This is a genomic window from Solimonas fluminis (assembly GCF_002930645.1).
GTDB classification, from domain to species: domain Bacteria; phylum Pseudomonadota; class Gammaproteobacteria; order Nevskiales; family Nevskiaceae; genus Solimonas_A; species Solimonas_A fluminis.
This window is the reverse complement of record NZ_PSNW01000003.1, coordinates 169,854-277,282: the sequence shown is the minus strand read 5'-3', so window position 1 is coordinate 277,282 and position 107,429 is coordinate 169,854. Positions and strand designations below refer to the sequence as shown.

128 protein-coding genes and 2 pseudogenes (2 of these 130 cut by a window edge) are annotated in these 107,429 nt (G+C 67.5%); 96 read left to right on the top strand and 34 right to left on the bottom strand.

Translation table 11 applies throughout. The features are described 5' to 3' along the window. On the bottom strand, positions 1–512 hold the 5' portion of the coding sequence (locus tag C3942_RS07700; RefSeq protein WP_165797373.1) for a helix-turn-helix transcriptional regulator. 289 nt of this gene lie to the left of the window's left edge; 512 of the gene's 801 nt are visible here — the first part of the coding sequence; the start codon lies at positions 510–512; the stop codon falls past the left edge of the window. Positions 513–562: 50 nt separating this feature from the next. On the opposite strand from C3942_RS07700, the gene C3942_RS07695 reads away from it, so the two are divergent. The 3 genes from C3942_RS07695 (at position 563) to C3942_RS07685 (ending at position 2,690) form a co-directional block, all read left to right on the top strand. Then, entirely contained in the window at positions 563–1,525 is a 963-nt protein-coding gene (locus tag C3942_RS07695) for a carbon-nitrogen hydrolase family protein (RefSeq protein ID WP_207766010.1), read from the top strand. A 31-nt stretch (positions 1,526–1,556) separates the two neighbouring features. After that, entirely contained in the window at positions 1,557–2,009 is a 453-nt protein-coding gene (locus tag C3942_RS07690) for a hypothetical protein (protein ID WP_104229794.1), read from the top strand. A gap of 69 nt (positions 2,010–2,078) precedes the next feature. Continuing rightward, entirely contained in the window at positions 2,079–2,690 is a 612-nt protein-coding gene (locus C3942_RS07685) for an HD domain-containing protein (protein WP_165797372.1), read from the top strand. A 26-nt stretch (positions 2,691–2,716) separates the two neighbouring features. On the opposite strand, the gene C3942_RS07680 is transcribed toward C3942_RS07685, so the two are convergent. Next, entirely contained in the window at positions 2,717–2,905 is a 189-nt protein-coding gene (locus tag C3942_RS07680) for a hypothetical protein (protein ID WP_104229792.1), read from the bottom strand. Between the two features lie 282 nt (positions 2,906–3,187). On the opposite strand from C3942_RS07680, the gene C3942_RS22240 reads away from it, so the two are divergent. Further along, entirely contained in the window at positions 3,188–3,445 is a 258-nt protein-coding gene (locus C3942_RS22240; RefSeq protein WP_104229791.1) for a hypothetical protein, read from the top strand. 165 nt (positions 3,446–3,610) lie between these two features. Continuing rightward, positions 3,611–4,168, top strand: coding sequence for a hypothetical protein (locus C3942_RS07670; protein ID WP_133164263.1), 558 nt, complete (start codon positions 3,611–3,613; stop codon positions 4,166–4,168). Positions 4,169–4,402: 234 nt separating this feature from the next. On the opposite strand, the gene C3942_RS07665 is transcribed toward C3942_RS07670, so the two are convergent. Together C3942_RS07665 and C3942_RS07660 are read right to left on the bottom strand one after the other, a co-directional pair. Then, entirely contained in the window at positions 4,403–4,618 is a 216-nt protein-coding gene (locus tag C3942_RS07665) for a hypothetical protein (protein WP_104229789.1), read from the bottom strand. Positions 4,619–4,713: 95 nt separating this feature from the next. Continuing rightward, positions 4,714–5,532 (bottom strand): esterase/lipase family protein, encoded by an 819-nt coding sequence (locus tag C3942_RS07660; RefSeq protein WP_104229788.1) that lies wholly within the window; start codon positions 5,530–5,532, stop codon positions 4,714–4,716. A gap of 283 nt (positions 5,533–5,815) precedes the next feature. On the opposite strand from C3942_RS07660, the gene C3942_RS07655 reads away from it, so the two are divergent. Further along, positions 5,816–6,118 (top strand): hypothetical protein, encoded by a 303-nt coding sequence (locus C3942_RS07655; RefSeq protein ID WP_104229787.1) that lies wholly within the window; start codon positions 5,816–5,818, stop codon positions 6,116–6,118. Positions 6,119–6,141: 23 nt separating this feature from the next. On the opposite strand, the gene C3942_RS07650 is transcribed toward C3942_RS07655, so the two are convergent. Then, positions 6,142–7,734 carry an FAD-dependent oxidoreductase gene (locus C3942_RS07650; protein ID WP_104229786.1) on the bottom strand — a complete coding sequence of 531 codons (1,593 nt, stop codon included), beginning with the start codon at positions 7,732–7,734 and terminating at the stop codon, positions 6,142–6,144. A 222-nt stretch (positions 7,735–7,956) separates the two neighbouring features. Between C3942_RS07650 and C3942_RS07645 the strand changes: the two genes are divergently transcribed. The 3 genes from C3942_RS07645 (at position 7,957) to C3942_RS07640 (ending at position 9,563) form a co-directional block, all read left to right on the top strand. After that, positions 7,957–8,763, top strand: a complete 807-nt coding sequence (locus tag C3942_RS07645; RefSeq protein WP_104229785.1) for an SDR family NAD(P)-dependent oxidoreductase — start codon at positions 7,957–7,959, stop codon at positions 8,761–8,763. A 125-nt stretch (positions 8,764–8,888) separates the two neighbouring features. Continuing rightward, a complete protein-coding gene (locus C3942_RS22835) occupies positions 8,889–9,011 on the top strand; it encodes a hypothetical protein (RefSeq protein ID WP_279331024.1) in 123 nt (40 codons plus the stop codon). A gap of 9 nt (positions 9,012–9,020) precedes the next feature. Then, positions 9,021–9,563, top strand: coding sequence for a diguanylate cyclase (locus C3942_RS07640; protein WP_104229784.1), 543 nt, complete (start codon positions 9,021–9,023; stop codon positions 9,561–9,563). Here C3942_RS07640 and C3942_RS07635 read toward each other — a convergent pair. The 3 genes from C3942_RS07635 to C3942_RS07625 are packed head-to-tail and all read right to left on the bottom strand — an operon-like array spanning position 9,560 to position 11,849. After that, a complete protein-coding gene (locus C3942_RS07635; RefSeq protein ID WP_104229783.1) occupies positions 9,560–10,168 on the bottom strand; it encodes a cysteine hydrolase family protein in 609 nt (202 codons plus the stop codon). The two genes, C3942_RS07640 and C3942_RS07635, sit on opposite strands and share 4 nt — an antisense overlap. Continuing rightward, on the bottom strand, positions 10,165–10,674 hold the full coding sequence (locus tag C3942_RS07630; protein WP_104229782.1) for a DUF421 domain-containing protein: 510 nt from the start codon (positions 10,672–10,674) through the stop codon (positions 10,165–10,167). Before C3942_RS07630 ends, C3942_RS07635 begins: the two co-directional genes overlap by 4 nt. A gap of 2 nt (positions 10,675–10,676) precedes the next feature. Further along, entirely contained in the window at positions 10,677–11,849 is a 1,173-nt protein-coding gene (locus C3942_RS07625) for a zinc-dependent alcohol dehydrogenase (RefSeq protein WP_104229781.1), read from the bottom strand. A gap of 287 nt (positions 11,850–12,136) precedes the next feature. Between C3942_RS07625 and C3942_RS22235 the strand changes: the two genes are divergently transcribed. Both C3942_RS22235 and C3942_RS07620 read left to right on the top strand, forming a co-directional pair. After that, a complete protein-coding gene (locus C3942_RS22235) occupies positions 12,137–12,280 on the top strand; it encodes a hypothetical protein (RefSeq protein ID WP_165797351.1) in 144 nt (47 codons plus the stop codon). Continuing rightward, positions 12,255–12,722, top strand: a complete 468-nt coding sequence (locus C3942_RS07620; RefSeq protein ID WP_207766009.1) for a low affinity iron permease family protein — start codon at positions 12,255–12,257, stop codon at positions 12,720–12,722. Before C3942_RS22235 ends, C3942_RS07620 begins: the two co-directional genes overlap by 26 nt. Before the next feature lie 25 nt (positions 12,723–12,747). Here C3942_RS07620 and C3942_RS07615 read toward each other — a convergent pair whose 3' ends face one another. Both C3942_RS07615 and C3942_RS07610 read right to left on the bottom strand, forming a co-directional pair. Next, the gene (locus C3942_RS07615; RefSeq protein ID WP_104229779.1) at positions 12,748–13,167 is read right to left on the bottom strand and encodes a DUF6691 family protein; all 420 of its coding nucleotides are present in this window, start codon (positions 13,165–13,167) and stop codon (positions 12,748–12,750) included. Next, complete coding sequence (locus tag C3942_RS07610) at positions 13,164–13,571, bottom strand: YeeE/YedE family protein (RefSeq protein WP_104229778.1); 408 nt, start codon at positions 13,569–13,571, stop codon at positions 13,164–13,166. Before C3942_RS07610 ends, C3942_RS07615 begins: the two co-directional genes overlap by 4 nt. A 58-nt stretch (positions 13,572–13,629) precedes the next feature. Between C3942_RS07610 and C3942_RS07605 the strand changes: the two genes are divergently transcribed. From C3942_RS07605 to C3942_RS07595, 3 genes are read left to right on the top strand one after another with little or no spacing between them, the layout of a single operon-like run. Then, positions 13,630–13,902, top strand: a complete 273-nt coding sequence (locus C3942_RS07605) for a metal-sensitive transcriptional regulator (protein WP_165797371.1) — start codon at positions 13,630–13,632, stop codon at positions 13,900–13,902. Position 13,903: 1 nt separating this feature from the next. Then, positions 13,904–14,728 carry a sulfite exporter TauE/SafE family protein gene (locus tag C3942_RS07600; protein ID WP_104229776.1) on the top strand — a complete coding sequence of 275 codons (825 nt, stop codon included), beginning with the start codon at positions 13,904–13,906 and terminating at the stop codon, positions 14,726–14,728. A gap of 31 nt (positions 14,729–14,759) precedes the next feature. Next, complete coding sequence (locus C3942_RS07595) at positions 14,760–15,455, top strand: MBL fold metallo-hydrolase (protein WP_104229775.1); 696 nt, start codon at positions 14,760–14,762, stop codon at positions 15,453–15,455. Positions 15,456–15,458: 3 nt separating this feature from the next. On the opposite strand, the gene C3942_RS07590 is transcribed toward C3942_RS07595, so the two are convergent. Next, a complete protein-coding gene (locus tag C3942_RS07590) occupies positions 15,459–16,229 on the bottom strand; it encodes an endonuclease (protein ID WP_165797370.1) in 771 nt (256 codons plus the stop codon). A gap of 183 nt (positions 16,230–16,412) precedes the next feature. On the opposite strand from C3942_RS07590, the gene C3942_RS07585 reads away from it, so the two are divergent. After that, entirely contained in the window at positions 16,413–16,856 is a 444-nt protein-coding gene (locus C3942_RS07585; RefSeq protein WP_104229773.1) for a helix-turn-helix domain-containing protein, read from the top strand. Between the two features lie 13 nt (positions 16,857–16,869). Here the strand turns inward: C3942_RS07585 and C3942_RS07580 are convergent, their stop codons facing one another. The 4 genes from C3942_RS07580 to C3942_RS07570 all read right to left on the bottom strand — a co-directional run bounded on the left by C3942_RS07580 (position 16,870) and on the right by C3942_RS07570 (position 19,673). Next, positions 16,870–18,042 carry a GGDEF domain-containing protein gene (locus C3942_RS07580; protein WP_104229772.1) on the bottom strand — a complete coding sequence of 391 codons (1,173 nt, stop codon included), beginning with the start codon at positions 18,040–18,042 and terminating at the stop codon, positions 16,870–16,872. 338 nt (positions 18,043–18,380) lie between these two features. Continuing rightward, positions 18,381–18,638 carry a hypothetical protein gene (locus C3942_RS07575; protein ID WP_104229771.1) on the bottom strand — a complete coding sequence of 86 codons (258 nt, stop codon included), beginning with the start codon at positions 18,636–18,638 and terminating at the stop codon, positions 18,381–18,383. After that, a complete protein-coding gene (locus C3942_RS21895; RefSeq protein ID WP_114409722.1) occupies positions 18,638–18,802 on the bottom strand; it encodes a mitochondrial 54S ribosomal protein L40 in 165 nt (54 codons plus the stop codon). Before C3942_RS21895 ends, C3942_RS07575 begins: the two co-directional genes overlap by 1 nt. A 208-nt stretch (positions 18,803–19,010) precedes the next feature. Continuing rightward, entirely contained in the window at positions 19,011–19,673 is a 663-nt protein-coding gene (locus C3942_RS07570; RefSeq protein WP_165797369.1) for an XRE family transcriptional regulator, read from the bottom strand. 71 nt (positions 19,674–19,744) lie between these two features. Between C3942_RS07570 and C3942_RS07565 the strand changes: the two genes are divergently transcribed. The 3 genes from C3942_RS07565 (at position 19,745) to C3942_RS07555 (ending at position 24,685) form a co-directional block, all read left to right on the top strand. Further along, entirely contained in the window at positions 19,745–19,948 is a 204-nt protein-coding gene (locus C3942_RS07565; protein WP_104229769.1) for a helix-turn-helix domain-containing protein, read from the top strand. A 73-nt stretch (positions 19,949–20,021) separates the two neighbouring features. Then, on the top strand, positions 20,022–20,483 hold the full coding sequence (locus tag C3942_RS07560; protein ID WP_104229768.1) for a hypothetical protein: 462 nt from the start codon (positions 20,022–20,024) through the stop codon (positions 20,481–20,483). A gap of 245 nt (positions 20,484–20,728) precedes the next feature. After that, positions 20,729–24,685, top strand: coding sequence for an EAL domain-containing protein (locus C3942_RS07555; protein WP_104229767.1), 3,957 nt, complete (start codon positions 20,729–20,731; stop codon positions 24,683–24,685). Between the two features lie 150 nt (positions 24,686–24,835). Here the strand turns inward: C3942_RS07555 and C3942_RS07550 are convergent, their stop codons facing one another. Next, positions 24,836–25,732, bottom strand: coding sequence for a fatty acid desaturase family protein (locus C3942_RS07550; RefSeq protein WP_104229766.1), 897 nt, complete (start codon positions 25,730–25,732; stop codon positions 24,836–24,838). Between the two features lie 125 nt (positions 25,733–25,857). On the opposite strand from C3942_RS07550, the gene C3942_RS07545 reads away from it, so the two are divergent. From C3942_RS07545 to C3942_RS07360, 45 genes are all read left to right on the top strand, one after another. Continuing rightward, positions 25,858–26,874, top strand: a complete 1,017-nt coding sequence (locus C3942_RS07545; protein WP_104229765.1) for an AraC family transcriptional regulator — start codon at positions 25,858–25,860, stop codon at positions 26,872–26,874. Between the two features lie 276 nt (positions 26,875–27,150). Continuing rightward, positions 27,151–27,330 (top strand): hypothetical protein, encoded by a 180-nt coding sequence (locus C3942_RS07540; protein ID WP_104229764.1) that lies wholly within the window; start codon positions 27,151–27,153, stop codon positions 27,328–27,330. Further along, a complete protein-coding gene (locus C3942_RS07535) occupies positions 27,327–27,776 on the top strand; it encodes a lysozyme (protein ID WP_104229763.1) in 450 nt (149 codons plus the stop codon). The genes C3942_RS07540 and C3942_RS07535 overlap by 4 nt, the downstream gene beginning before the upstream one ends. Beyond that, positions 27,773–28,327, top strand: a complete 555-nt coding sequence (locus C3942_RS07530; RefSeq protein ID WP_104229762.1) for a hypothetical protein — start codon at positions 27,773–27,775, stop codon at positions 28,325–28,327. Before C3942_RS07535 ends, C3942_RS07530 begins: the two co-directional genes overlap by 4 nt. Positions 28,328–28,341: 14 nt before the next feature. After that, positions 28,342–28,758 (top strand): terminase small subunit, encoded by a 417-nt coding sequence (locus C3942_RS07525; RefSeq protein WP_104229761.1) that lies wholly within the window; start codon positions 28,342–28,344, stop codon positions 28,756–28,758. Continuing rightward, positions 28,739–30,235 (top strand): terminase large subunit, encoded by a 1,497-nt coding sequence (locus C3942_RS07520; RefSeq protein WP_104229760.1) that lies wholly within the window; start codon positions 28,739–28,741, stop codon positions 30,233–30,235. The genes C3942_RS07525 and C3942_RS07520 overlap by 20 nt, the downstream gene beginning before the upstream one ends. 153 nt (positions 30,236–30,388) lie before the next feature. Continuing rightward, on the top strand, positions 30,389–32,368 hold the full coding sequence (locus C3942_RS22230; protein WP_165797368.1) for a portal protein: 1,980 nt from the start codon (positions 30,389–30,391) through the stop codon (positions 32,366–32,368). 202 nt (positions 32,369–32,570) lie between these two features. Then, positions 32,571–32,804, top strand: coding sequence for a hypothetical protein (locus C3942_RS07510; protein WP_104229759.1), 234 nt, complete (start codon positions 32,571–32,573; stop codon positions 32,802–32,804). 311 nt (positions 32,805–33,115) lie between these two features. Further along, positions 33,116–34,525 carry a hypothetical protein gene (locus C3942_RS22030; protein ID WP_133164261.1) on the top strand — a complete coding sequence of 470 codons (1,410 nt, stop codon included), beginning with the start codon at positions 33,116–33,118 and terminating at the stop codon, positions 34,523–34,525. Then, positions 34,518–34,853: a hypothetical protein gene (locus tag C3942_RS22025; protein WP_133164260.1), complete on the top strand. Its 336-nt coding sequence runs from the start codon at positions 34,518–34,520 to the stop codon at positions 34,851–34,853. Before C3942_RS22030 ends, C3942_RS22025 begins: the two co-directional genes overlap by 8 nt. 50 nt (positions 34,854–34,903) lie before the next feature. Continuing rightward, positions 34,904–35,275 carry a hypothetical protein gene (locus C3942_RS07505; protein ID WP_104229758.1) on the top strand — a complete coding sequence of 124 codons (372 nt, stop codon included), beginning with the start codon at positions 34,904–34,906 and terminating at the stop codon, positions 35,273–35,275. 86 nt (positions 35,276–35,361) lie between these two features. Further along, on the top strand, positions 35,362–35,796 hold the full coding sequence (locus C3942_RS07500; protein WP_104229757.1) for a bifunctional (p)ppGpp synthetase/guanosine-3',5'-bis(diphosphate) 3'-pyrophosphohydrolase: 435 nt from the start codon (positions 35,362–35,364) through the stop codon (positions 35,794–35,796). Positions 35,797–36,074: 278 nt separating this feature from the next. Further along, positions 36,075–36,257: a hypothetical protein gene (locus tag C3942_RS07495; protein WP_104229756.1), complete on the top strand. Its 183-nt coding sequence runs from the start codon at positions 36,075–36,077 to the stop codon at positions 36,255–36,257. A gap of 418 nt (positions 36,258–36,675) precedes the next feature. Next, a complete protein-coding gene (locus C3942_RS07485; RefSeq protein ID WP_104229941.1) occupies positions 36,676–36,885 on the top strand; it encodes a hypothetical protein in 210 nt (69 codons plus the stop codon). Between the two features lie 191 nt (positions 36,886–37,076). Beyond that, the gene (locus C3942_RS07480) at positions 37,077–37,475 is read left to right on the top strand and encodes an MAPEG family protein (RefSeq protein ID WP_104229754.1); all 399 of its coding nucleotides are present in this window, start codon (positions 37,077–37,079) and stop codon (positions 37,473–37,475) included. Between the two features lie 9 nt (positions 37,476–37,484). After that, entirely contained in the window at positions 37,485–37,886 is a 402-nt protein-coding gene (locus C3942_RS07475) for a nuclear transport factor 2 family protein (protein WP_104229753.1), read from the top strand. Positions 37,887–38,101: 215 nt separating this feature from the next. Then, a complete protein-coding gene (locus C3942_RS07470) occupies positions 38,102–39,079 on the top strand; it encodes a hypothetical protein (RefSeq protein WP_104229752.1) in 978 nt (325 codons plus the stop codon). 165 nt (positions 39,080–39,244) lie between these two features. Then, a complete protein-coding gene (locus C3942_RS07465) occupies positions 39,245–40,198 on the top strand; it encodes a phage major capsid protein (RefSeq protein ID WP_133164259.1) in 954 nt (317 codons plus the stop codon). Between the two features lie 107 nt (positions 40,199–40,305). Continuing rightward, entirely contained in the window at positions 40,306–40,437 is a 132-nt protein-coding gene (locus tag C3942_RS22830) for a hypothetical protein (RefSeq protein WP_279331023.1), read from the top strand. Between the two features lie 68 nt (positions 40,438–40,505). Then, entirely contained in the window at positions 40,506–41,600 is a 1,095-nt protein-coding gene (locus C3942_RS22020) for a hypothetical protein (RefSeq protein WP_133164258.1), read from the top strand. 12 nt (positions 41,601–41,612) lie between these two features. Beyond that, positions 41,613–41,846, top strand: a complete 234-nt coding sequence (locus C3942_RS07460) for an Imm32 family immunity protein (RefSeq protein WP_104229750.1) — start codon at positions 41,613–41,615, stop codon at positions 41,844–41,846. A gap of 100 nt (positions 41,847–41,946) precedes the next feature. Next, positions 41,947–42,261, top strand: a complete 315-nt coding sequence (locus tag C3942_RS07455; RefSeq protein ID WP_104229749.1) for a hypothetical protein — start codon at positions 41,947–41,949, stop codon at positions 42,259–42,261. Positions 42,262–42,264: 3 nt separating this feature from the next. Next, on the top strand, positions 42,265–42,930 hold the full coding sequence (locus tag C3942_RS07450; RefSeq protein ID WP_104229748.1) for a phage adaptor protein: 666 nt from the start codon (positions 42,265–42,267) through the stop codon (positions 42,928–42,930). Next, positions 42,930–43,553 carry a hypothetical protein gene (locus C3942_RS22015; RefSeq protein ID WP_104229747.1) on the top strand — a complete coding sequence of 208 codons (624 nt, stop codon included), beginning with the start codon at positions 42,930–42,932 and terminating at the stop codon, positions 43,551–43,553. The genes C3942_RS07450 and C3942_RS22015 overlap by 1 nt, the downstream gene beginning before the upstream one ends. Further along, on the top strand, positions 43,550–44,893 hold the full coding sequence (locus C3942_RS07440; protein ID WP_104229746.1) for a hypothetical protein: 1,344 nt from the start codon (positions 43,550–43,552) through the stop codon (positions 44,891–44,893). The genes C3942_RS22015 and C3942_RS07440 overlap by 4 nt, the downstream gene beginning before the upstream one ends. Beyond that, positions 44,890–47,595, top strand: a complete 2,706-nt coding sequence (locus C3942_RS07435) for a hypothetical protein (RefSeq protein WP_104229745.1) — start codon at positions 44,890–44,892, stop codon at positions 47,593–47,595. The genes C3942_RS07440 and C3942_RS07435 overlap by 4 nt, the downstream gene beginning before the upstream one ends. Positions 47,596–47,600: 5 nt before the next feature. After that, a complete protein-coding gene (locus tag C3942_RS07430) occupies positions 47,601–48,542 on the top strand; it encodes a polymorphic toxin type 44 domain-containing protein (protein WP_243393549.1) in 942 nt (313 codons plus the stop codon). After that, positions 48,539–48,964 carry a hypothetical protein gene (locus C3942_RS22010; RefSeq protein ID WP_133164257.1) on the top strand — a complete coding sequence of 142 codons (426 nt, stop codon included), beginning with the start codon at positions 48,539–48,541 and terminating at the stop codon, positions 48,962–48,964. The genes C3942_RS07430 and C3942_RS22010 overlap by 4 nt, the downstream gene beginning before the upstream one ends. Positions 48,965–49,186: 222 nt before the next feature. Further along, the gene (locus C3942_RS07425; protein WP_104229743.1) at positions 49,187–49,663 is read left to right on the top strand and encodes a hypothetical protein; all 477 of its coding nucleotides are present in this window, start codon (positions 49,187–49,189) and stop codon (positions 49,661–49,663) included. A gap of 5 nt (positions 49,664–49,668) precedes the next feature. Beyond that, positions 49,669–50,613, top strand: coding sequence for a polymorphic toxin type 44 domain-containing protein (locus C3942_RS07420; RefSeq protein ID WP_104229742.1), 945 nt, complete (start codon positions 49,669–49,671; stop codon positions 50,611–50,613). Beyond that, positions 50,610–51,020, top strand: coding sequence for a hypothetical protein (locus tag C3942_RS07415; RefSeq protein ID WP_133164256.1), 411 nt, complete (start codon positions 50,610–50,612; stop codon positions 51,018–51,020). The genes C3942_RS07420 and C3942_RS07415 overlap by 4 nt, the downstream gene beginning before the upstream one ends. Before the next feature lie 273 nt (positions 51,021–51,293). Beyond that, positions 51,294–52,148, top strand: coding sequence for a DUF2190 family protein (locus C3942_RS07410; RefSeq protein WP_104229740.1), 855 nt, complete (start codon positions 51,294–51,296; stop codon positions 52,146–52,148). A 58-nt stretch (positions 52,149–52,206) separates the two neighbouring features. Beyond that, positions 52,207–53,259, top strand: coding sequence for a hypothetical protein (locus tag C3942_RS07405; protein WP_104229739.1), 1,053 nt, complete (start codon positions 52,207–52,209; stop codon positions 53,257–53,259). Next, a complete protein-coding gene (locus C3942_RS07400) occupies positions 53,259–53,990 on the top strand; it encodes a hypothetical protein (RefSeq protein WP_104229738.1) in 732 nt (243 codons plus the stop codon). Before C3942_RS07405 ends, C3942_RS07400 begins: the two co-directional genes overlap by 1 nt. A gap of 2 nt (positions 53,991–53,992) precedes the next feature. After that, the gene (locus C3942_RS07395; RefSeq protein ID WP_104229737.1) at positions 53,993–54,382 is read left to right on the top strand and encodes a hypothetical protein; all 390 of its coding nucleotides are present in this window, start codon (positions 53,993–53,995) and stop codon (positions 54,380–54,382) included. 5 nt (positions 54,383–54,387) lie between these two features. Beyond that, on the top strand, positions 54,388–55,068 hold the full coding sequence (locus C3942_RS07390; RefSeq protein ID WP_104229736.1) for a hypothetical protein: 681 nt from the start codon (positions 54,388–54,390) through the stop codon (positions 55,066–55,068). A gap of 93 nt (positions 55,069–55,161) precedes the next feature. Beyond that, the gene (locus C3942_RS07385) at positions 55,162–55,620 is read left to right on the top strand and encodes a hypothetical protein (protein ID WP_104229735.1); all 459 of its coding nucleotides are present in this window, start codon (positions 55,162–55,164) and stop codon (positions 55,618–55,620) included. Continuing rightward, positions 55,617–55,895, top strand: a complete 279-nt coding sequence (locus C3942_RS07380) for a bacteriocin (protein ID WP_104229734.1) — start codon at positions 55,617–55,619, stop codon at positions 55,893–55,895. Before C3942_RS07385 ends, C3942_RS07380 begins: the two co-directional genes overlap by 4 nt. Positions 55,896–55,905: 10 nt before the next feature. Beyond that, entirely contained in the window at positions 55,906–56,445 is a 540-nt protein-coding gene (locus C3942_RS07375) for a hypothetical protein (protein WP_104229733.1), read from the top strand. Next, positions 56,442–56,828 carry a hypothetical protein gene (locus C3942_RS07370; RefSeq protein WP_104229732.1) on the top strand — a complete coding sequence of 129 codons (387 nt, stop codon included), beginning with the start codon at positions 56,442–56,444 and terminating at the stop codon, positions 56,826–56,828. The genes C3942_RS07375 and C3942_RS07370 overlap by 4 nt, the downstream gene beginning before the upstream one ends. Continuing rightward, on the top strand, positions 56,825–58,597 hold the full coding sequence (locus C3942_RS22005; protein ID WP_133164255.1) for a DEAD/DEAH box helicase family protein: 1,773 nt from the start codon (positions 56,825–56,827) through the stop codon (positions 58,595–58,597). Before C3942_RS07370 ends, C3942_RS22005 begins: the two co-directional genes overlap by 4 nt. 53 nt (positions 58,598–58,650) lie before the next feature. Continuing rightward, positions 58,651–58,860, top strand: coding sequence for a hypothetical protein (locus C3942_RS22000; protein ID WP_133164254.1), 210 nt, complete (start codon positions 58,651–58,653; stop codon positions 58,858–58,860). 94 nt (positions 58,861–58,954) lie between these two features. Next, on the top strand, positions 58,955–59,767 hold the full coding sequence (locus C3942_RS21995; RefSeq protein ID WP_133164253.1) for a zeta toxin family protein: 813 nt from the start codon (positions 58,955–58,957) through the stop codon (positions 59,765–59,767). 387 nt (positions 59,768–60,154) lie between these two features. Further along, positions 60,155–61,801: a phosphoethanolamine transferase gene (locus C3942_RS07365; RefSeq protein WP_165797367.1), complete on the top strand. Its 1,647-nt coding sequence runs from the start codon at positions 60,155–60,157 to the stop codon at positions 61,799–61,801. 275 nt (positions 61,802–62,076) lie between these two features. Next, the gene (locus C3942_RS07360; RefSeq protein WP_104229730.1) at positions 62,077–62,289 is read left to right on the top strand and encodes a hypothetical protein; all 213 of its coding nucleotides are present in this window, start codon (positions 62,077–62,079) and stop codon (positions 62,287–62,289) included. 95 nt (positions 62,290–62,384) lie between these two features. On the opposite strand, the gene C3942_RS07355 is transcribed toward C3942_RS07360, so the two are convergent. Further along, positions 62,385–62,591 carry a hypothetical protein gene (locus C3942_RS07355; RefSeq protein ID WP_104229729.1) on the bottom strand — a complete coding sequence of 69 codons (207 nt, stop codon included), beginning with the start codon at positions 62,589–62,591 and terminating at the stop codon, positions 62,385–62,387. A 194-nt stretch (positions 62,592–62,785) separates the two neighbouring features. On the opposite strand from C3942_RS07355, the gene C3942_RS07350 reads away from it, so the two are divergent. From C3942_RS07350 to C3942_RS07330, 5 genes are all read left to right on the top strand, one after another. Further along, on the top strand, positions 62,786–64,852 hold the full coding sequence (locus tag C3942_RS07350) for a PAS domain-containing sensor histidine kinase (protein ID WP_104229728.1): 2,067 nt from the start codon (positions 62,786–62,788) through the stop codon (positions 64,850–64,852). Further along, complete coding sequence (locus C3942_RS07345; protein WP_104229727.1) at positions 64,824–65,249, top strand: response regulator; 426 nt, start codon at positions 64,824–64,826, stop codon at positions 65,247–65,249. Before C3942_RS07350 ends, C3942_RS07345 begins: the two co-directional genes overlap by 29 nt. 12 nt (positions 65,250–65,261) lie before the next feature. Further along, the gene (locus tag C3942_RS07340; RefSeq protein ID WP_104229726.1) at positions 65,262–65,555 is read left to right on the top strand and encodes a hypothetical protein; all 294 of its coding nucleotides are present in this window, start codon (positions 65,262–65,264) and stop codon (positions 65,553–65,555) included. Between the two features lie 218 nt (positions 65,556–65,773). Next, positions 65,774–66,049, top strand: a complete 276-nt coding sequence (locus C3942_RS07335) for a hypothetical protein (protein WP_133164252.1) — start codon at positions 65,774–65,776, stop codon at positions 66,047–66,049. 56 nt (positions 66,050–66,105) lie between these two features. After that, positions 66,106–67,059: a hypothetical protein gene (locus C3942_RS07330; RefSeq protein WP_133164251.1), complete on the top strand. Its 954-nt coding sequence runs from the start codon at positions 66,106–66,108 to the stop codon at positions 67,057–67,059. Positions 67,060–67,126: 67 nt separating this feature from the next. Here the strand turns inward: C3942_RS07330 and C3942_RS07325 are convergent, their stop codons facing one another. From C3942_RS07325 to C3942_RS07310, 4 genes are all read right to left on the bottom strand, one after another. Continuing rightward, the gene (locus C3942_RS07325; protein ID WP_104229723.1) at positions 67,127–67,510 is read right to left on the bottom strand and encodes a nuclear transport factor 2 family protein; all 384 of its coding nucleotides are present in this window, start codon (positions 67,508–67,510) and stop codon (positions 67,127–67,129) included. 54 nt (positions 67,511–67,564) lie between these two features. Continuing rightward, positions 67,565–67,783: a DUF4287 domain-containing protein gene (locus C3942_RS07320; RefSeq protein WP_104229722.1), complete on the bottom strand. Its 219-nt coding sequence runs from the start codon at positions 67,781–67,783 to the stop codon at positions 67,565–67,567. Further along, a complete protein-coding gene (locus C3942_RS07315) occupies positions 67,780–68,193 on the bottom strand; it encodes a DoxX family protein (protein ID WP_207766008.1) in 414 nt (137 codons plus the stop codon). The genes C3942_RS07320 and C3942_RS07315 overlap by 4 nt, the downstream gene beginning before the upstream one ends. Before the next feature lie 93 nt (positions 68,194–68,286). Beyond that, positions 68,287–68,994, bottom strand: coding sequence for a helix-turn-helix domain-containing protein (locus tag C3942_RS07310; RefSeq protein WP_133164250.1), 708 nt, complete (start codon positions 68,992–68,994; stop codon positions 68,287–68,289). A 343-nt stretch (positions 68,995–69,337) separates the two neighbouring features. Here C3942_RS07310 and C3942_RS22930 point away from each other — a divergent pair. Beyond that, positions 69,338–69,736: pseudogene (locus C3942_RS22930) on the top strand (DUF1801 domain-containing protein); the annotation flags it as partial. A 108-nt stretch (positions 69,737–69,844) separates the two neighbouring features. Next, positions 69,845–70,168, top strand: coding sequence for a DUF1801 domain-containing protein (locus C3942_RS22925; RefSeq protein WP_366516600.1), 324 nt, complete (start codon positions 69,845–69,847; stop codon positions 70,166–70,168). 7 nt (positions 70,169–70,175) lie between these two features. Here C3942_RS22925 and C3942_RS22920 read toward each other — a convergent pair. The 6 genes and pseudogenes from C3942_RS22920 to C3942_RS07280 all read right to left on the bottom strand — a co-directional run. Next, positions 70,176–70,307: pseudogene (locus tag C3942_RS22920) on the bottom strand (FAD-dependent oxidoreductase); the annotation flags it as partial. Positions 70,308–70,396: 89 nt separating this feature from the next. Further along, the gene (locus tag C3942_RS07300) at positions 70,397–71,410 is read right to left on the bottom strand and encodes a phytanoyl-CoA dioxygenase family protein (RefSeq protein WP_104229720.1); all 1,014 of its coding nucleotides are present in this window, start codon (positions 71,408–71,410) and stop codon (positions 70,397–70,399) included. 240 nt (positions 71,411–71,650) lie between these two features. Beyond that, entirely contained in the window at positions 71,651–72,379 is a 729-nt protein-coding gene (locus C3942_RS07295; protein WP_104229719.1) for a TetR/AcrR family transcriptional regulator, read from the bottom strand. A gap of 157 nt (positions 72,380–72,536) precedes the next feature. Continuing rightward, entirely contained in the window at positions 72,537–75,068 is a 2,532-nt protein-coding gene (locus tag C3942_RS07290; protein WP_104229718.1) for a DUF1302 domain-containing protein, read from the bottom strand. Further along, a complete protein-coding gene (locus C3942_RS07285; RefSeq protein WP_104229717.1) occupies positions 75,065–76,711 on the bottom strand; it encodes a bifunctional 3-(3-hydroxy-phenyl)propionate/3-hydroxycinnamic acid hydroxylase in 1,647 nt (548 codons plus the stop codon). The genes C3942_RS07290 and C3942_RS07285 overlap by 4 nt, the downstream gene beginning before the upstream one ends. A gap of 32 nt (positions 76,712–76,743) precedes the next feature. Further along, entirely contained in the window at positions 76,744–77,544 is an 801-nt protein-coding gene (locus C3942_RS07280; RefSeq protein ID WP_104229716.1) for a lysophospholipid acyltransferase family protein, read from the bottom strand. A gap of 182 nt (positions 77,545–77,726) precedes the next feature. Between C3942_RS07280 and C3942_RS07275 the strand changes: the two genes are divergently transcribed. The 5 genes from C3942_RS07275 to C3942_RS07255 all read left to right on the top strand — a co-directional run bounded on the left by C3942_RS07275 (position 77,727) and on the right by C3942_RS07255 (position 83,169). Next, on the top strand, positions 77,727–78,815 hold the full coding sequence (locus C3942_RS07275; protein ID WP_104229715.1) for a VOC family protein: 1,089 nt from the start codon (positions 77,727–77,729) through the stop codon (positions 78,813–78,815). Between the two features lie 189 nt (positions 78,816–79,004). Continuing rightward, entirely contained in the window at positions 79,005–79,952 is a 948-nt protein-coding gene (locus tag C3942_RS07270; RefSeq protein WP_104229714.1) for a fumarylacetoacetate hydrolase family protein, read from the top strand. 5 nt (positions 79,953–79,957) lie between these two features. Beyond that, the gene (locus tag C3942_RS07265; protein WP_104229713.1) at positions 79,958–81,910 is read left to right on the top strand and encodes an acyl-CoA synthetase; all 1,953 of its coding nucleotides are present in this window, start codon (positions 79,958–79,960) and stop codon (positions 81,908–81,910) included. Continuing rightward, on the top strand, positions 81,907–82,398 hold the full coding sequence (locus C3942_RS07260) for a DUF2505 domain-containing protein (RefSeq protein ID WP_104229712.1): 492 nt from the start codon (positions 81,907–81,909) through the stop codon (positions 82,396–82,398). Before C3942_RS07265 ends, C3942_RS07260 begins: the two co-directional genes overlap by 4 nt. 24 nt (positions 82,399–82,422) lie before the next feature. Continuing rightward, the gene (locus C3942_RS07255) at positions 82,423–83,169 is read left to right on the top strand and encodes an SDR family NAD(P)-dependent oxidoreductase (protein WP_104229711.1); all 747 of its coding nucleotides are present in this window, start codon (positions 82,423–82,425) and stop codon (positions 83,167–83,169) included. A gap of 117 nt (positions 83,170–83,286) precedes the next feature. Here C3942_RS07255 and C3942_RS07250 read toward each other — a convergent pair whose 3' ends face one another. After that, on the bottom strand, positions 83,287–83,571 hold the full coding sequence (locus C3942_RS07250) for an alpha/beta hydrolase (RefSeq protein ID WP_114409715.1): 285 nt from the start codon (positions 83,569–83,571) through the stop codon (positions 83,287–83,289). 13 nt (positions 83,572–83,584) lie between these two features. On the opposite strand from C3942_RS07250, the gene C3942_RS07245 reads away from it, so the two are divergent. The 3 genes from C3942_RS07245 (at position 83,585) to C3942_RS07235 (ending at position 85,710) form a co-directional block, all read left to right on the top strand. Continuing rightward, on the top strand, positions 83,585–84,325 hold the full coding sequence (locus C3942_RS07245) for a lytic transglycosylase domain-containing protein (RefSeq protein WP_207766007.1): 741 nt from the start codon (positions 83,585–83,587) through the stop codon (positions 84,323–84,325). A gap of 61 nt (positions 84,326–84,386) precedes the next feature. Further along, complete coding sequence (locus tag C3942_RS07240; RefSeq protein WP_165797366.1) at positions 84,387–84,989, top strand: pentapeptide repeat-containing protein; 603 nt, start codon at positions 84,387–84,389, stop codon at positions 84,987–84,989. 49 nt (positions 84,990–85,038) lie between these two features. Continuing rightward, positions 85,039–85,710, top strand: a complete 672-nt coding sequence (locus tag C3942_RS07235; RefSeq protein WP_104229709.1) for a hypothetical protein — start codon at positions 85,039–85,041, stop codon at positions 85,708–85,710. 105 nt (positions 85,711–85,815) lie between these two features. On the opposite strand, the gene C3942_RS07230 is transcribed toward C3942_RS07235, so the two are convergent. The 4 genes from C3942_RS07230 to flgA form a co-directional block, all read right to left on the bottom strand. Next, positions 85,816–86,532: a flagellar brake protein gene (locus tag C3942_RS07230; RefSeq protein ID WP_165797365.1), complete on the bottom strand. Its 717-nt coding sequence runs from the start codon at positions 86,530–86,532 to the stop codon at positions 85,816–85,818. Between the two features lie 16 nt (positions 86,533–86,548). Beyond that, positions 86,549–87,019: a flagella synthesis protein FlgN gene (locus C3942_RS07225; protein ID WP_165797364.1), complete on the bottom strand. Its 471-nt coding sequence runs from the start codon at positions 87,017–87,019 to the stop codon at positions 86,549–86,551. Further along, positions 87,016–87,333, bottom strand: coding sequence for a flagellar biosynthesis anti-sigma factor FlgM (gene flgM, locus C3942_RS07220; RefSeq protein ID WP_104229706.1), 318 nt, complete (start codon positions 87,331–87,333; stop codon positions 87,016–87,018). Before flgM ends, C3942_RS07225 begins: the two co-directional genes overlap by 4 nt. A 143-nt stretch (positions 87,334–87,476) precedes the next feature. Next, complete coding sequence (gene flgA, locus C3942_RS07215; RefSeq protein ID WP_104229705.1) at positions 87,477–88,154, bottom strand: flagellar basal body P-ring formation chaperone FlgA; 678 nt, start codon at positions 88,152–88,154, stop codon at positions 87,477–87,479. A 161-nt stretch (positions 88,155–88,315) separates the two neighbouring features. On the opposite strand from flgA, the gene C3942_RS07210 reads away from it, so the two are divergent. The 16 genes from C3942_RS07210 to C3942_RS07135 all read left to right on the top strand — a co-directional run bounded on the left by C3942_RS07210 (position 88,316) and on the right by C3942_RS07135 (position 103,035). Beyond that, on the top strand, positions 88,316–89,248 hold the full coding sequence (locus tag C3942_RS07210; RefSeq protein WP_104229704.1) for a chemotaxis protein: 933 nt from the start codon (positions 88,316–88,318) through the stop codon (positions 89,246–89,248). A gap of 198 nt (positions 89,249–89,446) precedes the next feature. Further along, on the top strand, positions 89,447–89,836 hold the full coding sequence (gene flgB / locus C3942_RS07205; RefSeq protein WP_104229703.1) for a flagellar basal body rod protein FlgB: 390 nt from the start codon (positions 89,447–89,449) through the stop codon (positions 89,834–89,836). Between the two features lie 14 nt (positions 89,837–89,850). Continuing rightward, positions 89,851–90,255, top strand: coding sequence for a flagellar basal body rod protein FlgC (gene flgC, locus C3942_RS07200; protein ID WP_104229702.1), 405 nt, complete (start codon positions 89,851–89,853; stop codon positions 90,253–90,255). A gap of 10 nt (positions 90,256–90,265) precedes the next feature. Beyond that, positions 90,266–90,928 carry a flagellar hook assembly protein FlgD gene (locus tag C3942_RS07195; protein WP_104229701.1) on the top strand — a complete coding sequence of 221 codons (663 nt, stop codon included), beginning with the start codon at positions 90,266–90,268 and terminating at the stop codon, positions 90,926–90,928. A 9-nt stretch (positions 90,929–90,937) separates the two neighbouring features. Continuing rightward, the gene (flgE, locus tag C3942_RS07190; RefSeq protein ID WP_104229700.1) at positions 90,938–92,158 is read left to right on the top strand and encodes a flagellar hook protein FlgE; all 1,221 of its coding nucleotides are present in this window, start codon (positions 90,938–90,940) and stop codon (positions 92,156–92,158) included. A gap of 159 nt (positions 92,159–92,317) precedes the next feature. Then, a complete protein-coding gene (gene flgF, locus C3942_RS07185; RefSeq protein WP_104229699.1) occupies positions 92,318–93,058 on the top strand; it encodes a flagellar basal-body rod protein FlgF in 741 nt (246 codons plus the stop codon). 229 nt (positions 93,059–93,287) lie between these two features. Then, a complete protein-coding gene (gene flgG, locus C3942_RS07180; protein WP_104229698.1) occupies positions 93,288–94,073 on the top strand; it encodes a flagellar basal-body rod protein FlgG in 786 nt (261 codons plus the stop codon). Positions 94,074–94,081: 8 nt separating this feature from the next. After that, positions 94,082–94,747 (top strand): flagellar basal body L-ring protein FlgH, encoded by a 666-nt coding sequence (gene flgH, locus C3942_RS07175; RefSeq protein ID WP_104229697.1) that lies wholly within the window; start codon positions 94,082–94,084, stop codon positions 94,745–94,747. 10 nt (positions 94,748–94,757) lie between these two features. Next, positions 94,758–95,858, top strand: a complete 1,101-nt coding sequence (locus tag C3942_RS07170) for a flagellar basal body P-ring protein FlgI (RefSeq protein ID WP_104229696.1) — start codon at positions 94,758–94,760, stop codon at positions 95,856–95,858. Then, positions 95,858–96,901: a flagellar assembly peptidoglycan hydrolase FlgJ gene (flgJ, locus tag C3942_RS07165; RefSeq protein ID WP_104229695.1), complete on the top strand. Its 1,044-nt coding sequence runs from the start codon at positions 95,858–95,860 to the stop codon at positions 96,899–96,901. Before C3942_RS07170 ends, flgJ begins: the two co-directional genes overlap by 1 nt. Beyond that, positions 96,898–98,781 (top strand): flagellar hook-associated protein FlgK, encoded by a 1,884-nt coding sequence (flgK, locus tag C3942_RS07160; protein ID WP_104229694.1) that lies wholly within the window; start codon positions 96,898–96,900, stop codon positions 98,779–98,781. The genes flgJ and flgK overlap by 4 nt, the downstream gene beginning before the upstream one ends. Before the next feature lie 18 nt (positions 98,782–98,799). After that, on the top strand, positions 98,800–99,987 hold the full coding sequence (flgL, locus tag C3942_RS07155; protein WP_104229693.1) for a flagellar hook-associated protein FlgL: 1,188 nt from the start codon (positions 98,800–98,802) through the stop codon (positions 99,985–99,987). Between the two features lie 193 nt (positions 99,988–100,180). Continuing rightward, complete coding sequence (locus C3942_RS07150; RefSeq protein ID WP_104229692.1) at positions 100,181–100,366, top strand: hypothetical protein; 186 nt, start codon at positions 100,181–100,183, stop codon at positions 100,364–100,366. A 295-nt stretch (positions 100,367–100,661) separates the two neighbouring features. Further along, the gene (locus C3942_RS07145) at positions 100,662–101,711 is read left to right on the top strand and encodes a Rieske 2Fe-2S domain-containing protein (RefSeq protein WP_104229691.1); all 1,050 of its coding nucleotides are present in this window, start codon (positions 100,662–100,664) and stop codon (positions 101,709–101,711) included. A gap of 126 nt (positions 101,712–101,837) precedes the next feature. Next, positions 101,838–102,671: an acyl-CoA thioesterase gene (locus tag C3942_RS07140; RefSeq protein WP_104229690.1), complete on the top strand. Its 834-nt coding sequence runs from the start codon at positions 101,838–101,840 to the stop codon at positions 102,669–102,671. 22 nt (positions 102,672–102,693) lie between these two features. After that, positions 102,694–103,035 carry a hypothetical protein gene (locus tag C3942_RS07135; RefSeq protein ID WP_104229689.1) on the top strand — a complete coding sequence of 114 codons (342 nt, stop codon included), beginning with the start codon at positions 102,694–102,696 and terminating at the stop codon, positions 103,033–103,035. 108 nt (positions 103,036–103,143) lie between these two features. On the opposite strand, the gene C3942_RS07130 is transcribed toward C3942_RS07135, so the two are convergent. Both C3942_RS07130 and C3942_RS07125 read right to left on the bottom strand, forming a co-directional pair. Then, complete coding sequence (locus C3942_RS07130; RefSeq protein ID WP_104229688.1) at positions 103,144–104,898, bottom strand: DUF1302 domain-containing protein; 1,755 nt, start codon at positions 104,896–104,898, stop codon at positions 103,144–103,146. Positions 104,899–104,918: 20 nt separating this feature from the next. Then, on the bottom strand, positions 104,919–106,295 hold the full coding sequence (locus C3942_RS07125; RefSeq protein ID WP_243393536.1) for a DUF1329 domain-containing protein: 1,377 nt from the start codon (positions 106,293–106,295) through the stop codon (positions 104,919–104,921). 110 nt (positions 106,296–106,405) lie between these two features. Between C3942_RS07125 and C3942_RS07120 the strand changes: the two genes are divergently transcribed. Both C3942_RS07120 and C3942_RS07115 read left to right on the top strand, forming a co-directional pair. Then, complete coding sequence (locus C3942_RS07120; protein WP_165797363.1) at positions 106,406–106,993, top strand: TetR family transcriptional regulator; 588 nt, start codon at positions 106,406–106,408, stop codon at positions 106,991–106,993. A gap of 251 nt (positions 106,994–107,244) precedes the next feature. Then, positions 107,245–107,429, top strand: the 5' portion of a protein-coding gene (locus C3942_RS07115) for a hypothetical protein (protein WP_104229686.1). The gene runs 133 nt beyond the window's last position; only the first 185 of its 318 coding nucleotides appear in the window; its start codon is at positions 107,245–107,247; its stop codon lies beyond the right edge, outside the window.

The following is a 107,429-nucleotide window of genomic DNA, read 5'->3' as shown; positions in this document are numbered from 1 at the left end:
TCGCCGAGGTCGGCCTGCATCAGGCGGATGGTCGCTTCCACGCGTGCGTCGAGCAACGGGGAGGGAGAGTAGCGCCCCAGGCTATCGGCCAATACCTGCTCCAGGGCCGCGCCGCCCTGGGCCGGGGCTTCGTGGAGGTCCTGCAGGGCCTGGCGCAGCGCCGCGCCGCCGGGCAACTCGAAGGCCGGCTCGCGGGCGTCACGCGCCGACATCGCGGGGTGGAAGGGGCGGTGCGGATCGTTGTAGTAGACGGCGGTGATGCCGCCGCGCAGGTCCAGGGCGTGCATGCAGCCGGCCGGCACCAGCGCGGTCTGCGCCTGCCGCCAGGAGCGCTCGGCGGACAGCCGGACGCGCACCTCGCCCTGCAGCGCCACCAGCAGCACCGTGGCGGCGTGGCGGTGCGGCGCCACCTCGCCCAGGCGGCCCACGAACAGCAGGCGCTCGGGCCATAGGCAGATGAGGGGAGAGGGCTCCGGGGGGGCGGCAGCCGGTTTGGGCAAGTGTCGGGGCATGGCGCCGGGTAGATTGCGCGGCATCCCAGGCCAAGTCGAGTCCAGCCGCCATGATGTCTCCCGATCCGATCCAGGTAGCCGCGGTGCAACTGCAGGGGCGCCCCGGCGATTTGGCGGGCAACCTGCGCGATGCTCGCGGATATGCGGAACAGGCCTTCGCCGCCGGTGCCCGCATCGTCGCGCTGCCGGAGTTCTTCGCCTCTCCGGTGTACTACGACGAGCCGTTCCATGACCAGGCCGTCGACGAGCGGAACAACACCGCGCTGGAGATGATGATCGGGCTGGCGCAGCGGCACCGCGGCTACATCGGAGGCTCCATGGTGCTGCGGCGCGGCGGCGGCGTGTACAACACCTATTTCTTCGTGCAGCCGGACGGCCGCTGGTTCAGCCATGACAAGGACCTGCCGACGATGTGGGAGAACTGCTTCTACGAGCCCGGCGACGATGACGGCTTCATGGATACAGACCTCGGCGGTGTCGGTGCCGCGGTGTGCTGGGAGCTGATCCGCACGCAGACCGTGAAGCGCCTGCGCGGCCGCATCGGCCTGGCGATGACCGGCAACCACTGGTGGACCATTCCCTCCAACTGGCCGCTGCTGACGCCGCTGCTGCGGCCGCTGCACGAGATCAACCGCGGCTTCTCCGAGGAAGCGCCGGTGGAATTCGCCAGGCGGCTCGGCGTGCCGGTGCTGCATGCCTCGCACTGCGGCCGCTTCCGCAGCCGCTTCCTGCTGCTGCCGGGCACGCGGCTCAGCGTGGCCCACGCCTCCGAGTTCGTCGGCGCCACCCAGATCGTGGATGCCGCCGGCCGCGTGCTGGCGCGCCGCAACACGGCCGAAGGACCGGGCATCGTCAGCGCCGAGATCCGCCTGGGGGCGCAGGCGCCGGTGACGCCGCTGGACGAGAGCCGCTTCTGGATTCCGCCGCTGACCCTGCTGCACAAGGCCTACTGGCACCAGCAGAATGCCTGCGGCAAGAGCTTCTACCGTTCGCGGCAGCGCGCCGCGGCCTGAACCATTCCAACGACACGAAGGGACCGCAGACATGCTGACCGCCGTACAGATCGCCCAGCTTGGCTGCGGCCTGTTCTTCCTCACCGGCCTTCTCACCGGCATCTGGAAATACCGCTGCATGATGAACAGCCCGGACGCGCAGGCGCCGGTGTATGTCGACATCTGCCACCGCACTGCGCTGATGTACGCCTTCGCCTGCCTGGTGTTGGCCGAGTTCGCCAAGCTCAGCGCCTGGCCAGCGGCCGTGAACGCCTGGGCCGTGGCGGTGCCCATCGTCTTCTTCGCCTCGGCGGTGATGATGTATGCCGTCCACGGCATGCTGCGCGACACCGACAACCAGCTGCGCCGTCCGCACCGCCTCGGTGCCGCGACGCTGCCCGGCGCCTTCATCACGCTCTACATGGTGGCGCTGATCGCGGGCGAGGTCGGCGGCTTCCTGGTGCTCTTCGCGGGATTCCTGAAGCCGATCCTGTTCGCGGCTTGATAAATATCAAGGCGCCGCCGGATGGCGGCGCCTAGCCTTGTGCCGATTCCTTCTGCACGAGGCCGAACGATGGACGCATTGCTCCGGGCGCAGATGCCCGACACCCGCATCGTCGCCGAGGCCGGCGCGCTGGTGCGCGCCGCCTTCGACGACCGCCTGTTCCACCACACGCTGCGCACGCATTTCCTGGCACGGCGCTACGCCGAGCGTTTCGGCATTCGCTGCGACCCTGAGCAGCTGGCCATGGCCTGTCTGTTCCACGACCTGGGGCTGGTGGCGCCGCAGTACCGTGCAGATCGGGCCTTCACCTTCAGCAGCTCGGGAGCGATGAAGCCCTTCCTGCTGGCGCGGGGCTGGACGGCGGCGCGCATCGTGCCGGCGATGGAGGCCATCGACTTCCACATGCAGCTGCTGCCGCGCTGGGAATTGGGCGAGACGGCGGGCCTGCTGCAGGTGGGCGCCTGGATGGATGTCACCGGGCTGCGCAGCCGGCGCTTGCCGGGCGCAGTGCGCGAGGCCCGGGCGCAGTTCCGCCGCGGCAGTTTCTTCTGGCAGTTCAATGCCTGCCTGGCCGGGCAGCTGGTTTCGCCCAGGCGTGCCCTGGGTCTTCTGGCGCCCCGCGGGCGGGAGCCTGCAGGCCATTACGGCTGCGAGGCCCATCGGCCGTGCCTGGCGGCCTGAGCGAGCGGCAGGGGAACGCGGGGGCTCTAGCGCGTCGCCAGCAAGGGCGCGGCAGCCTGGCCGCTGCGGGCCGGTTCCTGCGCGTAAAAGCTGGCCGCCAGCAGTAGGGCGGCAAGGCCCGTCGCGGCGGCGAGCCCTTTGCTGCGCGAACGCCGCGGGCGACTCATCAGGGTGAGCGGCAACGGGATGCGGTGCTGCGGAGCGCGGGTTCTCATGGTGGATTCCCTTCGGCGATCGGGGCGTATGAGAACGTCCCCGATGGAAGGCATTCTGACGCCGATGCGGCGCGGTTTCTGTGCGCGATCTCCCGAAAGCGGCCGAAAGGCATCGCCGCATTCTGCACGGGGAGCGCGCTTTTTCCTGCAGAAATCCGAAGCAGCTCCGAGCGATGCGCCAGGTCTTGCGACAGTCCGCCGTGGCCGGCAGAGTAGAGGTTCGCAAGGAGAGCTTTCATGGATGAAAGAGCCGCTGCTTCCCTGTGTCAGGAACTGGACCGCATGGCAAGGGCGGAGCCCGGTGCCGGCGGAGCCGCGCTGGAGCGCGCGCTGGCCATCTGCCATCAACTGCATGACCAGCACTCCCGTTCTCCGCGTACCTCGGAGCGCCTGCGCAAGCTGCTGGCGCTGCTGCAGGACTGGACGATCCTCGACGGCTGGCGCGACTACGGCCTCGCCCCGGGCGTGCTGCGGGCGGCGATGATCGAGATGATCGGCCGTATCCGCGACGATCTCTGCGAGGAGCGGCGCGCGGCCTGAACGCCGGCGGCATGCGGATTTCCGCCGCCTGTGCGCCGGCCTCTGCAAAACGCAAGAGCGTCATGCGCGGACTGCACCGCAGCTCCCTGATTTGCCGCGGCTTTCGTTCCGCGCTTTCGCTGGCGCGGGGCTTGCGAGCCAGGGCGCGGATACGGGGAGAAACCGATGAAACGACCCAGCTGCTTCATGGCGGTCGCGCTGGCGGGAGCCGCGGGCTGCAGCGCATCCGACCCACTGGTGTTCGACCGCGCCAAGCCGGGCCTGGCCTGGGGCAGCGCGGCGCCCGGCACCGACGTGGTGCAGCGCCTGCCGGAGGATTCGCCCGAACTGCTGGGTGACCCCGGTTCGCCCTTCCGGATCATGGTCCGTGCCGAAGACGATGTAGCCGTGGCCAGCCTGCGCCTGAGCGTGGAGGGCACCTTCCGCTGCGCCACCGCCAGCGGCGACTGGATCGCGCCGCTCAGCGTGGTGCGCGAGATCCCGATCCCGGAAACCGATCGCTCCGACGATTCGCGCCTGGTCTACGCCGGCACGCGGCTGCGATTGCTGGGCACGTCCTGCGGGCGCTTCCAGGTGCCCGTAGGGGGCCGCGAGGAGGAACTCTACGCGGTGGGGGGCAGCTACCGCTTGCGCGCCGTCGCCACGGACACCGCGGGGAAATCCAGCGAGTCGACCATGACCATCCATACCGCGACGGCCCTGCAGGGCCTGGCCAGGCTCTGAATCCACCATGGAGCGCAGGATGCTTGCAGACGAATCAGCGGGACTTGCGAGACGGCCCGGCGGCTGTGCCCGGCCGCTGTCGGACCGGCGCGAACGGGGGCGGCGCCAGTGGCGCGAAGCCGGGCTGCGCTCCATGGCGTACTACCGTCGCGACCGTCCGGACCGGGATGGCGATTCGGTCGTCCGCGAGCATCCCGCGGAGGGGGCGGAGCCGGGTGCCGCGGACGGCGCGCTTCAGCCTTCGCGCCAGAGCACCTGCCAGTAAATGGATTCGTCCGGATCCCCGAGGCCCATGCCGGACTCCCGCCGTCGCATGAACTGCATGGGCTGCAGCAGCGAGGCGTCTTCGGCATGTGAGACCTCGTAGTAACCCTGCGCCCTCAGGCGCTGGACCGTGGCTTGGAGGGCCGCTTCGTTAAGGCCCGTGCTGCATCCTGCTTTCTGGCTCATGCGCTACTCCTTATTAGCGGCCAAGTCAGAAGTCGGCTCCATGGCACCGGGAACCGGGTCGGGTGAGAGAAATTCTGGGAATGACCGCGCGGCTTTCAAGAGGCGGCCTGTTCCCGGCGGGCTCTTCCCGGCGCACGCGGGCTGCCGTCTCCGCGCAGCCGGCGCGGCCGGCGGCGCGGGGCCAGCCGCGGCGGTCGCCCCGGCGCGGGCCGGCCGAGATGCTGGCCCAGGAGGCGCATCACCTCGCTGTTGGCCACCAGGCCGATGTGGCTGCCCTTGACCTCGAGGCGATCGCCGCAGTGCCCGCGGCGCGGCACGCAGAACTGCCAGGGCACGATGCCGTCGCCCTTGCTGAAGATCGACAGGCAGGGAACCTCGTAGGGCAGCGGAAACTGCAGGTCGCCCCAGGCCAGTTGGGGGAGGTGCTTGCGGTTGAGCCAGAGGAAGGCGTTCCACACCGCCGTGGACTGCGGCGTGCCATGCAGCGGCGAGCCCAGCGTGATGATCTCGCGGATCAGGTCGGGGCGGATGCAGGCCAGTTCGCGGGCATAGAAGCCCCCCAGGCTCCAGCCGATGATCGTCACCGGTTCACCGCAGCGGTCGCGCAATTCGTGCACGCGGTGCAGCAGCCGCGTGCGCACGCCAGGCTTGGGACCCCAGTTGACGCCCTGCTTCCACGAGAAGCTGCGGTAGCCGACCTTGCGCAGGAAGCGGCGCAGCGCCCAGGTGGAAAGATCGCTGCACAGGAAGCCCGGGATGACCAGGATCGGGCGGCCATCGCCGCGGGGGGCATCGGCCACCAGGCGGCGCTCGGACAATGCCAGGTAGCGGCTGAGTTCGGCGATGCAGCGGGTTTCTCCCAGCGTGGCCAGCAGGGTGGGGCGGGCGATCGCGGCAGCCAGGGCCTTCTTCATCTTCCTAACCTCCTTCAGCGGGCGCCGGGGACGGCGCGTTGGTGGAGCGGCTGGGTTCAGGCTAGGCGGATGGCGGTGAATTCACGGTGAACCGGATTTTGCCCAGGATTCCGCATTTTTTCGTGCAAAAGACATTGAAAGATATGACTTTGTCATTGCCGTTCGGGCGGGTAAGGCGCTGCGAGCGCCGCAGGCGGCAAGGACTTTCCTGTAGGAAATGCCCTATTGCCACCGAAGCGGGGCAGAGGGCATATTTTGACCAGCCGCCTTCACGGGAGCCGACATGGACGAGCAGGAAGCCGCATCCTTGTGCGCCGAGCTGTACCGCATGGCCAAGGCCGAGCCTGGCGCCGGCCCGGCGATTCTCGAGCGGGCCGCCGGAATCGCCCAGCGGTTCGACGAGGCCTATCCCGACCACCGCGCCTTGTCCGAGCGCCTGCGGCGCATGCAGGCCCTGATGCGCGACTGGGCCTCGCCGGAGGGCTGGCAGGCGCACGGCCACGGCCCCGCCGTGCTCCGCGGTGAACTGGTCGAGCATATCGCCGCCATTACCGACGAGGTCTGCGCGCGGCCCGCGCTGGCCTGAGTCCGCGCTGCGGCGGGCACTCCCTAGCGGCGAGGCTGGCGGGCTGCGCCGCGCTCCGGCAGCGGCGGACGCTCGCAACGCTCATCCCCCAGGACATTGACCAGGCCGCTGGCGGCGGGGCCGTTCACCACATGTCCATCGCGCTTGTCGAAGCGCGAGCCATGGCAGGGGCAATCCCAGGTCTGTTCCGTCGCGTTCCACTCCACGGCGCAGCCCAGATGGGTACAGATGGCGGAGTGCTCGTGCAGCAGCCCTTCCTCGTCCCGGTAGGCGGCGATCTTCTGCAGCCCCCGGCGCAGGAGCGCTCCCTGTCCCGGGCGCAGTTCCGCCGAGCCGGCCACGTCGCCGGCGGCGAACAGGCCGGCATACTGGGCGGCCACGTTGAGATTCTCGCGCGCGAAGTCCCCGGCGGCGCGCAGCGGCACGCGAGCCGGGTCGTAGAGCCGCGCCCAGGGATTGTCGCGCCCCTGGATCAGGTCGGTGGTCAGCAGGCCGGCGATGGTGCCGTGGGTCAGGCCGTTGCCGGAGTCGCCGGTGGCCACGTAGACATGCTGGTCGTGAGGGTTGCGGCCGATATAGGCCAGGCCATCGATGGGTTCGACGATCTGGCCCGACCAGGCCGCCACCAGCTCGCGCGCCATCGGAAAGCGCTCCCGCGTCCAGCGTTCCAGCCGGCGGAAGGGCGCGTCGGCGGCCCCCTCGGGCTGGCCGGTCTTGTGATCCTCGCCGCCCACGATCAGCAGGTCCCAGTCCGGGTCGTCGCTGCGTGCCTTGCGCAGGTAGTGATAGGGATCGGGCGTGTCCCAGGCCAGCAGGTCCGGCAGCCAGCCCGCAGGAATGCGCAGCGTGATCACGTAGCTGCGGTAGGCCGCCTGCTTGGTATGCGGCGTGAAGAGGTTGTTCACCGGGCTGTTGGTGGCCACCACCACGTCCGTCGCCGTCACGGTATGCCCGCCGATCACGCCCAGGCGCACCGGCTCGCCGTCCTCGATGCGCCCCACGAAGCTTTGCGTATGGATGCGGCCGCCGCGCTCGATCACGCAGGCGGCCAGGCCATTGAGGTAGCGCAGGGCATGGAAGCGTGCCTGCCGTGGAAAGCGCAGCGCGGGACCGAAATCGTAGGAGTCCACCGGCAGCCGGGCCAGCAGCTCCACGTCATGCAGGCCGGCGCGCTGGGCCGCTTCCATTTCACGGAACAGTTCGTCCTCCGGTTCCCCTGGGGGCACGAAGAGATAGCCGTCGACGCGCCGGAAGTCGCAATCGATGTTCTCGCTGCGGCAGATCTGCTCGATGCGGTCGATCGCCTCGGCGTGGCTCTCCGCCGCCAGCCTCGCACCCGCTTCGCCATGGTATTTCTCCAGCCGGTGATAGCGGTCGTCCAGGCCCGTGGCGAGGTGGCCGCTGGTGCGCGCGGTCTCGCCGCCTCCGATAGAGCCGTCGTCCAGCACCACCACCGACCGGTTCTCGCAGGCCAGCAGATAGGCCGTGGTCAGGCCCGTGATGCCGGCACCGACGACGCAGACGTCGGTGTGCAGGTCCTCGCGCAGGGGCTCTCCCTTGAGCAGGCGCGAGGTCTGCATCCACAGGGACTCGGTCGTTCCGGAATCGGTCTTCATCACGGTCTCCATTGCACAGGCGAGGACGGTTCGGCGGCCCGCGGCCGGGGGCGGCGCGCGGCGGCTCCTCGGGCGGCGGGGGCGGCATTCGTTCCGGTCTTGCAGGTCATGCGCGGTTCCTGGTGTCGGGCGGCACCTGCCGGGTGGCAAGCACCGTACCCGGCCCGGGCACGGCACTTGCCGCTCTACCGGGCCACGGACGGCACATGCCAGGAGGCAACGATGGAATCGAGCGGAAAGACAGCGCTGATCACCGGCGCGAGCAGCGGGATCGGATACGAGCTGGCGAAGCTGTTCGCCCAGGAAGGGCACAACCTCGTGCTGGTCGCCCGGTCCGAGGCCGAGCTCCAGCGCATTGCGCAAGATCTGGAACGGAGCTGCGGCATCGAGACCCTGGTCATCGCCGCGGACCTGTTCGATCCGGAGGCGCCGCATGAGGTCTACGACCGGGTCCGCCGGGCCGGCATCACCGTGAACTATCTGGTCAACGACGCCGGCCAGGGCGTCTACTGCAAGTTCGCCGACACCGACCTGGAGCAGGAACTGCGCATCATCCAGCTGAACGTCAATGCGCTGGTCGTGCTGACCAAGCTGTTCCTGCGCGATATGCTGGCCCGCAACGAGGGGCGCATCCTGCAGCTCGCGTCGATGGTGAGCAAGAATCCCGCGCCATGGTCCGCGATCTACGGCGGCACCAAGGCCTTCGTCTACTACTTCTCCCAGGCCCTGGTGCAGGAACTGGAAGGCACGGAGGTCACGGTCACGGCCCTGCGTCCCGGCGGCACCGATACCGACTTCTTCCGCAAGGAGCACGGCGAGGAGGCGGCGCTCGTGCAGGAAGGCAAGCTGGGGCCGGCCGACGAGGTGGCCCGCGACGGCTACGAGGCCATGATGGAAGGCCGCAATGCCGTGGTGAGCGGCTGGCAGAACAAGATCATGGACAAGGCCGCGCAGCTGATGCCGGACACGCTGGCGGCAAAGCAGATGAAGAAGATGCATGAGCCCCGTCCCGGCGGGAGGCGGCAATGAGATCCGGGAGCCTGCTCCGCCGGCTCGACGCGGTCCTGCACGGGCACAGCATGGCCGTCGCAGCCGGCGCGACGGACCGGGCCCGGATGAGCCTGGTCCGTGTCTGCTCCCGCTGTCATCGGCCCATGCGACCCGCGCATGCCGCGGTGGAAGAAGACCGCATCACGGGGCTTCCGGTGACGCGCTATCGCTACGTCTGCGACGCCTGCGAAGGCCATCCTCCGGGCGGGCAGGGCGACGAAGCCTGAGCGGCGGCGATGGAAGCCGCGATCACCGCCGTCCTCGCCTGGGGCATCCTGCCGGCCTGGCTGCTGGCGGGGCTGCTCGACTGGTGGTGCCACCGGCGCACGGACCTGGCGCATACCAGCGGCCCCGGTGAGTCCCGCCTGCACCTGCTGATGCTGCTGCAGGTGGGTGCGGGCATCCTGGCGGTGCTGCTGCTGCGCATCAATGCCCTGGTCCTGCTGATGCTCGCCGCCCTCTGGCTGGGGCACCAGGCCACCTCGGTCTGGGACAGCCGCTATGCGGCGCCCCGGCGCCGCATCTCGGTGCTGGAGCAGCACGTGCACGGCTTCCTCGACGTGCTGCCGCTGACGGCGCTGCTACTGGTCGGCCTGCTGCACCGGGATCAGTGGCTGGCACTGGCGGCAGCGGACCGGGAGGCGGATTTCACGCTGGCGTGGAAGGACCCGGCACCCGACTGGCGGGCCGTCGGCGCGGTCGCGGCCGCGGGGTTGCTGTTCGCGCTGGCGCCCTTTGCCGAGGAATGGCGGCGGGCCCGCCGTGCCGCGGCGCCCTAGCACGGCCACTGGCCCAGCACCGTTTCCGTATCGGCCAGTTCGATCTGCGCACCCAGCCGCTGCCGGTAGAGCATCATCAGTGCATCGTGCGTGGCATCGCTGCTGCTGCAGACCGCGTCTTCCACCACCACGACCCGGTATCCCAGGTCCACCGCCGACATCACCGCCGCCAGCACGCAGACGTCGGTCTCGGCGCCGCTCACCACCAGGGCCTCGGCGTGCCGCTCGCGGAGCAGGGCGGGCAGGCCGCTGTGGACGAAGGGCGAATAGCAGGGCTTGTCGAGCACGGTCGCCGGCGGCACCAGCGCCGCCAGCGACGGCAGCAGCTCCAGCAGCGCAGGATCGACCCGGTCGCGGGTGACATCGCGCCAGCGCTCGTAGTAGCGGCGCCAGCTGCCGCGAGCGTGTTCCGGCCGCTGCGGCGGCATGAAGCGGGTGAAGATGGTGCTCGGGGCATGGCGTGAGGCGAGCTCCCGTATCTGCGGCAGCACGCGCTCCAGCCAGGGCGTCTCCCAGGGGGCTCCGCGGGCGAAGAGGTTCTGCATGTCGATGCAGAGGTGCAGGCTGCGTGGCGGCAGGGGGCCCCACGGCAGGCCCTTGCTCATGTATCTCCGCCGTCCCGCTTGAGGACGCTGATGTGCCCGGTGTTCTCCAGGAAGCAGCGGTGCACGGCGGCAAAGTCGTCGACGCCATGCTGGCGCAGATGGCAGCGCAATTCGTCCCTGCTGATGTGATGGCGCTCGAGGTTCTCTTCGTGGACGACCCCGTCCGCGATCAGTTCCACCGGCGGCGGCTGCGTCCAGTGAGCCAGGCGCGGCCAGCGATAGCTGAGCCGGTCGATGACCTGGTCCCAGAACATGATCGTCAGCACCAGCCCGATGCCGGAACTGACCGATTCGTAGGGCCCGCTCATGGCGTTCTGCGAGGCGTCGGCCAGCAGCGTGATGAGCAGCACGTCGGCGATGCCGAGCTGGCCGGTGGGACGCCGGAACCAGCGCAGCAGGACGAACAGGCCCAGGTAGATCAGCGTGCCGCGCAGGAAGATTTCCAGCAGCGAGACATCCGGCAGGAACATGCCGCGCAGGTCGGTCTGCAGCAGCGCCTCGAACATGGTCAATGCCGGGTGGGCGTGAGGACCACCTTGCGGCAGTCTTCCCGCTTCTTGTCGAAGACCTGGTAGCCGTGGACGGCTTCTTCCAGCGGCAGGCGGTGGGTGATGATCGCCGCCGGCTCGAGCCGGCCCTCCTGGATGAGCTGCAGCAGCTCGGGCATGTAGCGCTGTGCATGGGTCTGGCCCATCCTGAAGCTCAGCCCCTTGTCGAAGGCATCGCCGAACAGGAAGCCATGGATGAAGCCGGCGTAGACGCCGGGCACGCTGACCACGCCGCCGCGCCGGGTGGCCGCGATGCACTGCCGCAGCGCCGCGCCGCTGGACGCTTCCAGCTTCAGCGTGGTGAGGACGGTCTCCACCGTGCTTCCCTTGGCTTCGAAGCCGATGGCGTCGATGCTGGCGTCGGCGCCGTGGCCTCCGGTCTGCTGGAGGATCAGGTCGGCCGGATCGTCGATGCGGTCGAAGTTGACCGGGATGCAGCCGTACTGCGAGGCGGCGAACTGCAGCCGGTACTCGTGGTGGTCCACCATGTAGATGCGCTCCGCGCCGAGCATGCGCGCACAGGCGGCGGACATCAGCCCCACCGGGCCGGCGCCGAAGATCGCCACGGTGGAACCGGGGCCGATCTCCGCGTTCAGGGCGGCCTGGTAGCCGGTGGGGAGGATGTCCGAAAGGAACAGCACCTCCTCGTCCGGCAGGCCCTCGGGCAATCTCAATGGCCCGACGTTGGCCTTGGGAACACGCACGAATTCCGCCTGGCCGCCGGGATAGCCGCCGTAGAGATGCGTGTAGCCGAACAGGCCGGCCCCGGGCGTGGCGCTCTTCTTGTTGAGGATGGCCCCCCGGCCGGGGTTGGTGCTTTCGCAGGCGGCATAGAGCTCCTTCTCGCAGAAGAAGCATTCGCCGCAGGCGATCGTGAAGGGCACCACCACGCGGTCGCCGACGCTGAGGCTGCTGACGCCTGGGCCGACCTCCTCCACGATGCCCATGAATTCATGGCCCAGGATGTCGCCCTCCTTCATCCCCGGGACCTTGCCCCGGTACAGGTGCAGGTCCCAGCCGCAGATGGCGGTGGCGGTCACGCGCAGCAGGATGTCGTCCGGCTCCTGCAGGCGTGGATCGGGCATGTTTTCCACGCGAACGTTGTGGGCGCCGTTGTAGACCAGGGCCTTCATCGTATTTCCTCCATTTCACCAGGCCCAGGACCGCGCAAGCGGCGTGCCCAGGGCGCGGCGCTGCAAACGCCTCCGTGGCGCCGGAATGCGCAAGATGGGCGCCTAGCCCTCATGCAGAGTGCAAGGCGCGGGGCACCTCGCCGGGCTTGCGGGCACTTCCCGGAGCCGGCATTTCTCCAAGCAAAATCGGCTACCTGCGCCGCGACCGGCGGTCTTCCGCCGATGGCGGGCAGGCTGGCACGGCTCTGGCGATAGCCAGGCCGGGTTTGGCCTCCGGATGTCTGCAAATGGAATCGTTGATGCGTGGTGCGATGACCCTGGTGCTCGCGTTGCTGCCCGCACTGCTGGCGAGCTGCCAGGAGGCGCAGGCCTGCGGGCAGGGCGATGTGGCGGAGGAGCACGGCCATGGTCCGGCGCCTGAGGCGGCTTGAGTTGTTCGATCGCTTTGCCGACGGCGCCAACCGCGTCTTCGGCGGCTCGGTCGCCTTTGCCATCGCCGCCGGCGCCGTGCTGCTCTGGGCGGCCATGGGGCCGGTCTTCGGCTTCGGGGAGAAATGGCAGCTGACCATCAACACGGGCACCACGATCGTGACCTTCCTGATGGTCTTCCTGATCCAGCACTCGCAGAACAAGCAGACCGAGGCGCTGCACCTGAAGCTCAACGAACTGCTGGCTTCCCATCATGAGGCCAGCAATCGCCTGATCGGTGTCGAGGACCTCGACGAAGGCGAACTGGATCATCTGCACCGCTTCTACCGGCAGTTGGGCGAGCGGGCCGAACGGGAGGGCCCGATCAAGCGGACGCACTCCCTCGACGATGCGGGCGGAAGATCCGGCAAGGAGCCGCGCCGCCGGGCGGCGCGCCGACGCTGAAGAGGCGCTGCGAGCTGCCGCCAGCTCAGGGCGCGGGCATGAACCGGCGCACCAGGGCACCACCGGCAAGCATGGCCGCGAGCGCGATCCAAGCGGAGGCTTTTCCCAGGCCGGCACTGACGATGACCGGGCCGGGGCAGTAACCGGACAACCCCCAGCCGAGGCCGAACAGCGCGGCACCGCCGATCAGGCGCCGGTCGATGTCCGAACGGCCGGGAGCGGCGAAGCTGCCGCCCGCCAGCGGCGCGCCGCGGCGGCGCGCCAGCCAGAACCCGGGCAATGCCACGGCCAGCGCGCCGCCCATGGTGCCGACCAGCGCAGGGTCCCAGCCGGGGCCCAGGGTCAGGAAGGCCAGCACGCGCTGCGGCATCGCCATGCCGGAGATCACCAGCCCGGCCCCGAACAGCAGGCCGGCCAGGAAGGCGAGGGCGGCGGCGCGCTTCACGACAGGGCTCCGCGCAGCAGCGTGGCGGCGGCCATGCCGGCCAGCATGAAGGTGGCCACGGCCGCCAGCGAGCGCGGGGACAGGCGCGCCAGTCCGCAGATGCCATGCCCGCTGGTGCAGCCGTTGCCCAGCGCGGTCCCGGCGCCGACGAGCAGGCCGGCCAGTGCCAGCAGGCCCGCGCCGCCGGCCTGCGGGATCGTCCAGGGCGTCAAGGCGACTCCGGCCGATACGGCCAGCCAGCCGCCGCCGACGAGGCCGGCCAGGAAGGGCAGGCGCCAATGGCGCGCCGCGGGCTCCAGCATGCCGAAGGCGATGCCGCTGATGCCGGCGATGCGGCCGAGGCCGGCATAGAGCAGCACCGCCGAAAGGCCGATCAGCATTCCCCCGAGTATCGCTTGCGTCATGTGGACCCCATGGATTCCTGTATACTATACCCCCTATAGTATATGCCCGGAGGACGGCATGAAAGACTGGCGCGAGGACAAGGCGCAGATGCTGGCGCGGCTGAAGCGCATCGAAGGGCAGGTCCGCGGCGTGGCCGCGATGATCGAGAAGGAGGACGAGTGCGAGCGGGTGGTGCAGCAGTTCACCGCCGTGCGCAAGGCCATGGATCGCGCCTTCTTCGACCTGATGTCCTGCGTGACCCGGCGCGAGTTGGCCGACCTGGGCATCAAGGACCGCCGCGCGGAAGAGCGGCTGGAAAAGGTGACCTCGCTGCTGGCGCGGTACGGCTGAGATGAGCCTGCTGCTGGGGATGCTGATGGGGCTGGTGCTCGGCCTGACCGGCGCCGGCGGCTCCATCCTCGCCGTTCCCCTGCTGATGCTCGGGCTCGGCTGGAGCTTTGCCGAAGCCGCGCCGGTGGCGTTGATGGCGGTCTGTGCCGCCGCGGCCTTCGGCACCGCCTTCGCCTGGAACGTCACCTACATCCGCTATCGCGCGGCGATGCTGATGGCGGCGGCCGGGGCCCTGACCGCCCCGCTGGGCCTGGCGGCGGCCGGCCGGATGCCCGGCGAGACCCTGTCGCTGGTCTTCGCCGGGCTGCTGGCCGTGGTGGCGCTGCGCCTGCTCCTGCAGGCCTGGAGGCAGCCGGCCGAAGCGGCGGTGGTGCGCGCCGCCGTCGCGGGCAACGGCGCGGAGGACAATGGTCCGTTGTGCCGGCTGCACCCGCAGACCGGCCGCCTGATGTGGACCTGCCCCTGCGCGCTGCTGATCTCGTCGATCGGCGCTGTCACCGGCTTCCTGTCGGGCCTGCTCGGCGTGGGCGGCGGTTTCGTCATCGTTCCCGCCCTGCGGGCCGCGACGCCGCTGTCGATCCATTCCGCCGTCGCCACCTCGCTGATGGCGATCGCCCTCACCAGTGCGGCGGCAGTGGGCAGCGCGCTGCTGATGGGGCATGGTGTGCCCTGGAGGGCGGCGTTGCCCTTCGTGGGCGGCGCCCTGCTCGGCATGGTCGCCGGTCGGCGCCTGGCGCCGGGCCTGGCGGGTCCCGCCCTGCAAGCGGGCTTTGCGGCAACGATGCTGCTGGCCAGCGCGGTCATGGCGGCGCATGCCCTCGGCTGAACGAGGGCCTGTCAACACCCAGGAGTCTCCCATGCTGTTCAGGCAGTTCTTCGACGCGGAGTCCAGCACCTACACCTACCTGCTCGCCTCGGGTATCGGGCGCGAGGCGCTGATCATCGACCCGGTCAAGGAGCAGGCGCAGCAATACCTGCAGGCGATCCGCGAGCTGGACCTGCGGCTGCTGCGCGCCATCGACACGCACACGCATGCCGACCACATCACGGCGCTGGGCGACCTGCGCGACGCCACCGGCTGCGTCACGATCATGGGCGAGCTCAGCCGTGCCGAATGCGTATCGCAGACCGTGCGCGACGGCGAACTGCTGGAGATCGAGGGCCTGCGCCTGCAGGCGCTCTACACGCCCGGACACACCGACGAAAGCTTCAGCTTCGTACTGAGACCGGAGCGGCCGCAGGCCGTGTTCACCGGCGACGTGCTGCTGATCCGCGGCAGCGGCCGCACCGACTTCCAGAACGGCGATCCGGAGCGCTCCTGGCATTCCATCGTCGAGGTCCTGTTCCGGCTGCCCGATGACACGCTGGTGTATCCGGCGCACGACTACAAGGGCTGGACGGCCTCCTCCATCGGCGAGGAAAAGCGCCACAACCCGCGCCTGGCCGGCAAGACACGCGAGCAGTACGTGCAGTTCATGCGCGCGCTGAAGCTGCCGGACCCCAAGAAGATGGACGTGGCCGTCAGCGCCAACCTGGCCTGCGGCAGGCTTTGAGGCCTATTCCACGAAGGGATTGGCCCAGCCCGTGATGTTCCGCCGGATCCAGGCGGCGCGGTAGCGTTCCTCGCGGCTCACCGGATCCGCCGCGCTCCAGGCCTGGAACTGCTGCAGCTCCGCGTCGCTGAAGCGGATGCCGTGGCGCTGCGCGTAGTACAGCGAGATGCGCGCGATGTCGCCCTTGATCGCCTCGGGCGGTTCCACCCGGGCGCTGCGGCGGCCGGCATCGCGCTGTTCCTGCAGCTCGAAGTCGCAGCGGCCATAGGCGCGCGCCTCGCCGGGAATCTCGGCATAGGGATGGTTGCTGCGCCGCGCGTTGAGGGCTCCCAGCGCCGGCAGCAGGTTGTAGGGATCGTTCTCCGCCAGGCGGAAGGATTCCTGCGCGCGGCAGGCGGCGCGGCTGCCGCAGCCCAGGGCTTCCGCCACCCGTGCCGCCGGCACCACATGCTCCCATTCGATGCGCGCGCCCCGCGAGTCGTCGTCGCCCCAGCGCCGTTCCGGATCGAAGCGGCAGGTCCCGGGGTCCACCGCCTTGCTGGCGGGGTCGAAGGCGCAGCCGCAGTAGATCTCCAGCGGGGCGATCCGCGCGTACAGCGGCAGCAGGTAGCGGTTGGCGATCTGGTTGTAGGAGGCCGCCGCCAGGTCGGGCAGGACAGCGGTGTGGTCAGGCGGCTGCGCCGCGGACGGCATCGATGCGGGCGGGAGTCCGGCGCAGGCGGTGCAGAGCAGTGCCAGCAGCAGGCTGGCCAGGGGGATTCGGCGGAGGGACATCGCCCAGGTAAGAGATCGGCGGCCGCGAATCCCATCATGTCCCTTCGCCCGCTGTCCAGCCGCGCCGGCGCGCCTGGCTGTGGATGAATGCCGCGTCACGCTATCTGACCGTGTGGCCATTCACATGACCTGACGACCGAATCAGGCATACTTCGGACCCCTCGATCCCCCGTTTCAACGGCCATGCCCAATATCGCTGCCCTGCTGAAGACCGAGATTGCCCGCCTTTCCCGCAAGACCCTGCGCCAGAGCCTGGCGCCGCTGCAGGCGGCAAGCAGTTCCCACCGGCAGCAGCTGTCGGCGCTGAAGAAGCAGGTGCAGGCGCTGGAGCGCGAGCTGGCGGCGCTGCGCAAGCAGGCCGGCAAGGCCGCCCCCGAACCGGCGGCCGAGGAGGAGGGCGAGAAGCACCGCTACTCCGCCAAGGGCCTGCGCTCGCTGCGCGCGCGCCTGGACCTGAGCGCCGAGGAGTTCGGGCGCCTGATCGGCGTCAGTGCCCAGTCGGTCTACAACTGGGAAGCCGAGAAGACCGTGCCGCGGCAGTCGCAGGTGGCCGCCATCGCCGGCCTGCGCGGCATCGGCAAGAAGGAAGCGCGGGCGCGCCTGGAACAGGCCGCGACCGAGGCCTGATCCGCCGCTGGCCTCAGGCCGGCAGGCCCTCGCCGATGGTCTCGGTAGTCTCCACGCGGTTGCGGCCGCGATGCTTGGCCTGGTACAGCGCGCGGTCGGCTCGCGACACGGCCTCGTCGATCATCTCGCCGCCCAGGAACTGGGCCACCCCGATGCTGACGGTGGCGCCGTAGTCGGCATCGCCGCTGCGCAGGCGGATGCTCGCGAAGCCTTCGCGCAGGCGTTCCGCCGCGGCCTGCGCGTCCGCCAGCGATGCGCCGGGCAGCAGCACGCAGAACTCCTCGCCGCCGTAGCGCGCCAGCAGGTCGCCGGGACGGATCATTCCGCTGACGGTGTCGGCAAAGGCGCAGAGCAGACGATCGCCGGCCTCGTGGCCATGGCTGTCGTTGATCCGCTTGAAGTGGTCCAGGTCCAGCAGCAGCACCGAGATCGGCTTGCGGTCCCGGCGGCAGCGCTGCACCTGGCGGACCGCCAGCGCCCGGAAGCCGGTGCGGTTGAGCACGCGCGTCAGGCCGTCGCTATGGGCGATGTCGGTCAGGCGGTTGGCCAGGCGCTCGCTCGCCATCATCAGGATCGACAGGTTCCACACCGTCACGATCAGCAGGGCCACCAGCGCCGCGATGGTGTGCATCGGATGGGTGACGGCATACTCGGCCGGCCGCGTCGCATGCTGCAGCATGTACAGCGCCCGCTCGGCCATGAAGGCGCAGGTCACCAGGAACACCAGCATCGTCAGCCGCCGCATCACCAGCGGCTCCAGCCGCTGCGCGCGCCAGGCATCGACGAAGTTGGCGCCGCTGAACAGCATCATGAACAGCGCCAGTGCGCAGGTCCGGGCGGGCGGGTTGCCGCTGAGCGGCCCCCAGAACAGCCCGGCCAGCAGCAGCGGCGCCAGCCAGACCACGGGCCAGTGGATCGGCTGGCCGGCGAAGCGCCGCAAGCCGGCCCACATCAGCGAGTGGCCCAGGATCAGCAGGCCATTGGCCAGGGCAACGGACGCGAAGTCGGGTATCAAGCCGCGCAGGCACAGCAGCGTGCCGCCCAGGGCACCGGAAAGATTGGAGAAGCCCCAGAGCAACTGGCCCTCGCGTTCGCGCCGCAGCTGCCACATGGCGATCTGGAACAGGCCGAAGACCAGGTAGGCCAGCACGGTGACGACCAGCAGCGTGGGCAGGTGCAGGCTCATGAGCAGGCACGCGGAAACGGCAAGGCTTCTGGCGACAGGGCTCGGAAGCCCGGTTGGCTTGGCTTACTCATGGACGCTTTGATCCTGACACGGAAGCCCGTTTCCCGCGACGGCAGGCGGCCTCCCGAAACTGCGACCCAGTTCACAGTTTGGGCGGTTGCCGCCGTTCCGATATCAATTCACGGACCGGGGGCCTAGCCCCCAAACGGGCGGTCCGTTCCCATGCCCAGTGCGGCGGCCGTTCCACGTACTGCGGCGCGGATTTGGCCGCAGAGGCAGTTGCCCGCGAGCATGCGTGTTCCTGGGGAAAGCCTGCCCGCGTCTACCCCTGCTGCCGCTCAGCCCGGCATGCTTGCGTAGCGGACCACCGCCTCGCGCACGATCCGCCCGATCTCCCGGTCCACCGTCTCGCTGTCGCCCAGCACGGCGGTGCGCACATGGCTGGCGATGCTGCGCAGCGTGGCATTGGCGGCCTCGCAGTCCGTCAGCGCCTCGGCCACCAGCGCGCGGCCGTCGCAAAGCGAGCCGGTGCGCAGGTCCAGCGCCGCGGCGATGCGGCGGCGCTCGTGCTCGTCGGATTTCAGCGCGGCGCCCATCACTCCGCCTCCAGGCAGGACAGCGGCAGCGAAACCTCCCCGGAGGAGGTGATCACCGTGGCGTGGCGGCCGTCCACCTGCAGGATTTCCGCCAGCCGGTGCTTGAGGCGGCCATGGCGGATGCGGGCGGTGTCGCCGGGGAGCAGGGAAGGGGCTTGGGACATGGCGGGATTCCGTATTCGGGTACGGCTTCATTATACGGTATGCCGTAATCATTGGATAACGGAATTCCGTAATTCTGAGACCCGAAGCTGGAACGAGGATGGCAGCGCGGGAGTGCCCTCCCTGGCGGGACGGCAATAGGTTCCATCTCCCCCGGACCGGCCATCCTGGCCGGTCCGGGGTTGATCGGATTGACATCAGTCACTCCGGTCAGCCGCCTCTCCAGGCCACCCGCCCGATGATGCTGATCGCCTCGATCTCCTGCCCCCGGTAGGTCTCCGCCTTGTCCGGCTCCGCCGCGCTGATCACGCGCAGCGCGCCGTCGGCGCGGAAGGCCAGCTGCTTCACCCGCAGGTCCTCGCCGAAGGCCAGGCCGTAGAACTCGCCGTCCACCACCTTGCGGTCGTCCAGGTCGATCATCACCACGTCGCCGTGGCGGATGTAGGGCGCGTTGCTGTCGCCGGACACCTCGTAGATGCGGCAGCGGTCGGCCCGCAGGCCCTTCTCCTGGAGCCACTGGCGGCGGAAGGCGAAGTGGCGGTCCACCTCCTCGAACTCCCAGGACACCTTGCCGGGGCCGCCAGACAGCATCGCGCCGCGCACCACGGTCACGCGGTCGTACTTGTCGTCGAAGCTGGCATCCAGCAGGTCGCCCTGTTCGGGCCGCATGGGGCCCTGGCCGGTTTCGAGCCAGCGCGCCCGCACGCCCAGGTATTCGGCGATGGCGTGCAGCTTGGTGGTGCTCTCCTGCTCGCCGCGCTCCAGGTCGTAGAGCGTGCTGGCAGCCAGGCCGACGGCGTCGGCCAGCTGTTTGACCCCCACCACCGGGGTCTGCGCCTTGCGCGCGGTTTTAATCCGTTCTCCGACAGTCATGTAGCAAATATACGGAATTCCGTTACGGAAATCCATTGTGCCAGATATACGGAAAACCGTAAAATATCCCCATGGACATCGACTGGAAAGAGCGGGTCTTGTGCTGCGAGCGGGCGGGGCTGAGCCGGGCGGACATCGCCGATTTCTGCGGCCTTTCCTATTCCTCCTTGGGAGACCTGATGCGGGGGGCGACGCGGGAGCCGCGGGGCATGGCGGCGGTGAAGCTATGGCAGTTGTCGGAGCGCCTGGCGGCCGGGCTGGAGGAAGCCGCGTGAACGCCGGCCCGCGCAGGGCCGGGATGCCGCCGCCGTCGGCGGCACAGGGATGACAACGGATGGAGTGGAACCGATGCGAGCCTATGACAGCGGCCTGACGACGGAAGTGATCGCGCGCGCGTCCTGCGATGCGTGGCTGGAGCGGATGCTGGACAACTGGGGCCGCTGGGCGGCCGGCGACATCGGCGGCCCGCGGATTTTCGCCGACTGCGCCTCGGCCGAGCGGCACTATGCCATCCCCATCTGGGAGGGCGACGAGACCGACGGTGCCGACGCTCCCGACGAACTGGCCGGCGAGAGCGTCGACATGGCCTGGCGGCGCCTGCCGGCGCTGCAGCGGCAGGTGCTGCGCGCCGTTCATGTCCAGTGGCCGCTGGAAAGGGTCCGGGTGCAGCGGGGCTGCGCCACGCAGGCCGCGGACGCCGACCGCTTCCGCGCCCGCGAGTTGCGCATGCCGCTGGCCCTGATGCTGGAAACCTATGCCCAGGCGCGCCCCGCCCTGGCCCGGTTCCTGCGCCAGGGCGTGATGCGCTAGCCGCAGCGGCCCGCCATCCACAGCGGGGGCGATGCAAAAGCCCTACAGCTTGGGGAACTGCGGCCGATACAGCCGGCATGCGTTTCCCTTTCCCACGGTGGTGTGGCAAAGCCGTCGCGGCCCTTGCGGGTTCGCGCGCCGGGAAGCCGTCGCTATCGCGAGGGGAACGCGCGGCGCGCATTGCGGGTGTCTATCTCGTCCTGGCTGCCGCCTGGATCCACCTGGGCGATCGCTGGGTGGCTTCGATGCCGGACCCCGCGCTGGCCGCGAGCATCAGCGCCGCCAAGGGCCTGCTGTTTGCGGTGGTGACCGCGGCCCTGCTGTTCTTCGGCTTCCGCCGCCAGGCAGAGCCGGAGGCGGGGCCGGCGCGCTCGGCATTGCCCATGCCGCCGCTGCTGGCGAGCGTCCTGCTGCTGGCGGTATTGGTCTGCGTCATCAGCGCCATCGCCTACCGCGAGCAGCGCTCCCTGCTGATGCAGGATGTCGGGGCGGACCTGGGCACCGAGACGCAGCTCAAGGCGGAGCGCATCGCCACCCTCTACGCCAGCCGCCAGATGCAGGCCGCAGGTGCCGGTGCCGATCCGCTGATGGCGGAGCTGCTGCAGCGATGGCTGCGACGCCCCGATGCGGCCGACAGGCAGCGCCTGCGGGACTGGCTGGCCTCCGTGCGCGACCGCCTGCAGCTGCGCGAGGTGCGCCTGCATGACCCGGCAGGGCGGCCCTTGCTGAACCAGGATGGGCCCCTGTCGGGCGCGGCGGAAGAGACCGCGCGCCTTGCGGCAGCCCATGGCCGCATCGAGCTGGAAGACCTGCACCGCGACCGCCCCGGCGATCCCCTGCACCTTGCGCTCGCGGTGCCCATCCCCGGAGGGCGGCCGGGGCAAGCGCTGGCGGTGCTGATGCTGGAGGACGCCGACGAAACCGAGCTGTTCTCCATCGTCGCGCGGCGCATCTCCGAGTCCCGCAGCGGCGAAACCTACCTGGTGCGCTCCGACCGGGGGCGGGTGCAGTTCCTCACGCCGCTGCGGCAGCGGCCGCAGGCCGTGCTGGAGCGCACGATGCCGGGTGCCGAATCGCGCGTGCCCGACATGCTGATGGGGCGGCACGGCCAGGTGCAGCGCGGGCGCGACTACCGCGGCGTGGTGGTGCTGGCGCAGGCCGAGCCCATCGCCGGAACCCCCTGGGTGCTGGTCACGCAGGTCGACGAGGCCGAGGCGCTGGCGGGCCTGCAGCGCGTGGCCTGGCTGTTCGGCGGCCTGCTGCTGGTGGCGACCACGCTGAGCCTGTTGCTGCTGCAGCAGCAGCTGCAGCGTGGGCGCTTGCGCACTGCACTGGCGGAGCTGCGGCAGACCCAGGCTCTGGAAGATTCCGAGCAGCGCTTCCGCGAGGCCTTCGAGAACGCCAGCATCGGCATGATGATCTCGACCATCGAAGGACGGCTGCTGCGGGTCAATGCCATGATGTGCCGCATGACCGGCTACAGCGCCGAGGAGCTGATGGAGAAGGGCTTCGTCGGCATCACGCACCCTGACGACCTGGACGAAACCCGGCGCCAGCGCGACGCGGTGGCGGCCGGCCTGCAGGTGGGCACCTACGAGAAGCGCTACCTGCGCAAGGACGGCAGCGAACTCTGGGTGGCCGTGAACCCCAGCCTGGTGCGCGACGCGCAGGGCCGGCCGCTGTATCTCTTCGGCGCCATCCGCGACGTCACCGAGCGCCGCCGCGCCGAGGAGGCGCATCGCCAGAGCGAGGAGCGTTTCGAGCTCGCCATGCGCGGCGCGCACCACGGCGTCTGGGACTGGAACCTGGACGACGGCCGCGTGTACTACTCCGGCGGCTGGAAGGCCATGCTCGGCTACGGCGAGGATGAGCTGGACGGCAACATCGCCACCTACGAGGGCTTGCTGCATCCGGAGGATCTCCCGCGCCTGCGCGAGGCCGTGCAGGACATACGCGACGGCAAGGCGCGCAGCCTGGAGCTGGACTTCCGCATGCGGCACAAGCATGGCGCCTACATCCACATCCAGAGCCAGGGCTTTCCCGTCTACGGCGCGGGCGGCCGGCTGCAGCGCCTGGTCGGCACGCACGTCAACATCAGCGAGCGCAAGGCCATCGAGCTGGCACTGCGCGAACGCCTGACCCTGCAGCAGTACATCAGCCGGGTCGCCGGCACGCTGCCGGGCGCCCTGTTCGCCTTCCGCCGGCTGCAGGACGGCAGCTATCGCATGCCCTATGTCTCGCCGCCCTTCGAGGCCCTGTTCGGCGTGACGGCGGAACAGGTGGCCAACGACATGACGGCGGTGTTTGCGCGCGTGCTGCCGGAGGACCTGCAGGGCCTCATCGACTCCATCGAGCAGGCCTGCAGCGCGGGCACGCCCTGGCACCGGGAGATGCGCATCCATGCGCAGGACGGCAAGATCCTGTGGCTGGAGGGGCGCTCCATGCCGGAGGCCGATCCGGACGGAGGCGTTACCTGGCATGGGTTCCTGCATGACGTGACGGAGCGCAAGGCGCAGGAGCTCCAGTTGCGCCAGGCGGCCACGGTCTTCACCGGCACGCACGAGGGCGTGGTGATCACCGATCCTGAAGGACAGATCCTGGCAGTGAACCCGGCGTTCTGCGCGATCACCGGCTACGGCGAGCCGGAGCTGATCGGCCAGAACATGCGCCTGCTCAAGTCGGGCCGGCAGGATGCGGCCTTCTACGCCAAGGTCTGGGATGCCATCCGCAGCCAGGGCTTCTGGCAAGGCGAGATGTGGAACCGCCGCAAGAACGGCGAGATCTTCCCGGAGTGGCAGACCATCAGCGCCGTGCACGATGCCGCCGGCAAGCTGGTGAACTACGTCGGCAGCTTCTCCGACATCAGCCGCATCAAGCAGTCCGAGGCGCAGCTGGAGCACCTGGCGCACCACGATGCGCTCACCGGGCTGCCCAATCGCCTGGTGCTGCGCAGCAAGCTGGACGAGGCCCTGGTGCGAGGCCGCCGCAGCGGACACTCCGGCGCCCTGCTGATGATGGACCTGGACCGCTTCAAGAACGTCAACGACAGCCTGGGCCATGCCGCGGGCGACGAGCTGCTCACCTTTGCGGCGCAGCGCCTGCGCGCCGCGCTGCGCGAGTCCGACCTGCTGGTGCGCCAGGGCGGCGACGAGTTCGTGGTGCTGCTGGAAGGCCTGGGCCAGGCCGAGGATGCCGCACGGGTCGCGCGCTCGCTGATCGAGTGCATCGGGCAGCCCTTCCTGCTGTCCGGCGGCCACCAGGCCTACGTGGGCCTGAGCATCGGCATCAGCCTGTTCCCGGCCGACGGCGACAGCGCGGGCGACGTCATCAAGCACGCCGACTCCGCGCTCTACGAGGCCAAGGCGGCGGGGCGCGGCACCTACCGCTTCTACAACGCCTCGCTGACCCAGGTGGCCGCCTCGCGGCTGGAGTTGGAGGCGCGCCTGCGCCGCGCGCTGGAACGCGAGGAGTTCACGCTGCACTACCAGCCGCTGGTCAACCTGGCCAACGGCCGCCTGCGCGGTGTCGAGGCGCTGGTGCGCTGGCAGGACGGCGAGGGCCGCACCGTGCCGCCCGGCGAGTTCATCCCGCTGGCGGAGGACACCGGCCTGATCGTGCCGCTGGGCGAGTGGGTGCTGCGCCAGGCCTGCACGCAGGTGGCGCGCTGGCGCTCGGAAGGCTTCGAGCTGGGCACGCTGGCGGTCAACCTCTCGCCGCGCCAGCTGGGCCTGCCCGACATCGACGACCGCGTGCGCGCCATCCTCGCCGAGACCGGGCTGCCCCCGCAGGTGCTGGAGCTGGAAATCACCGAGGGGGCGCTGGCCGGCGACACCGCGCACGTGCAGGACAAGGTCAGCCGTCTCAAGGCGCTGGGGCTGCGCATCGCCATCGACGATTTCGGCACCGGCTATTCCTCGCTGGTCTATCTCAAGCGCTTCCCGGTGGACAAGCTCAAGATCGACCGCGCCTTCGTCCGCGACGTGCCGGAGGACGCCACCGATGCGGAGATCATCTCGGCCATCATCGCCCTGGGCACCATCCTGCAGCTGGAGGTTCTGGCCGAAGGCGTGGAGAAACCCTCGCAGCTGCAGTTCCTGCTGCAGCACGGCTGCAACAGCGGCCAGGGCTTCCTGTTCAGCCGCCCGGTGCCGCCCGATCAGATCCGCACGATGGACCTGGAGCCCCTGCCCCGGGCGGCCTGAGCGAAGGCTGCGGCGGACGGTGCGTTCGAGCGGGGCGCCGGACACCGCGGCCTTGCTCCGGGCTTTCACCTGCCTCCATGGCAGTCTCTGCGGCGGCGGAATCTCGGGCCCGTCACCGAGGCCACGGACTCGCTCAAGCCGACATCGGGATCAGGCCGATCCTCCCGGCGGCAGGTCCCTCCGGCTGAAGATGCCGATCATCGGCGTGCCGTGCGCGCGCATGGCCGGCTCGATGCGGCGGTGCAGCGCGTGGTAGCGGTAGAACGGCACGCGCGGGAACAGGTGGTGCACCGAATGCAGGTTCTGCCCCAGCCAGAACCACTCCAGGGGCTTCATCCAGCGCGGCATGATCAGGCTGTTGGTGTTGCGGTAGCGCGCCGGCTCCTCGTAGGGCAGGTGCGGCCGGTAGGCGAACCAGTAGGCGGTGAAGAAGGCCCCCGCCAGGTAGCCGGCCACCAGCAGCAGCACCGTATGCTCGCGCGACACCGCCAGCGCGAACGCCAGGCGCCAGCCCAGGGCCAGCAGGACCTCGGCCACATAGGTCGCCCGCTCCCGCCGCGGGGCCGTGGCCCAGTAGTCGCGGAACAGGAAGGTGTTCTGCACCCACAGGAAGCCCAGGCCGTGGCGGATGAAGGCCAGCGGGCCCTTGCCCATGCCGCTGACGACGAAGTCCGGATCCTTGCCCGGCTGGTTGGTGTAGCGGTGATGCGTGAAGTGCTCCACCTTGTGGGTGGAGAAGGGCACCATGATCAGCGGGGCCACCAGGTAGCCGCAGAGGTCGTTGAGCCACTGCATCCGGTCGTGGCCGCCGTGGATGTTGCCGTGCGCCGCCTCGTGGAGCGGCGTGTACGACATGTAGGTCAGCATGGCGTAGGCGGGCAGCGCCACCCACAGCGGCGTCACCCCCGCCGCGAACAGCCCGAGGTTGGCGATGAAGGCCAGCAGCACCGCCAGCGCCAGCGCCACTGTCGGCCACGCCAGCTCGCCTGTATATTCCCGGGCCGTGGCAATGGCCTGCCTGTTCAACGAAACCAGATCCTGCTGCATGGTTCACTCCCGCCCGAAACTTCACCGCTCGCACGGTAGCCGCGGCGCCGCCTGCCCAGAAGGGCATTGCCGGCCTGCCGCCATGCATTTGCGGCCAGCGGCCTGATCCGGGCGCCGGACCTTCCATGCCCGCCGAGGCCAGCTTCCAGCACCCCATTGCCATCGCCCAGGTGATGGTCAACTTCGGGGCCCGCCATGGCGTGGACGCCGCCACCTGCCTGCTCGGCACCGGCATCGGCGAGGCCCAGCTCAAGGATGCGGAAACCCTGATCGCGCGCGAGCAGGAGATGCGCCTGCTGGAGAACCTGATCCTGGCGCTGCCGCAGGTGCCGGCGCTGGGCTTCGAACTGGGGCTGCAGTACAACGTCGCCACCTTCGGCATCTGGGGCTTCGTGATGCGCATCAGCCGCAACCTGCGCGAGGCCACGCAGAGCGCCCTGCGCTACCTGCCGCTGAGCACCGCCTACTGCCAGCTCGCGCTGTTCGCCGACGAGCGGGAATTCGGCGTCAGTGCCGATCCGGCGGCCATCCCGCAGCACCTGCGCCAGTTCCTGCTGGAGCGCGACATGGCCACCGCCGTCAACCTGCTGCACGAGCTGGGCCTGCAGGGCCTGCGCGTGCAGCGGCTGGAGTTCCAGGGGCGGGAGCCCGGGCACGCCGCGCGCATCGAGGAACTCTGCGGCATCGCCCCGCGGTACGGCAGTGCGCGCAACGCCCTGGTGCTGCGGCGCGAGGATGCCGAGGCGCCGCTGCCGATGTACGACGCGCACCTGGTGCGCCTGCTCGAGGACCAGTGCCGCCTCCAGCTCGAGCGCCGTCAGGTCGCCGGCGTGGCGGGGCAGGTGCGCCGGCTGCTGCTGGGCCCGCTGGGCTTCGTGGCCTCGCTGGAGGACGTGGCGCAGCAACTGGCCATGGCGCCGCGCAGCCTGCGCCGCCGGCTGGAGGAAGAGGGCAGCAGCTTTCGCGATCTCATGGAAGCCGAGCGCAAGCAGGCCGCCGTGCAACTGCTGGAAGGCACCGAGATGAAGATCGACGAGATGGCCCTGCAGCTCGGCTACGGCGACACCGCCAGCTTCACGCGCGCCTTCCGGCGCTGGTTCGGCAAGGCGCCGGGAGAGTACCGCCGTTCGCTGGAGAAGTAGGGCAGGGGGCGGCCTTTCGCGCCGAGTCCCCGGCCTCAAGGCTCGCATCCATCAGGTGCCTCTCCTCAAGGGACAGGCACAGGGCCACGGTCATGAAAGAAAACGGAGTTCCGTTAGGAGTACCGCTTCCCCGGACGTAAAATAGTCCGCAGAGAGCTTGCGTCCAGAGTTCGACAAGCCCGGCCCCGTGCCGGGCTTTGTCGTTCCTGCCTGCGCGCTTTCTTCCCCCCAACGCCCGGCCCTCGCGCCGGGCTTTTTCGTTTCCGGAGACCTTCGATGATCGACATGCGAGGCGATGTCACCGCCGCCGCGGCCAGGTCCGGCCCGCCGGTGCTGGCCTTCTTCAGCGGCATCACCGTCCACGACCTGGTGGGCTGGTTCACGCTGGCCTATCTCGCGCTGCAGGGCGCGCACCTGCTGTGGAAGTGGCGGCGCGAGCTGCGGGGGCGGGCATGAAGGCCCGGCTCGCCGCTGCAGGCCTGCTCGGCTGCTTCGTGCTGGTGGCCGGGTTCGAGGGCCTGCGCACCGCGGCCTACCGCGACCCGGTGGGCATTCCCACGATCTGCTACGGCAGCACCGCCGGCGTGCGCCTGGGCGACACCGCCACGCGCGCGCAGTGCGAGGCCCTGCTGGGCCGCGAACTGCTCGCGGCGCATGACGCCATGATGGCTTGCGTGCGCGTGCCGCTCACCCCGGGCCAGCGCGCGGCCTTCACCTCCTTCAGCTTCAACGTCGGCTCGCGCGCGTTCTGCCGTTCCACGCTGGCGCGCCGGCTCAATGCCGGCGACTACGCCGGTGCCTGCGCGGAACTCGGCCGCTGGGTCCACGCGCGCGGCGTCCGCCTGCCCGGCCTGGAGCGGCGCCGCGCCGCGGAGCGCGAGCTGTGCGAGCGCCCGTCATGAGCCGCCTCTACCTGGTCCTGCTGGCCCTGGTCCTGCTGCTCGGCATCCTGGCGGGCGGCGTCATCGGCTGGAGCCTGCATCCGGCGCCGGTCGCCGCGGTCGAGGACCGCCGTCCCCTGCCGGCGCTGCGCCAGCGCGACGGCAGCATCGTCGCAGCGCGTGCGGCGCCGCCTGCCGATCTCCCCCGGACGCCCCACCTCCTGCCGCGCGGCGGGAAGGAAGAGCGCCGCGTCGCTCTCACCGTGCAGCCTGCGCGCGAGGACTGCCCGCCGCTGTCGCTGGACCTGTCGCTGCTGCAGCTCGACGGCGGCCGCCGCGTGGTCGCCAGTTCGCCGGACGGCGAAGTGACCCGGGCGCTGGACCTGGCGCTGGAGCCCGTCCCGGTGCCGGCAACGCGCGCCTGGGCCGCCGGCGCCAGCCTGGACCTGCGCCGCGAGCGGCCCGGCCTCTGGCTGGAGCGCGACCTCGGCCGCTTCCGCGTCGGCGTGGAACTGAGCGTGGAAGACGGCGGTGCCCTGCAGGGCCGGGCGCGACTCGGCTGGGTGTTCTGAGCCAGGAGCCAGACATGAAATCCAAAGGCAACAACCCCTGGGCCGCGCAGCACATGGGCCGCGACGAAGTCCTGGCCCATCTCTCCCGCGCCGCGCGCTTCGACGTGCGCCGGCTGTTCGACGCCGCCGGCAACCTCAGGCCGCCGCAGGACTGGGACGACGACACCGCCGCCGCCATCTCCGGCCTGGAGTGGCAGGACCAGAGCGGACTCAAGCGCAAGGACGAGCACGACGAGGGCAGCACCGAGACCAAGCAGGTCCGCAGCCTGCAGACCATCGACCGCCTCAAGGCCCTGGAACTGCTGGGCAAGGCCCTGGGCGTCTTCGATGCCGGTGTCGCGCAGGAAGCGGAAGGCGAGGGCAGCCTGGCGCAGCTTCTCTCCGAAGCCGCGCAACACAATGGAGGCCTGCATGGACTCGTCCGCCGCTGAAGTCTCCCCGCTGGCCGACCGCGCCTGGCGCCTGTCGAATCTCTACTGGATCAAGGACAAGGAAGGAAAGCGCATCCGCTTCGCACCCAACTGGGCACAGCAGCGTGCCTACGGGCACCTGGCGCACAACAACCTGGAACTCAAGGTGCGCCAGCTCGGCATCACCACCGGCTACTGCATGCTGTGGCTCGACACCTGCCTGTTCAACCGCGACGTGTCGGTGGGCGTCATCGCCCACACCAAGGAAGACGCCAAGGTGATCTTCCGCGACAAGATCAAGTTCGCCTACGACAACCTGCCGCCGGAGCTGCGCGCCGCCGTGCCCACCGTCAAGGAGACCGAGAGCGAGATGATCTTCGCCAACGGTTCCAGCCTCCGCGTGGGCCTCACCTTCCGCTCCGGCACCGTGCAGATCCTGCACGTCACCGAGTACGGCTACATCTGCGCGCACTATCCACGTCGCGCGCAGGAGATCCGCACCGGCGCCTTCGAGGCCGTCCCCCGGGGCGGCATCAAGGTCATCGAGTCCACCGCCCGCGGCCGCGCCGGACATTTCTACGAGCTCTGCCGCCAGGCGCAGCAGCGACGCGCCGACGCGCCGCTGCTGCACGGCGACTGGCGCTTCTCCTTCCTGCCCTGGTGGGAGCATCCGGAGTACAGCGTGGAGGAACCCGCCTTCGTCTTCACCGAGGCCGAGCTGCGCTATTTCCACGACACCGAAGCGCGCATCGGCCGCGCGCTGACGCGCGGCCAGCGCTGCTGGTACGCGCGCAAATGGCGCGACCAGGGCGACGACGTGCGCTCCGAGTATCCCTCCACGCCCGAGGAGGCCTTCCAGCAGAGCACGGAGGGCGCCTACTACGGCCCCCTGCTGCTGGAGGCCTACCGCGCCGGCCGCGTCTGCGAAGTACCCTGGGACCGCAGCCTGCAGGTGGAGACCTGGTGGGACCTCGGCGTGGACGACAGCACCGCCATCTGGTTCCTGCAGCGCCAGGGCCTGCAACTGCGCGTGGTGGACTACTACGAGAACAGCGGCGAGGGCCTGGCCCACTATCGCGGCGTGCTGGAACAGCGGGCCAGGCAGCACGGCATCGTCTACAGCCGCCATGTCGGCCCGCACGACCTGCGGGTGCGCGAACTGGGCAACGACGCCAAGAGCCGCCTGCAGGCCGCCGCCGAGCTGGGCATCCGCTTCGACATCGCCCCGCAGCTCAAGGTGGCCGACGGCATCGAGGCCGTGCGCCGCCTGCTGCCGCAATGCTGGTTCGACGAAAGCCGCACCGCCGAGGGCCGCAAGGCCCTGGAGCACTACCGCAAAGAATGGGACGCCGTGCGCGGCTGCTGGAAGGACCAGCCCCTGCACGACTGGTCCTCCCATGCCGCCGACGCCTTCCGCACCGGTGCCGTGGCCGGCGATGCTCGAACCGACACGCGCAACACCCAGGCGCGCGAAATCCAGCCCGTGCGCTGGCGCTGAGCCGCTGGTTCCCCTCTCCCCTTCATGGGAGAGGGTGAGGGGAGAGGATTCCGGTAGATCGACCCTCGTCAGCCCTCCCCTGATTTGCAGAAACCCTCTCTCCCAGCCTCTCTCCCGCCAGCGGGAGAGAGGAGTAATTCCCAAGGAAACCCCATGCCCACCCTCGGCCTCCTCCACCTGCAGACCCCCGACCAGCTCAAGCAGCGCGACCAGCCCCCGCCGCCATCCGCGCCCAAGGCGCCCTCGCAGCTCGTCGCCCATATCCAGTCCGCCTGGCAGCGCAACAAGCGCGCCCGCGAGCAGATCGACCGGCGCCTGCTCAACTGCCTGCGCCGCCGCAAGGGCGTGTATGCCGACAGCGAGCTGCGCGAGTTCCAGGAACAAGGCTGCGCCACCGGCCTGTTCATGCCGCTGTCCGCCACCAAGAGCCGCGCCGCCGCCGCCTGGATCCGAGACATCCTCATGCCCGCCGCCGACCGCGCCTGGGCGCTGGAGCCCAGCACGCTGCCCGACCTGCCGCCGCCGCAGCGCCGGCAACTGCTGCTGCGCGCCGCGCGGCAGGCACGGCAGCAGATGATCGCCGCCGGCCAGCCGCAGGACCCCCGGCAGTTCCGCGAGCAGGTGGCCGGGCAGGCGCGCGAGCTGGAGAGCCGCCTGCGCCAGGACGAGCGCAAGGAAGCGCAGCGCCGCGCCGCGCGCATGGCCGACCGCATCGCCGACCTGATGGACGAGGGTGGCTACGACGCCGCGCTGGACGAGTTCATCGAGGACTTCTCCACCTATCCCGCCGCCATCCTCAAGGGTCCCTACACGCGCCGCCAGCGTCGCCTGCAATGGCTGGGCGGCGCCACGCCCGCCGTCAGCGAGGGCCACGGCCTGGCCTGGAAGCGCATCAGCCCCTTCGACTGCTACCCCGCGCCGCATGCGCGCAGCCCGCAAGAGCGCGACTTCATCGAGCGCCTGCGCCTGACCGAGTCGGAGCTCTACGCCATGATCGGCATCCCCGGAAACTCCGAGTGGGACATCCGCCAGGTGCTGCAGGGCGCGCGCGGCGGCGGCCTGCGCCACTGGCTTTGGACCGACGCCGAGCGCAACCGCCTGGAAGGCGACAGCAGCTACGACTGGCTGACGCGCGACGACCTCACCGACGGCCTGCATTACTGGGGCGCCGTGCCCGGCCGCCTGCTGCTGGACTGGGGCTACGACGCCGCCGAGGTCGACGATCCGGACCGCCCCTACGAGATCGACGCCATCCTGGTCGGCGAGCACCTGATCCGCTGCGTGGTCAACGACGATCCGCTGGGCCAGCGCCCGTACCACAAGGCCTGCTACGAGGCGATCCCCGGCGCCTTCTGGGGCCGCGCCATCCCCGAGATGTGCGAGCCGCACGAAGACCTCTGCAACGCCTCCGCCCGCGCCTTGGTCAGCAACCTCGGCATCGCCAGCGGCCCGCAGGTCTACATGGAGGTGGACCGCCTGGCCGACGGCGAAGCCATCACGCAGATGCACCCCTGGAAGATCTGGCAGTTCAAGAGCGACCCCAACGCCGCGCAGCGCGCGCCCATCGGCTTCTTCCAGCCCGGCAGCAACGCGCAGGAACTGCTGGCCGTGTTCGAGAACTTCGAGCGCCGCGCCGACGACGCCACCGGCATCCCGCGCTACGCCTACGGCAACGACCGCGTCGGCGGAGCAGGGGAGACCGCTTCGGGCCTGTCCATGCTGCTCAACGCCGCCGCCAAGGGCCTGCGCCGCGGCATCGCCAACATCGACACGCAGGTGATCTCGCGCACCGTCACCCAGGCCTTCAACTGGGTGATGCTGTATGTGGACGAACCCGGGCTGAAGGGTGACTGCGCCGTGGTGCCGCGCGGCACCGCCGCCCTGCTGATCAAGGACCAGGCCCAGCAGCGCCGCCAGCAGGCCCTGGCCGCCACCGCCAACCCCGTGGACCTCGGCATCATCGGCCAACGCGGCCGCGCCGCCCTGCTGCGCCAGTACTTCGAGGGCCTGGAGTTGCGCGTGGACGACATCATGCCGAGCGAGGAGGAGCTGGCGGCGCGGGAGAGGCAGGAACCGTCATTGCTGGAACCCTCTGTCGCTCCTGCTCCCTTTCCCTTTGTGGGAGAGGGGTGATTTGCCGCGCTTGAGCGATGCCCGAATGGCATCGCCTGCGGCAGATCACGGGCGGCCACGGATGGCCGCCCCGGAGGCTCATTCAAGTAGCCGCAGCCTCGCCATGGATGGCTCCCCCTGAACTCCCGACCTCTCCCCGTTCGTGCTAAGCCTGTCGAAGCATGAACGGGCGCCCATCAAGATCCATAGTCATAAAGACCCCATGCAAACCCTGGATCCGCGCCTCGGCGCCGCCCTGCTGCGCCTGCAAGCCAATCCCGACTACCAACTCTACCGCGACTGGCTCACCGCCTCGCTCAACCAGGCCGACGAGGCCAACCGCCGCCTCGACGGCCCCGCGCTGCACCGCTCGCAGGGCCGCGCGCTGGCGCTGGAAGAACTCCTCAAGGCCCCGCAGACCGCGCAGCAGGCTTTGGCGCGCGCGCAGCGCGGCTAGCCCCATCCTTTATCGAGAGCCCCATGCCACTGAAACACCCTAACCCGGCGGAACTACCGCCAGGCTTCGTGCTGGACCCGCCACCCTTGTCGCCACCACACCGCAACGCTGCCCCGCAGCGGCGAGCGCTGATGGGACCAGACTATGGCCAGAATTTCCTGCGGCAGAGCCTCGGAGGATCGCCGCCCGAACAGTGGCGACAGGTCGAGGCTCCGAAGTTAGCGGATCGGATGCGTCAGGCGCGCTCGCTATGGAGTCAGCGGCTGGCAATCGAACGTGAACGCGACTTGGCCGAGATTGAGTCGGCATACATGAAGCCGGAAGAAGCGCCACTCAGCCTGCGACCGATTATTCCCAGGAGTTCCCGAACGCGAAATCGCAGGCTGGCAGATGTCAGGGAACAACTGAATCAGCAGAGAGGCTTGATCGCCAAGGAAGCGCTGAGTCTGTCAATTTCGCCACAGAATGATTTTGAGCGAAAGTATTCTGCGGCATCTGGACTGCGTGAAAAGGCTACGGCAATCGCCGCTGATCCTGCAGGAGCCATTGGAGCTTTGTCGCCAAGCCTGATGGCGGCCACTCCGGAAATGGCCCTGCAACTAACGCTAGCGCGCAGAGGGCGGAGCATCGACAAGGGCGTTGCGGCAGTTTCTGGTATCGGATTCGGCACCAAGTCGGCGTACGACCAGGAATATGCGGCTGAACTGATTCATTCTTTGGCCCGCCAAGGGGTCGATGTTCGGAGCAAGCAGTCTCTGCAGAGAGCAATGAGCGATGCGGGGGTGATGGCGACTGCGCGCAGCGAAGCGCGTAGAAAGGCGTCCATCGTGGCAGCGGGAGGGGGGCTTGGCGGTGCACTGGGTACGCGAATGCTGGCCCCTTCCAGCCTCCCCCCGTTGGGGCGTGAATTTGCCAATCTCGCCGCCCAATTGCCTGTGCAGACCTTGATTTCTTCGATCACCGAAGCAGCTTCGCAATGGGCTGCGCGCGGAAAAATTGAAGGCGGTGATGTTCTGCTTTCGGTGCTTGGAGGGCTGGCAGGCGCGCCTGGACAGATAGCAGAAGCGAAGATCGGCGGATATCGCCAGGCGAATCCGGCAGCTAGAGATGCTGCGCGTATTCAGGCGCGTCAGGGCAGTGATGGGGTGGGGACATCTGAGAATCCTGTCGGTGCCGACTGGAAGGAGGTGATCGCTTCCGCTATAAGGCCTGCCATGTTGGTCCCGCTGGAGGTGGAGGTAGGGAGCGCGAAGGCAGGAGGCTATCAGAGGCTGTCTCGCAAGATGACGGAGGAACGATCGCCTCTTCAATCAAGGCCTTCACAGGAATTGGGTGATGCGGAGTGGCGCCCTTCTCAGGAGACAGCGGATGCGGAATTACAAGTAACCGATCCTATTGAGGACAATCTCGGTGCGGCACGCCGCCTGAATTTTGAGCCGGTTGATTATCACAAGAACATCGAGATCGGCAGGAAAAGCAGGGGGCCACGAAACGGACAAAGCGCACTCGACAGCTCGGTTACGGTCAAGGAATCTTCCGGAAGGCGGATTGGAATCGACTACGATACCGGTGAGTTCGTGGTGTTTGATAGGACAGAATACGGCACCTATCATGGACACGTTAGGTCTTGGGACCAGTTGCATATCGATATGCAGAACGCTCTGCGTAAAGCAGGCATGGCGGATCGGCGTGGTCGCATATTAGGAAGCGCAGATGAATGAAAAAGCAGACGTTCAGTGGGCGAGCAGGAAATATGCTCTCGAGGCATTCGCTTCAAATGACCCGAAGAGGATTTGCAGGGCGCTGGTATCCATTGCCTTCTACGATGATGACTGGCAGTGGGTTCAGGATAAGTGTCTGCACTATCTTGAAGATAATGACGAATACTTAGCTTGCTTGGCTGCCACTTGCCTTGGTCATATCGCCAGGATCCACGGCAAGCTTGATCGAGAGAAAGTGTTGCCATCTCTTCATGCGAAGGCGAGCGACCCTCGCATTTCAAGCTGTGTTTCTGATGCGCTGGATGATATCGATATGTTCGTGGCCTAATCAGAAAGACCAAGGTGAAAGTAAGTAGTAAACGATCAGATTGCAAATGGATGGATAACCGGGAAGGCGAGATGGCCACCAGTGGCATTCACTTTGGTGAAGGTGTTGTTTTGGTGAGGGACTGGGACGTATCCCAGTTCATCAGGGCAGTTGCCATCCATTGCGAGGAATACCTGAAGCGTGAAAGCACAGCCGGATGGCTTCTGGATGCTTGCCTGGCGTGGATGGATGATTTTGATAGCTCTGCCCCAGGAGTGCGAGACATGGAGTTGGACGAAGCCTTGGCCGAAATTCAGCGAAAAACCATGTTCGTAGATTACTTGCGCTGGTTGAAGAAGCAGGATGCGAATGATAAATACGATCATCAATCCGTTTTGAAAACCATTGATAAGGTTCTGAGGCTTATGGGAAATGCCGATTGATTAGAAGAAATACCAGGGCGAGCTTTACCACGATTGGCATTCTCAACGCTCCTTTAATCGAAGTGAGCTAGTGCTCAAAGGTGAAAATGAGCAACATCGAGGCAGCAATCACCTTGGCTTGCAAAGCGCATCAAGGGCAGATTGACAAGGGTGGTAGTCCCTACATTCTTCATCCTCTGCGCCTGATGCTCCGCATGAGCAGTGCCGCAGAAATGATGGCGGCCGTTATGCATGACGTGGTGGAAGACGGGGATGTTTCATTGCAGGATCTTCGCGTCCTGGGTTTCCCAGAGTCGGTGGTTAGTGCAGTTGATTGCCTGACTCGCCGCAAGGGCGAAGACTACGAGGGCTTCATAAAAAGACTTGCAGCCAATCCTTTGGCGAGGAGGGTGAAGGTGGAAGATCTCAAGGACAACATGGATCTGACACGGCTAAGCGATGTCACTGACAAAGATCTGAAGCGGCAGGAGAAGTACAAGAAGGCGTTGCGGATTCTTGACGAGCTTGATCAGCCCGTGTAGAGCGAGTCACTGCCCATGTCCGTCGCGAATTCCTGTATTCCGCCGTCCCACATCGCTGCAAGGGGCTGAATAAGAAAGCGTAGGGTGTTCCTGAAATAATCTGCCCAGTGAACTGCCAATTCAGAAGCAGGTGTAAGGTGGGCTTTAGCCCACGCTTAGTATTCTCCGCCCTATTAGCCGCGCGGGATAAAGCCCGCCCTACGCTTGCTCGGGCAATAATCTAACCAAAATGGATCGAGTGCCTGAGATTCGATATAATGATATTCAGGAGAAATTGAATGAAATCCTACGAAAAGAACTCGAAAGCGGAAGCCTCGACGAAGCGACCTATCAAGCCTTCGGGGGCAGAGCTGTACCGTGATAGTTCGGGAAAGCTCGTGGACGAAGCGTTCAGGAAGTATGACAAGGAGTACTTGTCTTTCATTGCTAACCTCGACCCTGCCAAGCGTAAAATCTGGTAAGCCCGAAGAATCCCGCCTGATGGCGGTTTTTTTTTGGCGCATGCAGCGAGCGTAGGGTGGGTTTAGCCCACGCTTGTATTCTCAAAGGTAATTCCCCCTAATTCCGGACCAAAATGGACTGAATCTCGCGGGTGCTGATGTGGCTGAGAAGCTGATACAGCAAGGGTTTCAGGTCTTCGTCGCGGTGGTTGAAGCGGTAGCCCGAGTAGGGCGGGTCCTCGACCCGCCTGTCGCGAACTCTCCCAACACTGGCATCATCGCTGCATGCCTCGATCCACTCGGGCCTGGATACCAGCAAGTGTAGGGTAGGTGGTAGCCCACGCTTAGTATTCTCCGCCCCATTAGCCGCGCGGGCTAAAGCCCGCCCTACGCTTGCTGTAACGGGATTGGCTTCCTCAGAAAGACCAGGGTGGAAGTGATGAACGATCAGATAAAGTTGTCCAAAAAAGAAGCCTACAAGGCGATGTTCCTGTTCCTGGAACGGGAGTATCAGTTAACGAAGTCGGACGACATCGGCTCTTTGTTGGGGGCCATGCAATTCTTGGGTGATGGTGTTCCCGCTGACCCCGCAGCTTGGGAGGATTGGGAGGAATGTGTCGGACAGGCTCTGCGGGAAGGCGGGGCATAGACGGAAAGCCGGCAAAGCGATATGGCTACCAGCGGCATTCACTTCGGTGAAGGTGTTGTTTTTGTGAGGGACTGGGACATTTCTCAGTTCATCAGGGCAGTAAGCGTAGGGTGGGCTTTAGCCCACGAGCATCAGTGAGGTGTGCCAAGTAGCTTTCATGTAAGAGCCATTCACCAGAGGCGAACGTATCCATGTCACACCCCCTGATCATCCCCATGGCCGCCCAGGTGGCGCTGGCGGCTTTCCTGTACGTGCTGCTGACCGTGGCCAGGGCGCCGAAGATCTGGGGCATCGGCCGCCGGTCTGACGGCAGCAATCCCTGGGCGGCGGTGGAGCCCCGCATCAGCGCCAACCTCTCCAACCAGTTCGAGTGGCCGCTGTTCTTCTACGCGGCCTGCCTGATCCTGATGCAGTCGGCCCCCGGCAATCTGGCCTTGCCGCTGGCCTGGGTCTTCGTCGCCGGGCGCGTGCTGCACAGCCTGGTGCAGATCCTCACCACCAACATCCGGCTCCGCGGCCTGGTCTTCACGATCAACTTCCTGGCCGTGCTGGGGCTCTGGGCGCTGATCGTCCTGCATTCCCTGAACTAGGAGATTCCCATGCACCCCGATCCGATCGAAACCTGGCACCGGCTGATGAAGCAGAAGGACGTGAAGGGCCTGGATGCCCTGCTGGCCGAGGATGCGGTATTCCACTCGCCGGTGGTGCACACGCCCCAGGCCGGCAAGGCGCTGACGAAGATGTACCTCGCCGCCGCCTTCGCCGTGTTCGGCAACGAGACGTTCCGCTACGTTCGCGAGGTCCGCGTGGACCGCGACGCGGTGCTGGAGTTCGAGCTGGAGCTGGACGGCATCCGCGTCAACGGCGTGGACATGATCCGCTGGAACGAAGCCGGACAGGTCATCGACTTCAAGGTGATGCTGCGCCCGCTCAAGGCCATCAACCTGATCCACGAGAAGATGGCCGCCATGCTGCAGGCGATGAAGCCGCGCACCCCGTAGGGCGGAAGCATCCCGCCATCGGGAGCGGGGCTGAAGAAATACGGAACTCCGTTATGAGCCGCCCCGACACCCGCGTAAAATAGTTCCCAGAGAGCTTGCGTCCGCAGCTCGCCAAAGCCCGGCCATCGCCGGGCTTTTTTTGTTTCCACCCACCACCAACGCCCCACCGCCGACCCGTCCCGGGCCCCGGCGCGTCGCGGCGTGGAGAAAACCCGATGAGCCGACGTTACCCGAGGAATATCCAGAAGCAGATCGCCGCCGCCAATGAACTGGAGGCGCAGCTGGCCCAGCCCGGCCCGGACCCCGCAGCGGCACCCGCTCCCGAGGTGGAGCCGGTGCCAGCGGTGGCGCCCGCGGACGAGCCGGCCGCCGAGGCGGCACTGCCGGACCCGGGCTCCACGCCGGACTACTGGCACGCGCGCTTCCGCACCACGGAGGGCGTGCTGCGCAAGGAGCGCGAGGAGCGCGCGCGCGAGCAGCAGGACCAGGCGGCGCAACTGCAGCAGATGCAGCGGCAACTGGCCGGCCTGCAGGGGCAGATCGACGCCGGCCGCGATCCGCTGGCGGGCCTGGACCTGGCACAGCACTTCAGCGCCGAGCAGATCGAGCACTACGGCGAGGACCACCTGCGGGCGGTGCTGCGCGCCGCGCAGCGCACGCTGCAGCCGCAGCTCCAGAACGCGATGGAGTCCTCGCTGGCGCCGCTGCGCCAGGAGCTGGAGGACACCCGCGAGCGCGTGGCGCAGACGCAGCGCAGCCAGCAGCAGGGCGCCTATGACGGCTTCATCGCCGAACTGGCGCGGCAGGTGCCGGAATGGGAGCAGGTCAATGCCGACCCGCGCTTCCTGGCCTACCTGGCGGAACACGACGAGGCCACCGGCGAAGAGCGCCAGGCCCTGCTGTACCGCCTGGAGCAGCGCCGCGATGCCGGCCGCGTGGCCCGCGTCTTCCGCGACTACCTGCGCGGCCAGGGCGCCCGCCCCGGTGTGCGCGACCCGAGCAAGCGCCTGCTGCCGGACGGCTCGCCCGACGGCGGCAACCCGCCGCCCGATCCGCGCCCCGCCATGAGCCAGGCGCAGATCCGCCAGTTCCAGGCCGACGTGGCGCGGGGCCGCTACCGTGGCCGCGCGCAGGAGCAGGCCGCGATGCAGCAGCGCATCGACGAGGCGTACATGGCCGGCAGGATCGCCTGAAGGTCCATCCCATCCGTTCGCCCTGAGCGTGTCGAAGGGTGAACGGATGCCCGGCCGGCCGTCACGGCGGTCTGCTCGTGCTTCGACAAGCTCAGCACGAACGGACCGCCAGGGGCGCCTAGCCCATCGAGTTTCAATACCCAACCCATACAAGGACCAACACACATGGCAAACATGCCGATCTCGGGCACCTACCCGAATCTTTCCGCCAACGGCGCGGGCACGTCGAAGTACATCCCGACGCTGTTCTCGCAGAAGGCCACCGTCAAGCACTACGACATGACCGTCTGCGGCGAGATCACCAGCAACGACTGGGAGGGTGAAGTCACCCGCCTGGGCGACAAGGTGATCATCCGCCGCACGCCGGACGTCTCGGTGGGCGACTACCAGAAGAACCTGGACATCGCCTACGAGACGCCGGAGGAGAGCGCCACCGAGCTGGAGCTCAACCGCGGCAAGTACTACGCCGTGGTGCTGGACGACGTCGACCGCATCCAGAGCGACATGGGCCTGATGGACATGTACGCCGAGGACGCCGCCGAGCAGGTCGTCCTCAAGCAGGACGCGGAGTTCCTGTCCGACATCATCCTGGACATCCACGCCGACAACCAGGGCGCCAGCGCCGGCAAGAAGTCCGGCGCCATCGACCTGGGCGCCGTCGGCGCGCCGGTGGTGATCGACGCCGACAACGCCATCAAGTTCCTGATGCGCATGAACCAGGCGCTGACCGAGCAGGGCGTCTCCAAGGTCGGCCGCTGGGTCGTGCTGCCGGCCTGGTTCTGCACCATCCTGAAGAACACGGACGTGAAGTCGGCGCTCATCACCGGCGACGCCGAGGGCACGCTGCGCAACGGCCGCCTGGGCACCATCGACGGCCTGACGATCTACGAGTCCAACCAGCTCGCCGACTACACCGACGCGGCGCTGAACGTCACCCCCATCGTCGCCGGCCACAAGGACGGAGTGACCTGGGCCAACCAGTTCATCAACGCCGAGGTCATCCGCCTGCAGACCAAGTTCGCTTCCGCCATCCGCGGCCTGGCGGTCTACGGCTACAAGGTGGTGGAGCCGCGCTACCTGGCCCTGGGCCGCGTCACGCCGGACCTGTCGGCACTGTAAGCCCGCTGTAAATCCCCTCTCCCGCAAGCGGGAGAGGGGCAGGGGAGAGGGTGTCTGTAACTCTCTCATCCTGCGCAGTATTGAATCCATCAACCCAAGGAACCCAAATGAACTGCAAGGAAAAGCTCGCCAAGCCGGTGAACCCCTACACCCAACCCGGCGCCACGCCGGACGGCACGCGCAAGAAGGGCGGTGGCCGCAAGGCCTGGTGCGAGACCGGCTCGCACCAGAAGAAGTAAGCGGTACAGCGGTAACGAGGCCCCGGGAAGCCGGGGCTTTTTTCTTGGGCTTTCTACAAGACCTCACCATGCCTCAAGACAACAAGGCTCCAACCCGCCTTCAAGGTGTTGGCGTATCCGGCCTGGCAGGCGTGCAGCGCGGCCTTTCCGCGGATTTGTTTGGCCTGCCGGTGGATACCGTGGCCAATGTTGCGGACCTGGGTCTGGCGGGGTACGGCACGGCCGTAGGCCTGATGGGCCGGCAGGACCTCATGCCTGATCTGCTGGATCGTTCGCAGGTCATTGGTAGCGGAGATTGGATCGCCCGCCAGCTGTCGCGGACCGGTGCCTTGATGGGGCCGGTGGACTCGGGTTCCGGGGCGGATCGGGCAGCATTCGCCTTCGGTCGGGGTGGATCGGCTGCAATCTTCGGCCTGCGCGATGGCTCACGCCAAGCGGTCGAGGAGGGTCTGCGTGGCGGAATCTCGATGTTGGCTGCGGAGAATGCTGGAGCTTCTACGGGCAATCCAGCACTGGCAGCCTCGGCGGCACTCCTTGTCGGAAGCGGGTGGCGAATTCCCAATGACATCACTCGATCCGCAAGGAAAGAAGACGGGAGCGCGCCAGACTTGCGGAGCTCGGTGAAAGGTGAATTGGACTGGCAACGGTTCATTGCCGACACCTTGGCACGCGTGCTGCCGGATGCCAGGAAGCTGCAGTGCCCTCCAAAAAGACCGAATCACGCTTTTGGAGCGGGCGACCCCGCTTCCCGCATGGAACTTTCTAGGCTAAAGGCCAAAAGGCATCAACGCCCGGACAACAACACGATGCTCAACTCGGAAGAATATCGATCCTACCGAGCGGGCATGGACGAATTTGGACTGCCGCGTGATCTCCCTGTCAGGAGGGGGTTGGGGGAGAATCCTTTTTACGGAAAGACCTTTCCTGACATAGACCAGCTTCTGACGGGGCGCGATTTCTCGAAGAAGGGGCTTGATCCATCGGCAGGGATTGGATCTTATTTTCATCCGAAGAGCGGCCGGAAGTACTATTTGGATGGGGGGCAGAAATACGGCAAGATTTATGAACTTCCCCACGTTGATGTCCATCGTATGAAAGACGGGCTAAACTCGAAGAAGGAAAAGAGAAAGTTTCCTCTCGGGGACGAATTGATCCGGAAGTAAAATGAGGAAGACATGTTGAGCTTCGAATTCGCGGGCAACGAAACACTTCACGTCCATGGTGACCGGAAGAGCCTTCTCGAGTTGGCGGATATTCTGATCCACCTGGCAAAGAGCGAAGAACCCGATCATGTGCACCTGATGAGCCCGGAATGGGGAGGCACCACCCTGTCCGATAAGCCTCAGGGGCTCGACACTAGATCGTTCAAGCACGTGAAGGTATGCATCTGGCCGGACGAGGATAAATAGCCCGCCCCCAGCCCGGCCTACATCAACAAGCTGCACCCTAAGCCCGCCACTTGGCGGGCTTTTTCGTTTCCGCTGTTCTTTTTCTCACCCAGGAGTCCCCATGCCCAAGTACCTGATCCGCGCCGACGGCGCGGTATACCCCTATAGCGCGCGCCTGGCGGCCAGTGCGCGCTTCAAGACCGTGGAAGAGCTGCCCGCGGACCATGTCGACAACATCGCCCTCGCACGCGAGCGTGCGCAGGTGCGCGCGGCCGCGGCAGCCGGCATGCGCGAGCAGCAGGACCAGCGGCAGGCGCGGCGCCAGCGCGACACGCTCAAGCTCCGAAAGCGCCTGGCGGCGGTTCCGGCCGTGGATGCGGCCGCGGCGGCGGAAGCGCAGCGCCAGGCCGATGCCTTCGGCGGCAAGGAGCACTGAGCCATGGGAACCATTGCCTGCTCCCGCGTGCTGCAGCGCGCCGCGCGCACGCTGTTCGACGAGACCGGCGTGCGCTGGTCGCCCACGGAGCTGCTGGACTACCTCAATGCCGGCATCAGCGCCATCGTGGCCGCCAAGCCGGACGTGGCGGCCACGGCGGAGGCCTTCGAGCTGGTGCCCGGCACGCGCCAGGACCTGCCGGCGGATTTCGTCCAGTTCCTGGGCCTGGTGCGCAACCTGGGCGCGGACGGCCAGACGCCGGGCCGCGCCATCCGCCAGGTGGAGCGCAACGAGCTGGACCACAGCTACCCGGACTGGCACGGGTCCAGCGGCGATGCCGTGCTGCACTACTGCCACGACAAGCGCCTGCCGCGCCTGTTCTACGTGTTCCCGGCCGCGGAGGGCTGGGTGGAGTTGCAGGGCGTCAAGGCGCTGCCCGCGGTGACCGATGCGGCGCAGACGCTGCCTCTGGACGATCTCTACGAGAACCCGCTGCACAACTGGGTGGTGGCCTATGCCTACGCCAAGAGCAGCAAGTCCGGCGACATGAACCGCTCCGGCGCCTACATGACGCTGTTCGCCAATGCGCTGGGGCTGAAGTCCCAGTTGCAGTTCTCCTTTGCGCCCACCGATCCGGACGTGGCGGCCCGCACGGGCGAGGATGCCTGATGGCCGCGCTCGACTCGCTGCTGCCGTTGTGCCGGCGGCAGGCGCCCGGCTGCCCGGATTTCCTGCTGCGGGAGGCGCTGCGCCACGCCGCGCGCGAGTTCTGCCGCGACAGCTGGTTTGCGCGGCGCACGCTGGAGCTGGCGCTGGAGGCGGGCGTAAGCCACTACGACCTGGTGCCGGAGGACGGCGCGGAGGAGATCATCGGCGCGGACGCGGTGGAGTACCGCGGCCAGCCGCTGCAGCCGGCGGACCCGCGCCTGCTGCCGCAGCGGCCGGGGCGGCCCAGTGCCTTCCTGTGGCTGCCGCCGGCCACGCTGGAGCTGGTGCCGTATCCGCCGGAGGACGCGGACGATCTCTCCGAGCCCGCATGGGTTTCGGTGATCGTGCAGCCGGCGCCGGAGGCCGACAGCGTGGGTGACGATATCGTGCGCCAGTACGACCACGCGCTGGCGGACGGCGCGCTGGCACGCGTCTGCGCGCTGGAGGGCGCCGCCTGGTCTTCGCCGCAGGCGGCGGCGCGCCACGGGCTGCTGTTCCATGCCGCCAAGGTCAACGCCAAGGGCCGCGCGCTGCGGGCGCACCTGCCGCGCGGCCTGCGCGTGCTGCCCCGGAGGTTCGCATGAGCTACGGGTACGTCCACCGCCGCCACGGCACCTCGCCGGGCGTCGAGGAGCCCCCGCCGGCGGACCAGGTGCAGTGCAACCTGGCAGCGCTGGCGGCGCTGCCGCTGGCCAGCGGCGAGCCGGAGAGCAGCGAGGGCTGGCGGCATTTCCGCTGGGGGCCGTCGGTCCCCTGCGAGCGCGTGGTCATCCCGCCGGGATTCACCGACAGCAGCACGCAGCTGGACGTGGTGATCGCCGGGTTGCTGCCGCAGGCCAGCGCGCTGCTCCTGCTGCAGATCGAGAGCGAGCAGGGCACGCAGCTCACGGTGGGCGCGTCCTGGGGCGATGGCCAGATCATCGGCGATCCACAGGTCTACGAGGTGCCGGCCGGCGGCCGGCGCGAGGTGGTCGTCCGCTTCGACGACTACGGGCAGCGCTTCACGGTATTCGACCCCGCCACCGAAGCGCCTTGCGTGCTGCATGGGGGAGAGATCCGCCTGGACATCGGCAACGGCTGGGGCACCCTCTCCGACGCCCTGCCGGCCCAGGTCCTGTCGGCGCATGGTGCGGCATTCCCGAGCGGCAACGGCCAGGCCTATGGCTGCCGCTGGCGGACGCTGGACGCGAGGCGCCCGGGGTCCTTCGATGACATTCCGCTGATGATTCCGGGCGTTCACTATCTTCCGTCCGAGGGGAGCATCCAGTTCGGCCCGCGCCAGAGCGGCACGGTCGAGGGGCTGGAGGTTCCCTTGCTCTACCCGGTGGCCGATGACATCGACCTCTCCGGCGGCCTGCAGGTGGACGTGACCGGGGCGCGGATCCTGAACTTCGAGCTGTTCGGCTTCGACAACGCCCTGCAGCAGGATACGCCGCAGGCCCGTTACTTCAGCATGGAGACGGTGTTTCAGGGCGACATGGAGGTGAGCGGGACGCAGAACGATCCCTTCATCCGCCGGGCTTTCGTGCTTTGGGGAACTTCCAGCAACGGCTCGCGCCTGGGCAAGCCGAATGTCTACCGCGGCCTGCTCGACAGCACGCCGAATTCGTTCCGCTACCACAACCAGATCGTCGTCCAGCACAACCGCCCGCGCGCCAACCTGGCCGAGCTGGGCAACAAGATGGCCCTGCTGGTGGTGCACCGCCTGCCGGTCGACAAGCCGCTGCCGGTGTACTACGCCTATGGCTATAGCCCCGAGACCTCGCCGCAGGAGATGGAGTCGGAGCCGCGCTGGACCTCGCTGCCCGACGGGAACGGCGAGCACAGTTTCGCCGTGAAGTTCGGCCTGGTGGACGGCGACGTCACCGTGCTGCAGATGACGTCCGACATCACCCTCATCGACGACTCGGAGAACCTGGAGTGAAGATCTCCCTCACGCCCTCGCGCGGCGTCATGCCGCGCGTGGCACCGCAGCGCCTGCCGCCGGAGGCAGCGCAGACCGCGCTCAACGCCCGCCTGCTGAGCGGCGACCTGGAAGCCTGGCTGGAGCCCGGCTTCAACAGCGCGCTGTTCAAGAGCGGCGAGGTGCGCAGCCTGCACCTGATGGCGCGCCAGCACTGGCTGCATTGGACGGCGGCGGAGTTGGGCACGGAGGCCGTGTCGGTGGACGTGGCACGCGGGCCCATCGCCGGCGACAGCACCGAGCGCAGCTACTTCAGCGGCACCGACGCCCCGCGCGTCACCAACCTGGCCAAGGCCATCGGCCCTTGCGGGCAGCGGTATCCCTGCGACAGCCTGCTGCTGGGCGTGCCGGCGCCGGAGGCCGTGCCGGCGCTGGCGCTGGACACCGTGGTGCCCGACGCCAGCAACGTGGAGTTCACCAACCCGGGCGCCGAGTCCGGCGGCACGGCCGGCTGGATCGTGGACGAGGGTGACCTGGATGTACGCACGTCCGGCGACGCTGCCGGCCTGGCGGCGCAGCAGGGCAGCTACTGCTTCTGCGGCGGTGGCGCGGCGCGGACCGAGGCGCACCAGACGCTGCTGCTGGCGTCGGCGCACGTCTTCCCGCAGCAGATGCTGGAGCTGAAATGGTGGCAGGCCAGCGGGCCCGCCGGCAGCGCGGCGGCCATGGGGCTGCGCTTCCATGACGAGAACAACCTGCCGGTGGGCGAGGCCATCGCGCCGGTGCAGGCGGTGACGCCGGCCCTGGGCTGGGTGCAGCGCAGTGTCTCCCGCCAGGTGCCGGCCGGGGCCGAGACCGTGCGCCTGGTGATGATCTTCGAGCGCGAGGGAGCGGGACAGAACGACGCCTACCTGGACAGCCTGGAGCTGTCGGCCATGGACTACGAGGAGCCCTTCGACTGCAGCTCCTTCGACGGCTGGATCAAGGGCCCGGAGGGCGGCGTCACGCGCGTGGAGATCGACCCCGGCACCGGGCGCGAGGCGCCGAGCTGGCGCTTCACGCAGAACAACAGCGTCAGCTACCTGTACAAGGACATCGGCCTGGCCACCAGCCCCAAGGCGCGCATCGAGGCCGACATGTATGCCGTGGAGAACCTCACGCTGATGCTCTACGCCAGCGCGGCAGGCTATGGCGTGGGCATCAATGTCGGCGAGAACGGCTGCCGGCTGATGCGCTACGGGGCCTGGGGCGACCAGGGCGGCTCGCCGCTGGCGCAGCTCGCCTCCTCGCTGAAGAACCGCTGGGTCCGCGTGGTGGCGGAGGTCAACACCATCAGCGCCGCCGCCGCGCGGCTGAAGCTGCGCGTCACCAGGCTGGACAGCGGCGTCGCGGTGGTGAGCAATCACGAGGCGGAGATCGAGGTCAATGGCTCCTGCGTGGGCTTCAAGTCCCGCTCCAACGAGACCAGCGAGCGCAGCTGGGTGGACAACGTGCTGCTGTCCGTCACCGCGCCGGAGCCGGACCGGCCGGAGAGCATCGTCTTCACCAACTACGTCTGGACCTACACCAACGAGTTCGGGGAAGAAGGCCCGCCGAGCCCGGTGAGCCGCACCGTGCAGCGCAGCAACAACGCCCCGGTGCGCATCGACACGCCCGCCACGGCGCCGGCCGGCTACGGCATCAGCCACAAGACGCTGTACCGCTCCGCCACCGGCGCCGGCAGCAGCGCCTACCTGCGCGTGGAGCGCATCCCGCTGGACCAGGTCACCTACGTGGACAGCAAGACGGACGCCGACCTGGGCAGCGTGCTGGAATCGCAGCTTTACGACCTGCCGCCGGCCGACCTGCGCGGGCTGCTGGCCATGCCCAACGGCTTTCTCGCCGGCTTCTCCCGCAACGAGCTGGTGTTCTCCGCGCAGGGGCGCTACCACGCCTTTCCGCTGGACTACCGCCTGGCCACGGATTATCCCATCGTGGCCATCGGCGCGATCGACGCCAGCCTGGTGGTGCTGACCGAGTCCCACCCCTATGTGGCCACCGGCTACACGCCGGACGCCATGTCCATGCGCAAGCTGGAATCGCCGCAGGCCTGCAGCGCCAAGCGCAGCGTCGCCCACCTCAAGGACGTGGGCATCGTCTACGCCTCGCCGGACGGACTGGTGGCCATCAACGGCCAGGGCGCGCCGCTGCTGCTGACGGAGGGCCTGCTGACGCGCGAGCAATGGCAGGCCCTGAACCCGGCCTCCCTGCTGGGCGTGGCGCATGACGACCGCTACTTCGGCTTCTACGAGAAGACAGGCGGCGAGCGCGGCGGCTTCATCCTGGACGCGCGCAACGGCGGCTTCGGCCTGGTCTTCACCGACCTCTGGGCCCAGGCCGCCTACAGCGATCCTTTGACCGACCGCCTGCTGCTGGTGATGGGCAACCAGGTCTGGCAGTGGGAGGGCGGCAGCACGCGCCGACCCTACCGCTGGCGCTCGCGCCTGTTCCAGCTACCGCGCCCCACGGCCTTTGCCTGTGCCCAGGTGCGCGCGGCGGACTACGAGGACCTGCTGCTCACCCTGTACGCGGACGGCGCCCCCTGGCTGACCCGCGCCGTCACCTCCGCCATGGAGTTCGTGCTGCCGGACCGCTTGGCGCAAGCCAGCCTGGAGATCGAGCTGGCGGGCACCTCAAGGGTGCAGTCGGTGGAGGTGGCGGAGGAGATGGAGGAGCTGGAGTGAACACCATGCCGAACACGAAAGATCAGAGCGAGACCAACTTCCTCAAGGACTTTCTTCATGGGTACGACTTTGCCTTGAATTTGCAGGAATCCAAAAGCACCGACGAGGGTGCCCTGACGGAACGTCCACATAGCCCCGCCTCCAAGACGGCGCTCAGGGGGATCGATCGGAAAGCTGCACAGGATTTGCACAATTCTGTGCAAGGCGGCAACAAAAGATCGAAAGCACTGATGCAGAATATTGAGAAAGGATTGGTCCAACAGCGAGAAGGGGACGCTGGATATCAATGGTGGAAGGATGAGAGAACCTTCAGGATGCCATCTCGTGATGGAGTGTTCTCAGAGGCCACGGCCTACATACATGAGGAAATGATGAGAAACGCCGAGTCTCCCGATCTTGCCTACATGCGGGGCAGGAATGCCAAGGGAGGCTTGCTGGCCGAAGGTGACAGCCTCCTGAGATTCGGCTTGAAAGTAAGAGGGGAAGGACCTTGGGATCACAAAAACACCTTGCGATGGGGTATCCCCAATCCCGGGCAAGTGCATCGGTTCAAGGGTACGTCGGCAGAGTGGTTCTACAATCCTGATGACGATTCAAGATACTTCTTTGATGTCTTCTCCAACATCCACTACGGGTACGTCGGCCTGGCTGCAGGGTATCCCGAAGATGTTCTTCTGGATGCCGCAGGATTTGCCCAAGGCCGATCGGAGGCGGGCAATAAGCGAGCCGAGGCATTTCGGCGTGGGCATCCAATACAGAATGGCGGGCATACTGCGTATCGAGGCATCGCCTGGGGTCATAGAGGGTGGGATGATCCGCCAGATCAGGCAGCGGTCCTGCTGGGAATGCATCTCTACAAGAATTATGGCAGCGACCTCACAAAGGAAGACCTGGATTTCGAGCTTCGGAACTGGGCAGGTATTCAAAAGATGAGGAGCGAGCGATGAGGAAAAAGGTAAAAAAAGCCATTGTGATATTGACATTGTCCACAATGGTTTTGGTTCTTGGTTTTGTCTTTCTTCCAGGCGGCGAAGTTCCACCTGTAGAGCAGGATGTCCAGAGGCTAAGGATTGCCATCTCGTCGATGGACGTAGGAAATTGTCGGATGGATAAACAGCGTCGCGGCATTTCGAACCCGAATGACGAAGACGATATGGCGTCGATGATGCACTCCCGCTCGATTACGCAGATTTCCATGCGCTGCGGTGAAACAAGAGTAGATGCAACTGTCGCGACCTACAGGGCTCGCTTTAGCCCGCTTTGGCGGGAAAAGGGATTGACGCAATGTGGCGAGGGATACTGCCAGAAAGCCTGGGCTTCCGGCAGGCAGCTCTTTATCGTGACTACTACCGAAAAGGTGACTAATTAATACAGAGTCGCCTGTTGCAAAGAGAAAGTTCAAAGCGCTGAGCACAGCGCTGCTGATTGCGCGGGCCTGCAGCGCCAAGCGCAGCGTCGCCCACCTCAAGGACGTGGGCATCGTCTACGCCTCGCCGGACGGACTGGTGGCCATCAACGGCCAGGGCGCGCGCTGCTGCTGACGGAGGGCCTGCTGACGCGCGAGCAATGGCAGGCCCTGAACCCGGCCTCCATGCTGGGCGTGGCGCATGACGACCGCTACTTCGGCTTCTACGAGAAGACAGGCGGCGAGCGCGGCGGCTTCATCCTGGACGCGCGCAACGGCGGCTTCGGCCTGGTCTTCACCGACCTCTGGGCCCAGGCCGCCTACAGCGACCCGCTGACCGACCGCCTGCTGCTGGTGATGGGCAACCAGGTCTGGCAGTGGGAGGGCGGCAGCACGCGCCGACCCTACCGCTGGCGCTCGCGCCTGTTCCAGCTACCGCGCCCCACGGCCTTCGGCTGTGCCCAGGTGCGGGCGGCGGACTACGAGGACCTGCAGCTCACCCTGTACGCGGACAGCGCCCCCTGGCTGACCCGCGCCGTCACCTCCGCCATGGAGTTCGTGCTGCCGGACCGCTTGGCGCAGGCCAGCCTGGAGATCGAGCTGGCGGGCACCTCAAGGGTGCAGTCGGTGGAGGTGGCGGAGGAGATGGAGGAGCTGGAGTGAATGCCATGACGAACACGAAAGATCAGAGCGAGACCAACTTCCTGGGGGATTTCCTACGTGGCTACGACTTCGCCCTGGATTTGCAGGAATCCCCAAACACTGCCGTGGACGATGGTACCAAGCCTGCGCATGCACCTGGAGCTAGGACGGCTCTCAGGGGACTCGATCTGAATGTTGTGCAGGATTTGCACAATTCTGCGCAAGCCGGCAACAAAAGATCGAAAGCATTGATGCAGAATATTCAGAAGGGTTTGGCCCAACAGCGTAATGGGGACTCTGGCTATCAATGGTGGAAAGACACTAGGACATTCCGGGTGCCAGAGCCGCCTGATGGTGTGTTCGGGGAGGCAGCCTCGTATATCTACGAGGAGATGATGCGGAACTCGAGGTCAACCGCGCTTGTTGGAATACGCCGACTGAATGAGCCAGGAACCTTTGTTGGCGAGGCCGAAGGCCTCCTCAGATTCAGGCGAAAGGTGAAGGGCAATGGTCCTTGGGACCATAAAAGAACACTAAGGCGGGGTGGAGAAAACAAGGGACAGACTCATCCCTTCAAAGGAACCTCGGCGAAATGGTTCTACTCTCCGGATTCAAATGATCGATACCTGTTCGACGTCTTCTCCAATATCCACTATGGATACGTTGGAATGGCAGCAGGGTATCCGGAAGATGTATTGCTGGACGCCGCGGGGCATGTGCAAGCTTGGTCCGAGGAAGGTGGCAGGAGAGTTCAGGAGTTTCGAGAACATCATCCTGAGCCCAAGGATCGTCACACCGCCTATTTGAGAATGGGATGGGGAGAAAGAGGTTGGGATGACCCGGCCGACCAGGCTGCCGTCCGATTGGGTATGCATCTGTACGGGCAGTACGGTAGCGATCTGACATTGGACGACCTGAAGTTTGAGATGCAGCACTGGAACGGCATAAACAAGGTCAAGAGGATTCCATGAATAAGAAGAGGGCAGTTGCAATGGCAGTCCTGATAGGACTGGGGCTTTTGCTTTTGTGGGGTCTCATGCCGAGTAGCGATACACCATCCGCCGAGCAGGATGTCGAAAGGCTTCTCCTGTCGATGCAGGAGTCCTCGCTGGAGAACTGTCGGTTGGATGCACAGCGCCGGGAAATTCCTGATCCCAATGACAGCGATGATATGGAATCCATGGGATTTGCAAGGATGAATACTCATGTTTCCATGATCTGCACGAATGGTAGGATCAATGGGAACGCCTCTACCTACAGGACCCGGTTGGGTGCCTTGTGGAACTCCTTTGGGCTGACGCAGTGCGGGGTGGACTATTGTCAGGAGGCATGGGCTTCTGGAAGACAAGCCTTCACCGTCACCACGATCCGCTTTTGAGACGTTCCACGATTGATCCCAAGAGCATGAAGTAAGTGTAGGTTGGGCTGAGCGCAGCGATGCCCAACGACTTTGTCCGCAGGCGTTGGGCATCGCTGCGCTCAGCCCAACCTGCGAACCGCGATTGATCCTGCGTGTCAGCATTGTCGCATCGCTGATTTAGTTCTCCGGCCGTCTGGCCGATTCTTCAATTCAAACACCAAGCCCGGCTCGCCCGCGAGCCCGGGAGGCTCGCGCCTGCGCGCCGCCTTTTCCCGCCACACCGGAGCCTTCATGACCTCACGCACCCCCGCGATCCACACGCCGCGCGAGTTCGGCAGCGAGGCCGGCATCCGCGCGGCCCGCGCCGCGGTGGACGCGATTCGCATCCGCCTGGAGCGGCTGGAATCCTCCCTGGACGCTTCCGGCGAGGCGCGGGAGCGGCAGCGGCGGGCGCTGCTGGAGGCCATCGGCCGCGTGCCCAGGACGGTGGACGTGCCGGCGCCGGCGGAGGCCGCGCGCCTGCGCGTGGTGGCGGCGCAGCCGCTGGAGCCGGGGCAGGTGCTGGCCTACGGCGCGGCGGGCGCGGTGCCGGCGGACACCGGCAACCCGGTGCATGCGGCGGCGCTGCTGGGCGTGGCCATCACGCGGCCGGAAGCGGGCCTGGTGGCGGTGGCCACGGAAGGCCAGGCACTGGACTGCGAGACCTGGGCCTGGACGCCGGGCGACGTGCTCTACGCGGCGCCCGGCGGAGGCCTGGCCACCCTGCCGGGCAGCGGGCAATGGCAGCGCCGCATCGGCGTGGCGCTGGATGGCGACCGTGTGCTGGTGCTGCCGGGCGAGCCGCTGCTGACACCGGGCGGAGGGCGCTTGCTGCAGCTGCGCGCGGATGGCCGCGTGGAGGCGGCGGCCATTCCCTACCGCACGGATCGCTACACGGTGACGCCGGCCATGCTCGCGGCGCGCCGCGTGAGCCTGAGCGATGCGCCGGCGGATCCGCTGGCGGTGGAGCTGTGCGTGCACCACGGCATCGAGCAGAAGCCGGGCGTGGATTTCTCGATATCCGGAGCCGAGCTGTCCTGGGACGGCCTGGCGCTGGAGCTGCTGCTGGAGAGCGGCGACAGCTTTTCCGTGCGGTACCTCACCTGAATCCCAGCGCTGAATCGCAAACCTGACCCCAACAACCCCTCACACACAAGGAGCAACCATGTCGCAACTGAAGCGGAAGTTCATCGAGGACAACGCCGTCAACGGCGCCAAGATCCGCCTGGACAACAACGAGATGCTGCGTGGCCGCAACGCGGCCAACACGGCGGACATCGACATCCTCAAGCTGACCTCGGCGAACGAGCTGGAGCTGCAGGCGCAGCCCAAGGCCGCGGCGGCGCTGCCGATGCCCAGCGCCGAGAAGGACTACGTGACCGTGGAATACGTGCAGAACGTGATCAACGGCAAGCAGGACCCGAAGGAGGCGGTGGACGTGCTGGCCATGGCGCCGCTGGTGCTGTCCGGCGCGACGCCGCTGCTGGTGGACGGCCGCACGATCCAGGACGGTGACGCCATCGGCCTGCTGGCGCAGGTGGCCCCGGCCGAGAACGGCGTCTACGTGGCGGAGGTGGTGGGCGGCAGCTACACGCTGGCGCGCCGCGCGGACTTCGACGAGGACGCGGAGGTGTCCAAGGGCGCGTACTTCCCCGTGACCAACGGCACGCAGTACGCCGGCTACCAGGTGATCCTGACCACGGAGAACCCGATCACGGTGGGCGTCACACCTCTGAGCTTCGTGGCGTATCCGTCGGTACTGTCGATCGAGGCCGGCGACATGCTGGCCAAGGTGGGCAACACGCTGTCGGTGGACCTTGCGGCGCTCTCCGGACTGGAGTCCACCAACCCCGGCAACGGCAGCGGCCAGCTGCGCGTGAAGACCGACAGCGCGCCGGCGGAGAAGGACCAGACCACGCGGCGCGATCCGGTCAGCGGCGCCACGGTGGCGAAGAAGTCGCGGCGCCAGGCGGTGACGCTGTCGCCCACCGACATCTCCAACCAGTACGTGGACCTGCCGGACGTGGCGGCGCAGGACTCGGTGCGCCTGGCGGTGGCCGGTGCCGGCGCGCAGTTCGAGGGTGACGACTTCACGGTGAACTACACCGGCGGCGCCAGCAGCAAGACGCGCCTGGGTTTCGCCGGCGGGCTGGCCACCGCGGGTGTGTCGGCGCTGGTGGCGGGCGACAAGATCGCCGTCTACTACCGGGCGTTCTGATGGCCACGCTCAAGTATCGCTTCGTGGAGCCGCTGCCGGCGCTGGCGGCGCAGAACGCGCCGGTGCTGCCCGGCGACGGGCTGCAGGCCATCGTCGGCAAGCTGCAGGGGCAGATCACGCAGTTCGCCGCCTACCCGCGTCTGTTCGCGGACAACGCCGGCAACGCCGCCGCCAAGAACTGGACGGTGCCGGCCGGCGTGTACGCGCTGAGGTTCCGCCTGATCGGCCCCGGCGCGAGCGGCGCGGTGGGTCAGGGCAGCGGGCCGCGCTCGGGCGGTGGCGGCGGCGGTGCCGGTGCGCTGTGCGAGGGCACGCTGCGCGTGAACCCCGGCCAGGTGATCGCCTACCGCATCCCGCCCGGCGGCTCGGCGGCCACGGCCTGGCTGCTGGCCGAGACCGGCGACGCGCGCATCGTGGCCGGTGCCGGCGCGGCCGGCACGGCGGCGGGCCTGGGCGGCAGTGGCGGCAGTGCGGCGGTGGGCGCCGACCATGCCGCGGGCGTGATCGGCCTGCCGGGGCGCAACGGGCGCGGCGGCTTCTCCGCCACGCTGGCGCTCACCATCCATGATGACGGCGGCGATGGCGCCGATACGCCGCTGGGGGCTGGCGGGCGCGGCGGCAAGGATGCCAACGGCGGCGCCGCCACCGGCTACGGCGCGGGCGGCGGCGGATGCCCCGCCGGCAACACGCCGGGCGCCGGAGCCGCGGCGGCGCTGCTGCTGGAGTACTGAGCATGGCACTCCAAGCTGCCGACATCCGCCGCGAATGGCCGCGCATCCGCGGCGCGGTGGCCGCGATCCTCGCCGGAGACGACGAGACGCCGGAGGAGGTCTACGCGGAGTGCCGCTTCGGCCACGCGCAGCTCTACACCTGCCCCGAGGGCTTCGTGGTGCTGAAGAAGTACCGGCGCGAGGACAACGGCCGCCCGGAGTTGCTGCTGTGGCTGGCGCAGGGCGCCGGCGGCGGCCTGACGCCGCGCTACCTGCCGCAACTGGAGCAGATCGCCCGCGACGTGGGCGCGGCGACGCTGGCCTTGCGCACCCGCCGCCGCGGCTTCGAGCGCCTGCTGGACCCGCGCTGGCGGCTGCGCGCGGTGGAATACCAACTCGATATCCAGGAGTGAATCACATGGGAAGCAAACCCAAGGCGCCCGGCGAGACCGCCGAGCAGAAAGAGATGGCCGCCATCGCGGCCGAGTCCTACGACGACTGGCGCGAGCGCTGGCTGCCGCTGCAGCAGAGCTTTTTCGAGGACACGATGGACGTGGCGCCGCGCCGGCGCCAGGCGCTGGACACCGCCGCCACCGACTACGCCCAGGCCTTCGGCCGCGCGCAGCAGGGCCTGGAGAGCCGGCTCTTCGGCAGCGGCGCGGCGCCCGGCTCCGGGCGCTATGCGATGGGCCTGGCCGGCTTCGCCAACGACCGTGCGCAGGCCCTGGGCCAGGGCATGGCGGCCCTGGACGCACTGATCGACGACCAGTACGCCCAAGGCCTGCAGGCGCTGATCGATATCGGCCGCGGCGAGCGCACGCAGGCGCTGCAGGGCCTGTCGGAGGCGGCGGACCTGGCGCAGCGCCGCTCGCTGGCCGATGCGCAGAACGCCTTCCAGGGCCGCGCCGCGATGCAGGACGCCATCGGCTCGGCGGCGGGCATGGCGGCGGCGTATGGATTGCGGGGCAAGGCGACGCCGGCCGGCGGTTCGCCCTCGTCGCTGTCCACCTACGGCAGCTTCGACGCGATTGCCGACGGTTCGATGACGCCCGATTTCGGAACGATGTCGCTGCAGCCGGGTTCGCGGTACGGGTTCTGACGGATTCGCCCGCGCCGCTTGCTTCTGCCTTGTCGCCTCTCCCCTTGGGAGAGGCCGGATTTTCGCATTCATTCACCCTGACCAGGAGTTTCCATGTTCACCATCCCCGCCTCCCTGGAGGCTCCCGATGCGCAGCCGAGCTATCGCAACGCACTGGGCATTTCCAGCCGCGACAAGCACTACGCCAGCAAGACGCAGGCCGCCATCCGACGCGCCGACTTCGAGCGCTACAAGCAGCACATCCGCCCGATCGAGGACCGGCTGACCTGGATGTACGACAACCCGGAACTGCGCGCCAACGGCGTGCAGTCTGCGCGCGACGCGGTGGCGCGCAGCTTCCGCCAGGGCGGCCAGGCGCTGCGCGAGCGCCTGGCGGGCCAGGGCCTGGCCTTGTCGCCGCAGCAGCAGGCTGCCATGGCGCGTCGGGAGGACCTGGCCCAGGGTCTGGCGGACGCCAACGCCGCCAACCGTGCCAACCGTGCCTTCGACCAGCGCAATGCGCGGATCATGACCGGCGGCGCTCCGCGCTACGGCCTGGGAGGTGGGCAATGAGCGGTTTGCTCGGCACGGCCATGGCCGCCAAGAACGAGACCGGCCAGCTCTGGGGCGCGGCGGCGAACCGCGAGGAATCGCTGAACGCCGCACGCAGCGCCTTCAAGGCGGCGGAGGACCAGCAGCGTGCGCAGATGGTGGGCACCGGTGCCGGCATCGGCGCGGCGGTTGGGCTCGGCTCCGCCGCTGTGGGCGCGAAGCTGGGCATGGCGGCAGGACCCGTCGGTGCCCTGGTCGGCGCCGGCGCCGGCCTGCTGATCGACGCATTGTTCTGAAGGAGAACCCATGAAAGACACGAAAGCACAACGCGCCGCCGAGTTCCTGCGCAGCGACTTCGCCGCTCAGTTCGACGACCCGGCGTTCCGCCGCGCCGCGCTGCGCTACGACGCCGCCGTCAACGATGGTGGCGACACGGCGGGCCTGACGGGCGCGGAGCTGTACGCCTTTGCCAACCGCCTGTTCGCCCGCGAGCTGCGCCAGGGCCTGGGCGAGCGCCTGCGCGACGGCGGCGTCGTCACCGCCAAGCGCCTGGTCGCGGCCTACCTGGACGGCGACGCGGTGATCCTGGAACTGGACATCCGTGCCCGCCGCCCGGACGGCAGCGAGTACGACTACCGCGCCCCGGTGACGCGCGGCCGCACGTCCGCCGACACCGACGAGGTGCTGCGTCTCCCGCTGCGCCGCCTGCGCGACCGCCTGCGCGGCGCGGCGATGCTGGCCGTCGGCATCGAGCGGGCGGGAGGCCGTGACCGGGTGCTGGGTTTGCTCCAGAGCCCCGCGCCGCGGACCACCGCTTTGCGCGGGCTGCAGGGAGGTGCCCGATGAGCCGCGGCGGCTTTCGCGCCGCCGGATTCATGGATGGCTTCATGAACGGCTTCGACTTCGTGGACCGGCTGCAGCGGGCGGACGAGGAGCGTAATGAGCGGCGCGAGCGCACCGCGGTGGAGGATGCGCGTTGGCAGCAGGCATATGGCCTGCGCCTGCAGGCGCAGGAAGACGAACAAGCAGGTTCCCTGACCGCCAGCGAGAGGCGGCAGTGGAATGTGGCCAGCCTCGATGATCACCTTGAAGCGATCGGAGAACGGCGGAGGATACGGCGAGAACAGTTGCCATTCCCGAGATTCGGCCTCTCCATGAACCCGCCTGAATCAGATGGGTACTTTGGTTCAGGGTATCTGGGTGGCACCTGGGAAGATCGACTGCCATGAATGCCTTGGGCCAAGATGCTGTGCCAGAGACGGCGCCCGGCGGCGATGCATGGATCGCGCGGAAATTCCAAAGCTTGGGTAAAAGTGGCCTGGACGAATCCCGCGAACGATCCACGCTGCGAGGGCTCGGATTATCGGGCTTGGCCATGCTGGGCCAGATGAAGTTCCTCGGCGAGCAGATAGTCGCGGAGCCGGGAAAGGCAGTCACCGGGTCTCTGGATTCGATGCTGTCGATGGGAATGGCATCGCCAGCACTGCTGACTGCGCGGGCGCTTGCGGGGCCGCGCAGCTTTGCAAGCGGGGCTCCGGTCTCGGACATGGCGCGAAGGTTGTCGCCAACCTTCTACAACCATCGGAATGAAGCGGCACAGCGCTATGCAGACGAGACCCGCGGCGAACTCGCCAAGCTGAATCAGCGCATACAAGCCGATCGCCCAAGGGGAGCGCTTGCAGGATTCACATATGATCTCGGAACAGCAGGTGTCCAGATGGTACCTGCTGTTGGTGTAGGTCTTGCCTTGCGAAGTCCTCGATTGGCAGCCACTACGATGATGCTGCCGGCGGCAGGAGGTTTGGTCGCAGATGGCATGGACAAGGACTTGGGATCTGAGGGTGCTTTTCGTCGCGCGGCGCCAGTTGTGGCCGCGCAATCTGTTCTCAATAGGCCGCTCGCCGCACTGCTGACGTTACCTGCAAAGAAGATTCTCTCGTCTGGTGCGTTGCCGAAAGGCATGCAGAGTCTCGCTCGCTCGAAGGGTGGGCGAGTGGGTGCTGCCATGGGGATTTCCGCAACTGAGGGTTCTGTTTCCCAGTCGTTGATCGAGGCTTACGACGCAGGAGTGCTGGACGAAGAAATAAATTTGAAAGACGCGTTGTCACGCATTGGATATGCCGGGCTTATTGGAAGCGCGTCCGTGTTGCCATTTTCCGCCGTGAGGTTGGCGGTGGATTCCAGAAAATCCAAGAATCCGCCTTTAACCGCACCAGCCGTCGATGTTCCGTCCACGGATGCGCCAGTGCCACAAAGTCCTGGGCAAGCCATCGAGATTGCCGGCGGAGATCAGGCGGCCGATTTGCTGAATCAATATCGGGCGATGGCAATTAAGTTGACCGGAAATTCCAACTACATCAGTACAGATCTGGCCAAGGAGTTGTTTCCCGAGTATGCGGCGTCTCGGGATTCTCGCACTAGGAACTCAATGGCGGTCCAGAACAGGGCTTCAGAGATAAAAAATGCGGCGTGGAAGGATACGCTGGCTCAGCCAGTAACTTCAGAGACGGATACTGTCGTATTCATGGCGGGCGGCACCGGCGCCGGAAAGACAACCTCGGCTCCGCATGCTGGCATCGTATATGACGGCAACTTGGCATCCGTGAAGTCAGCCCGCACAGGCATTGATGCGGCGTTGGGCTCTGGTCGTAAGGTTAGGATCGTGTACGTATACCGAGATCCTGTGGATGCTTATCTTAAAGGCGTGATTCCCCGTGCAATGAGCATGGGGCGAATCGCTCCTACTGATATCCATGCCAGCACCCATATTGGATCGATGATAACGATAAAAGCATTGAACAGGCGCTACAAGGGAAGGCCTGACGTTAGCATTGAAGGCATCATCCCGGAGGGACTGCCGCCTAGCTACGATAAACTGCTGGCGAGGCTTAACGAGCTCGTTGAGGCTGAATACGAGGATGGAAGAATCTCCCCCCTCATCTATTCGCAGGCACTTGCGAGAGGGAGACCTCAGCCGTCCTTGCCACAAAACGACTAGAGGAAGGCCGTGTGGATTTGAGATGAAGCCAGTCACACGACTATAATTCAGGCATGGACAACAATGAACCAGAGACAGGAGTCAATGTCGAGCCCGATGGGCGGCGATGGTGGGTTCCTCGGTTGAAGAAGGCCGCAGATGGTGCTTACCTCGATGCCTCCGGGCGGCCATTCCCTCCAGAGGAGCAAGCCTGGATGCGCGAGTATGAAAAGAGCTTGCATGATCCTTCCCGTTATTTGAAACCTGTCGATAAGATGTTCTGAAACCCCGCACTTGGCGGGGTTTATTTTTTGACTGAGGTATCTGAATGGAGCGTATGTGACGCCAATCACTGGGCGGTGTCATATCCGAATCAATATGAATGCCGATGTGATATCTGACAGCGAACCGGACTATTCTGAAGATGGCTATGCAAAGCCTCTAGGTAGAGCGGCGGATCTCGACGCTTTGGTTAGGGAAAACATCGAGACCTTCATCGAGCGGTATCGGCAGAAGGCCCTCGATATGACTGGGAATCCCTACTATCTGAATGCAGATATTGCAAAGGAAATTTTTGTAGAGTATTCCGCTTCATCGAAGGATAGAACCAGGAATTCGGTGATTGTTCAGGCCGCCTCCACACGCATCAAGGAAGCGGCCTTTCATGTCCTCTTGGAGCAGTCATCCGGAGATGCCGGCGAAGAGCTGGTTTTCATGGCCGGAGGAACCGGAGCAGGGAAGTCAACCCTTGCGCCATCATCAGGCTTTGTTTACGACGGGAACCTTGCATCCATTCGCGGAGCGCGACGAAAGATCGATGCAGCACTGGCGTTTGGCCGTCGAGTAAAAATCATCTATGTCTATCGCGATCCATTTAGCGCTTACCTCGACGGCGTTTTGCCACGGGCTCTGAGGTATGGGCGTATCGTTCCATCGGATGTCCATGTAAGTACGCACGTGGGCGCTTTCATTACCTTCAAGGCACTGCGGCGTTATTACAAGAAGACTCTGGATGTCACTCTGATCGGTTTTGCTCCTCCCGGTCCACCACCCGACATCAGTGTGCTAAAAGCACAACTGGATGACGCAATTCGGCAAGAACTGGATCAGGGGCGAATCTCGATGCAGATGGCGAGTCAGATGTTACAGAGTGGCAGAAGTGCCGAGACTTTGCCCGCCAATCTAGGCTAATCGACCAGAATCCTCAGTCTTCAGTAAAGCGCCTGACTCGTTTGTATATCGAGCCAGCGTCCTCGGTCCTCAGTGAAGTGCCTGACCCGCTTGCAGAGGGCCCCGTCGTCCCGTTCACATAGCGCGGAGCATTGCCCCGCTTTCCGCACAGGCAGCCTCGCCGGGAACCTCGCCCTGGCATCGGCCGGGCGGTGACATTGCGGTGACATTGCGCTAACCGGCTGATGACGGTCCGATTGATAGTTTTCAGGCTCCCGTACTGTTGCCGGAGCCTGAATGCCCCCGCCGTCCGAGCCTGCGCCGTCGCAGGCTGTTCCTACCGCTGCCCGCCAGGATTCGCCTGCCCAGCCCCGGTTTCTTCCGCTTGCCTGGCTGCGATTGCCGGCGGTGGGACCCAATACGCTGCTGATGCTGGTGGTGGCCTACCTGGCGCTGACCCAGAACCTGTCTTTCTTCCGTGCGGTGGCGGCGTCGCTGCCGGCCCCGGCGGGGCCGCAGGAGTGGCGCATCATGGGCAGCGTGGCGGTGGCCCTGGTGGTGCTGCTGGGGCTGGCGCTGGCGCCGCTGGCCTGGCGGCGCACGTTGAAGCCGGCGCTGGTGGTCTTCCTGGTGACGGCGGCGGTGTGCAGCTACTTCATGGACCGCTTCGGCACGGTGATCGACCGCTCCATGCTGGTGAACGTGGCGCGCACGGACCGGCACGAGGCGGGGGACCTGCTGCAGTTCAGCCTGTTCCTGCACGTGGCCTTGCAGGGACTGCTGCCGGCCCTGCTGGTGATGCGCTGGCCGCTGCGCTGGGAAGGTGCCGGGACGGAGCTGTTGCGGCGCTTGATGCTGGTGGGGGCGCTGATCGTGATGCTGCTCGGGGTGTTCCTGCCGCACCAGCATGAGCTGATGATCTGGGGGCGCATTCACCGCGACGTGCGCGTCTACGTGAACCCCACCTTTCCGCTGCACGCGGTGAAGCGCTATGTGCAGGACATCCTGCCCAAGGGGCCGCGGTTGCCGCCGCAGCCCATCGCGACCGATGCGGTGCGCAGCACGGCGGTTTCGAGCCGGCCGCTGCTGGTGGTGCTGGTGGTGGGCGAGACCACGCGTGCGGCCAATTTCCAGCTCAATGGCTACGGGCGCGAGACGACGCCGCGGCTGGCGAAGATCCCTGGCCTGGTGAACTTCCCCAACGTCAGCGCCTGCGGCACCTATACGGCGGAGTCGGTGCCCTGCATGTTCTCCATCGACGATCGCGGGGTCTTCAGCCGCGGGCGGGAGGAGAAGCAGGAAAACCTGGTGGACCTGCTCAAGCGCGTCGGAGTGAAGATCGGCTGGCTCGACAACGATTCAGGCTGCCAGAACGTCTGCAAGCGGGTGGGCATGGTGTCGCTGGATGCGACGGAGGACCCGCTGCTCTGCGAGAACGGCGAGTGCCGCGACGGCATCCTGCTGCGCGATCTGCCGCAGCAGTTCCCCGGCGTGGGGGCGAAGCTGCTGGTGCTGCACACCAAGGGCAGCCACGGGCCGGCCTACTACAAGCGCTATCCGGAGTCGGCGCGTGCCTTCACGCCGGACTGCCGCGATGCCAACGTGCAGCGCTGCACGCGCGAGGAGCTGGTCAACGCCTACGACAACACGATCGTCTACATCGACCAGGTGCTGTCCGACCTGGTGGCGAAGCTGGAGGCGCAGCAGGGGCGGATGGATTCGGTGATGATCTATGTGTCGGACCACGGCGAGAGCCTGGGCGAGAACGGCACCTACCTGCACGGCCTGCCCTGGAAGCTGGCGCCGGAGGAGCAGCGGCAGGTGCCGATGGTGGCCTGGTTCTCGCGCGGGGCGCCGCAGGCGCTGGGCCTGGACCTGGGCTGCGTCGGGCAGGCGGCGGCGTTGCCGCGCACGCACGACGATGTCTTCTCGACGATGCTGGGCCTGTTCTCGGTGAGGACGCGGGCCTACGAGGTGAAGGAGGACCTGTTCGGCGCCTGCCGCCGGCCGGCGATGGCGGACGGCGAGGGCCGGGCGGCAGGCGCCGAGGGCTGAATCAGGGCGCAGGCCCCGGCGCATGCGACGCTGGCCACCGGCATCCGGGGCCGGCGCTCGCTGAAATCTTCATTCCATTCAGACGCCTGTCTGTCGGCCGCCAAAGCAGAGGCGCCCGGGCGGGTGGATTCTGCCGGTCCTGCGCCCCCGGCCCGTTTCTTGCCCGGGAGGCACCCTGCCGCCCGGGACATGCAAATGTCATCTGGCGGGCGTACCCTCCTGCGGCCGCTGTCCTGCCGGCCGGCGCTTGCTGTGCACCATAGGAGGTTCGCGTCATGGAAACCCGGTCCATCCGCCTCGGCACTCCCCAGCTTGAACTGCTGGAGAAGATTTCCCATGCCGGCGCCCTGCCGCTGGACGATCTGCAACTGGACGACGTGATGGCCCTGGGCGGACTGAGCCTGATCTCGCTGGATGCCGGCGCGGTGCGCGTGACGCCGCGCGGCAGCCGCTTCCTGGCCTACAGCCTGGAAAGCGCGACGCACTAGGGCGTTGGGCGGCCTGCTGCGGGCCGCCTTTTCCTCGGGAGCCTTGCGGGAACATCCGGCCCTTCCGCGCCCGGCGGCGGGGGGCCGTGCGCGTCTCAGGTGATGCCGCTCATGAACAGCGCCACCAGGATGCCGAACAGGACGAGGATCACGGCGGCAAACGACTTGAGCAGGCCGATCTCGAACAGCGTGGAGACGGCCCAGGTCAGGGCCAGGGCCAGGGCGAGCACGGACAGGATGATGGTGCCGGTGTTCTTGCGCCCGGGTTCGCTCCGGGCGGGGGGATTCTGGTTGGGGTCCATCCTGTGCTCCTGGCGTCACCCGGCCGCCGATGCCGGAGTGGCCGGCGGGCTCGGCGCCAGACTAAGGTCCGCCCGGGGCGGCGCGCAAATGCGCAGTGCTGCAAGTTGTGACGCAAGACCGCTGATTCCTGGCGGATTTTGCGTAAGATGGCCTCTACGCCGGCGCCTCGACCGGCGACAGAGGAGAGTGCGGGATGGCGGTGGCGGCTGGCCTGGAGGTTCGCCCGCGCGGCGAGCGCCACGTGCGCGCGCAGCCGCCCCTGCGCCAGCTGGCCTACTACTCCCAGTTCCTCTACCGCGCGATCTTCGCCGGGCTGCTGTTCTTCTATGTCAGCGCGCTGGGCCTGGCGCCGGGCTTCCTGGACCGGGTGGGCATCGCCATCGCCATGGTGATCTACATCCTGGCGGTGGTGCTGATCATGGTGCTGGCGGGCGGGCAGCGCCTGACGCCGCGACTGCAGCGCGCGATCATCGGCATCGATCTCTGCGCCATGGTGATCGGCGTGCCGCACGACCCGCTGCCGGGCATGCCGACGCTGCTGGTGTTCTACCTGTCCTACGCCGACCTGGGCCTGCGCAACCAGTACCGGCACTACGTCGAGGCCCTGCTGGCCGGCGCCGTCGGCGGGGCGCTGATGCTGTTCCTGCGGGCGCACTACACCGCCGGCGGGCTCTACCCGGCGGACCTCTGGCAGGCGCTGATGCTGACCATCATCGTGCTGCATGGCCTGCAGATCTTCTCCGGGCGCGATCGCGCGCTGAAGCTGGCGCGCGCCACGCAGGAGCGCCTGCAGCTGGCCCTGGATTCGCCGGGCCTGGGGGCCTGGTCCACCAGCGATCCGCTGGTGGAACTGAAGGTGGACGGGCACATCCAGTCGGTGCTGGGACTGGACGGCGAGCGTTTCTCGGACCGCATGGCGGACTACATTTCCTGCATGCACGAGGAGGACCGGCCGCGCGTGGTGGAGCGCTATACGCGCTTCGTGAAGTTCGGCGGCAGCGACTACGAGGACGAGTATCGCGTGCTGCGGCCCAACGGCGAGGTCCGCTACATCAGCTCGCGCGGCAAGGCCGAGCGCGGTCACCTGGGCCAGGCGGTGAGCATCGCCGGCATCGTCTGGGATCTCACCGACCAGCGGCGCCAGCAGGAGCGGATGGCGCGCATGGAGGAGCGTTATCGCGTGGCCACCAGTTCCGCGCGCATCGCGGTGTGGGTCTGGCACTGCCAGGAGGACCGGCTGGAGTATGACGACGCGATCAGCAGCTTCCTGCCGCCGGGCCAGCAGCCGCAGGCGCTGAAGTTCTCCCTGGTGCTCAAGCTGGTGCACCCGGAGGACCGCGAGGGGTTCTCCCGGCGCATCCACGCCGCGCTGGAGGGGACGCAGGAGAACTACTTCGACGAGGTGCGCATCCGACTGCCGGACGGCCGCATCCGCGTGATCCAGTGCCGCGCGACGATCCTGCGCGACGAGCGCGGGCGGGCGCTGCGCATGGCCGGGGCCAACTGGGACGCCACCCGCCTGGCGCAGGCGCGCGAGGAGCTGGAGCGCTCCAACCGCGAGCTGGACGACTTCACCTACACCGCCTCGCACGATCTCAAGGAGCCCTTGCGCGGCATCGCCAGCTTCGCCCAATACCTGCAGCAGGACTACGCCGAGCGCCTGGACGACGAGGGGCGCCTGATGATCCAGAAGATCCGCGACCAGGCGCGGCGCATGGAGACGCTGATCGCGGAACTGCTGCATATCTCGCGCATGAGCCGCGGCGGCATGGCGCGCGAGGACACCGACCTCAACGCCGTGCTGCACGATATCCTGGAATCGCTGGACTTCAGCCTGAAGGAGAAGGCGGTGGACCTGCGGATACCGCGGCCGCTGCCGCGCGCCCACTGCGACCGCATCCGCGTGGGCGAGCTGTTCCGCAACCTGATCACCAACGCCATCAAGTACAACGACAAGACGGATCGCTGGATCGAGATCGGCTGCGAGGTGATCAACCTGGACCGCGTGTTCTACGTGCGCGACAACGGCATCGGCATCAAGCCGGAGCATCATGCGCGCGTTTTCTCGCTGTTCGAGCGCCTGCACAAGCGCGATGCCTACGGCGGCGGCACCGGCGTGGGGCTGACCATCGTGCAGAAGATCGTGCAGCTGCACGGCGGCCGCATCTGGATCGAATCCCGGCCCGGAGAGGGCACCACCTTCCACTTCACGCTACCGGAGAGGAACCTCCATGAACAAGAGCAAGATGCCCGAGCATAGTTTCCTGGTGGTGGACGACAACCCGGACGATTTCTTTGCGGTGAGGCGCGGCCTGCAGAAGGCCGGCGTGAAGAATCCGCTGCTGCACTGCGAGTCGGGCGAGGAGGCGCTGGAGCAGCTGCGCGCCGCGGCGGCGGCAAGCGGCCTGCCGGCGCTGGTGCTGCTGGACGTCAACATGCCCGGCATGAAGGGGGCCGAGGTGCTGGCGACGATCCGCGCGGATTCCGCGATGGCGGGGCTGCCGGTGATCATGCTGACTTCCTCCGACGACGACCGCGACGTGCACGCGGCCTTCAAGGGCCACGCCAGCGGCTACCTGAACAAGCCGCTGGAGGTCGAGGCGCTGGAGCGGGCGCTGGAGCGGCTGCGGGGGGTGAAGGTGGAGTTGCTGCGCTAGCACGCTTTCGCCGTGCGCAAGCTCCTGTACACGCTCCTGTTCCTGGCGAGCGCGGCGGTCGCGGGATACCTCCATGCGTTGCTGCTGGGCCACGCCGGATGGAGCCGCTCGACCAACTTCCTGGTGTCCTTCGGGCTGGCCGCGGCGATGCTGCCGGCGGCTGTCCTGGAGGAGCGGGTCCTGTGGCGGGGGTATTTCCTGGCCGGCGAGGCGGCCAGGAATCCACGGGTCCATTTCCGCATGGCGCCGCCTCCGGTCGCGATGGGAATCGCCGGCGGGATACTGTCGTTCCTGGGGTGGTCGTGAGCGGGAGTGCCGCGCCGGCGGCAGGCCTTTTTTGGGGGGCGCCGCCGGGAACGCGCAATCCGGGGGGGCGGCTGCAACCCCCTTAACGGGTGGGTCCTGCGGCCGTAGTCTGGCGGCGCCTGCCGGTGGCAGAATGGCCGGCGGACGCCAGGGGCTGTGCCCCGGGTCCATTGCTGTCATGTCACGCGGATTGCCGCAACCGAGCCCTGGGGAAAATGATGAAGCACGCTTTGCTGGCGGTAGTGATCGGACTGGCTTCGACCGCTGCCTTTGCGCACTCCGAGACGAAGACGTTCACCTACTCGGGCGACAATGACGTCAGGGCCTGCGCGGGCGCCAAGAGCAGCGCCCAGCAGTGGGCCAGCACCCAGGTCGGATTTCCCCAGTACTATCCGTATGCCTGGAAGCCCACCAGTGTCCAGTATTCGAACTGCAGCTGTGCACAGACGGGCAGCGGGTCGGACTGCTCCGTCGACGCGACGTTGTCGAATTGATTGCATCCAGGCGCAAGCGCCCATCTTCTACGAGGCTCCAGGGAGCTATGCGCCACATGAATGCCAGACTGCTTGCGGCCGGCCTGCTCGTCATGGCGGCAGGACCCGCTCATTCCCAGAGCATCCTGCAGCTGGCCGGCACGACGTACGAGAATACCTTCACCGAGCCCGACGATACCGAGGACCTGCGGCTCTGCGAGGTCCGCAAGAGCCAGCGCCGGGAAATCCGGGTGTCCGAAGGGGCGCGGGCGGATCTCACCGTCACCACGGAATCCACGGCGATCTTCGATTCCAGCACCGCGCGCTCCCAGTCGCTCCTGAATACCGTCGGCAACTACTACGCGATGAAGAACGGCGGCAGGGCGAAGGAAGGCTATTCGATCACCGAGGCCCGGGAGGCCTGCGAGGAGTTCGACTATAGCGAGAGGGTGACGTCGGAGGTGTCGTTCGACTCGGGTTCGATGCGCTTCTCCCAGACCATCACCAGCGGGGAACAGGCCGGGTCCACCCAGGACGGACGTTTCCAGATACTCGATTCCGGCAGGAAGCTGGTCATGAACTACGATGAAGGGACCAAGCGGATCTACGACGTGAAGGGCAGGGTCCAGGTCGGGAACATGCCGGCGTCGGCCTATGAGTACCTGATTCCGGACCGGACGCCCGACATCGTGTTGTCCTGCTCGCCGGTTTCCGTCCGCCAGTCCACCTACAACACGACCAACTCGCACGGCGGCAACAGTTCAAGCAACTACAGCAGCGGCTCCAGCGGCACGAACTACAACAATTCTTCGACAACCTCGGGGAGCTGCGAGGACAAGGGCTGGCAGAACCGCAAGATCGCCATCAGGATCTGGCAAGGCGAACAGCGCTGCGAGGGCTATGCCTGCGACATCAATGCCGCGGCATTCCAATGGCGCGGCAACCGGGTCGACAGGATGACGGGCCAGACCGAGGTGGGCTGCTACGTCTACCAGTGCGAGAAGGCGGCGACGGCCCAGCCGAAGTTCTGAAGCGCCTGTCCGGCGGTGCAGTGCCGGCGGCGCAACGCCGCAAGCGGGCCTGTCTGGCCATGCTGGCTCAGGCGTCGGGGTGGCGCCGCGCGATGCCCTGGGCCGGGTCGTAGAAGAACGTTTCCTCGACGATCCGCTCTCCCTCCCAGCGCTGGTAGGCCAGCTCTTCCAGATGGCTGCTGCCGCCATCCAGCCATTGGAAATCGAAGGTCCAGTGGATGACCACCCGGTCACCGTTCTGGAAGACCGGTTTCACGCATCTCGAGCGGACGGCTCTCGCACGGGCCAGGGTCTTCCGCTCTGCGGCGATCAGGGTATCGCGCCCGACTCGCGGAGGGGCCTGGTTCTCCCGCATCGATGCATGGCTCGCATAGAACTCCTCGATGGCCTCGGCGTGCGCGTTCTGCTCCACGCGTTCAATGAATCGCCGCAGGGTTTCAGCGGATGGCATCAGCGGCCTCGTCGGTGGCGGTCACGGCAGGGTCCCTGTGATCTGCGCCGGTTCTCAGCCCCTGCGTCCCTTGAGAACGGCGACAATCGCCATGGAGTGTCCATGGCCCAGGCCGAAGTCGGCCTTGAGCCACCTGACGATGTCCCCGGCCTTCACGCCCGCTCGAAGCCGGCCGTCTTCCATGAAACCCTGGCGGGCGGCCAGTGCCTTGAAGTCGGCGGCGCTCTTGCCCGTCTTGGCCTCGATGTTGTCGAGATACGCCTGGAAGGTCATGGCTGGGCTCCGGGCAGGAGCAGGGCACGCAGCTGCGGATTGCGGATCAGCAGGCCGCCCCAGACGAAAAGGCCCACGTAGAGGCCGAAGAGAACGTGGGAGAAGAGCGGGTTGCCGAGGCGGAGATGGGCGGCGATGGCACCGCCCAGGTAGCCGGTGAGCAGGACGGCTCCGATCGCTGCCGTCCTGGGATGGGCATAGAGCAGGGTGCAGAAGAGCAGGAGCATCCCCAGGCCCCGGGCCAGCGCGACGCCGCCATTGAAGCCGAGATCCTTCATCGCCTCCATGACGGGGGCGGCGGGAACCAGCTTCATGGCGGCGTCCAGGAGCAGGAAGGCGATCGCCAGGACGCTGAGTGCGCGTCCCGCCCAAATCCATCCCGAAGAACCCGGGAGGGCCTCGATGGTCATGTGTCATTCCCTGGTGAGGGTCCGGCGCGAGCTCCGATCGGGATCGATCGGTCTTCCATCGCGCCGGCCCGTTGCAGAGGAAAGGCTACGCAATCACCGATCTTCCGGATTGTATAAAAGCGACAGGCTCGCGCCGCCGCGATGGATCTGCCCCGGCGTCTGGCCGACGAAGCGGGCGAGGGACCGGGTCATGTGGGCCTGGTCGACATAGCCCAGCTCGTAGGCGACGTCTGTCGCGGGCCGTCCCTGCAGCAGCAGGAGGGTTGCGCTGCGGGCCCGCTCGATCTGCCGGATGGCGACCCGGGTCAGGCCGGTGACCCTCCGGAACCGCCGCTCCTCGGTGCGTCTTGAAAGCCCCTGCCGCTGGTCCAGCAGGACGGCCCGGACGTGCGGATCGGTGACGATCAGCCCGCGGCCGACCAGCCGTTTCACGAAGCTGTCGATGTTGTCGAAGCTGGGGTATTCCCAGGCCGAGCCATCCAGGGCAAAGGTCTTTCCGGACAGGCCCGGAAGCTGCAGGTCGTTCCGGTCGCGACGGGTGGCGGTGGCGAGCAGGGGCATGCAGGTGCCGACCTTGAACTGGACGCCCACCCATTCGCCTTCCGCGGGGCATTGGGCGATCGAGGCCATCGTTTCAGGGCCCCGGACGGTCAGGAAAGTCTCGCCGCGCAGGCGGGTGACGACCATGCCCCAGTTGGGACTGGCCATGGACTGGAACGGTCCGCCGCGGTCGCTGTGGCTGCGCCACACCCGGTCGACTACCGGCGAATCCGATGCCCTGTCTTCGAAGGTGATGAGCAAGCTCGCGTCTACCGGGTTCTGACCGACTTGGACGATTATCACCGCTCCCGAAGCCCGTCAACATGCGCCGGCCATGCTTTTCGAGGGTACGGCCGCCCCGGATGCCTGCCGTGGATGGCAGGAGCGGGCCGGATGGAACGGGAGTGGTCCTGCTGCGCTAGGCTTGCAGCCCGGATGGCGGGCCAGCCGGGCCCGGGCAGCAGGAGAAAGGATCGTGGCAGCCAAACCAGGGAAGGGTCGCTCCGCACGGAGCGTGAAGGCGTCCGCCGCGAAGGCGGATGCCCCTGCGGTCAGGAAGCCGAAGGCCCGCGCGGCCGCCGCGGCGCCTGCCGCGAACCGTGACATGAAGCTCAAGCCGGGCCAGGCCGCCGGCACGGACGCGTCGCGGCTGATCGACGGGCGGATCGCGGAACTGGGCGGCTGGCGCGGCGAGGCCCTGGCCCGCATGCGCAAGCTGATCCTGGAAGCGCTGCCCGGTGTCGCCGAGGAGTGGAAATGGATGGGCACGCCGGTGTGGTCCCACGGCGGCATCCTCTGCACCGGCGAGTCCTACAAGCAGGTGGTGAAGCTGACCTTCGCCAAGGGCGCGAGCCTGCCGGATCCCAAGGGCCTGTTCAATGCCAGCCTGGAGGGCAACACGCGCCGGGCGATCGACATCCGCGAGGGCGAGAAGCCGGACGCCGCGGCCTTCAAGGCGCTGGTGAAGGCTGCGGCGGCGCAGAACGCAGCAACGGCGAAGAAGGCGAAGCCGTCGGCGAAACAGGCCGGGCCGGTGAAGCTGCTGTCGGGCGGCAATCCGCAGATCGCCAAGGCGGACGGCGACGCGCCGGTGCAGGCCTACATCGACGCGATGCCGGGCTGGAAGAGCGCCCTGGGCAAGCGCCTGGACGCGCTGATCGTGAAGGCGGTGCCGGGGGTGCGCAAGGCGGTGAAATGGAATTCGCCGTTCTACGGTGTCCAGGGGCAGGGCTGGTTCCTGTCCTTCCACGTGCTGACGCGCTACGTGAAGGTGACCTTCTTCAAGGGCGCGGCGTTGCAGCCGCCGCCGCCCGGCGCGACCGAGCGCAGCGGCGAGTCACGCTGGATCGACCTCCACGAGGGCGACCGGCTCGACGAGGCGCAGATGACGGCCTGGGTGAAGCAGGCCGCGGCAAGGCCTGGATGGGTGCCATAGCGCGCCGCTAGCTGCGGGCTTCAGATGCCCTGCGGCGGGCCCCGATCTCGTCGGCCGCCCTTTCTCCGGAGGAGATCGTGCCGTCGATGCAGGCGGTCCAGCGCGCGGCAGTCCCGGCGCCGGCCCAGTGGTTGCGCCCGCAGCGCGGGGCCGCAGGGCATCAGCGTGCCGGGCCCCATATGGAATGGCCGGAGGCCGCAGCCACGGCCGCCACGATGATTTTGCCCTTCACCTGATCTGTTCCCTGGAGCCGGCCGGGTCTCCGGAGAGTGCCTTGGGCTGAGTCCAGGTCTGCTTGAGCTGTTGCGCTTGTATGCCGCGCGTCTTCATGGTCATGGAGGACATGAAGTTGTGCCAGCCCGAGGCCAGGACCCGGCCGAACGCCGGACTTTCCGGCAGACGCCTGGCCAAGCGCTCCGTGGGCTCGTGTGCCGGCAGGATGCGCGGGAAGGCAGCACCCTGCAGGCCCCCGCCTACCGTCGATGAGTGGCGGTAATGAATCGGCATGCGCTTGCGGGTGGGGGCATAGACCACGTCGTCGCCCGTCCAGCGCAGCGCCAGTGCGCGCCTACGCCGCGTGCGGTGCATGTTGCCGTGGCTGCCGTGCAGCGTCAGCGGGTGGAACATCAGGATGTCGCCCGGCTCCATCACCCAGTCGAGCAATTCGTACCGCTCCGGGTTGGCATTGATGTCCGGTATATCGTCCATCTTCTCGTCGATGATGGCGGCGACGTAGTCCGGCGAGATCGCCTTGAAGCGCTGGGGCCAGCGATGGGAGCCCCGCACGTACATCAGGCCGCTGCTCTCGCGCGTGACCGGATCCAGGGGAATCCAGAACGACGTGATCTGCTCGCCCCGAATCGGCCAGAAGGAAAGATCCTGATGCCAGGGTGTCGGGGCGTCGGTACCCGGCTCCTTCACGAACATCTGGTCGTAGAAGAAGCGCACTTCGTTGGAGCCCATCAACTGCTGCGCCCAATGCGCAAAGGGGCCGTAGTAGATGGCGTCGCGCAGTTCGTCGATGCGCTTCCACAGGAAGATATCCATCTGGTAGCCGCGGGTCTTGCGCGACATGAAGCGTCCGACCATCGACATCTCGTCGCGGGCGCGCTCGACACCGGCTTCGATCAGCTTCACCCAGTTGGGGTCGATCGCGCCCTTGATCATCACGACGCCATCCTCGTGGTAGCGGGTGATTTCCTCAGTCGTGAGGATGCGATTCGGCATGACGGAGAAACTCATGATGTCCTCCCTGCGGGGGCGGTTCTTGAAGTGACATGACAAGTTAATCGTAACTGATATTAATGTCAAATAAAGAACCGGTGAAGGCTGCGCCCTGCTCGAGCGGGAGAGAGATCCATCCGGAGTGTGTTCGCTGCGGCCCGGCTGGACGGTAGGCCGCCCCCGGGGGGTGTCCACTGCTCCGTCTTGCGGAGGGGCGCCTTCGCCAAGCCCTCCGTGAGGCCGGGAGCGCTGCTGGCCTCAGGGCGAGGGCAATGGCAACCGGGCGATGGCTGCCGCTTCGCGCTCCGGGATGCCCAGGGAAACGAGGGCCAGGGTCGCGGCGCGCTCAGGGATATTGTCGGTTTCAAGCCCCATCTTCCGCAGCTGCTCGCTCAGCGGGCCGCGAAGCGAACTCGCCTCCGCATTGGCCGCAATGGCACCCAAGACCATGCTGCCAACACCGACGAAGCTCATCAGCAGATCAGGCGATTTGAATCGTTTCTTGGCGACGCCCTTGAGGATGTCGCGCAAGAGGAACTGCCCCAAGCCGCGGCTGAGTACCCGGGCCGAGTAGCCTTCCCGGACCAGGAACTTGCCCCAGGTGGGCTCCTTGCGGGCGCGCAGGATCGTGAACCGGATGCAGTGCGATACCATGACGGCCGAATCGTCGATGCCCGTCGTCAGCTCGTCGAGGTGCTTGGCGAAGTCCTCGAACACGGTGTTCATCAGGGCGTCGTAGATCGCTTCCTTGGACTCGAAGTGGTTGTAGAACGAGCCGAATCCGACGTCCGCCTCCTCGGTGATCTCGTTGATGGCGACGCCGTCCATGCCGCGCTCGGCCATCAGGCGAAAGGCGGCATCCAGCAGCTTGGTGCGTGTTTCACGCCGGCGCCGCGCGCCGCGCGGTTCCTTTTCGGCGACAACCTCGGTTTTCTTCCCGGCGGCCGGTTTGGCGGCCTTCGATTTCGGGGCGGATGTCTTCGGCATGGAAAGGCTCGTATGGGGCACGGGTTCTAGTCTGATAATTATGTCAGGAATGAGGAGGAAATGGGCCCGGCAAGCTTGTCATTCCCGGGGCAACACACCACCAGTCGGGCCTTCGCGGCGAAGCGCGTATTCGCCGGCAGCCGAGCGGCCCCCATCGTCAGAACTGATATCGGGCGAAGAACTGCAGGTAGTCCCGATCCCGGTACAGGTTGTACCGTCCGCCGCCGGTGAACCAGCTGTAGCCGACGGTGAACGACAGCGCGTCCTGGTAGCGGGTTTCGAGCGACAGATCGACCTGCTTGCGTCCCTGCACGAAGTTGCCGGCCGGTCCGGGCGAGGTGCCACGCACATCGTGAGACCAGACGATCGACGGGCGAAGGCTGATCGAGGGCAGGACGCTCTCGTAGCTGAACAAGCCGATCATGCGGTAGCCCCAGGACCACTCGTCCGCGAAGCCGGAGAGGTCTTCCTGGTGCGGGTTGAAGCGGATGCCGTCCGGTCCGTAGGAGCAGGCAGGGTTGAGCGAGCAGGCCTGGCGCGAGCCGTCGGCGCCGGAGCCGTCGGCACCGGCGCTGGCGTGGTAATAGGTGCCGGGCGCCTCGAGCTGCAGCTCGTCCAGCGAGGGAATGCCGGGCACCCAGGTGGCGCCCCATTCGGTCACCCAAATGATCTGGTCGGCGGCGAAAGGGTTTTCCTGCGGACCGAAGACGCGGGTGCTGCCGAAGTTGAACTGGTAGACATCGAAGCGTTCGTAGCCGCGGATGTGGCAGTCCATGCCGCGGTGATAGTCGGCATCGGAAAGTCCGGCGGCGCAGGGAGGGTTTTCGCCCACCTGGCCGCCCCGGTAGGCGGTCACGAAGCTCGGGAAGGCGCGCGCGGAGCCCGGCACGTGCCCGATGCCGACGTTGATGAGGTCCGGGTACGGGGTGTTGCCGCTGGCGTCCACGAAGTCACTCGAGCCCCAGTTCGTCGCGTGGCCGTCAGCATCGTAGCCGATGCCCACATTCAGCAGTTCCGCGGACCCCAGGCAGCCAAGGCGGCGGTCGTGGCAGCGGGTCAGCGTGGGTCCCAGCGCGGCGAAGGCGAGGTCCTGCAGGTCGACCTGCAGCGGCAGGTTGGGGCGGTAGGCGACCTCGCCCTGGAAGGAATAGTCACCCATCGAGGTGTTGAAGCTGAGCCCAACCAGATGGATGTTCTCGGGATACTCCAGCTGGACACGGGCGGTGTCGAGCGCCGCCGCGCTGTCGGTGGCGTGTTCCGCCGACTCCCCCGGGTGGCTCAGCGAATGCAGGAAGGGAATGTCCGGGCAGGTGGCGAGGAAGGTCGCCAGATCACGGGCGTCGATTGCCAGATCGTTGCCTTCCCGCCGGGCACAACTGGCGTTCGCGGCGTAGAAGCTCGCCAGGGGGAGGCGGGAGTGGTAGTTCATGTAGTAGGCGCCCACCTCCACGCCATTGCCGAGGGACTCCATGTAGTACTTCAATGCGATGCCGAACTGGCCGCCGGAGGCCGGCTCGGCGTCCTTGAGGCGGCGCAACGCCGAGCTCGAGTTGCTCAGGCCGGTCAGCGGCGAGTCGAGCGGGACCGCGAACTGCCCCTCATCCTCGGCGACGCCGCCTGTACTGATGTTCACGAACGAAACCGCATTGCGGGTGCCAATGTCGAGGTCCGAGAAATAGCTGCCCGGTGCCGGGGCTTCGACAGCTTTCCACTCCAGCTGGTAGAAGGCCTCGAGCGTCGCCCCCTCGGCCGGCTCGAAGCTGGCGAAGACCATGCCGATCGGCGTGAAGACTTCTTCCACGGTGCGGCCGATACGGTAGAAGTTGTTGGCGTTGATCGGGTTGGCCTGATTGATGCTGTTCAGCGCCAGGGTGGTGCTTTCCCCCCAGTTCACGGTCTGGCGCCCCAGCTTCAGCGTCAGGGCCTTGTCGTCCGTCATCGGGATCTGCGCGAACACCACCGCGTCCATCAGCTGCAGGTCCGAGCCGATCTGGCGCAGGGTTTCTCCGTCGCTGCGGCGATTGCGCACCACGCCGCCAGGACCGTACACGATGCGGCGGCCGTCATGGCCGTACTGAGCCCAGGGGCGGCTGGCGATCACGCCCGTGAAGAGAGAGAAGGGATTCTGCAGCAGCGTGGGCAGATCCGGAGCCGACAGCGGGGCAGTGGAGACTTCGCGACCCACGTCCAGGTAATTGCGCGCCGTGATGCGGTTGGGGTGATATTCGCGAAAGTCGTTGTTGGTGAAGTCGTAGAAATACAGCGCGCGGGCGAAGAAGCTGACCGAGCCGAAGCGAAGCGTCAGGTCGCTGGTCACCTTGGCGGGCGAGGAGAAGAGGTCGCCCTTGCCATAGTTGAGATTTCCGTCGTCGTTGTTGATCGAGGCCGCGCCGGGCGCGGCCACCAGGCGCTGGGCAGGGAAAACCTGATTCCTGAACAGCCCCTGGCAGCTTTGATGAGCGCCGTTGGGGCCGGTGCAGGCCTGCGGATCGAGATTGGACTTTCCGACCAGATCCGAGGAGCGATCCTCCATGCGAATGCCGGCGCCGACGGTGATGCTGGTATTGAGCACGGCGTCGATGCCTTCACCGGTTCCCATCGGGATTTCGAAGTCCAGGGCCAGCGCAGGCGAGGACATGATGGCGAGCGCCGCAATGCCGGCGGCCCCCGGGGATTTCAGGAGCTTCATGCGTGGGAGTCCCCCCGGCTCTGCGGTTGGCGGGAAATCAGGGGGGCGCGGCCTCGCAGCAACGACAGCGACTCCTCCACGATGCGGATCGCATCCGTGGATGGACCATCGTGCAGGACGACGCGATCAGGCCGCACGACGGCGATCCAGCCGAAGGGCGCGGCGCCCGGAATCAGCGCCCCATCGAGGTCTTCGACGGCATGGGGGCCACGGTGCAGCGACTGGCTGCGATGGCAGGCCTGGAGGTACTGGCCGCCGGCCGCCTCCCAGGCTTGCCGCTGCGAGGTAGCGAGCAGGGTCTGAGGGTCCACGCCGAAGCCCACGAGCGTGAGGCCCCCGTCCAGCGCGGCATCGCTCAGGCCGATTTCGCCATTGGAACGCCGGATCCAGCCTTGGGGAATCTGGCCGCCGCGCTTCAGCCGGGCGCGACCGCGCACGAACAGTCCCTTGGCGAATTGGTTCTTCGGCTTGATGCCCAGGTCGTCGATGAAGTTCCTCAGCGGCGGGATCAGGCGCAGCAGCCGCACGGTGCCATGCGTCAGCAGCGCGACAACGGCGTTGCGCGGCATCACCATGCGGCCCATCAGCTTGGCCAGGCCGATCATGGCGCGCGCGTGCGGGCGGCGTTCCTGGTCGTAGGTCGACAGGATGCCGGGTTCAGCCCTGCCATGGACCACCGCTGCAAGTTTCCAGCTCAGGTTGGCGGCATCGCGCAGCCCAGCGACCAGCCCTTGGCCCACGAAGGGCGGCGTGATGTGCGCGGCGTCGCCGGCGAGGAAGACGCGGCCCTTCTGGAATTGGTCGCAGCAGCGGGCATGAAAGCGGTAGACCGCCCGGCGCTCGACGGTGATCTGGTCCAGGCGGCCCCAGGGCGCGAGCAGGCCGGCAATGCGTTCGTCGGTCTCCATCTGCTCACGGGTTTCGCCCGGTGCCAGCATGAATTCCCAGCGCTCGCGCTGGCCCGGTGCCGGCATGTGGGGAATCGGCCTGTTCGGGTCGCAGATGAACTCGATGTGATCGATGGGTTTCGGGACATTGCGGCCGTCCACGATCAGCCAGTCCTCGGGGTAGGTCTCTCCACCGAAGTCCTGGCCGATCTTGCGGCGGACGAAGGAGTTGGCGCCGTCGGCACCCACCAGGAAGTCGGCCAGAATCTCGCGCTCGACCCCCGAGGCATCCCGGACCCGCGCCCGCACCGCGCCAGCTTCCTCGACGAAATCGAGCAGCTCGACGCCACCGGCGGTCCGGACGGTAGGCAGGACGCCAAGCTGTCGGCGCAAGGCCCTTTCCAGGTCCGGCTGGAAGAACGTCACCAGCTTGGCGTGGCCGTCGATCGACCCGGTGCTGTTCACCCGCCCGAACTGTCCGACATAGGGAGAATGCATGCGGACCTCGGGAATGGCCACCCGTTCGAAGGCCTGCTCGTCCAGGCCGACCATCTGCAGGATGCGCAGCGCTTCGTTGTCCAGCGCGATCGCGCGCGGGTGCAGCAGGATGTCGCTGGCCTTGTCGATGACCAGTGCATGCACTCCGTAGCGGCCGAGCAGGCAGGCGATGGCGGCGCCGACGGGCCCGTAACCCGTGACCAGGACAGAGACTCTCTCGGGCAGCGACGCCGGCGTCGCCTGGGATGATGGGTTCATGGAGTTCCTGAAGAAAGAGGAAGTGAAAGCGGTCAGACCTGCAGCGGAGCCAGCCACCGCCGCAGCAGGCTCCAGTTCTGCAGCCGGTCCTCGGAGCGATAGCTCAGCAGGCGCTGGATCTGGCTCTCGACCGCTTTGGCGACCTGCTCGCGCACGGCCCAGACGACGTCCTTGTCGCCCTGGCGGCCCTGGAGGTGTTCAGTGGGAATGCGCGGACCGAAGCCGAAGTAGTAGCGCTGCGGGCGCGGCAGGATGGTGAGCCCGAGCCCGCGCGGGATCGGCGGGATCATGTCGCCGCCGCGGGTCATCTCATCGAGCGGAAACCGCTTCGCCAGCCAGCGCCAGGCCGCCGAGTTCTGCACGTCGTCGGCGTCGAGCAGGATGCGATAGCTCTCGTCCGGGCCGACCGAACCGAAGGGAATGATGTCGTAGCCGTGTTCGATGGCCATGCGGGCGAAGCCGGCGCGCTGTTTCCAGATCAGGCGGTAAGCCTCGCCCTTGCGCCGCATGACTTCGCGTCCGCCGCCTGGGAACACCAGCACGTGCTGGCCCTGGCGCATCAGCGCGGCGCAATTCTCCGGCGTGCCAAGGACCATGCCGTTGCGTTCCAGGAAGGGCCCCCAGTACGGAACCTGGAAATGCCCGCGGTCGCCCAGGCCGCGCAGCATCACGCCGTACTGCGTGTAGAGGTGCTCGATCATCAGCGGCGCGTCGGTCAATCCGAACAGCGTGTGATTGCCGACAAACAGGGCCGGCCGCTTCAGATCCAGTTCCCAGAGCCCGAGAAACTCCGGGTAGAACCAGCGCCGCGGCAGGGCGAAGGACCGCCGCATCTGCCTGGGCGACGGGGGATCGAAAGGGGGCAATTCAGCGGGTGCCGGGGCGGCCATCGGGGCATCTCTTCAAGCCCGAATAGTGGGCGAACGGCGATCATCATAGATATCTTCACCATATTTGACAAGTTTATCAGTTATAGATAAATTCATCATCAGATATCCCTAAGGTGGCCTTTCCCATGACCCAGACGGACTCCAGCCTCATGACCACGCCTCAACCGGCGCGGCATCCCTCCCCGACCGTGAAAGCCCAGGCCTTGGCGTACCTGATCTTCGAGAGGCCCGACCTGCAGCGCGCCGAGCAGTTCCTGGCGGACTTCGGGCTGCACCGGGCCAGCCGCACGGAAGACCTGCTGTTCATGCGGGGCACCGGTCCGTCGCCGTATTGCTACCGCGTGCATCGCGGTCCCCAGGCGCGATTCCGCGGCTTCGGCCTCCTGGTGTCGGGTCATGCCGACCTGGAGCGGCTGGCCCGGCTGCCCGGAGCTGGAGCGATCCGCTCCATGACCTATCCTGGGGGTGGGTACGTCCTGGACCTCACGGACCCTTCCGGCTTCAGGGTCGAGGTGGTCGCGGAGCAGAGCCAGGTCGATGAACTGCCTCACCGCGATCCGATCTACTTCAACCTGGCCGGCGACCGCCGGCGCGTCAACGCGACGCAGCGCCCGGCCGCGCAGCCGCCCGATGTCCTGCGCCTGGGACATGTGGTGATCGAGGTGGCCGACTACCAGGCCACCAGCGCCTGGTACACGCAGCATTTCGGCCTGATTCCCAGCGATGTCCAGCTACTGCCCGACGGCTCGCCGGCGGTGACCTTCTTCCGTCTCGACCTCGGCGATACGCCGGCCGACCATCACACCCTGGCCATGGCCCAGGGCTTCGCGCCGATGTACAGCCACAGTGCCTTCGAGGTGGTCGATGCCGATGCGGTCGGCATGGGCCAGCGCGTCCTGCGTGAACGCGGATGGCGGCACGCATGGGGGATCGGGCGCCATATCCTGGGCAGCCAGATCTTCGACTATTGGCAGGACCCCTGGGGCGACAAGCATGAGCACTATTGCGACGGCGATCTTTTCACCGCTGATCGCCCGACGGGTCATCACCCGGTGAGCCGGGAGGCCATGGCCCAATGGGGGCCGGTGATGCCGTCGAGTTTCACCAAGCCGAAGATGACGCCCGCCAATATCGCGGCGCTGATCCGAAACCTGCGCCGCAGCCCGGACTTGTCGGTCGGCAAGCTGGTCACCCTGGCCAAGCTGTTCGGCTGACAGCGACCCGGCCCGATGAGCTCTGCCTCGCATGATCCCACGCGCCGCCGGCTGCTGAAGGCAGGCGCTGCGGCCGCTGTCGCATGTGGCGCCGCCCCGGTCGTCGTGCCTGCCGAAGCCGCATTCCCAGATTCCACCATCCGTTCCGATCCACGCCCGGATCTTCCATCCGCCTCCAGAGTCCCCGCCATGCCTGTCAACATCGTCCGCTTCGAGCATCAGAACCGTGCCCAATGGGGCGCTATCCGCAGCAATCTCATCACGCCCATTCCGGGAGAATTCCCGACCACGGGCGCTCTCATCAGCGCCGGACTGTCGTTGAAGGGGCTCGACGGCGGCACACTGGCGCTTTCCGAGGTCCGACTGCTGTCGCCGGTGACCGAGAACCAGCAGTTCGTCTGCCAGGGCGCCAACTATCGCCAGCACATGATCGAGTCGGGCATGGACCCGGATGTGAAGACCTACAACATGATCTTCACCAAGGCGCAGAGCTGCATCTCGCCGGCGAACACGGATGTCATCCGCCCCAGCATGGTCCAGTTCCTGGACTATGAGATCGAGCTCGGCCTGATCATCCGCAAGGCGATCCGCGGCCCGGTCAAGGTGACCGATGCCAACCTGCACGAGTACATCGCCGGCGCCGTCATCGTCAACGACTACTCCGCCCGCGACGTGCAGATCCCGCAGATGCAGTTCTACAAGGGCAAGAGCTTCCGTACCTTTGGCCCGGTGGGACCGCACATCACCCTGCTCGACGCCGGCAACATCGGCGTGCTGAAGGAACTGCAACTCAAGCTGACGGTCAACGGCGAGACGCGCCAGCAGGACAGCACGGCCAACCTGGTCTACGGCCCCGCCGAGACCTTGACGGAGCTCTCGCAGGTGCAGGACTTCGAGCCCGGTGACCTCATCGCCACCGGCACGCCGGCGGGATGCGCGCTCTCCGTGCCCTCGCCGGCCAAGCAGCGGATCGGCGCCCTGCTGCCGGAAAGGAAGAAGTGGGAGATTTTCTTCAAGGTGCAGTCCAAACGCACCCAATACCTGAAGCCGGGTGACGTGGTCGAGGCGAGCATCCGCAGCGCGGATGGCCGGGTCGACCTGGGTGTGCAACGCAACCGCATCGTCGCCGGAGCCTGATCACCATGGACGGTATCGCGACGCTCGCCGATGTCGAGAGCATCGAGGCTGCCGGCCTGCCCGCCGACCTTCCGCACAGCACCTACGAGATGATCCGCCGGGGAGCCGGAGTCGATCCCGCCGCACCGGCGCTGAGCTTCTTTCTCACCACCGACGAGCATCGCAAGCCACAGGTCTGGTCCTATCGCTCCTTGATGATGGGAATCAACCGGACCGCCAATTTCTTCCACCAGCTGGGAGCGACGAAGGACACGGTCATCGCCTTTGTACTGCCGAACCTGCCCGAGACCCACTTCGTCATCTGGGGCGGCGAGGCCACGGGCATCGTCTTCGCCATCAACCCCCTGCTGGAGGCTCCGGCGATCGCGGAGCTTCTGAACGCTGCCGGCGCCAGCATCCTGGTCACTCTCGCGCCATTCCCGGGTACGGACCTGTGGCCCAAGGTGTCGAGCATTCTCGGCAAGCTGCCCAGCCTGAAACATCTGGTACTGGTCAATCTGGCGGACCGGGTTCGAGGCGCCAAGGCCCCGGTGGCCCGTCTGCTGCAGAAGCGCGAGGAATACCGGCTGCATGGCCTGCGAGGCGTGCGCAAGGCGATCCCGAAGGCGCTCCGGGTCCACGACTTCGGCCGATGCGTGCTGCGCCAGGACGGCACCCGACTGTCGAGTGGGCGTGTGATCTCGCCCGATGACACGTCGTCCTACTTCTGCACCGGCGGCACGACGGGGCTTCCGAAGATTGCCGTACGGCGCCATCGCAACGAGGTCGCCAACGCCTGGAGCGCCGGACGCTTCCTCGGGGATGGCATCGGGCCGGGCAAGGTCGCCTTCTGCGGATTGCCGCTGTTCCATGTCAACGGTGTGCTGGTGACCGGGTTGCTGCCGTTCTCGCGCGGCGCCCATGTGATCCTCGGGACGCCGCAGGGTTACCGTGGGCCCGGCCTGGTTCAGCGGTTCTGGGAAGTCATCGAGCGGCACCGGGTCAATTTCTTCAGCGGCGTCCCGACGCTCTACGCGGGCCTGCTGCAGGTGCCGATCGGAAGCCGCGACGTCAGTTCACTGGAATACGGCCTTTGTGGCGCGGCGCCGATGCCGATCGAGGTGTTCCGCGGATTCCAGCAGCGGACCGGCATCAAGATCCTCGAGGGCTACGGCCTGACCGAAGCCACCTGCGTCAGCAGCGTCAATCCGCCCCTCGGCGACCGCCGGATCGGGTCCATTGGCCTGCGCGTGCCGGGCCAAGCGATGAAAGCCGTATTGCTGGACGAGAACGGCCGCTACGAGCGTGACTGCGCCGATGGCGAAGTGGGGGTCCTGTTGGTCTCGGGCCCGAACGTCTTTGCCGGCTACCGCGAGGAAACGCAGAACAAGGGACTGTGGATTGATTGCGGCGACGGCCGGCGCTGGATGAACACCGGCGACCTGGCACGCCGTGACGGCGAGGGTTACTTCTATCTCACGGGTCGAAAGAAGGAACTGATCATCCGTGGCGGACACAACATCGATCCGCTCAGCATCGAGGAGCCCTTGCACCGGCATCCCGCGGTCGAAATCGCGGCGGCGGTGGGGCGGCCCGACGCCCATGCCGGGGAAATCCCGGTGGCCTACGTCCAGCTGCGGAGCGGCGCAAGCGCCTCCGAGGCCGAGCTTCTGGAGTTCCTGACAAGGGAAATCACCGAGCGTGCGGCGTTGCCGAAGCATGTCCGCATCATCGAGCAGATGCCGCTGACGGCGGTCGGCAAGATCTTCAAGCCGGCATTGAAGCACCGGGAAACCCGCGAAACCCTGGAAGGCGCGCTGCGGGCGGCGGATGTCGGGATCCTGCAGATCACCGTGGCCGACGACAAGTCCCGGGGTTTGACGGTTCACGTGCAGCTGGGAATCAACGCATCCCCGGAAGCGGCGCGGCAGGTCCTCGGCAAGTTTCCCTTTCCCTTCACCTTGAATGGCAAGGCATGAAGAAATCCATCTCCGTCGTTTACCCGGTCCCTCCAGGGGCAGTGCTGCGGGCGATGACTGATCTGTCCTTTCACCAGGACAAGCTTCGGGCCATGGCGATGCTGAGCAGCGAGGTCCTGGAGCACAGCCATTCGGGCGGCAGGTTTTACATCCGGATCCGGCGGACCATGCGAAGCGATGCTCCGGTGCCGGCCCTGATCAAGAAGCTGGTGCCGGCGGTTTCTACCCTTGAGCATAGGGATTATTGGGATGCCGCCGAAGGCGCCGGCAGGGTTGAGATCGAGTTAGAAGGGCTGCCGGTGGAGCTGCGCTGCGAAATGCGCGCGATCTGCTGTCCGGCCGGTACCGAACTGCGCCATGATTGGCAAGTGCGTTGCAGCCTGCCCGTGGTCGGCGGCACGATCGAACGATTCGTGGCCGGTGATCTTCAGCGCCAGATGGAGCTGGAGGCCGCAGCCTCCCGTCCGCTCCTGGGCCGCTACCTCTGAAGCCATTCGACCGGGACCCTCCCCATGGACGCATCGAAATCTGTTTCGGCAGCACGTGTTGCGGTAGTCAGCGGTGGCTCTTCGGGCATCGGCAAGGCGATCGTCAGCCAGCTGCATGCGGAGGGCTGGACGGTGTTCACCTGCGCCCGGGACCCCGGGAAGCTGGCTGCCCTGACGCTCGGCTTTCCCGGCATCGGCACCGCCGTCTGCGACGTCACCGACCGCGCCGCGGTGCGCGAGTTCGCCGCTCGGGTTGCCGAGGCTGTTCCCGCGGTCCACCTGCTCGTCAGCAACGCGGGCGGCTCGCGCGAGATCGATTTCACCGCCGATCTTTCCGGCCTGGATCTTTCCCTGGAGTTGCGCAGCAACACCGAGGGAGCGGTGAACCTGATTGCGGAGTTCCTGCCGCTGCTGCGCCGCTCGTACCCGGCCGCCATCCTGGTCGTCAGTTCCGGGTATGCACTGGCGCCCGCGACTCGTGCGCCGCTGTATTCGGCCGCCAAGGCCGCGCTGCACAGTCTTTCCAAGTCACTGCGCCGACAGCTCGCGCCCCTGGGAATCACCGTTACCGAGTTGCTGCCGCCCGTGGTCGACACCCCATCGGTCGCGCACCGGCAAGTGCCGAAGTTGCCCGCGAAGCAGGTTGCGGCGCAGGCGCTGGCCGGGACTCGCAAGGGCCGGTCCGAGGTCCGGCCCGGCGCGGTGCGCTTCCTGCCGCTGCTCCTCCGATTGTGGCCGGCGCTGGGCGAGCGAATCGTCTCGAAGACCTGACCGGTATGCGATGGATGGCGAACGACTGCATTGGAGCAGGCTGCTGCCGCATCCCGCGGGCTGTTCTGGGCTGAAAGCGGCCCTCTGAATCCTCATTCCTGATGGGGCGGGCTGCGGCTACAAGGCCGTCGAAGAGTGATCTGCTTCCCAGCCGGCATGGCGCCGGATGAATTCCACGATGCTTCCAGTGGCGGCGCGCGCCTGCGGCAGGATGGCCATGGCTTGGAAGACGTGCGGCAGGCGATGCCAGATCTCGAGTTGCACGGGGACGCCGGCGGCTTCGGCGAGGGCGGCGGCACGCACGGAGTCGTCCAGCAGCATCTCGCGGCTGCCCACCTGGAACAGCAGGGGCTTCGGGTCTCTTCCTCCTTGGGCGAAGTCGCTGCTAATGTACGCGCCCATGGGAGAATCCTGCTTGATCTTCAGCCAGTCATCTTGCCGGCGCGCGCTGCTGCGCGTGTCGGCCTTCGTCGTGCTGGGCCTGGCGAGCCTGCAGGCGGCGGCCGAGCCGCTGAAGCTCTACCTCTATCGGGAAAACGGCCGGGGCATGCCGGTGTATTCGACCAGCCCGCCGGCCAACGGGGAGTACACCGAGGTCTTTCCGGGCTCCGGCGCGGCGCGCCCGGTGCTGAGCGAGCCGCCACCGGCTTCCGCGGAGGAGCAGGCCGGTGCCGAAGCCGGAGAGACGCTCGTCGGCTGGGCGGCGTCCTGCAAGGGCGTGAACCAGCAGCTGATGGATGAGCGGGCCGCGCCGTGGCAGGCGGTGATGGCCAGGCATGCCGACGCCCATGGCGTGCCCGTGGCGCTGGTGCAGGCGGTGATCCGGGTGGAATCCTGCTTCGACACGCGTGCCGTCTCGCGCGTCGGCGCGCGCGGCCTGATGCAGCTGATGCCGGCGACGGCGGCGGAACTGGGCGTCACCGACAGCTTCGACGCCGACCAGAACATCTCCGGCGGCGTGCGCTACCTGAGCCGCCTGTTGAGCCGCTTCAAGAACGACACGCACCTCGCCATCGCCGCGTACAACGCGGGGCCGACCGCGGTGGATGCCTACCGCGGCATCCCGCCGTTTCCCCAGACCCGCAGCTACGTGGAGCGGGTGCTCGCGGAGTACCGCGAACGCAGCCGCGCGAAGTCGAGGAAGTCCAGCGGTTGAGCGGCGCTTTGGGCAGGACCTGAACCGGTCTCCCCACCCTGAAAACCCTGGAGCCGGCCGCGTGAGCAAGGCCCTGCTGGACAAGACCGAGCACTCGGGAAAGCTCTTCGAGAAGCTGGACCTGGAGGGCGCCGAACTGAACGGCGCCAGCTTCCACGACTGCCGCTTCGCGAAGTGCAATTTCTCGCACGCGCAGCTGCTGCAGTGCCGTTTCGACGGCTGCGAATTCTCCGGCTGCAACCTCAGCCTGGCGGTGCTGCGCGGCAGCTCGTTCCGGGAGGTGTCGTTCTCGTCCTGCAAGCTGGTCGGCATCGACTGGACGGCGGCGCGCTGGCCCAGCGTGGCCTTGGGCGGGCAGCTCCGATTCGACGAGTGCCTGCTGAATTCGTCCTCGTTCTTCGGGCTCTACCTGCAGGAAACGAAGATGGAGGCCTGCCAGGCCCGCGACGTGGACTTCACCGAGGCGGACTGTTCGCATGCCAGCTTCATCCAGACGGATTTCGCCGGAGCGACCTTCCACCAGTCGAAGCTGGTGAAGGCGGACTTCAGCGATGCGGTGAACTATGCGATCGATGCGCGGAGCAACCGGATCAGCGGCGCGCGCTTCAGCCTGCCGGATGCGGTGAACCTGCTGCGGAGTCTGGACATCGAGATCGTGGACTGAGGGATTTGGGTGTTCGGCGGTTTTCCCTTCTGATGTCCTGGAGACTGTGATGCGGACCTTGCTGTGCGCCCTCATGCTTCTCCTGCTGTCCCCGCTGGCCGCCGTCGCGGCGCCCGGGTGCCAGCGCCTGAGCTTCTCAGGGCAGGTGCAAGGAGAACAGGAGTTCCGCCAGGCCATCGGCATGGGCCTGTCCTTCCGGATGGAAGTCAGCAACGAGCAGCGGGGCTGGTCCTTCGAGATCGGGCCGACCCAGCCCCGGCTGGGCGAATTCGATTCGTACATCTACCTGCTAACACCGCCATGGCACGGGCGGCCCGCCACGGCGATCGATACGACCTATGCCGTGCTTGCGCAGGATGCCGTATCCAGGGAGCCCCGTCGTTTCTGGTTTCTGCTGCGACGGACCGACATGCCTGCCGCAAGGGCGGCACTGGAGGACTATCTTTGGCCCTCCGGCAATAGGGCGCAAAAGGATGCGCTCCGGAAGCTCGGGACTTTCGCCATGGGCGCAGGAATTTTGCACGTGATCGACGCCGATATCGAACCCGGAAGTGCAGCGCCGGACGATATTTCGGGCGAGGGCGACTATGGAGCCATTCGCCGTATCGCCTTCAAGGTGGAACTGACGGTGCCTATGGACTTCAGGCCGGCCCGGAAAGTGAAAGCGGCCCCTGTCGGCTGCCTCGATCCGACAGCCTGGGCGAGCGAGTGGGTTCCTTGAGGCTGAGGCCAACCGTGCTGAAACTGTCGAAGCACGGCGGACTTTTCCTGCCGGACAATGAGTTACTGCCCGCCCGTCGGCAGGTTCTGGGCGAACGGCACTGCCTCAATGCGGCCTTCTGCCCCGCAGCGCCATCCGCTGCAGCGCCGCGATCTCGGCCGACAGCATCGCGTCCTGTGCCGGGGTGAGATCGACCAGCCGCAGGCCCAGGCGGAGCTGGCCGTTGCGCTCGTGGCGGCTGCGCACTTCGGCGCGGGTCTGCAGGGTGGTGCCCGGCAGGCGCAGCAGGCAGTCCAGTTCTTCGCCCGGCGCGCCGCGACCGCCGGTGACGACGGTGGCGGCGCCGCTGCGGGAGAGGTCGGCGAGCATGCCGCGGAAGACCATGCCGTCGTGCGTGAACTGCGAGGCGGGCAGGCCGGCGTTGGCGGGCAGGGCAATGCGGAAGGAGCCGCGGCGCTCGCGGTACTGCACGCGCTCGGGGAAGCGCAGCTGCAGCAGGTCGCCGGTGGCGGCGAGTGTGGGGGCTTCGACGGTGCTGCGGAACACGAAGCGGCCACCGTCGAGCTGGCCGCTGACCAGCAGCGAGGTGCCCGGCGTCAGCGGGATCTCGGGGAACGGGGCGTCGATCAGCAGGCAGCCGCGCAGGGGCGAGACCTCCAGCAGCAGGCTGCTGCACAGCTCGCCTTCGCCCAGGCTCAGCGACAGCAGGCAGCGGGCATGCAGCACGCGCCCGAGCAGGGCGGCGATCTGCCGGCGGTCCTCGATGATGGCGGTTCGGTCGCGCTCCGCCGCGGTCTGTGCAGGAATGGCGAGGGCGCTCATGGCAGCGGGTTCTCCGTCAGGCGCTGCCGAGCCGCTGGCCGCCGAGGCTGACGCTGCCGTAGCCGCCGCGGCCATAGGTCTGCTGGGGGACGTCGCCGCGCAGGTTGGCCAGCGTCTGGCGCACCTGGCGGTGGCGCACTTCCAGCACCATGGCATTCTCCTGGTTGGCGCGCTGGCAGCGCTGTGCCAGCGCCTGCAGCTCGTCCCAGTCGGCGAGCAGGCGCGCGGCATCCGGCAGGCGGGCGAAGTGTTCCTTCAGCGGACCCTGGGCGGCGCGCAGGCGCAGCAGGGGTTCGCCGAGGCGGCGCAGGATCTCGGCGCTGCCGGCCTTGGCGGCGGTGACGCGCTCGAGCACGTCGGCATCGTCGGCCAGCAGGGCCTGCTTTTCCGACTCCAGCGTCAGCAGCAGCTGTCGCGTGTGCTCGAGCTGCTGGCGCAGGTTCTCCGTCAGGGGAAGGGGCTGCGGGGCCCAGGGGTTGTGGCTCATCGGCTGGCAAGCTCCCATTCAAACCGCGTGAGTTTCGAGGCGACACGCTCCGCGTTCACCTGGTAGCGGCCGTCGCGGACCTTGTCGCGCAGCTCGCTGACCTTTTTCATGTCCACGTCCGGCGCTTCCGAGGCGGCCTTGCCGGCCTGGGCCAGCATCTGGGCTTCGCCGGTGAGCTTGACCGACTCGCCGGGGGTCACGGCCGCAGCAGGCTTTCCCGGCGAGGCATTGGGCTGCACGGCCTGCGCCTGGCGGGCGCGGGCGGCGGCGGCCGGTCCCTGGGGACCGTAGGTGTTGTCGATCTTCGAGCTCATGGCGGGACGCCTCGGGCATGGGGTACTGGCCCGGTTAACGGCGCCCGCCGGGAAAACTTGAGGATTTCCGCAAGGCGGCCGACGGAAAGCCGGCGTCGGCCCGCGAGATGCTGTTTCTGCTGGGTTTTTTCATGGCGGCGCGACTAGAGGCGCACCTCCACCAGGCCGCCGCCGGTCACCCGGCCTTCCACCACCCGTCGCGAACTGCTGTTCTCCACCGGGATGCGGTCGCCCGCGGCGCCGTCGCGCAGGGCCTTGCCCTGGCTGCGCACTTCCATGGGGCCGGCGCGGCCGACGACGGTGACGAGGTCGCCGCGGCGGACGAGCTTCTGGCCCTCCACCATGTCGGGCGTGAGCACGCTGCCGGCGCCGGCCGGGCGGCGCAGCTGGCGGCCGGCGAGCTGGGCGGGGTCGCTGAAGTAGCCGTAGGGCAGGCTGGCGATGTCGCGTTCCTGCGGGACGAGCAGGCCGGCGTCGATGGCCTCGCCGCGCTGGGCGCCGCGGGCCAGGGTGAGCACCGGGCGGATATCGGTGAGGCGCACCCCGACGTAGACGGTCCAGGACGCCGGGGCGCCGCAGCTGACGGCGACGCGCACCTGGCCGCCGCGGACCGGCTCCGGCGCGGCGCGCAGGGCCTCGGCGCAGGCGGGCAGGCGCAGGCGCTCGTCCAGGGCCAGGGCTTCGGCGCGCGCGCTGGGAGCGGCCTGAGCGAGCACGGCGGCGATGGCGCTGTCGCGCAGGGCTTCCAGCGGCTGCACGCCGTCGGCGGCCTGCGCCAGGCTGCCGGCGAACAGAAGGAGGAGGGCGCTGGGGAGTTTCATGCGGGGCTCCGGGTGATGGCGGGGTGGAGGCAAGGCCTGTTCCAGCAGATCGTCGCCTGCGAATCTCGCTGGACGAATGCCTCCGGCGCCCGTGGGCGAGGGTGAAGGGGACGCTAAAGAAATGTCCCCGGCCGCCGATACCTGCCCAAACGGAGACGCGCATGGCGAGCGGACTACTCGAGAGCATCGATCGCAGCACCCAGCTGGCCGGGCACAACCGCCTGGCGCTGCTGCTGTTCCGGCTGGGGCCGCGGCAGGTCTTCGGGATCAATGTCTTCAAGGTGCAGGAGGTCATCCGGCGGCCGCGACTGTCGATGATGCCGTCCTCGCATCCGCTGGTGGCGGGCGTGGCGGACATCCGCGGCAAGGTGGTGCCGGTGATCGACCTGCACCGCGCCATCGGCGGGCCGGCGGTCGCCGAGGAGTCGGCGGCGCACGTGATCGTGGCCGAGTACAGCCGCTCGGTGCAGGGGTTCCTGGTGCAGGCGGTGGACCGCATCATCCATGTGGACGTGGGCACGGTGCAGCCGCCGCCGGAGACCGGCACGGAGAGCTTCCTGACCGCCATCACCCGCTACGGCGAGGAACTGGTGGAGATCATCGACGTGGAGAAGGTGCTGGCGGCGGTGACCGGCGAGCGTCCGGGGCTGTCGGACTCGGTGCAGGCGCGGGCGATGGAACTGGACGCCCGCGGGCGCCGGGTGCTGGTGGTGGACGATTCCCGGGTGGCGCGCAGCCAGATCGAGAAGGTGCTGACCCAGCTGGGCATCGAGGCCCTGACCGCCACCGACGGCAAGGACGCACTGCGCCAGCTCCAGGGACTGGCGGACCGGGGCGCGCTGGACGAACAGCTGCTGATGGTGATCTCCGACGTCGAAATGCCGGCGATGGATGGCTACCGGCTGACGACGGAAATCCGTCGCGACCCGCGCATGAAGGGGCTCTACGTGCTGATGCACAGCTCGCTGTCGGGCATCTTCAACCACGCCATGGTGGAGCGGGTGGGGGCGGACCGCTTCCTGCCCAAGTTCAGTTCCGACGAACTGGCCGAGGCCGTGGTGGAACGGCTGAAAGCCATACAGATCAGGCACTAAGCGCGCACCCTCGGGGCTGTTCATACTGAGCCTGCCGAAGCGCGGGCGGCCTGGTTGACCCGCGCCGCCGCATCCGCCGCCCGCCCTTCGACAGGCTCAGGGCGAACGGCCCCCCAAGCTCTGTCCGATATCCGGCCCCTGGTCTGGTACGGCAGTTGCCTTGGTTCCTCCACAAAGGCTTTTCGCCCGGAGGACCTCATGGCCAACGACCCGCTGTTCGGTATCCACGCCGACGCCCTGCAACTGCAGCGGCGCCGCATGGAGCTGCTGGCCGCGAACATCGCCAATGCCGACACCCCGGGCTACCGTGCGCGCGACATCGATTTCCAGAAGCTGCTCGCGGCGGCGCAACAGCCCGCCGCGACTGCAGCCGGAGGCGCTGCTGCCACGGATAGCGGCATCGACGACGCAAAACTGAAGGCCGCCACGGTCTACCGCCTGCAGACGCAGCCCGCGGTGGACGGCAATACCGTGGATACGCAGGTGGAGCAGTCGCAGTTCGCGCAGGCCTCGCTGCAGTACCAGGCCAGCCTGAGCTTCATGGACGGCCGGCTGCGCTCCCTGCTGACCGCCATCACCGGACAGTAAGGGAGTAGCCCGCCATGTCCATGAAGATCTTCGACATCGCCGGTTCCGCGCTCAGCGCGCAGTCGGTGCGACTCAACACGGTGGCCTCCAACCTGGCCAACGCGGATTCGGTCAGCGGCGACGCCAACTCGGTCTACAAGGCGCGGCTGCCGGTGTTCCAGGCCATCGCCGACGCCCAGAACCCGGAGGGCTCCGGCGTGCAGGTGCGCGGCGTGGTCGAGAGCCAGGCCGAGGCGCAGAAGCGCTACGAGCCGGGCAACCCGCTGGCGGACAAGGACGGCTACGTCTACGCACCCAACGTCAACATCGTGGAGGAGATGGTCAACATGATCTCGGCCTCCCGCTCGTACCAGGCCAGCGTGGAGGTGATGAACACCGCCAAGGACATGACCCTGCGTACGCTCAACCTCGGCAAGTAAGGACCCATCCATGGCCGCCGTCGGCAGCACCACCTTCGACAACCTCGGGCTCTCGCTGCAGCAGGACGGCAGCAAGAAGAAGCAGCAGCTCGGCCAGGAGGAATTCCTGAAGCTGATGACCACGCAGCTGCAGAACCAGGACCCGACCAAGCCGATGGACAACGCCCAGTTCCTGGGCCAGATCGCGCAGTTCAGCACCGTCTCCGGCATCCAGCAGATGCAGGAGTCGTTCTCCGCCATGGCGGCCTCCCTGCAGTCGTCGCAGGCCCTGCAGGGCGCCCAGATGGTGGGGCGCGGCGTGCTGGTGCCGTCCAAGACGTCGCTGCTGCCGGACGAGGGCGCCATGGGCGCCGCGGCCGAGCTGCCTGCCGGCGGCACGCTGCAGGTGGACGTGGTCGACGGCTCCGGCCAGGTCGTGCGCCGCCTGGACCTCGGCACGCGCGCCGCGGGACTCAACCAGTTCACCTGGGACGGCAAGGACGAGTCCGGCAAGCGCATGGAAGCCGGCACCTACACCCTGCGCGCCACGCTCGACCAGGGCGGCAGCACGCAATCCCTTTCCACCTACGGGCTCGACGTGGTCGACAGCGTTTCGCTGGGCAGCGACGGGCTCACGCTCAATCTCTCCGGGCTCGGCGCCACCAAGCTCGCCGATGTCCGCCAGATCTTCTAGGAGTCACCCATGACCTTCCGCATCGCCCTGTCCGGCCTCAATGCCGCCTCCGCCGATCTCGGCGTGACCGCCAACAACATCGCCAACGCCAACACCACGGGCTTCAAGGGCTCGCGCGCGCAGTTCGTGGATTTCTTCCCGCAGAGTTCCGGCGGCATCTCGGACAACGCGGTGGGCGCCGGCGTGCGCCTGGACAAGGTGGCCCAGCAGTTCTCGCAGGGCTCGGTGAACTTCACCAACAACAACCTGGACCTGGCCATCAGTGGCCAGGGCTTCTTCACGCTGAGCGACAACGGCGCCACGGTCTACTCCCGCGCCGGCGCCTTCGGCACCGACCGCAACGGCTACGTGGTCAATGCCAATGGCCAGCGCCTGCAGGTCTACCCGCCGGTGGCCGGCGGCTCGGCCTTCGACACGGCGCAGCTGGCAGACCTGCAGCTGTCCACCAACGACAATCCCCCCGCCGCCACCACGCGCATCGACACCGGCATCAACCTGCCGGCCAATGCCACCGTGCCGGCCACGGCGACCTTCAGCGCCACCGACCCCACCAGCTACAACCACACCACCTCGGTGACGGTGTACGACTCGCTGGGCGCGCCGCACACGGCGAACCTCTACTTCTCCAAGACGGCGAACCCCAACGAGTGGAGCCTGAACATGCAGGTGGATGGCGCCGCGGTCGGCCCGGCCACCACGCTGACCTACTCGGACAGCGGCCAGATGCTGACTCCGGCGGGCGGCAACATCACGCTGCCGGCGGTGAACACCACCACCGGCTCGGCGCCGCTGAACCTGACGCTGGCCCTGAACAATTCCACGCAGTACGGCGAGCGCTTCAGCGTCAGCAGCCTGCGCCAGGACGGCTACGCCACCGGCCGGCTGACCGGCATCGAGGTGACGGACGAGGGCATCGTGCAGGCCCGATTCACCAACGGCCAGGCGACCCCGCTGGGCCAGGTGGCGCTGACCAACTTCGCCAATCCGCAGGGCCTGCAGCAGCTCGGCGACAGCACCTGGGGCGAGACCTTCAGCTCCGGTTCCGCCCTGCGCGGACAGGCTGGCGGCACCAACTTCGGCGAGATCCAGAGCGGTGCCCTGGAGGCCAGCAACGTCGACCTGACCGAGCAACTGGTCAACATGATCACCGCGCAGCGCAACTTCCAGGCGAACGCGCAGATGATCTCCACCAGCGACCAGATCACGCAGACCATCATCAACATCCGTTGATAGCACCAGCAAGTATGCATAACGCCCCGTTCACGCCGAGTAGCGCCGCGCAGCGTCGCGTATCGAGGTGCGCCACCCTGCCTCGATACGCACGCTCGCTGCGCTCACGAGGCTACTCGGCACGAACGGTCCGGCGGGGCGGGAAACAGGAGAGCTGCCATGGATAGAGCCCTGTACGTTGCGATGACCGGCGCCAAGCAGACCCTGCAGGCGCAGGCGGTCAACAGCCACAACCTGGCCAACGCCAGCACGGTGGGCTTCAAGGCGGAGCTGGCGGCGCAGCAGGCCATGGACGTGCAGGGCGGCGGCCTGCCCAGCCGCGTCAATACGCAGCTCAAGGGCAGCGGCTGGGATTCCAGCATGGGCTCGGTGCAGCAGACCGGGCGGGATCTCGACATCGCCCTGGACCAGGACCGCTGGCTGGCGGTGCAGGCCCCCGACGGTTCCGAGGCCTATACCCGCGGCGGCGAACTGTCGCTGGACGTCAACGGGCAATTGCGCACCGCTTCCGGGCTGGCCGTGCTGGGCGACGGCGGGCCGGTGTCGATTCCGCAGAGCAGTTCGCTGACGCTGGGCAGCGACGGCAGCATCTCCATCGTGCCGCTGGGCCAGGGGGCGGAAACCACCGCCACCGTCGGCCGCCTGCGCGTGGTGGAAGCGCGGCCGGAGCAGCTGGAACGCGGCCCGGACGGCCTGTTCCGGGCCAAGGCCGGCCAGGCCCTGGAGGCCGCAGCCGGCAAGGTGATGACGCCCGGGGCCGTGGAGACCAGCAACGTCAACATCTCCGAGGCCATGGTCAACATGATCCAGCTGGCCCGGGCCTTCGAGATGCAGACCAAGCTGATGCGGGCGGCGGAAGACAATGCCCAGGCCGCATCCAGCTTGGTCAGGATGGGCTAGTTGGCGGACCTTTCAGCCGTCCGCCCTGAGCCGGTCGAAGGGTGAACGGCCGCCGTCGCGCGTCCAGCTTCCGCCCGTACTTCGACAGGCTCAGTACGAACCGAAGTCTCCCACCCGCAGCAAACCGCCCTCCGGGCCGCGCCAACATCCCGTCACCCCTCCTGCTGGTCCGGAACTTGTACTCCCCTAAAGCAAAGGCGGATTTCCGCCGCTTAGCAGGAATACAGCCATGACCCAATCGCTCTGGGTTGCCAAGACCGGCCTCGATGCGCAGCAGACGCGCATGACGGTCATTTCCAACAACCTCGCCAACGTCAACACCACGGGCTTCAAGAAGGGCCGGGCGGCCTTCGAGGACCTGATGTACCAGACGGTCAAGCAGGCGGGCGGCGCCACCACCCAGCAGACCGAAGCGCCCTCGGGCCTCAACCTGGGCACCGGCGTGCGCGTGGTGGCCACGGAAAAGATGTTCACCCAGGGCAACATGCTGCAGACCGGCAACGGCCTGGATGCGGCGATCAACGGCCGCGGCTTCTTCCAGGTGACGATGCCGGACGGCTCCACCGCCTACACGCGCGACGGCTCCTTCCAGGTCAGCAGCCAGGGCGAACTGGTGACCTCCAGCGGCTACCCGATCCAGCCGGGCATCACGCTGCCGGAAAACGCGCAGAACGTCACCATCGGCGCCGACGGCACCGTCAGCGTGACCGTGCCGGGCCAGTCGGCTCCCCAGCAGGTGGGGCAGATCCTGATCGCGGACTTCATCAACCCGGCGGGCCTGCAGCCCAAGGGCGAGAACCTCTACACCGAGACCGCCGCCAGCGGCAGCCCGCAGAGCGGCGCGCCGGGTCTCAACGGCCTGGGCAACCTCCAGCAGGGCTCGCTGGAATCCTCCAACGTCAACGTGGTGGAGGAACTGGTGAACATGATCGAGACGCAGCGTGCCTACGAGATGAACTCCAAGGCGATCTCGACGGCCGACCAGATGCTGCAGTACGTCAACAACAACCTGTGAGCACCGCGATGAAAGCCTCCCTCGCCCTGCTCGCCGCCGCCAGCCTGATGCTGCAGGCCTGCGCATCCGCGCCGGCCATGCCGGCCCCCGCCACGCTGCCGATGCCGGCCATGCCGGCCGCCGCGGCCAGCGAGGGCTCGATCTACGCCGCCGGCGGCATGGCGCTGTTCGAGGACCAGAAGGCGCGCCGCGTGGGCGACACGCTGACCATCGTGCTGGTGGAATCCACCACGGCGCAGAAGAAGGCCAGCACCAGCACCGCGAAGGACTCCAACGCCAGCATCGACGGGCCGAAACTGTTCGGCCGGCCGGTGACGGTCAACGGCGTGCCGGTGCTGGAAGCGGAGCTGGGCTCGTCCAAGACCTTCAAGGGCAATGGCGACAGCAGCCAGTCCAACCAGCTGCAGGGCAGCGTCGGCGCGGTGGTGATGCAGGTGCTGCCCAACGGCAACCTGGTGGTCAGCGGCCGCAAGCAGGTGCAGATCAACCAGGGCAGCGAGACCGTCAGCATCGAGGGCATCGTGCGGCCGGTGGACATCCGCCCGGACAACAGCATCACCTCCGACCGCGTGGCCAATGCGGCGATCTCCTATTCGGGGCAGGGCGCGGTGGCCGACAGCAACGTCATGGGCTGGGCCAGCCGCTTCTTCAACTCGGGCTGGTTCCCGTTCTGAGGGCGTCGACATGATCCGCAAGATTTCCCTCCTCACGCTGCTGCTGGCCCTCGCCCTGCCGGCCCAGGCCGAGCGCGTGAAGGACCTGGCCAGCGTGGCCGGCGTGCGCGGCAACCCGCTGGTGGGCTACGGCCTGGTGGTGGGCCTGGACGGCAGCGGCGACCAGACCACGCAGGCGCCGTTCACGGTGCAGAGCCTCAAGGCCATGCTGGCGCAGCTGGGCGTCACCATTCCGCCGGGCGTGAACCCCCAGCTCAAGAACGTGGCGGCGGTGGCGATCCACGCCGAGCTGCCGGCCTTCGCCAAGCCCGGGCAGGCCATCGACGTGACGGTCTCCTCCATCGGCAACGCCGGCTCGCTGCGCGGCGGCGCGCTGCTGATGACACCGCTCAAGGGCGCGGATGGGCAGGTCTACGCCGTGGCGCAGGGCAACGTGGTGGTCGGGGGGCTCGGCATCTCGGCCAAGGACGGCTCGCGCGTGTCGGTGAACATCCCCAGCTCCGGCCGCATCCCCAACGGCGCGATGGTGGAGCGCGCGGTCCCCGGCAGCTTCACCGCCTCGCCGGACATCCGCCTGAACCTGCACGTGCCGGACTTCACCACGGCCACGCGTCTGGCGGAAGGCATCAACGCGGCCCTGGGCGGCGGCGTGGCTGCCGCGCAGGATCCGGTGACGGTGGCGGTGCGCGCCCCGGCCGACAGCAACAGCCGCGTGGCCTTCCTCTCCATGCTGGAGAACATCGAGGTGCAGCCCGGCGACGCTCCGGCGCGCGTGATCGTCAACAGCCGCACCGGCACGGTGGTGATCGGCAGCGGCGTGCGCGTGCTGCCGGCGGCGGTGGCGCATGGCTCGCTGTCGGTGACCATCTCCGAGAAGCCGCGCGTCAGCCAGCCGGCGCCGTTCTCCAAGGGCGAGACCGTGGTGGTGCCCGACTCGGCGATCGAGGTCACGCAGGACGGCGGCCGCATGTTCAAGTTCGACGCCGGCGTCAGCCTGGACGACATCGTCCGCGCGGTGAACCAGGTGGGCGCCGCTCCCGGCGACCTGGTGGCGATCCTGGAGGCGCTCAAGGAAGCCGGCGCGCTGCGCGCCGAGCTGGTGATCATCTGATGGCCCTGTCCCCGCTCGATTCCGTCACCGACTTCGGCCAGTTCGCGGGCCTGAAGGCGCAGGCGCGCGAGCAGGACCCGGCCGCCCTGCAGAAGGCGGCCAGGCAGTTCGAATCCCTGATGCTGCAGCAGATGCTCAAGGCCATGCGCGCGGCGACGCCGGGCGACGATGCCCTGGGCGGCAGCGAGCAGGGCAGCTTCTACCGCGACATGTTCGACCAGCAGCTGGCCGTGCAGCTGTCCAGCGGCAAGGGCGTGGGCCTGGCCGACATGCTGGTGCGGCAGCTCAGGATGAGCCAGGGCCTGGGCGAGGGCGGATCGGCGGTGGATACGAGCCTGTCGTCTGGCGCCAGCATTTTTCCCCTCTCCCTCCGGGAGAGGGGCAGGGGTGAGGGACTGCCGGCGGAAGGGGTTGAGGCGCCATCTGAAAATGCGTCCCTCACCCGCGCCTACGGCGCGACCTCTCCCCAGGGGAGAGGCAAGACGGACATTGATGGCATCAACCCGCCGCTGGCACTCAAGACGGACGAGACCTTGTCCGAGTTCCGCCCCAAGACCCCGCAGGAATTCATCGACGCCGTGCTGCCGCATGCCGAGAAGGCCGCCAGGGAACTGGGCATCCCGGCCCGCGTGCTGGTGGCGCAGGCGGCGCTGGAGACCGGCTGGGGCAAGCACCAGATTCGCCATGCCGACGGCAAGGCATCGTTCAACCTCTTCGGCATCAAGGCCGACAAGTCCTGGGACGGCGACCGTGTCCGCACCATGACGCATGAATACGAAGGCGGCCGCATGGAGCGGCAGGAGGCGAAGTTCCGCTCGTACGGATCGATCGCCGAGTCCTTCGAAGACTACGCGCGCTTCCTCAAGTCCAACCCGCGATACGAGCAGGCCCTGCGTCATCAGGGCAGCGCGCACCAATTCGCCGCCGGCCTGCAGAAGGCCGGCTATGCCACCGACCCGTCCTATGCGCAGAAGATCATGCGCATCGCCTACGGGCCGACCGTGCAGGCCGCACTTAACCAGAATCGTCAGGTGATGGCGTGAGTGATCTTCTCTCCATAGGCGTCTCCGGCCTGCTGGCCTACCGCAAGGCCCTGGACACGGCCGGCCACAACATCGCCAACGTCAATACGCCGGGCTACTCGCGCCAGCGCGTGGAACTGGGCTCGCGCATCGGCAGCCCGCAGGGCGACGGCTACATCGGCGCCGGCGTCAGTTCCAGCACGGTCAGGCGCCTGGCGGATGCGCTGATCACCACGCGCCTGCAGGGCGACGCCTCCGCCTATTCCCGGGCGGAGACCTTCGCCGGCCTGGCCTCGCGCGTGGACGGATGGCTGTCGGATGCCGACTCCGGCCTGGGCAAGCCGCTGCAGGGTTTCTACGATGCCCTGAGCGGCCTGTCCTCCAACCCGGCCAGCACGGCCGCGAGGCAGAGCCTGATTTCCGCCGGCCAGAGCCTGGCCACCCGCTACAACGACATGCAGGCGCAGTTCGACGGCCTGGAGGGCGAGATCAACCAGCGCCTCAGCCAGACCGCCGACGAGGTGACGCGCTATGCCCAGCAGGTGGCGGACCTCAACGAGCGCATCGTGCTGGCCAAGGGCCAGTCGGGCGGCCAGCCGCCCAATGACCTGCTCGACCAGCGCGACAGCCTGATCAAGGAGATCGCCAGCCGCATCGGCATCACCACCACCGAGCAGGATGACGGCGGCATCAATGTCTTCACCGGCAGCGGCCAGGCCCTGGTGCTGGGCCGGCAGGCCAATTCCCTGACGGTGGGCGACGATCCCTACGGCAGCGGCCGCAAGGAGCTGTTCTTCTCCGGCGGGCAGAACATCACCGCCCAGACCAGCGGCGGCGTGATCGGCGGCCTGCTGGACTTCCGGCGCGAGGTGCTGGACCCGGCCAAGAGCGACCTCGGCCGCATGGCCGCGGGCCTGGCCGAGGCGATGAACGAGCAGCATGCCCAGGGCATGGATGCCAAGGGCCAGATGGGCGGCGACTTCTTCGCCGACATCGCCGGCTCGGTCTACCCGGCACGCGCCAACACCGGCAGCGCGACGGTCTCCGTCGGCCTGAGCGATGCCGGCGCGCTGACCGGAGACGACTACGCGCTGTCCTTCAACGGCAGCGCCTGGCAGCTGACCCGCGCCCGCGACGGCAGCAGCGTGCCCCTGACCGGCAGCGGCACCGCCGCCGATCCGCTGCGCGCCGAGGGCCTGTCGATCAGCCTCGGCGGCACGCCGGCCGCGGGCGACCGCTACCTGCTCAAGCCCACCGCGAACGGCGCCGCCCAGTTGCGCGTGGCGATCACGGATGCCTCGCGCCTCGCCGCCGCCTCGCCGGTGCGCGCCAGCGCGGGCTTGTCCAACACCGGGTCGGCCACGGTCGGCAGCATCGGCGTGACCGATCCGTCGAACGCCGGCCTGCTGAGCGGCGTGAGCATCCAGTTCACCGGTCCCAACACCTACAGCATCAACGGCAGCGGCAGCTACAGCTGGAATGCCGGAGACAGCATCGAGGTCAACGGCTGGAGCCTGAAGCTGAGCGGTTCTCCCGCCGCGGGCGACAGCTTCAGCGTGGGGGCCAACACCGCCGGCAGCAACGACAACGGCAATGCCCGCGCGCTGGCCAAGCTGTCCACGCTCGGCGTGCTCGACGGCGGCCGCAGCACGCTGTCGGATTCGCAGGCGGCCCTGGTGGGCCGTGCCGGCGCCAGCGCCCAGCAGGCCAGCCTGCAGCTCGACGCGCAGGCCTCGGTGCGCGCCCAGACCGAGGCCGAGCAGGCCTCGCTGTCGGGCGTGAACCTGGACGAGGAGGCCGCCGACCTGGTGCGCTTCCAGCAGGCCTACCAGGCGGCGGCGCGCGTGATCGCGGTGGCCAACGAGGTGTTCCAGTCGCTGCTCGACGCGGCGCGGAACTAGCGGACAAGGGGAAGAACCATGAGAGTTTCCACCTCCATGCTGCAGCAGAGCGCCATCGGCCAGCTGCAGAAGCAGCAGGCGGCGCTGGCCAAGACGCAACTGCAGCTGGCCACCGGCCAGCGCCTGCAGAGCGCGGCCGACGATCCTTCCGGCGCTGCCTCGGCGGTGCGCCTGGACCAGGCCAATGCGCAGTACGGCCGCTACCAGCAGCAGATCGACACCGCGCGCAACCGCCTCGGCCTGGAGGAGAACGTGCTGGCCGACAGCGTGGAACTGCTGCAGCGCGTGCGCGAGATCGCGGTGGAACTGAACAACGGCACGCAGTCCGCGCAGACCCGCGGCATCCTGGCCAACGAGCTGAAGAGCCTGCGCGAGCAACTGGTGTCCTACGCCAATGCCGACGATGGCCAGGGGCGCTATCTTTTCGGCGGCTCGCAGGACAGCGTGGCGCCCTTCGCGGGCAGCGGCACGGTCAGCTATGCCGGCGACCAGCAGCAGCGCCTGCTGCAGGTGACCGGCAGCCGCACGGTGGCGGACGCCGACCCCGGCAGCGAGGTGTTCCTGCGCCTGCGCGACGGCAACGGCACCTTCACGGTGTCGTCCGGCGCCAATGCCGGCACGGCGGGCCTGAAGAGCGCGCGGCTCACCGATGCCTCGCTGTGGGACGGCGGCAGCTATACGCTGAGTTTCAGCGGCGGCAACTACGAGGTGCGCGATGCCGGCAACGCGGTGGTGGCCGGCGGCGCCTATGCGGAAGGACAGACCATCGCCTTCCGCGGCCTGGACCTGAGCTTCACCGGCACGCCGGCGGATGGCGACCGCTTCACGGTGGGCGCCAGCGCGCAGAGGGACATGTTCGCCCAGATCGACGAACTGGCCCGCATCGCCGGCATGCCGCAGGACACCGCGGCGCAGCGCGCCCAGGTGCAGACGGCGATGCACCAGTCGCTGAGCGCCATCGACAATGCCAGCCTGCACCTGTCGGACGTGCGCGCCGCGGTGGGCAACCGCCTGGCGGCGCTGGACGACGCCGAAAGCCAGAACGGCGCCCAGCAGGTGGAAACCGAGGCCGCGCTCGACCAGATTCGCGGGCTGGATTACGCCGAGGCCGCCACGCGGCTGTCGCAGCAGCTCACCGCCCTGCAGGCGGCGCAGCAGACCTTCGCCAAGGTGCAGGGGATGAGCCTGTTCGACTACCTGCGCTGACGCGCAAGCCGCTTCCGGATGCCCTGCTCCCCGGGCCGCAATGGCGAGCTCGCTGCCCGGAGGGGCATGGAAAGCCGATGCCTGCATGCAGAGAACCCCGATCCGCGCCGAGGGGTCGGAATACGCTGCCCGGCGGTAGCCCTGCCGCGTCCTGCGGGTCCTATCATGGGCCATCTTCGTTCCAGGATGTCCCGTGAGGGTTTTCAGCATCTACGCCGCTGTTCTCGTGGCCCTGACCATCGGGGCCTGGGAGCTGGTGTTCGACGGCGGGGCGAAGACCTTCAAGGTAGCTCCGGCCGGACCCCGGGTGTCGGGAGAAAGCAGCCTGGCAGTGCAGGCGGCGACGGCCCGCCTGACCGTGCAGCCGCCGCTGCGCTGATCTCGAACGTCCCGCGATGGATGGAACATCCATCGCGGATTCCAGGTTCCTGGCGTGCCCGCGGGCGGCCCTCCGTGGCCTCCCCGACTGACCTGCCGGCGGCAGCCCGTGATCCGCGGAGTTCATCACCCCTGCATATGAGGGATGAATCCGGGGTCCTCACCTCCCTAGTCTGGGCGCTGGTGCATGCCAGCCCCCAGGCGCCGTAACCCAGGGTCATTCCTCTGGTCGGACGGCGTCCGGTGCCTGGCTTGCGCTCCGCAAGCCCGCATCCATCTCCCTACGGGGTGACACCATGTCCAATACCGCCGAAGCCTCCGCCCCATCGCCTCCTGCCGACCTCAAGCTGGCCCAGCTGCTGGAGTCCACGCGGCTGGAGCGCTGCCCATTCCCCATTCCCAGCAGCTGGTTCTTCGTGGACTTCTCCGGGAACCTGAAGGTCGGCGAGGTGCGCAACATCCAGCTGTTCGACCAGGAATGGGTGCTGTTCCGTGGCGAGAGCGGCAAGGTGGGCATGTCCGACCCCTATTGCCCGCACCTGGGCGCGCACCTGGGCCATGGCGGCAAGGTTTGCGGCGACCACATCCGCTGCCCCTTCCACCACTGGGAGTACGACGCCGAGGGCTGGTGCAAGCAGGTGCCCTACGGCAAGAACGCGCCGGCCATCACCAAGCTCCGCCCCATCCTGCGCACGCTGCCGGTGCAGGAGCGCTACGGCCAGATCTGGGCCTGGTTCCACCCGAAGATGGAGCCGCCCAGTTGGGAGCTGCCGCATATCCCCTGCATGGAGGACGAGGGCTGGGTGGGCGACCAGCGCGGCACCTGGCAGGCCAGCACGGCGATCCAGGAGATCGTCGAGAACAGCGTCGACATCGCGCACCTGAAATTCCTCCACGGCGCGGCGGGCGTCCCGCCGATCCAGGTGGAGTTCGACCGCCACATGCAGCGCTTCAACCTCGGCGGCGGCTACATCGTCGGCGAGACCTGGGGCGCGGGGTCCGTCGGCACCGTGACCTTCACCCAGGAGGGCGTCAGCGCCACGCTGTTCTCCTATACCCAGCCGATCACGCGCGAGCTGACCCGGATGAACATGAGCTTCCGCCACAAGGCCTACCCGGAAGGCTCCAGGGAGCTGTACATCGCCCGCAAGCTGATCGACCACATGCAGCACGAGGCCGAAGGCGAGCAGGGCGCCGGCTTCGAGAGCGTCGACATGGTGATCTGGAACAACAAGAAGTACCGCCACAAGCCGCTGCTCTGCGACGGCGACGGTCCGATCTTCCAGTTCCGCGAATGGTTCCGGCAGTTCTACGTCGCCGAGCCGGACGTGATGGCGAAAATCTGAGCGGGCCATGACGAAGGGCGCCGTGGATTCCTTCCACGGCGCCCTTTTTTTGTCCGTGGCGGGTGCGGTGCCGCTGCGATTCCGATGCGCTAGGCTTTCCCGATCACCTTCAGGATCGGGCTCCACATGAACCAGGATACGGCCGCGGCACTTCATCCCTTCGACCAGGCGACCCGGCTGACGGAGCAGGGCGGCCGCCTCGCCGGCCAGACCTCGCCGGCCTACGCCAACATGGTCGGGCCCTTCGGCGGCGTGATCGCGGCGACGCTGCTGCGCGCGGTGGTGCAGCATCCGGATCGCCTGGGAGAGCCGGTGGCGCTGACGGCGAACTTCGCGGCACCGATCGCCGACGGCGGATTCGAGGTGCTGGCACGGGCGGCGCGCACCAGCCGCACGACGCAGCACTGGACCGTGGAGCTGACGCAGGGCGGGCAGGTGGCAGCCACCGCCACCGCCATCACGGCGGTCCGCCGCCAAACCTGGGAAGCGACCGACCGGGCGTTTCCGCAGGCGCCCGCCATGGAGGGCTTGCGCAGCCTGAAGAAGCTGCCGGGCCTGCCGAAATGGGTCGGCTGCTACGACCTGCGCCTGGTGCGCGGCGGCATCCCGCCGCTGCCGCAACACGAGCCGCCGCAGGCCGACAGCTCCGAGACGCTGCTGTGGGTGCGCGACGAACCGCCCCGTCCGCTGGACTTCGTCTCGCTGGCCTCGATCTGCGACGTGTTCTTCCCGCGCAGCTTCATCCGGCGCCAGCGCATGGCGATGGCGGGTACGGTGTCGATGACGGTGTATTTCCATGCCGGCGCGGCGGCCCTGGCGGCGCAGGGCGAACGCGGACTGCTGGCGCATGCACGCGGCCAGCGCTTCCACGGCGGCTTCTTCGACCAGTCGGCGGAGATCTGGAGTCCGGAGGGCCTGCTGCTGGCCACCAGCCACCAGGTGGTCTACTTCAAGGAATAGCGGGTTTCCCGGAGGAGCCGGCGTGAGCGTGGAGCTCTGCATCACCCGGGCGGAGTTTGGGGCCGGGAACGACGACGATCCGAGCACTCTGGAGGAGTGGCTGGCCCAAGGCGCCTCCGACACCGAGTTGCGCCGGCTTCCGGACAACGGCGAGGGCTTCGTGCTGTGGCTCGGCAAGTCGGCCCATGCCAAGCCCGGGCTCGACGGGGACCAGGGCAATGTCAGTACGAAATGGCCCGATACGGCGCTCTACCGGAAGATGCTGCGCATCGCCGCGGCGCTCGGCGCGCGCGTGCAGGACGACGAGGGCGGGGTCTACCTGAAGGACGGAGGCTGGGCTTTCGAGCCGGATGGGCGCGGCTGAGGCAGGCCGGCGCTCCCTCCTGAAAAGAGAAGGGCCTGCCGCGAGGGCAGGCCCAGTGCAGTCCCGGAGGAGGATCCGGGGTGCCGTGATATCCCGGGGGAGCGGGATTCAGAAACCCAGCTTGACCGCCAGCGACAGGTATTCGCGATCCGCCAGCGGCCGCTCGGTCGGGTCCGGCGTGCCGAGGAACCAGGCGTAGCTCAGGCCGACCTGGTAGCGCTGCAGGTAGGTGGCCGTGATGCCGACGCCGGCGCGCCGGTCATGCTCGCCCGTGAGGCTGCCGAAGGCGCCGGCCATCGGCGAGTTGCCCTTGAGCATGTGGGAGAAGCTGAGCTTGAGGTTCAGATCGGTGGCCGGCCAGACATCGCGGTAGTCCGCCGAGACCTGGGTGGAATAGCCGTAGGCCTCGCGGTCCTTGGCGAGGTCGTCGCTGCCCTCCACCGGCTCCACGTCGTGAACGCGGATGTAGCCGGCCTCCCCGGTCAGGGTCAGCGAGTCCCAGAGCGCAGTGGGGTTGACGATGTAGAGGCTGGAGAGCAGCACCTGGCTCATGTCGGCGCGCGTATAGGCCGGGAGAGCGGCGTTGACCATGGTCGAGGCGCCGTCGCGGTAGCTGTACTCGGCGGAGACCTGCGCGTCGCCGATCGTCGTGGAGATGTCGGCGCCGTAGAGCCCCACGTCGTCGAAGTATTCCAGCTGGTAGCTCACCGGCGCGGACTGGCCCAGCGTGGCAGTGGTGATTCCCTGCGTCAGCAGGCCGGGCACGGCGGCGGCGGGAATGCCGAGCGCGCCGAAGATCGGCGTGACGGCGTTGACCAATTGCGCCGGCGGCTCGATCACCGGAGGCACCAGGGTCAGCGCGCCGGTGTTGAGCCTCACGCCCGGGATATTCTCGTGGTAACGCAGGTAGTAGGCACCGACTTCGGTGACCTCGGTGAGCTGGTAGTTCAGCGCCAGGCCCCACTGGCCGCCGCTGCCGGGCTTGATGTCGGGTCCGCGCGTGACGATCAGCTGTTCCGGCGTGCCGGGGATGAGCTGGCCGAATAGCGGATAGAGCGGGTTGCGGCCGCCGTAGAGGAAGCGGGCACCGGGTCCGATGATGTCGGAGCTGGCGAAGTAGTCGCCCTGCGGGGTGAGCTCGGTCTCGGCGAACTCCAGCTTGTAGTAGCCGCGCAGCGTCGTCTCCGGCGTCACGCCGAGCTGGAAGGACACCTGCGACGACGGCAGCAGCAGGTCCTTGGTTTCCACGCCCGGCGAATTGGACTTGGTGGCATCCGAAGGCCCCTGGGCGGAGGCAATGCCGAGGAAGAACAGGCTCTGGCCCCAGGCCACGACCTGGCGGCCGGCGCGCAGGTCCAGCGTCATGCTGCCCGGCAGGTCCCAGCGGCCGTAGGCATAGGCGTCGAGCAGGCGCGCGCGGCGGCCGTCGTAGCGCTCGGTCTCGCGGGTGAACTCGTCGTGCGGCCCGGTCTTGTTGACGGTCTGAGGCGAGTCGTTGTCGTTGCTGCCGAGGTAGGCCCCGTCGTAGAAGGCACTGCCGCTGAACAGGGCGCCGATGTTGTCGCGGCCCAGGGCCAGTTCGCCGAACAGCGTCGCACGGTTGTAGATCAGGCTGCCCCTGTCGAAGTTGCGGTTGCCGTCGTCGCCATTGGCGGTGGAGGGGATGTTGGAGGAGTTGATCGGGCCGTTGACGAGGCGGTCGTCCGCCTCCCCGGTGCGCATGGCGGCGCCGTAGGTCAGCAGGGCGCGGTACTCCGCCTTCCAGTCCATACCCAGGTCGATCGTCCCGGCGCGAGCGGTGCCGATGGCGGCACAGAACGCGAAGGGCAGGCCCAGGATGCCGTTCAGCTGGTGCTTGTTCATGTCGGTTTCCTGGCAGTGCTTCAGCGGCCGCGCGACTGTGCCGCCTTGGGGCCGAACATCTCGGGCTTCAGCGAGAAGTCGTTGACCTTCCACCAGTTGTCCTTGCCGACCTCGTTGACCAGGTAGGTGGCCTCGTAGGCATGGCTCTTCAGGTCATGGTAGACGGCCACGGTGCGGTGGTAGGCCTGTGCGTTCGGCGCGTAGCGGTAGGCGATGTACTTGCTGCGCCAGAGTTCGCCCCGGCTGTCGTAGTTGTCGCCCCAAGCCGGCAGCCAGGTGTCCTCGTCGGCGTAGATGACGCGCTTCTTGTAGACATGGCGCATGCCGGGCTTGAGGTTGCCCTCGATCACCCAGACCCGGTGCAGTTCGAAGCGCAGCAGTTCCGGATTGATGCCCTGCTTGCCGAGCACGTCCTTGTACTTCAGCGTCGGGTCATTGATGCGGAACATGTGCGACGGCATGTAGAACTCCTGCCGGCCCACCAGCTTCCAGTCGTAGCGCTCGGGCGAGCCGTTGAAGATGTAGTTGTCGTCCACCGTGTGCATGCCGGCGGGCGGCACCGGGTAGTCGCAGCAGATGTTGGGCGCCTGGCGGACGCGGCGGGTGCCGGGCAGGTATTGCCAGGCCGAGGTGGCGTCATCGGTGAAGTCATTGGGCTGCCAGCCGGTGGAGATGAAACCCTTGTCGCGCGGCGGCGCGTAGAACTCGCTGAGGAAGTACGCCTGCACCTTGTCGCTGAAGGGCTTGATGCTGTCGGGCCCGTGCGAGGGGTTCATCGACATGTAGAACTGCTGCGCCATGGTGATGGCGCCATTGGGGTAGACCGCGGCGATGTCGTTGACCACCTGCTCGGAGGCCGGGCGACGCACGGTGGCGACGTTCCAGATCGCCTCCAGCCCGCTGGCGGGAAAGGGGAAGGCGATGCCGGCGTTGATGCCCTCCAGGCCCTTGCCGTTGGGCTTTACCTGGGCGCTCGCGGCATTCTTCTTCGTCACCTCGCAGGCCCAGTCGGGCATGCGGAAGTCACGGTGACTGGGGTACACCGGGATGCGGAAGTCCGGGTAGGCCTTCAGCATCTTCTGCTGGCCGGGCGTCAGCCGCACCGCATGCTCGGCCATGTTGGCGGCCGTGATCGTGAACAGCGGCTTCTCGGCAGCATAGGGTCCGGCGGTATAGCCGATCCTTTCCGCCGGGGTGATGCCGGGCCAGCCATCCAACCATTGACCGGTGTAGGGGGCCACGCCGCTGTCGCTGCCGGCGCGCAGGGCGCCGGCGCAGGTCAGGGTATCTCCGTCGAGCTTCGCTGCTTCCCCGGAGGTACTCTTGGCGAAGACGGTGCCCGTGAGGGCCAGCGCCAGCGCCATTGCGGAAAGGCGGGTGAGACTGCTGCGGTTCATCGGGTTCTCCTCGCAAAAGGTCGGGCGCTGTGCCGCGCCTTGAATCTGGTTCGCAGTATTATTTGATACGTAGTATCATTTTAAGAATGCCCCAAACTGATGAGACTTCTTTGCGGCAGCGCAAAAAAAGCCAGCTGCGCGACCGGCTGATCGCCGTGACCGTGGAACTGGTGGAGGAGCGCGGCCTGGACGGGTTCACGGCGGACGAGATCGCCGCCCGCGCCGGCGTGGGGCGCGCTACCTTCTTCCGCTATTTCGATTCGCTGAACGCCGCGATCGTGGTGGGCTTCTACGATCACCGCCTGCGCTCGATGGTGAACCTGGTGCGGGAGGCTCCCGCCTCGCTGGGGCCGGCGGAAGCCCTGGGCTGGATGTTCGACCGCATGGTGGACCTGCATGTCCAGGAGAAGCCGGCGGTGCTGCGGCAGTTCCTGCTGCTGCAACAGCATCCATCGCTGCAGGCCATTGCCCTGCAGCACCAGGCCACGGTGCATGAGGAAGTACTGACGGAAGCACTCCGGCCGCGTTTCGGCCGGCTGCGCAAGGACGACCTGCGGCCGCGCATCCTGGTCTCCGCCACGCTGTCCGCCGTGCGCAGCATGGCGGATATCTGGACCCAGGGCGGGGGGCGAGCAGACCTGCGCCTGATGATGCGGCAGGTCATACGGCAGATGAGCAGGGGATTCGGGCCGGACTAGCCGCGCAGGGCCGATGTAACAATCTCTTCGGGACGCGGATTTCCCGTCGCCCATGCATCCTGCACGCCTCGCCGCCAAATCCGGCGCAGTCTGCAAGATGCTGAATAAATGACAAAAAGTTTTGCTGCACCGCCGCGATTTTCAGCCGGCGTTCAGCCTCGCTCCGCATCCTTGTCATACGCCCGCCGCATCCAGGGCGGATGATGCCGGCCAGTCAACCGGCCCTGACTTCGGAACAAGGAGAGAAACGGATGACTCTCGAAGATGCCCTCGACTTCTGCAACGATCTCTCGCGCATGGTGCGCGCCTGGGCGGTGGAGCCCATCAAGGCGCTGGGCCAGCTCGAGCAGATCGAACAGTGCTTCCTGCTGGACCGTCCCGGCGACCATTTCCTGGTGCTGAAGGTATCGGCGGCCGTGGCGGCGGTGCAGGACTG

Coding starts and splice junctions, on each gene's coding strand:
- C3942_RS07695 (WP_207766010.1), top strand. CDS start 563: ATGATGTCTCCCGATCCGATCCAGGTAGCCGCGGTGCAACTGCAGGGG.
- C3942_RS07690 (WP_104229794.1), top strand. CDS start 1,557: ATGCTGACCGCCGTACAGATCGCCCAGCTTGGCTGCGGCCTGTTCTTC.
- C3942_RS07685 (WP_165797372.1), top strand. CDS start 2,079: ATGGACGCATTGCTCCGGGCGCAGATGCCCGACACCCGCATCGTCGCC.
- C3942_RS07680 (WP_104229792.1), bottom strand. CDS start 2,905: ATGAGAACCCGCGCTCCGCAGCACCGCATCCCGTTGCCGCTCACCCTG.
- C3942_RS22240 (WP_104229791.1), top strand. CDS start 3,188: ATGGCAAGGGCGGAGCCCGGTGCCGGCGGAGCCGCGCTGGAGCGCGCG.
- C3942_RS07670 (WP_133164263.1), top strand. CDS start 3,611: ATGAAACGACCCAGCTGCTTCATGGCGGTCGCGCTGGCGGGAGCCGCG.
- C3942_RS07665 (WP_104229789.1), bottom strand. CDS start 4,618: ATGAGCCAGAAAGCAGGATGCAGCACGGGCCTTAACGAAGCGGCCCTC.
- C3942_RS07660 (WP_104229788.1), bottom strand. CDS start 5,532: ATGAAGAAGGCCCTGGCTGCCGCGATCGCCCGCCCCACCCTGCTGGCC.
- C3942_RS07655 (WP_104229787.1), top strand. CDS start 5,816: ATGGACGAGCAGGAAGCCGCATCCTTGTGCGCCGAGCTGTACCGCATG.
- C3942_RS07650 (WP_104229786.1), bottom strand. CDS start 7,734: ATGAAGACCGATTCCGGAACGACCGAGTCCCTGTGGATGCAGACCTCG.
- C3942_RS07645 (WP_104229785.1), top strand. CDS start 7,957: ATGGAATCGAGCGGAAAGACAGCGCTGATCACCGGCGCGAGCAGCGGG.
- C3942_RS22835 (WP_279331024.1), top strand. CDS start 8,889: ATGCGACCCGCGCATGCCGCGGTGGAAGAAGACCGCATCACGGGGCTT.
- C3942_RS07640 (WP_104229784.1), top strand. CDS start 9,021: ATGGAAGCCGCGATCACCGCCGTCCTCGCCTGGGGCATCCTGCCGGCC.
- C3942_RS07635 (WP_104229783.1), bottom strand. CDS start 10,168: ATGAGCAAGGGCCTGCCGTGGGGCCCCCTGCCGCCACGCAGCCTGCAC.
- C3942_RS07630 (WP_104229782.1), bottom strand. CDS start 10,674: ATGTTCGAGGCGCTGCTGCAGACCGACCTGCGCGGCATGTTCCTGCCG.
- C3942_RS07625 (WP_104229781.1), bottom strand. CDS start 11,849: ATGAAGGCCCTGGTCTACAACGGCGCCCACAACGTTCGCGTGGAAAAC.
- C3942_RS22235 (WP_165797351.1), top strand. CDS start 12,137: ATGGAATCGTTGATGCGTGGTGCGATGACCCTGGTGCTCGCGTTGCTG.
- C3942_RS07620 (WP_207766009.1), top strand. CDS start 12,255: ATGGTCCGGCGCCTGAGGCGGCTTGAGTTGTTCGATCGCTTTGCCGAC.
- C3942_RS07610 (WP_104229778.1), bottom strand. CDS start 13,571: ATGACGCAAGCGATACTCGGGGGAATGCTGATCGGCCTTTCGGCGGTG.
- C3942_RS07605 (WP_165797371.1), top strand. CDS start 13,630: ATGAAAGACTGGCGCGAGGACAAGGCGCAGATGCTGGCGCGGCTGAAG.
- C3942_RS07600 (WP_104229776.1), top strand. CDS start 13,904: ATGAGCCTGCTGCTGGGGATGCTGATGGGGCTGGTGCTCGGCCTGACC.
- C3942_RS07595 (WP_104229775.1), top strand. CDS start 14,760: ATGCTGTTCAGGCAGTTCTTCGACGCGGAGTCCAGCACCTACACCTAC.
- C3942_RS07590 (WP_165797370.1), bottom strand. CDS start 16,229: ATGTCCCTCCGCCGAATCCCCCTGGCCAGCCTGCTGCTGGCACTGCTC.
- C3942_RS07585 (WP_104229773.1), top strand. CDS start 16,413: ATGCCCAATATCGCTGCCCTGCTGAAGACCGAGATTGCCCGCCTTTCC.
- C3942_RS07580 (WP_104229772.1), bottom strand. CDS start 18,042: ATGAGCCTGCACCTGCCCACGCTGCTGGTCGTCACCGTGCTGGCCTAC.
- C3942_RS07575 (WP_104229771.1), bottom strand. CDS start 18,638: ATGGGCGCCGCGCTGAAATCCGACGAGCACGAGCGCCGCCGCATCGCC.
- C3942_RS21895 (WP_114409722.1), bottom strand. CDS start 18,802: ATGTCCCAAGCCCCTTCCCTGCTCCCCGGCGACACCGCCCGCATCCGC.
- C3942_RS07570 (WP_165797369.1), bottom strand. CDS start 19,673: ATGACTGTCGGAGAACGGATTAAAACCGCGCGCAAGGCGCAGACCCCG.
- C3942_RS07565 (WP_104229769.1), top strand. CDS start 19,745: ATGGACATCGACTGGAAAGAGCGGGTCTTGTGCTGCGAGCGGGCGGGG.
- C3942_RS07560 (WP_104229768.1), top strand. CDS start 20,022: ATGCGAGCCTATGACAGCGGCCTGACGACGGAAGTGATCGCGCGCGCG.
- C3942_RS07555 (WP_104229767.1), top strand. CDS start 20,729: ATGCCGGACCCCGCGCTGGCCGCGAGCATCAGCGCCGCCAAGGGCCTG.
- C3942_RS07550 (WP_104229766.1), bottom strand. CDS start 25,732: ATGCAGCAGGATCTGGTTTCGTTGAACAGGCAGGCCATTGCCACGGCC.
- C3942_RS07545 (WP_104229765.1), top strand. CDS start 25,858: ATGCCCGCCGAGGCCAGCTTCCAGCACCCCATTGCCATCGCCCAGGTG.
- C3942_RS07540 (WP_104229764.1), top strand. CDS start 27,151: ATGATCGACATGCGAGGCGATGTCACCGCCGCCGCGGCCAGGTCCGGC.
- C3942_RS07535 (WP_104229763.1), top strand. CDS start 27,327: ATGAAGGCCCGGCTCGCCGCTGCAGGCCTGCTCGGCTGCTTCGTGCTG.
- C3942_RS07530 (WP_104229762.1), top strand. CDS start 27,773: ATGAGCCGCCTCTACCTGGTCCTGCTGGCCCTGGTCCTGCTGCTCGGC.
- C3942_RS07525 (WP_104229761.1), top strand. CDS start 28,342: ATGAAATCCAAAGGCAACAACCCCTGGGCCGCGCAGCACATGGGCCGC.
- C3942_RS07520 (WP_104229760.1), top strand. CDS start 28,739: ATGGACTCGTCCGCCGCTGAAGTCTCCCCGCTGGCCGACCGCGCCTGG.
- C3942_RS22230 (WP_165797368.1), top strand. CDS start 30,389: ATGCCCACCCTCGGCCTCCTCCACCTGCAGACCCCCGACCAGCTCAAG.
- C3942_RS07510 (WP_104229759.1), top strand. CDS start 32,571: ATGCAAACCCTGGATCCGCGCCTCGGCGCCGCCCTGCTGCGCCTGCAA.
- C3942_RS22030 (WP_133164261.1), top strand. CDS start 33,116: ATGAAGCCGGAAGAAGCGCCACTCAGCCTGCGACCGATTATTCCCAGG.
- C3942_RS22025 (WP_133164260.1), top strand. CDS start 34,518: ATGAATGAAAAAGCAGACGTTCAGTGGGCGAGCAGGAAATATGCTCTC.
- C3942_RS07505 (WP_104229758.1), top strand. CDS start 34,904: ATGGATAACCGGGAAGGCGAGATGGCCACCAGTGGCATTCACTTTGGT.
- C3942_RS07500 (WP_104229757.1), top strand. CDS start 35,362: ATGAGCAACATCGAGGCAGCAATCACCTTGGCTTGCAAAGCGCATCAA.
- C3942_RS07495 (WP_104229756.1), top strand. CDS start 36,075: ATGAAATCCTACGAAAAGAACTCGAAAGCGGAAGCCTCGACGAAGCGA.
- C3942_RS07485 (WP_104229941.1), top strand. CDS start 36,676: ATGAACGATCAGATAAAGTTGTCCAAAAAAGAAGCCTACAAGGCGATG.
- C3942_RS07480 (WP_104229754.1), top strand. CDS start 37,077: ATGTCACACCCCCTGATCATCCCCATGGCCGCCCAGGTGGCGCTGGCG.
- C3942_RS07475 (WP_104229753.1), top strand. CDS start 37,485: ATGCACCCCGATCCGATCGAAACCTGGCACCGGCTGATGAAGCAGAAG.
- C3942_RS07470 (WP_104229752.1), top strand. CDS start 38,102: ATGAGCCGACGTTACCCGAGGAATATCCAGAAGCAGATCGCCGCCGCC.
- C3942_RS07465 (WP_133164259.1), top strand. CDS start 39,245: ATGGCAAACATGCCGATCTCGGGCACCTACCCGAATCTTTCCGCCAAC.
- C3942_RS22830 (WP_279331023.1), top strand. CDS start 40,306: ATGAACTGCAAGGAAAAGCTCGCCAAGCCGGTGAACCCCTACACCCAA.
- C3942_RS22020 (WP_133164258.1), top strand. CDS start 40,506: ATGCCTCAAGACAACAAGGCTCCAACCCGCCTTCAAGGTGTTGGCGTA.
- C3942_RS07460 (WP_104229750.1), top strand. CDS start 41,613: ATGTTGAGCTTCGAATTCGCGGGCAACGAAACACTTCACGTCCATGGT.
- C3942_RS07455 (WP_104229749.1), top strand. CDS start 41,947: ATGCCCAAGTACCTGATCCGCGCCGACGGCGCGGTATACCCCTATAGC.
- C3942_RS07450 (WP_104229748.1), top strand. CDS start 42,265: ATGGGAACCATTGCCTGCTCCCGCGTGCTGCAGCGCGCCGCGCGCACG.
- C3942_RS22015 (WP_104229747.1), top strand. CDS start 42,930: ATGGCCGCGCTCGACTCGCTGCTGCCGTTGTGCCGGCGGCAGGCGCCC.
- C3942_RS07440 (WP_104229746.1), top strand. CDS start 43,550: ATGAGCTACGGGTACGTCCACCGCCGCCACGGCACCTCGCCGGGCGTC.
- C3942_RS07430 (WP_243393549.1), top strand. CDS start 47,601: ATGCCGAACACGAAAGATCAGAGCGAGACCAACTTCCTCAAGGACTTT.
- C3942_RS22010 (WP_133164257.1), top strand. CDS start 48,539: ATGAGGAAAAAGGTAAAAAAAGCCATTGTGATATTGACATTGTCCACA.
- C3942_RS07425 (WP_104229743.1), top strand. CDS start 49,187: ATGCTGGGCGTGGCGCATGACGACCGCTACTTCGGCTTCTACGAGAAG.
- C3942_RS07420 (WP_104229742.1), top strand. CDS start 49,669: ATGACGAACACGAAAGATCAGAGCGAGACCAACTTCCTGGGGGATTTC.
- C3942_RS07415 (WP_133164256.1), top strand. CDS start 50,610: ATGAATAAGAAGAGGGCAGTTGCAATGGCAGTCCTGATAGGACTGGGG.
- C3942_RS07410 (WP_104229740.1), top strand. CDS start 51,294: ATGACCTCACGCACCCCCGCGATCCACACGCCGCGCGAGTTCGGCAGC.
- C3942_RS07405 (WP_104229739.1), top strand. CDS start 52,207: ATGTCGCAACTGAAGCGGAAGTTCATCGAGGACAACGCCGTCAACGGC.
- C3942_RS07400 (WP_104229738.1), top strand. CDS start 53,259: ATGGCCACGCTCAAGTATCGCTTCGTGGAGCCGCTGCCGGCGCTGGCG.
- C3942_RS07395 (WP_104229737.1), top strand. CDS start 53,993: ATGGCACTCCAAGCTGCCGACATCCGCCGCGAATGGCCGCGCATCCGC.
- C3942_RS07390 (WP_104229736.1), top strand. CDS start 54,388: ATGGGAAGCAAACCCAAGGCGCCCGGCGAGACCGCCGAGCAGAAAGAG.
- C3942_RS07385 (WP_104229735.1), top strand. CDS start 55,162: ATGTTCACCATCCCCGCCTCCCTGGAGGCTCCCGATGCGCAGCCGAGC.
- C3942_RS07380 (WP_104229734.1), top strand. CDS start 55,617: ATGAGCGGTTTGCTCGGCACGGCCATGGCCGCCAAGAACGAGACCGGC.
- C3942_RS07375 (WP_104229733.1), top strand. CDS start 55,906: ATGAAAGACACGAAAGCACAACGCGCCGCCGAGTTCCTGCGCAGCGAC.
- C3942_RS07370 (WP_104229732.1), top strand. CDS start 56,442: ATGAGCCGCGGCGGCTTTCGCGCCGCCGGATTCATGGATGGCTTCATG.
- C3942_RS22005 (WP_133164255.1), top strand. CDS start 56,825: ATGAATGCCTTGGGCCAAGATGCTGTGCCAGAGACGGCGCCCGGCGGC.
- C3942_RS22000 (WP_133164254.1), top strand. CDS start 58,651: ATGGACAACAATGAACCAGAGACAGGAGTCAATGTCGAGCCCGATGGG.
- C3942_RS21995 (WP_133164253.1), top strand. CDS start 58,955: ATGAATGCCGATGTGATATCTGACAGCGAACCGGACTATTCTGAAGAT.
- C3942_RS07360 (WP_104229730.1), top strand. CDS start 62,077: ATGGAAACCCGGTCCATCCGCCTCGGCACTCCCCAGCTTGAACTGCTG.
- C3942_RS07355 (WP_104229729.1), bottom strand. CDS start 62,591: ATGGACCCCAACCAGAATCCCCCCGCCCGGAGCGAACCCGGGCGCAAG.
- C3942_RS07350 (WP_104229728.1), top strand. CDS start 62,786: ATGGCGGTGGCGGCTGGCCTGGAGGTTCGCCCGCGCGGCGAGCGCCAC.
- C3942_RS07345 (WP_104229727.1), top strand. CDS start 64,824: ATGAACAAGAGCAAGATGCCCGAGCATAGTTTCCTGGTGGTGGACGAC.
- C3942_RS07335 (WP_133164252.1), top strand. CDS start 65,774: ATGAAGCACGCTTTGCTGGCGGTAGTGATCGGACTGGCTTCGACCGCT.
- C3942_RS07330 (WP_133164251.1), top strand. CDS start 66,106: ATGAATGCCAGACTGCTTGCGGCCGGCCTGCTCGTCATGGCGGCAGGA.
- C3942_RS07325 (WP_104229723.1), bottom strand. CDS start 67,510: ATGCCATCCGCTGAAACCCTGCGGCGATTCATTGAACGCGTGGAGCAG.
- C3942_RS07320 (WP_104229722.1), bottom strand. CDS start 67,783: ATGACCTTCCAGGCGTATCTCGACAACATCGAGGCCAAGACGGGCAAG.
- C3942_RS07315 (WP_207766008.1), bottom strand. CDS start 68,193: ATGACCATCGAGGCCCTCCCGGGTTCTTCGGGATGGATTTGGGCGGGA.
- C3942_RS22925 (WP_366516600.1), top strand. CDS start 69,845: ATGCCGGGCTGGAAGAGCGCCCTGGGCAAGCGCCTGGACGCGCTGATC.
- C3942_RS07300 (WP_104229720.1), bottom strand. CDS start 71,410: ATGAGTTTCTCCGTCATGCCGAATCGCATCCTCACGACTGAGGAAATC.
- C3942_RS07295 (WP_104229719.1), bottom strand. CDS start 72,379: ATGCCGAAGACATCCGCCCCGAAATCGAAGGCCGCCAAACCGGCCGCC.
- C3942_RS07290 (WP_104229718.1), bottom strand. CDS start 75,068: ATGAAGCTCCTGAAATCCCCGGGGGCCGCCGGCATTGCGGCGCTCGCC.
- C3942_RS07285 (WP_104229717.1), bottom strand. CDS start 76,711: ATGAACCCATCATCCCAGGCGACGCCGGCGTCGCTGCCCGAGAGAGTC.
- C3942_RS07280 (WP_104229716.1), bottom strand. CDS start 77,544: ATGCGGCGGTCCTTCGCCCTGCCGCGGCGCTGGTTCTACCCGGAGTTT.
- C3942_RS07275 (WP_104229715.1), top strand. CDS start 77,727: ATGACCCAGACGGACTCCAGCCTCATGACCACGCCTCAACCGGCGCGG.
- C3942_RS07270 (WP_104229714.1), top strand. CDS start 79,005: ATGCCTGTCAACATCGTCCGCTTCGAGCATCAGAACCGTGCCCAATGG.
- C3942_RS07265 (WP_104229713.1), top strand. CDS start 79,958: ATGGACGGTATCGCGACGCTCGCCGATGTCGAGAGCATCGAGGCTGCC.
- C3942_RS07260 (WP_104229712.1), top strand. CDS start 81,907: ATGAAGAAATCCATCTCCGTCGTTTACCCGGTCCCTCCAGGGGCAGTG.
- C3942_RS07255 (WP_104229711.1), top strand. CDS start 82,423: ATGGACGCATCGAAATCTGTTTCGGCAGCACGTGTTGCGGTAGTCAGC.
- C3942_RS07250 (WP_114409715.1), bottom strand. CDS start 83,571: ATGGGCGCGTACATTAGCAGCGACTTCGCCCAAGGAGGAAGAGACCCG.
- C3942_RS07235 (WP_104229709.1), top strand. CDS start 85,039: ATGCGGACCTTGCTGTGCGCCCTCATGCTTCTCCTGCTGTCCCCGCTG.
- C3942_RS07230 (WP_165797365.1), bottom strand. CDS start 86,532: ATGAGCGCCCTCGCCATTCCTGCACAGACCGCGGCGGAGCGCGACCGA.
- C3942_RS07225 (WP_165797364.1), bottom strand. CDS start 87,019: ATGAGCCACAACCCCTGGGCCCCGCAGCCCCTTCCCCTGACGGAGAAC.
- flgM (WP_104229706.1), bottom strand. CDS start 87,333: ATGAGCTCGAAGATCGACAACACCTACGGTCCCCAGGGACCGGCCGCC.
- flgA (WP_104229705.1), bottom strand. CDS start 88,154: ATGAAACTCCCCAGCGCCCTCCTCCTTCTGTTCGCCGGCAGCCTGGCG.
- C3942_RS07210 (WP_104229704.1), top strand. CDS start 88,316: ATGGCGAGCGGACTACTCGAGAGCATCGATCGCAGCACCCAGCTGGCC.
- flgB (WP_104229703.1), top strand. CDS start 89,447: ATGGCCAACGACCCGCTGTTCGGTATCCACGCCGACGCCCTGCAACTG.
- flgC (WP_104229702.1), top strand. CDS start 89,851: ATGTCCATGAAGATCTTCGACATCGCCGGTTCCGCGCTCAGCGCGCAG.
- C3942_RS07195 (WP_104229701.1), top strand. CDS start 90,266: ATGGCCGCCGTCGGCAGCACCACCTTCGACAACCTCGGGCTCTCGCTG.
- flgE (WP_104229700.1), top strand. CDS start 90,938: ATGACCTTCCGCATCGCCCTGTCCGGCCTCAATGCCGCCTCCGCCGAT.
- flgF (WP_104229699.1), top strand. CDS start 92,318: ATGGATAGAGCCCTGTACGTTGCGATGACCGGCGCCAAGCAGACCCTG.
- flgG (WP_104229698.1), top strand. CDS start 93,288: ATGACCCAATCGCTCTGGGTTGCCAAGACCGGCCTCGATGCGCAGCAG.
- flgH (WP_104229697.1), top strand. CDS start 94,082: ATGAAAGCCTCCCTCGCCCTGCTCGCCGCCGCCAGCCTGATGCTGCAG.
- C3942_RS07170 (WP_104229696.1), top strand. CDS start 94,758: ATGATCCGCAAGATTTCCCTCCTCACGCTGCTGCTGGCCCTCGCCCTG.
- flgJ (WP_104229695.1), top strand. CDS start 95,858: ATGGCCCTGTCCCCGCTCGATTCCGTCACCGACTTCGGCCAGTTCGCG.
- flgL (WP_104229693.1), top strand. CDS start 98,800: ATGAGAGTTTCCACCTCCATGCTGCAGCAGAGCGCCATCGGCCAGCTG.
- C3942_RS07145 (WP_104229691.1), top strand. CDS start 100,662: ATGTCCAATACCGCCGAAGCCTCCGCCCCATCGCCTCCTGCCGACCTC.
- C3942_RS07140 (WP_104229690.1), top strand. CDS start 101,838: ATGAACCAGGATACGGCCGCGGCACTTCATCCCTTCGACCAGGCGACC.
- C3942_RS07130 (WP_104229688.1), bottom strand. CDS start 104,898: ATGAACAAGCACCAGCTGAACGGCATCCTGGGCCTGCCCTTCGCGTTC.
- C3942_RS07125 (WP_243393536.1), bottom strand. CDS start 106,295: ATGAACCGCAGCAGTCTCACCCGCCTTTCCGCAATGGCGCTGGCGCTG.